Raw genomic sequence first — 111991 nt, forward strand, 5'->3', positions numbered from 1 at the left:
ACGCAACCGCCGAACCGCTGCCCCAGGTCTCTGCACACACCTTGGTCAGTGCCGCCGTCAGCGTCGTCTTGCCGTGGTCAACGTGACCAATGGTGCCCACGTTGACGTGGGGCTTGTTACGTTGAAACTTTTCCTTTGCCATTTTCGACGGTCTCCTGTTACCGGCCTGGTACTGCGGTAATACCGCACAATCTGTACTGGGTGGAGCTCATAACCGGATTTGAACCGGTGACCTCTTCCTTACCAAGGAAGTGCTCTACCGACTGAGCTATATGAGCTTTGTACTTACCCAACTGGAGCGGGTAGCGGGAATCGAACCCGCATCATCAGCTTGGAAGGCTGAGGTTCTACCATTGAACTATACCCGCCTGACCCGCTACCAACTGGCGGAATAGTCGCGCGAGTGCGACTCCTGCTCTCATACCTGCCACCGCGATCCTGCTGCAGTGGCCATTCCAACCTGGTGGAGGGGGGTGGATTATTCGGGCCTTCGGCCCTCACCCTTCGGGTCGCCGCCTCAGGCGGCGCTCAGGGCGGCTTCGCCACCCTGTCGAACCGTGTGGTTCCAATCCACCCCGGTCAACCCCTTCCCTCTTTTCTACCTAACACCGCGATCCTGCTGCAGTGGCCATTCCAACCTGGTGGAGGGGGGTGGATTCGAACCACCGAAGCTTTCGCGTCAGATTTACAGTCTGATCCCTTTGGCCACTCGGGAACCCCTCCGAAAGGCGGCATATTCTCCCGGCCTCACCAGTCTTTGTCAACCTGTTCGCGGAACAATTGTTACCTGGGGCAGAATTGCATGTTTCCCGGCGATACCTGACAATGCGCGCTCAATGCCAGCTCAACTTCTACTTCATGTCAACTTCCGATAAAACCTCCCCCAGGCGCGACACCGGCTGCAAGCATTGCCGTGATGATGAGCCCCTGGACTTTTCCTTCACCATGGCCTTTCAGCCCATTGTCAATCTCCGTACCCGGGAGGTGTTCGCGTACGAAGCCCTGGTTCGGGGCACCGACGGGGCGGGCGCCGCGTCGGTGCTGGGCCAGGTCACGGAAGATAACCGGTACCGGTTCGACCAGGACTGTCGGGCGAAAGCGGTCGAGCTGGCAGCCAGGCTGCAAGTCCCCTGCCTGCTCAGCATCAATTTCCTGCCCAACGCCGTCTACAAGGCCGCCACCTGCATACGCGCGACGCTGGCGGCTGCCCGGCGCTTCAACTTTCCCGCGGACCGCATCATCTTCGAGGTGACGGAGGGGGAGGAGATGACTGACAAGAATCACTTGCAAAGCATTTTCACCGAGTACAAGCGCCAGGGCTTTTTGACTGCCATTGACGACTTCGGCGCCGGCTACTCGGGCCTGAACCTGCTGGCGGAGTTCCAGCCCGACATCCTCAAGCTGGACATGGCCCTGGTGCGCAACCTGCACCAGGACCCGGTACGGGAAGCTATCGTGAAAGGCGTACTGGGCGTCTGTGACGCCCTGAACATCAAGGTCATCGCCGAGGGCGTTGAGGCCCCCGAGGAACTGCGCCGCCTGCGGGACCTGGGCGTCCATTTGTTCCAGGGCTACCTGCTGGCCAGGCCCGCGTTTGAAGCGCTGCCGCCGATAAACTGGCCCGAGGACTGAACCGACGGGTGGAAGCAGGGGCCGCCCGACACCACCAGCCCACTGCCTACTTCGCCAGTTCCAGGGTCGCCAGCGCCTTTACATGCATGCCCCACTTGTCGTTCTGGCCGACTACCTCCACCTCCACCCGATTACCTTCCACGGATTTCACCTCCCCGCTCATGGTCATGGTGGTGCCGGGAATATTGGGCGCACCCAGGCGCACGCTGAGCTTGCGGAATACCGCATCGCGGCCCACCCAGTCTCGCAGATAGGTCTCGGTGAGACCCTGGCTGGTGAGGATATTCATGTAGACATCCGGCATGCCGCTGGCCTGGGCGAAGGCCTTGTCGTGATGCACTTTCTCGAAATCGCGGGTGGCCAGGGCCCCGCAGGTGACCAGCGAGCTGGTAACGGGGATGGGACGCTCCGGCAGGGCCTGGCCCACGCGAATGTCCGTGCTTTTCAGATTCTGGCTCATGCTTGATGCCTCCACTCAGGCCTGGTCTTTTTTCGCGGGACGGAACTTCAGGACCTTGAAGGTCTGCCGCCCCACCGGTTCGCCATCCTGGTCGGTGAAATCAGTGATGGTTTCGTAGAAGTAGCCTTCCCCGAGGCCGGTCGTCTTGCGCGGGGAAATATTGTCGATCACGGTGCGCTGGGACACCACGTCCCCCAGACACAGCTCGCGGAAGTACTCCTGGGTGGTGTCGGTAGCGACAATGCCGTTGTAGCCATGGTCGTCGAGCAGATCGATCAGCTCCACCTGGGGGTCCTTGGGGCGACCGCTGCTGGCGACCGCATACCCGGTCTGGCACCAGGCGAACAGCATGGTGGCGGGCGCCACCAGGGCGCCGCGACTGCCCGCCGCCGCGGCCTCTTCGTCAAGGTGATCGGGGCAGGTATTGCCCATCACCTCGCACCAGTGCCGGATCATCGCCTTGTTGACCGGGTCCCAGGCGGTGGAAGAGCCGCACTCCCGGCCAACATAGGCATAGATCTTCTCTTCCAGGGCGGCAATGTCCTCGGTACTCATGGCGGGCTCTCCGGGTTGGTTATTCATGCCAGGGTCAACAACCCCTGCAACATAATTGAATTCGTATTCAATTTCAATTATGTTGCGAGCAAGTTCCGCGCCCCGGGGTGGCGGGTATACATCAGGACACCAGAACAACGAGGCCGACCATGGCGCAATCCTTCCGCATGAAGCCCCCCATGGGGGAAGACAATGGCTGGTGGTGGCAGGAGGCCGCCGAGGGCCGGCTGGCCATCCAGCGCTGCAAGCAGTGCCAGACCCTGCGCCACCCACCGCACCCGGCCTGCGGTGAATGCCACTCCTTCGACTGGGACCACATCACCGCCTCCGGCCGGGGCACCCTGTGCAGCTTCACTATCCTGCACCACCCCCAGTTCCCGGGTTTTGACTACCCGCTGATCATCATCCTCGTGGACCTGGCGGAAGGCACCCGCTTTACCTCCCAGCTGATCAACTGTGCCCCCGCGGACGTCAGCTTCGGCATGCCTGTGCAGATGGTCATGCACGAGGATCCGGACGGCTTCCGTCTGCCCATGTTCCAGCCCGCCACAGGAGCCGCCGCATGAGTCACGTCCTGAAAGACCAGGCCGCCATCGCCGGCATTGGCCTGACCGAATTCTCCAAGAAGTCCGGCGTCTCCGAACTGTCCCTGGCCGCCCAGGCCACTCTCGCCGCCTGCGAGGACGCGGGTCTGCCGCCCTCGGAGATCGACGGCTTCGTCAGCTACACCCTGGATTCCACCGACGAGATAGAGCTGGCCCGCACCGTCGGTGCCAACGACCTGAAGCTGTTCACCAAGGTCAACTACGGTGGCGGAGCCGCGGTGGGCACCATCCTGCACGCAGTCATGGCAGTAGCGACCGGCGTGGCCGACAATGTGATCTGCTACCGGGCCATGAACGGCCGCTCGGGGCAGCGCATGGGCCAGGGCATTTCCGGGCAGATCGTCAGCTCCGACCTGGTCCACTGGTCCTGGTACATGCCCTACGGCATGCTCACCCCCGGTTCCTGGATCGCCATGATCGCCAACAAATACATGCATCGCTACGGTGTGACCAGCGAAGACCTGGGGCGGGTGGCAATCTCCCAGCGCAACTATGCCCAGAGCAATCCGCGCTCATTCTTCTATGGCAAGCCCCTGACCATGGAGGACTACCTGGCGTCGAAGATGATCGCCGAGCCCCTGCGCCTGTACGACTTCTGCCAGGAAACCGACGGCGGCTGCGCCATCCTGGTCACCAGCGCCGAGCGCGCCCGGGACCTGAAACAAAAGCCAGCAGTGATCCGCGGTGTGGTGCAGGCATCCACCCGGGGCCAGGAGCAGATGACCAGCTACTACCGCGAAGCGCTGGACTCCCTCCCGGAGATGGAGCTGGCCGCGCAGCTGGTCTATGCGCAGAGCGGCCTGGGACCGGACGATATCGACGCCGCCTGCCTCTACGATGCCTTCACCTCGGAGATCATCATGCAGTTGGAGAGTTTCGGCTTCTGCGGCCGCGGCGAGGGTGTGGACATGGTCCGGGAGGGGGCCCTGGATATCGACGGCCGCCTGCCCAACAACACCCACGGCGGCCTGCTGTCCGAAGCCTACATCCACGGCATGAACAACATCGCCGAGGGGGTGCGGCTGATCCGCGGCAGCTCCACCAATCAAGCCGAAGGGGTGGAACACGTCCTCGTCAGCAGCGGGGTCGGGGTGCCCACCGGGGCGCTGATCCTGGGGCGGGACTGACTCAATCGCGCCAGTCCTCGGCCACGGCGCTGCCCCGGGCTTCGTTGACCGGCAGCACCAGGACAATGGCGACCGCAAACAGCAGCAGGCAGAATACGATGGCATCGGCCAGGCCCAGCAGCCACTGCACCAGGCCCAAGCCAAAAATGCCAAATACCGCCGCCGCCTTGGCAGCCATGCCCCAGTAGCCGAAGAATTCCGCCGCCTTGGCCTGGGGGGTCAACACACCTACCAGGGCTCGTGCCGCCGACTGCGACGAGCCCAGACTGAGGCCGGCCAGTACACCTGCGAACAGGAATACATACTGTGCTTCCCAGCTTACAGCCAACCAATCCCGGGCCAGCCCCGTCAGCGCCGGAGTTTGCCAGATGGCCAGAATCGCCAGCATCCACAGCGACAGGGTCATGATATAGGTGCTGCGCGCCCCCAGTCGGCTCTGCAGCAGACCGAAGCCCACCGCGCCAACAGCCGCGGTCAACTGCACGGTGACGAACATGAGTATCCGCACCTCCTCGTCCCAGCCGATGACCTGGGCGCCGTAGATGAACGAGAAGGCAATGATGATGTAGATACCGGCCATGGCGAAAAACACCGATATCAGCAGTGTGCGCAGATCGCGAAATTCATCCAGGGCCTGGCGGGTCGCCTGCAGCCGCGCAAAACCCATCCGCACCAGATTGGACGCCGACAGTGGCGGACGCTGCTGCCCCCGCTCCCGCAGCCAGACAAAGGTGGGGATCGCGGCCAGCAGGAAGAAACCGCCGGCAAAGGGACCGACCCAGCGAATGCGCTCATAATTGTCCAGCGACACATCGCCGAGGAAAAACAGCGTAAATGCCGTCGCCACCAGGCCGCCGATGTAACCCAGTCCCCAGCCCAACCCGGAAATCCAGCCCAGCGCCTTGCGCGGCCCCAGATCCGGCAGGAAGCTGGCGATGAAGCCCTCGCCGATGGCATAGGCGAAATTGGACAGGATCACCAGCACCATGGCGCTGACTATCCAGCCCGGCTCGACAAAATACAGCAGTGAAGTGGTCACGACGGTAAGGACGTAGCTGGCAAAGAGGAAGCGCTTGCGGCTGCGGGAGTAGTCCATCATCGCGCCACAGACCGGATTGGCCACTACCACCAACAGGTAGCTGACTGCCAGCGCAATGCTCCAGAGCAGATTGCCGAGGCGGTAGTCCGGGGCATCGGCCACCACGACCCGGGTAAACAGGTCGCCGAATACCACGGTAATGATGAGCAGGGTATAGCCCTGGTTGGCGAAATCGAACATCGCCCAGCCGAAAATCTCGCGCTTGGGGGCCAGCGGCCGGGTTGGGCTGATGACGGTCATTGCGCTGGCAGCAACGGCGGCAGCCGCTGGTAGACCCAGACCCGCCGGCCGTCGTCGAGGGTCGCCTCGACCCGCTCGTAGCGAATGCCGAGGCGCTCATAGCGGTCCAGGCGGCGCAGCGCCGAGGGCTCTACGGTCACCAGCTCACCCTCGACGCCAGCCCCGGGGGCCGGTGTGATGTCCAGTCCCTGCCTGCGATAGCCCGGCAGGAATGCCTCCTCGGTGACCAGGGGGCGGCCCGCCACCAGCCAGCGCACCAGCGGATTGCGCAGGGTGCCGTAGACAAACACCTGCTGCTCGCCAGGTTCGACCGGTGCCACATAGCCGGCTGGAGGTTGATAGCCAAAGGGGCTGAGCAGCAGCCACCACAGATATAGTGTCGGCACGATCACCGCTGTCGCGCAGGCAATGATCGCCCACCTCAGCCTGGACCGTGCTCTGTGCCTGCGACCCGAACTCATGACATTCTGTTACCCATAGCTGCCGACTATAATGCCTTCCTTCTGCACATGAGGCTACGTTGCCCACTACAACATGTCTTCCTGGGAAAAACTACTGACCGACGTCCGCGCCTGCACCCTGTGCGAACCGGCGCTGCCCCTGGGCGCACGACCGGTGATCCAGCTGCATCCGGCGGCCCGCATCCTCGTGGTTGGCCAGGCTCCCGGCCGCAAGGTCCACGCCACCGGCATACCCTTCAACGATCCCAGTGGCGACCGCCTGCGGGAGTGGCTGGGTGTGGACCGTGTCCAGTTCTACAATGAGCGCCTGCTGGCCCTGCTGCCGATGGGGTTCTGCTACCCGGGCACCGGCAGCGGAGGTGACCTGCCACCGCGCCCGGAATGCGCCGCCACCTGGCGCGCACCACTGCTGGCGCAGCTGCAACAGGTACAGCTCACCCTGCTGCTGGGCCAGCACGCCCAGGCCTGGCACCTCGGCGGCGGGCAGGTCCCGGTCACCCGGCGCGTCCTGGCCTGGCGGCAATCATGGCCCGCAGTGGTGCCCCTGCCCCACCCCAGCCCGCGCAACAACCGCTGGCTGCGCAACAACCCCTGGTTCGCGGCGGAGCTGCTGCCGGCACTGCGGGAGCGGGTAGCGGAGATACTGCGGCAGGCGTCCCTGCGGCAGGCGTCCCTGCGGCAGTCGTCCCTGCGGCAGGCGCCCTGAGGCGTGACTGCAGGGTGGCTATGGGCGCAACAGGCGGATTCTCGCCCGCGGGAATTCAACCCGGGCCCTCGCTCCGGCCTGCAGGTTCAGTGCGGCAACGTCTGCGGGGGGCGCCTGCAGCTGCAGCGGCGTGTCCAGGCCCGGAATATTGGCCGTGATACGTACGCTGCCGCCCAGCGGCAACAGAGTGCGGATACAGACGCGCAGCGAATCGGTGTGCCCCGCAGGCGGCGCTGCCGAATCTGCGGTCAGGCGCGCGGCATCCGGGGGCAACATCCACAGCACCTCGGTTTGCGGATCCAGGTCAGGCGCCAACGGCGCCGCCAACTCCACGCTGCCGACCCGGATCCAGCTGGTGGCGGTCGCTGCATCGTGGCGCAGCAGCGTGCCGGGCAAGAGATTGCGCGCGCCCAGCAAACGGGCCGCCTCCGCATTGACCGGTTCGGCCATGACGGCCTCCGGGCGCCCCGACTGCAGTGTGCGACCGCGTGCCAGCAGGGTCATGTGATCCGCGAGCAATAGCGCCTCATCGAGATCGTGGGTGACGAGAAGCACCGGGATTCCCAATTCCTGCTTCAGCTCCGCCAGCTCCAGGTGCAGTGTCTGTCGCGTCACCTGGTCCACAGCCGAGAATGGCTCATCCAGCAGCAATATGGACGGCTCGCGGACCAGCGCCCGCGCCAGCGCCACACGCTGCTGCTCGCCCCCGGACAGTTCCGCCGGCCGCCGCTGCGCAAGCCCCGGCAGGTGGACCCGGTCCAGCCAGTGGCGGGCCCGGGTTTCCCGCTCCCGCACCGGCAGTGAGTGCAGCCCGGCCATGACGTTACCGAGGGCAGTCATGTGCGGGAACAGACCGTAGTGCTGGGGCACAAACCCGACCCGGCGCTGCTGCGGCGACAGGTGCAGACCACGGGCACTGTCGAACCAGCAGGCCGATCCGCATTCTATGCGCCCCTGTGCGGGCCGACTCAAGCCCGCCACCAGTCGCAGCAGGGTAGACTTGCCGCTACCCGAAGGACCCACCAGCGCCAGCAACTCAGCGCCGCCGCAGTGGAGTTCCGCCCGCATGGGCAGCGGCTGCGCCAGGGTGACTGCCAGCCGGAAGTCAGATCCTGGGCAGGGCATCCCGCCTCCCGATGCGGCGACCCCAGCCACCCGCCAGTGCCAGCACCAGCAGGGAGAACACCAGCAGCAGCAGCGACATTTGCCCGGCGGCGGCGTAGTCAAACGCCTGTACCCGGTCATAGATGGCGATGGCAATGGTCTGGGTCTCCCCGGGGATGCTGCCACCCACCATCAGCACCACGCCAAACTCACCGAGCGTATGGGCGAACGTGAGCACAAAGGCAGTGACCACCCCCGGCCAGGCCAGCGGCAGCTCCACCGTCAACAGGGTGCGCCAGAAACCCATGCCACAGCAGGCAGCGGCATCCCGCACTTCACCCGGAATGGCCTCGAAGGCGCGCTGCATCGGCTGCACCGCAAAGGGAATGTTGACGATGACCGAGGCCACCACCAGACCCGAGAAACTGAACACCAGTGACTGTCCGGTCATGCGCTCCACCCACTCTCCGAGCCAGGAGCCACTGCCCATGCCCACCAGCAGGTAATAGCCCACCACCGTCGGTGGCAGCACCAGCGGCACCGCCAGAGCCGCTTCCAGCAGGGACTTGCCGGGGAAACGCCGCCAGGCGAGGAAGCGCGCCGTCATCAATGCCAGCGGCAGCAGCAGCAGCACCGTGACGACACCCAGCTCCAGGGACAGCCGCAGGGCAGTGAAATCCATGCCGGGGCTGCTCACAGAGGCTCCGCCGCCGGCAGGGTGAAACCGTAGCGCTGCATCACCGCCCGCGCCGCAGGCTGCTGCAGATAGGTATAGAACGCCTCCGCCGTGGCGCCCGCGTTGTTCAGCAACACCATGCGCTGCAGCAGTGGCGCGTGATAGCTGGCGGGAATGAGCGCATGGTCCGCAATGCTCGAAAGCCCCGGCGACAGGGCAAGAGAAAAGGAAACGATACCGCCCTCGGCGGACCCACCAGTGGCGAACTGTGCCGCCTGGGAGACGTTCTCGCCGTATACCAGCCGCGGCAGCGCCAGTTCCCAGAGCCCGGCGTGCACAAGCGCTTCACGGGCCCGCGCCCCATAGGGTGCATGTTCCGGGTTTGCAATCGCGAAACGCCTGACCTGCCCCGCACGCAGTGCTCCCCCCAGCCCACCCAGGTCACCCGCCACCGGCACCGGCGAATTGCGCGGCACCACCAGGGCAAGCCGTCCGGCGGCGTACAGCGTCCCCTCGTCGCGGGTAAAGCCGTCGGCATGCAGCTGCAGCACATAGCCTTCATCCGCAGACAGGAAGAGCTGAAACGGCGCGCCATTGCGGACCTGGGTTGCCATCAGTCCGGAGGAACCGTAGGTCAGGCGCACCCGGTGGCCGGTGTCGGCAGTGAAGGCGCTGGCGATCTCGTCCAGGGCAAATTTGAGAGTGGAGGCAGCGGCGATAACCGGCTCTGCTGCCCGCAACGAAAGCGGCAGCAGCAGGGCCAGCACAGCAATTAACCGGATCAGCAGCAAATCGGTTCCTCAACTCTTGAATCACGAAAACCCAGCTTCTTCCCGGCCATGCGCAAGCAGGGCCGACGCTGCCTACTCTACCCGAAACACGGATAAAAACACCTGACCCGGGGTCTACTGGAGCTGACACAGCTATACTTGCCATACGCCGGCAGCCCCGGTCGGCGCCTGCAACCGATTCTCAGGAGACCCAATGCTACAGTTTTACCTTTCGCTGTCACGATTTCCCCTGTGCCTGCTGTGCCTGCTGGCCTCCCCCCTGAGCGCCGTTGCCGCCGCCAGCAGTGACGGACCACAGGTGCTGGGCTGGGTGGAAAAAGCCATCGTCATGCCGGCCGGGGCCACGGTGAAGGCCAAGCTCGATTCGGGCGCCCTGACCTCCTCGATCCACGCCACCGCCATCGAGTTGCGTCAGCGCGACGGCGAACACTGGGTGGAGTTCGAGCTGGAACTGGAAGACAGCGCCAGCGGCGAGCAACTGCTGACGCCAATGGCGCTGCCGGTTGAGCGATTCATCCTGGTACGCGGCGCCGGCGGCGAAGACCGCCGACCCGTGGTGAGGCTGGAGCTTTGTATTGGCGACCAGGTCTACGCCGAGCAATTTTCCCTGCGCGATCGCGGCGACATGATCTACCCGGTCCTGATCGGTCGCCGCACCCTGCGGGACCTGGGCCTGGTGGACGTGAATTCCACCTATCTGACCCGGCCGTCCTGCGAGCCCGTCGACGACGCCGAGGCCGCGGCCGCATGAGCGGCAAACCGGGTTACTGGCTGGCGGCCCTGCTGCTGGCCCTGGGCGTTGCCGCCGCCGGCTGGACAGTCGGCGACGGCCTCCAGCGCTTCAAGCTGGAAGACCGTTCGGTCACCATCAAAGGCCTGGCCGAGGCGGATGTCGAAAGCGATTTCGCGGCCTGGAACCTGACCTTCCGCCGCGCCGGCAGCGCCTTTGCCGATGTTCAGCAGGCGCTTTCCGAGGACCGGGCGCGGGTGACCCGCTTCCTCACCGACGCCGGCTTCACCGCGGATGAGGTGGAAATCAGGCCCCTGCAGGTACAGGACGCCTATTCACGCGAGTACGGGGCAGGTAACCAACCCCTGCGCTACACCGGCAGCGGCATGGTCATCGTCCAGTCGGCGCGGGTAGAACTGGTGGAAGCCACCGCGCTGGGCATTGACCCGCTGATCGAGGCCGGGGTGGAAATCGAGGGCGGCAGCGGACCCCGCTACCAGCTGCGCGGGTTCAACGAGGTCAAGCCGGCACTGCTGGCGGAGGCCACGCGCAACGCCCGCGAGCAGGCGGAGAAGTTTGCCGCCGAGGCGGGAGCCAGGATTGGTGCCCTGCGCTCCGCCAACCAGGGCGTCATCCGCATTACCGGCAGCGACGGCAGTGACTGGGATGACGGCAGCTCGCGGGTGAAGCGCCTGCGGGTAGTCAGCACCTTCCAGTACGCGCTGGAGTGATACCGGAGGCTCAGCCCAGCCGCGCCAGTATGCGGTCCTGGTAGTCCCCGATGAACCGGCGAATATCCGCGATCTCCGAGCCCCCGGCCTCGAAGCTGGCGACGATGACCCGACTGACACCGAGGTCCCGATAGGCTTGCACCAGTTCCAGATCGAAGGTGCCGTTGTTGTCGTAGCTCCAGGGCCAGATCGTGATCGGGAAGTCCTCCGGCAGGATTCGCCCAGCCTCCCTGGCGGCGCAGCGCAGCGTGTCCAGGCGCGCGGCCAGGTCATCCGGTGAAATCACATAGGGGAAGAAACCATCGCCGCGCAATCCGGCACGGCGGGCGGCCGCGGCCGAGCTGCCGCCGATCAGCAGTGGCACCCCTCCGGCGCGGGCCGGCTTGGTATCGCAGAAAACCCGCTCGAACTGGATAAATTCGCCCTGGTAGGTGGCGGGATCATCGCGCCACAGCGTGCGCATGGCGTCCAGCAGCTCGTCCAGCCGCTTGCCCCGGTGCTGGTAGGGCACCCCTACCGCTGCGTATTCCTCCTTCTGCCAGCCGATGCCGATGCCCGCTTCCAGGCGGCCCCCGGACAGGGCATCCAGGGTGGCCAGCCGCTTGGCCAGGACTGCCGCGCTGTGCTGCGGCCCGATCAACACCCCGGTACCCAGGCGCAGGGTGTCGGTCCAGGCTGCGGCGAAGCTCAGCCAGTGCAGCGGGTCGGGCATCTGCGTCGTCGGCAGCACCGGGGCGCGACCATTGTCCGAATAGTCATACAGCGGCTCGTAGTCCTCGGCCATGACCACGTGCTCGGGCATCCACACGGACTCCACCCCCTGCTGTTCGAGCATCTGCACAAACCTGCGCACCCAGGCGGGATCGGTGGTCACGGACTTGTCGCAGAGCGGGATGACGCCCAGTTTCATGGCAGGAGCTCCGTCAGCCATAGGGGCGCACCCACAGCTCGGGCGTGCCCCTCAGGACGGCTCCGCTGAAGCGCACCCGCCGCTCCGGGCACAGGCGCATAGCCGGGAAACGGCTGAACACCCGCTCGATAGCGGTCTCCAGCTCCCGGCGCGCCAGGTGCGAACCCAGGCAGAAATGCTCGCCATGGCCAAAGGCCAGGTTCTTTTCCGGGCGCGCCGGGTCGAAGCGGTCGGGATCGCTGAAGACCGCCGGGTCCCGGTGCGCCGCGGTAATCCCGAACAGGATCCAGTCGTCCTTGCTGATCGCAACGCCCCCCAGCTCCGTGTCCTTGCTGCAACGTCGCGGCAGCAGCGCAGTGGGTGGCTGCCAGCGCAGCGCTTCCTGCACGATCGCTTCCCGCGCCGCGTCGCTCACCATGGCCTGTTCGCGCACCGCGGGATCGGACAGAATCGCGTAGAACAGGCTGCCGGCCACCTTGTAGGTGGTGTCGGAGCCGGCGGGAAACAGCAGGCGCAGAAAGGAATAGATCTCCTCGTCACTCAGGCGCTGGCCCTCGAATTCGGCGGTTGCCAGCATCGATATCACATCGTCGCCGGGTCGCTCCCGGCGTTCATCCAGAAAGGGCTGCATGTATTCGGCGAATTCACTGCGGGCCCCAAGCGCGCCTTCCGGGTCCCAGGGATAGTCGATCAGCTTCAGCGCCCACTCCAGCAGCTTGCCCTCGTCATTCACCGGAATACCCAGCATGCGGGCAATGACGGTGAAGGGATAGGGGCGGGTGAAAGCCTGTACCAGATCGACTTCTTCCCGGTCGTTCAGACGATCGAGCAATTCATCGGCGATCGGGGCGATCAGCGCCTCCACCGCATCTCGGATCTGCCTGGGGAAGAAAGGTTTGGAGACCAGTGTACGATTGACCCGGTGCTGCTGCCCCGACATGGTCTGCAGGGTCTTGCCCATCGACGGCTCCGAATGCACGGTGTAGGCTGCCTTCGAAGCGAAATGCTCCTCGTCCGCGAAAGCCTGCTTCAATTCCTGATAGCGCGTGATCAGCCACACGGTCTGGCCGTGATAGGTGACGGGCACCACGGGGCCTAGGGCACGCAGCTCATCGAGCCGCTGGTGCAGGTCGGGCAACTCGTCGTAGGCAAAATCAGTACCCGGCATCAGGGATGGGGCGGCGATCATGGCGCTTACCTCGGAGCATTATCGTTATCTTCTCATTTGTGCAAGTATGGACCAGACTGGCGGGCAATTGCAGCCTCCAACGGAACGATCAATGAAGAGATCAATATGCTCAAGAACCAGAAAATCCTCCTGACCGGAGCCGCCGGCCAGATCGCCCTGCCGCTGGGGCAGTTTCTCGCGGCCGACAACGAGGTCTGGGCGGTCGCCCGCTTCAGTGCGCCCGGTTCCCGCGAATGCTGCGAGCAGGCGGGTATGGTGACGCGCAGCATCGATCTCGCCAGCGGCGATTTCGGCGACCTGCCGCGGGACTTCGACTACGTGCTGCATCTCGCGGTATTCCAACTGGCCGGGCAGGATTACGACTACGCCCTGCAGGTCAACGCCGAGGGTACCGCACTGCTGATGGCGCACTGCCGTAGCGCGAAAGCCTGCCTGGTCATGTCCACCTGTGCGGTCTATGCGCTGCACCCCGATCCGCAGCACCCGTTTCGGGAGGACGATCCCCTGGGGGACTCCCGCCAGCCGTTCTCACCCACCTACGCCATATCCAAGATCGCCCAGGAAGCCGTGGCTCGCAGCGGCGCGCGCCTGTACGGCCTGCCCACCACCATTGCCCGCATGAACGTATCCTATTCCAGCAATGGCGGGCTGCCGGCCTATCATCTGGACGCCATCATGCAAGGCGAGGAGATCGTGCTACCGCCCGGCGGCGAGGCCTGGTACACCTGCATTCACCAGGATGACATCAATGGCCAGGTAGAGGGCCTGCTCGCCGCCGCCTCGGTGCCGGCGACCATCGTCAACTGGAGTGGCGACGAGCCGGTGGATGTGCGCAGCTGGTGCCATTACCTGGGGCAACTGGCCGGGCGTGAACCGCGCTTTCGCGAGGATGACAGCCAGTCGATACCCTCACGGGTGACCGACAACCGGCACCGTATCGAGCTGGTGGGCAACTGCCGAATCGGCTGGCGGGAAGGCTTTGCGGCCATGGCCCGGCAGCGCTATCCAGAGTTGATGAGGCCATAGCAGGCTGTTGCAAGACTCGGCGCTACAGACTCGGAAGACACCCGGCAAAATCCAACTGGGGCGACCCTCCACGCTTCAGTGTGCAGGGTGAATCACGAACTGAATTCTGGCGCGGAATCGGCCCAGCCGGGCGAAGTCGGCGGGGTTTAGCATATTGTATTCCTCGAATTTCCCGTCCGCGTAATCGGACAGGTCATCGGTCGCCATTTCAAGCCTGGCCTCGCCATGAGTTGAAAGAAAACTCTTGAAGCTATCCTCCCACTGCGCGTTGGGCTCTTGCATCACTTTCTGCGCAAGATTGAATACCTTACTGGCATCCTCCACCTGCTCCACTGCGAGAAACCCTCTCAGGCCCTCTCGGGTGAGCGTGATGAGCCATGCCGAACGTGCTCTCGGCGCTCCACTGTCAGGATCACGATAGACATACTCCTGCTCTGTGGCGACGCCGGCAACCTCTCCATCAATTCTCACCAGTGCACTGGCAACCAGATACCCATTGAACTCCTGGCGCTTGAAGCTTTCGTGCAGGTCACCGGGTACGTTAGGGGAAAAACTGAACGTTCTCTGGAACAGGAAATCCTCGATGTTATGCGCCATGGACAACGTGTCCGCGTCCATGTCCAGATCCAGAACCAGCGGCTCCCGGGCTGTTGTAGAGAATGGCAGCATCATCGCCAACAGAAGTAACAGGGTATTTCTCATTTCACTCATCCTTTGGGTCGATGGCTGTAGCGCCAGAACGGGGGCAACCAGGTCATACGCTTGAACCGACATCAGAACCTGTAACCGGCCTCCAGGTACCATTCCCGGGGGCGGCCCAGAACTGCGCTGGAAAAGCCGAGGCTGTCCAGCACACCCAATCCCATCACGACGTATTCCTTGTCGGTGGCATTTCGCAGCCCGGCCGATAATCTCCAACGATCCCGGCTGTCTATCCAGGAAGCCCGCAGATTGAGTAGCCCATAGGCACCCTGAGCAACGGATTCCGTGTTGATCGCGTCGAAATAGACTTTGTCCCGGTACATGTAGTCGGCCCGCAGCGAAAGTGCACCGTGAGCCTGCAGCGGAATCCGGTATTCTGCGCCCAGAGAACCGCTCCATTCAGGCGCACCGATCAGCTTCGACTCTTCGGTTATACCGATCCCCTGAGCCACATTGGAGTACTCTGCATCGAGATAGGCAACTGTTGCCGAGACAGTAATCCGGCTGGTGGGCAGGTACAGCGCCTCCAACTCAAAGCCTCCTACCCGGGCTTCCGCCGCATTACCCACTATCACCAACTGGGTCCCACTGTCGTTTGCCGTGGTCAGTGTGAACTGCATGTCGGTGTAATCGTTAAAGAACGCGGCGCCATTAATACGCAGGCGCCGGTCCAGCCACTCGGATTTAACGCCAACCTCGTATGCCCACAGTTCTTCAGGCTCGTAGGGCTGGATTTCGTTGCTGCTCCGGGCGCGCCCATTAAATCCGCCGCTTTTGAAACCCTTTGCGGCCGAGGCATAGACCATCAGATCGTCGTGCCACCGATACTCCAGGCCGAAGCGCTGGGAGACATCGTCCCAGGATTCGCTGCGATCCGAGCCCGGTATCACACTCACACCGGACTCAAGCTGGCTGAAAGAGTAGGAATAATCCTTGCTCTCATCCGTAAAGCGCAGGCCGTAGGTCACGCTCAGGTTCGGCGTCAAATCGTAGCTTGCCTGTCCGTACAACGAATAGCTCTCTGTTTCCTGATCCTGAGTGGCCAGACGGCCTATATCGAGCGCAAGATTGACCGGGTTGCCGGCTCCGCCCGCGCACGGGGCTGGCAGCGGTGCAGGGCACTGTAAGCCTGGCGCCAGAGGGAACAGTGGTGCTGGCAGGTTTTCAAGCGCCTGAAATATCCCCTCGTAGGTCCTGACATTGAGGACGGCATCGGCCTTTTCCCGGAGGTAATAGACACCTGCCACCCACTGCAGCGCTGTGTCAAAGGCATTGCCGCTGAGCTGCAATTCCTGGCTGAACTGACGCTGCTGGTTATCATCAATCTGGTCGATGATCACGGCCGGCGACCCATCGGGGTCGGTGCCAAATGACATGTCCAGATCCCTGTAGGCCGTGATGGACTTGAGCGATATGTCACCGATCTCCCACTCCAGTGTCGCCGAAGCCCCCCAGATCGTCTGCTCACTGAAGTTCGATCCGGTGGAAAGATCAGTGTAGGCATCATCGGTCAGCCAGCGCTCATCGTAGACCGGCAGCTGCAGCCCATGGAGGGGAGCGAGCGGGCCTGCCAACGCATTGTAGAGGCCCACCAGCGGAGCTTGCGGATTGATGACCTGGATCCGGTGAAACGACATCGTTTCATCTGCGCGGGTGTAATCCGCCGACAGCAACAGGTTGGCTGTATCGGACAGCCTCCAGTCCAGCATCAGCTGTGCGGCATGACTCTCCTCATCACCCGCATCGTCGCCTGCCAGAGGCCGGTCCCCGAAACCGTTGGCATTCTTGGTATTCAGCGCTATCTTTGCCCGCAGCGTCTCGTCCAGCAGCGGCCCCGACGCCATCAGCGTCGCATCAAGCCGATCATGACGACCCACTCTGATACCGATATCCGCTTCCGGCTGACCCGCCGGCTTGCGGGCGACTATATTGATCGCCCCGCCAATGGTGTTTTTTCCGTACAGTGTCCCTTGGGGGCCACGCAGCACCTCGATGCGCTCCACATCTACCAGATCGAGAATATTCCCGAGGCTTCTGGCGAGATACACTCCGTCCAGATAGACGCCCACGCCCGGATCTGTGGTCAGCAGGTAGTCGAACTGGCCCACGCCTCGAATGTAGACCTGCCCGGAGCTGCTGCCCGAGATCCCACTTGCAAAGAACTCGACATTCGGTGCAAAACCCGCAACCTCATCCAGGCTGGCAACACCCCGCGCCGCAAGGTCCGCACCGGTGAAGGCCGTTACCGCAATCGGTGTTTCCTGAAGAGATTCCGCGGTTTTCCGGGCAGTGACGGTAACTTCCTCGAGAAGCCCTCCGGCACTGGCATCGGCAGCAAGACTCTCTGCACCCGGGCCGACAAGCAGACACGCGATAACGCGATATACCAGAAGCTGTCCTTTTTTATGCGTCATTGTTCAGTCGTCTCTCGTCACACATTATTCTGATGATGCAGCCGCAGTTCACATCCATGACTGCGTCCGCAGGGAAAAATGTAGCGCAACTGGAAGAGATGGTATTGAACGAAGTTCAGGTGCTGATCAGGCGCCCCGGCAGCCCACCGGTCGGCGCTTACAACCAAGGCTTATCCAACAGCGTCTATAGTGCAGGCCTTGCGAAAGGCGCTGGGGGTCATGCCGAAAAACTTCTTGAAATCGCGAATCAGGTGGCTCTGGTCAGCGAATCCTGTGGACATGGCGACGTCTATCAGGGGAATACCGGCCACTACGAGATTTCTGGCTCTGTCCGCACGCACGCCAAGCTGGAACTGGCAAGGTGAGATGCCCGAAGCCTTCTTGAACAGACCTAGCAGGTAACGCTCGTTCAGGTTCACCGCGCGCGCGAGCTCAGAAAGCTCAATGCGCTCGCCACAATGGTGCTCAAGAATTGTTCTCGCCTCGACCACGGCGGGGTGCAGCGACACGTGTTTTGGCACCGCCTCACTCCTGCGGCCCCGACTGGCCTGGAACAGCCGGCCCAACAGTGTGCCGGTGTCGGTACGGGCTTTTCCTCCAAGGTGCCAGTGCTTGAGTGCCCTGGTCAGTGCCGGATAGAACCGCTGCGCACTTTGAGCCGGGAATACGTGCAGGGGATCGGAGCGCAACATCGATAACAGACCACCTCCATTCTGGCGCTCAATGTCCTTCAATACCGACATCGGAATCTGCAATACCTGATAACGGATTCCCGCGTTTCCGGAACTTGCATTGCTGTGGATTTCGTTGGGTGCAATCGCGAAAGCGCATCCTGCGTGCACAACATGGGATTGGCCGCGGCAGCACAGCACAGTCGATCCGGATCGCAACCAGACCAGTTCCAGAAACTGGTGCACATGCGAGGGGGCAACGAAGCGATGCAGATTACTCTCGACGACCTGCAGTTCATCCACCGCTGGCGACCGCCATATGGTGAAATGTATCCGCTCGCTCCGGCACGATAACGGAGCGGTTTCTGTCATGCCGCCGCTCGCAGGTTGCTTGTCTGCAACTGTTTCACTTTCGTAGCGCCCCTCTGGTCCTGCGTATTGCGCTATAGGCCCGTGTCAAAACTATCGCAGGCCCCCCGAACAGACCAGCGCGGTGATTTACCGTCGCTTGACAGGCTGAGTCTACAGATCCCACCGGAATTTGGGATAGCGAAAATTACTCATTAATATTACCCACACTGCCGGAGACCGACGCAAGGTATTTGGGGGTCGATGCCTGCGACCAGCCTGAATAACGGGTGCCGCGCCGGCCACCAAGTCCGGGTAATTTCCGGACAATACGTTTCGTTGCAGGACGATCCAAGCGGCCTGTACCTTCGTGGCCGGTACTGTGGAAGTATTCCTGATCCGTCCAGGGTCTGACCCGTATAAAGAAGCCACTCGCCAGCCAGGGAAATCGCCATGCCTTATTACTCGACAAAGCTCGTCCGGGCCGCTGCAATCGCGGCGTCGCTGGCTACTGCCATCCCCGCCGTGGCAACAGACCGGCCGTTCAACCTGCACGTTGAACTGGGTGCAAGCTGGCAGGAGAAGAACAACGTGCAGATTCCCAATGATGAGCAGGGTACAAGGTTTTCCCTGGCAGACGTGGCCGGCTCCGGCCCGTGGGCGGCCATCAGGATCGAAGGTACCTGGGACGTCAATGATAAGCACGGGCTGCGCTTTTTGCTCGCACCGCTGTCCTACAGTGAAAACGGCCAGTTGGCGGAAGAAACACGCTTCGCCGGCAGGTCCTACAGCGGCGATAAGGACGTGAAGGCGGAGTACAGGTTCAATTCCTGGCGCCTGGGCTATCGCTATCACTGGCTGGCACGCGAACACTGGGACTTCTGGGTGGGCGCCACGCTGAAAGTGCGTGACGCCGAAATCAAGCTGACACAGGGAGCCACCAGCAGCAGTGATGATGATATCGGGCTGGTGCCGTTACTGTATCTGGGCGGGGAATACCGCTTCGACGATCACTGGTCCCTGTCCGCAGATCTTGATGGCTTGGCCGGCGGACCTGGCCGCGCGATCGACCTCGGCATTCGCCTGAACTACACCGTGGATGAGCACTGGAAGGTAGGGATGGGATACCGAACGCTCGAAGGCGGTGCCGATACTGACGATGTCTACAATTTCGCCTGGTTCAACGCGCTGGTCTTTTCTGCTGATTACCGCTTTTGATCGATCTCTGCGGAAAGCACCGGATGTGATTGGAGCTGGCGAGAGGAATCGAACCCCCGACCGGCTGATTACAAATCAGCTGCTCTACCTACTGAGCTACGCCAGCCAAAAACACATTGCCGGGGGCAGTCGCTCCCGCGGGGGCGCATGATAGACAATGGCCCCAGGTGATGCAATAGCAACTCGCAGGGGACGCCCAGCCAGGGGCGCACGACCGGTAACCCACGACGGGCTACGCTCCACCAGCGAAAGCCCCGGGATGATATCGCCGCCCTCGTAATGACCGCCAGGATCCAACCGATCATTGTTCAGCGCCGAGCCGGCATTGACCCCACTTCGACGCATCAGCATCCGTCAGGTGCTCAGTCAGCCCAATGGGGCTTGGACTTCCACTCTTTGAGCCATCCTGGCACCTTCTCGGCAGGCATTGGACGGGCAATACCGAAGCCCTGGCCAAATTTGCAGCCCATTGCCAACAGCTGCCGCCTCTGCTGACTGGTCTCCACGCCTTCAGCAATGGCTGTGCGGTGAAACGAAGAGGCCAGACCGATTATGGCCGATACGATGGTCTTGTCGTCCGTGTCTTCTGCCATGTCACGGATAAAGCTCTTGTCTATCTTAAGAAACCCTGCGGGAAGCAACTTTAGATATTCCAGCGACGAATATCCCGTGCCAAAATCATCCAGCGAGCTGCCCACACCGATCTGCAGGCAGTTGTACATCACCTTGGATACGTCATTGATATCGCTCATCGCACTGGATTCAAGAATTTCGAGTTCCAGCAAATTCGGTGTGATGGATGGGTAGTCAGACAGCCATCCAGAAATCTTTGCCACGAAGTCCTCGGCCTGCAGCTGCCGCGGACTGACATTGACGCTGACGGCAATATCCAGACCCAAACGTTGCCACTGTCTGATTTGCTCCAGGGCAGTGGTGATAACCCAATCGCCGATATCGACGCTGATTTCGTGATTGTCTATCCGGGGTATGAATTGGTCAGGGCTCAACAGGCCTCGTTCGGGATGCTGCCAGCGGATAAGCGCCTCAAAACCGATGACCTCCCCCGACTCCAGGTTTACCTTGGGCTGGTAATACAGCACCAGCTCCTGTCTCTCGAGAGCCAGTCGAACGCCCTGGATAAACTGCCGGTAGTCCAGAGCAGCATCATTTTCAACAGTATTGAAAATGTGAATGGTATTCTTGCCCTGTTGCTTGGCGGTGTACATAGCCTGGTCGGCGTGGCGTATCAATTGTTCCGCTTCAACCAGATCCTGTGGATACACGGTTACCCCGATACTGGCTGAGACGCTCAGCGTATATTCATCCAAAACTATCGGTTCTGAGGCCGCATGCAGAATCCGTAACAAAAGCTTCTCGCAGTCCGACATCTTTTCGATATCCGCCAGCACAACAACAAACTCGTCACCGCCAATACGGGTTAACGTGTCCCCCTCTCGCAGAACGCTCAAAATCCGCTTCGATACATCAATCAACAGCTGGTCGCCTGCAGAGTGACCGTATTTGTCATTAACCGCCTTGAATTCATCGAGATCCAGATAGGCAACAGCGACCGAATTTTTGCGTCTCTGGCTTTGCGTCATGGCTTGCATCAAGCGATCGGCCAGCAGCACCCGGTTCGGCAAATTCGTCAGTTCGTCATAGTGAGCTGCGTGCTCCAGTTGATACTGATTCTCCTTGATTTTGGTGATGTCAGTGAACAGACCCACATAGTGCTGCACCACATCATCGTCGTCACAAACTGCACTGATAGTGACCAGATCGGCCATGACCCTGCCATCCTTGCGGCGGTTCAGGATCTCCCCGGTCCAGTGCTTTCTGTTGACCAGCGATTCCCACATGGCTTGGTAAAACTCGGACTTCTGCAGCCCTGAGTGTAAAATGCGGGGATTGCTGCCGAGCAGTTCGTCACGTTCGTATCCGCTCATCTCACATAAGGTATTGTTTACATTGATGATGCATGCGCGGTCGTCTGTGATCGCTATGCCTTCACGGGCATGAGTAAACACACTGGCTGCCAATCTCAACTTGTTCTCATTGTCTCTGCGCTCCGTAATATCGCGAATGACGCCGATGTACCCGGAGACTTCACCTCCTGCTTCACGCAGTGCAACACCCAGGGTTTCACCGGGGAACAAACGCCCGTCCCTGTGCTTGTACTCAACCTCATAAGGCGCCGCTTTTTCCTCGGCACTGAGATTGAATCGAAGTCGCCCCTGCTGTTCGTAGTCTTTCTCACTTGCATAGATTACCGATGTTTTCTTGCCTGCCAGCTCATCAATGCTGTAACCAAACACTCGCTGCATGGCCATATTTGTCGCGACAATGCGTCGCTCGGTATCCGTTATCAAAATCGCATCGGGTATGGCATCCAGCACAGACTGGAGTTTTCTTGACTCAACCTCAGCTGCTTCTCTCTGTTGCTCCGCAATCTGTTTCTCGCGCCTCAGACCATCTATCCAGGCCTTTCGCTGGTGCATTTCCCGCGGAATCCAGTGTCTGATCAGCAGGAACAGGACCAGCAGCCCGGCAATGATATTGAGTAGCTTCGGAACGACCATCAGGCTGGGGTGGGACAGGGTCTCGTGCACACCAATTGGCAAGAACCCAAACAGCGAATTGAAATAGAGACCAAAGTAAGTGCTTTCAAACAGTGTGCGGAAAGCGTCGATAGCGAGAATCAGTAACAGCGCAGCGATCGTTTTGTCTACGCTTTTTGAAACGCGCAGACTGCCGATATAAAGCCAGAATATGATCAACCAGAGAACGACCAGAATCCAGTAAGAAGCCGACGCGATAATCTCAAACAAAACGGGTCTCCCGGCCAGACCTTATCGTTGTCGCAGTACCGTCATCGATCATTGAAGCTCGCCACCCGGGCAGGGGCAACGCGCCCAACGTGGGCGTATGGTGATGCAGACTATCTATTGATACTCGCAAGCGGTGGCACTCGTCAAGTTTGCCCTTGTTGTGCTCATGGGCTCTTCTCCGTAACTGGTCTTGTAGGCCTGGTGGACCAGGCCATCCACGATGGTGCCAGCCGATTGCTCGGAGCACCGGCCACCAATCGTGCTGATGCAGTGGGTATCGGCCAGACTGCGCCACTCCTATTCCCCGCCGGTATCGCGACCCTGCATCGCAGCCATGGCTTCCAGACCCTCGAAGACCAGGTCGGGAATCCACTCACCGGCACCACCCAGCAGGCGCTGCAGGGTCTCGGCACCACCGCCGCACAGGTACAGGGTGGGCCGCGGTTCACCGGCCTGCTCCATTGCCACCCGCACCGCCGCGGCCTGGGCGAGGGCAATACCGTGACGCACCGCTTCGGCCGTGGATGTCCCGGGCGCCAGGTCATAGACCGCTTCTTCCGCGAAACGCACCCGGTCGGTGTCCAGCAGCAGGGCCCGCTCCATCAACGAGGGGCCGGGGATGATATAGCCGCCCTGATGGCGGCCATCGGCACCCACCAGGTCGATGGTCAAGGCAGAGCCGGCATCGACCACGCAGAGCCGGGCGGAATGGCGGTGCCAGGCACCGAGCATCGCCAGCCAGCGGTCCACGCCCATGCGCAGTGGCTGCTGATAGCTGTTGACCAAGGTGCCGGTGCGCGCCTCGCTGCGGGCAAACCAGGGCTGCACCTGCCAGCGCTCCTCGAGCAGGGTACCGAGTTGGAACTCCGCCTCCTCGCTGGCCACGCTGGCAACCCAGATCTGTTGCACGGTGTCGCTGCAGGCCAGCAGGCGGGTGCGCGATGCCTCATCGTCGCGACGGTAGACACCGCGCGCCAGCACCTCGGAGCCCACCATCAAGCGCCACTTGGCGCTACTGTTGCCGACATCCAGCTGCAGGCATTGAACGCCGCTCACGATGCCGCCCTGAGCGAAATCTCGCCACCATAAATCGACCGCACTCCCAACGTGGTCTCCAGTTGCAGTGCGCCGCGATCATCGACGCCGCGGGCAATACCGGCCTGGCGCTGCTCGCCGCTGTGCAGGACCACGGGGACATCGGCGAAGGCATCCAGTGCCATCCAGGCCTCGCGCCAGGGCGCAAAACCGGTGCGTGCAAAGCTGGCCGCCAGCGGCAACAGCTCGTTCAGCAGTCTGGCCACCACCGCATTGCGGCCCGGTGCCCGGCCACCGGCAATCGTGGCCAGGTCGGTCCAGTCCTGGTCGATGGCCTGTGCCGCGGCCGGCGGCATAGTCACGTTGATGCCGACCCCGACCACCACCTGGCAGCGACCGGCGGCGTCACCGGCCATCTCCAGTAGCACCCCGCCCAGTTTGGCGCCGGCAAACAACAGATCGTTGGGCCACTTCAGTTGCAGTGGCGGCAGGCCAAGGTGCGCCAGGGCGCGGGTCACCGCGACCCCTACCGCGAGGCTCAGGCCCTCCAGGGCGGCGGCACCTTCCTGATACTCCCACACCAGGGACAGGTAGATGTTGCGCGCGTAGGGGCTCACCCAGGCCCGGCCCCGGCGGCCGCGGCCGGCGGTCTGCTGCTCTGCGCTGCAAACCAGCCCCGGGCCAGCGCCAGCGCCAGCGGCCACCCGACGCAGGGCCTCGGCATTGGTGGAGTCGACGATTTCCAGCAGCTGCAGTTCCCGTAGCAGCCCGGCCACCGGGACATCAAGACCGGCGCGAATGCTGACCTCATCCAGCAGCTCGACGCCGCCGGGGATGCGGTAACCCCGGCCCTTGACCGATTCCACGGCCAGGCCCAGTTCCTGCAGGCGATTGAGCTGCTTCCAGACCGCGGTGCGGCTAACCCCCAACGCGGCGGCGAGATCCTGGCCGGAATGAAATTCGCCGTCCGCCAGCATGGGTACAAGGGTTGTCTTGGGCATCTGTGCCGCTGCCTGCCGTTGAGGTTTGCAAGCGCGGATGATAGCAAATACTGGCCCGGTTCAACTGAACAAACGCCACTATTGGCCTCGCGCGTAAAATCGGGGGACAGTAAGCGGGCAAACAACGAACGGAGAACAAGCCATGCCTAGCCTCGATGACGCCACCCTGCGCGCCGCCGCCGACAAACTTATCCGCGCCCACCAGCAGGCTTGCGTTGACAATGAATGGACCTTTTTTGTCGACGAGATCTACGCTCGCGACTGTGTCTACACCTGCGAATACGCCGGAGTGATGAAGGTCGTCGCCAACGGCAGCGAGGAAATCAAGGCTACCCATTACGGGCGCGACATGCAGGTGGGCTGGGAGGGCTGGACCTTTCCCTACATGGGCGTCTACACCGGCAGCGACAACCGCCTGGTGACCCACTGGATGAACCGGGGCCCCGGCCAGCGCGCGGACGGCAGCCACTACGAAACCCCGGGGGTCTCCTTCATCACCCTGAACGCGGAGGCACGGATTGCGCGCCAGTTCGACATGTTTGATCTCGCCCACCAGATGCGCCTGTGCGACGAGCTGGATGCGGCCGGCCTGCTGTCGGACGCGCTGCGGGAGAACTGGGTCAAGCCGATGAAGGCGCGCCTGCTGGAACAACTGGGCGCCAGCTGACCCGAGCTCATCAGCCGGCTCCTGACCAACGACAGGCTGGGTTTCGTGGGCCAGGTTGCCGCGGAGATTTCCGACGTTTACGTTAACGTCAACTTGGTCTATAGTTTGCCTCGACAGAACAGGACAGAGGCGCGCCGCAGACGTGGCTACACGCACTTACAACATATCGGAGCTGGCCGAGGAGTTCGGGGTCACCACCCGCACCATCCGCTTCTATGAGGAAAAAGGCCTCATCCAGCCCCGCCGGGAGGGCCAGAAGCGCCTGTATACCCCCGCCGACCGCGTCCGCATCAAGCTCATCCTGCGCGGCAAGCGCATCGGCATGAGCCTGCAGGAAAGTGTCGAGGTCATCGACATGTACGACCCCGAGCACAACAACCGCGACCAGCTACACTCCCTCATACGCACCGTGCAGGACAAACGTGCCCGCCTCCTGCGCCAGCAGCAGGACATCGAGGACATGCTCGCCGGCCTGGACGAGGTTCAGGCCCTGTGCGAGCGCGGGCTGGAGGGTAACCCATGACCACCCCACTCCGGGACCAAGTCCTGTGGGAGCCCACTCTGTGGGCGATTCCAGGACAAACCATCGCCCGCAGAGCGGGCTCCTACAAACCTGATTGAAGCAGGCAGGACCAGACCATGAATAGCGGCTACCCCACCCTGAATTTTGGCCTCGGCGAAGAACTGGACATGCTCCGGGATGCCGTCTACCAGCTGTGCCAGAAGGAAATTGCCCCGCGGGCGGCACAGATCGACCGCGACAACGAGTTCCCCGCCGACCTGTGGCGCAAGTTTGGTGACATGGGCCTGCTCGGCATCACCGTGGACGAGGCTTACGGCGGCTCCGGCATGGGCTACCTGGCCCACAGCATCGTGATGGAGGAAATCAGCCGGGCGTCGGCCTCGGTAGGATTGTCCTACGGCGCCATGTCCAACCTGTGCCTGAACCAGATCCAGAAGAACGGCAACGAGGAGCAGAAGCAGAAGTACCTGCCGAAACTGTGCACGGGCGAACACGTGGGCGCGCTGGCCATGTCCGAACCCAATGCCGGCTCCGACGTGGTCAGCATGAAGCTGCAGGCGCGCAGGGACGGAGACACCTGGTACCTGACCGGCAACAAGATGTGGATCACCAATGGCCCCGATGCCGATGTCTACGTGATCTACGCCAAGACCGACCCGGCAGCGGGCTCGAAAGGCATCACCGCTTTCATTGTCGAGCGCGACTACCCCGGCTTCTCCCGCTCGCCGAAACTGGACAAGCTGGGCATGCGCGGTTCCAACACCTGCGAACTGGTATTCGATAATACCCCGGTGCCGGCCGCGAACATCCTTCGCGGTGAAGGCCAGGGTGTGAAAGTGCTGATGTCCGGCCTCGACTACGAACGCACAGTGCTGTCGGGGGGACCGGTGGGCATCATGCAGGCCTGCCTGGACGAAGTGGTGCCCTACCTGCACACCCGCGAGCAGTTCGGCCAGAGCATCGGCCAGTTCCAGCTCATGCAGGGCAAGCTGGCCGACATGTACACGGATCTCTCCGCCTCCCGCGCCTACCTGTATGCGGTGGCCGCCGCCTGCGATCGCGGCCAGGAGAGCCGCAAGGATTGCGCCGCAGTGATCCTCTACACCGCGGAGAAGGCAACCCAGATGGCGCTGCAGGCGATCCAGGCCCTGGGCGGCTTCGGCTACACCAATGAAGCCAACACCGGACGCCTGCTGCGCGACGCCAAGCTCTACGAGATCGGCGCCGGCACCTCGGAAATCCGCCGCATGCTGATCGGCCGCGAGCTGTTCAACGAAACCGTCTGACCGGAGCCTTCCCATGACCGTACTGCAATCACGCCTCAATCCCCGGGACGAAGCTTTCCAGGCCAACAGCGAGCACATGCAGCGCCAGGTCGAGGACCTCGGTCAGCTGGTCGCGAGCCTGCGCGAAGGTGGTGGTCCGAAGGCCCAGGAGCGGCACCTGTCCCGCGGCAAGTTGCTGCCCCGACAGCGGCTGCAGGCGGTGCTGGACCCGGGCTCGCCCTTCCTGGAGCTGTCCCAGCTGGCGGCTTACAAGGTCTATGACGACGACGTCCCCGGCGCCGGCATCATCACCGGCATCGGCCGGGTCTCCGGCCAGGAGTGCATGATCTTCGTCAACGACGCCACCGTGAAGGGCGGCACCTACTACCCGCTGACGGTCAAGAAGCAGGGCCGCGCCCAGACCATCGCCGACGAGAACAACCTCCCCTGCATCTACTTGGTGGATTCCGGCGGTGCCTTCCTGCCGCTGCAAGACGAGGTGTTCCCGGACAAGGACCACTTCGGCCACGCCTTCTACAACCAGGCGCGAATGTCCGCCCGCGGCATACCGCAGATCGCCGCCGTGCTCGGCTCCTGCACCGCCGGCGGCGCCTACCTGCCGGCGATGGCGGACGAATCCATCATCGTCAGGAACCAGGGCACCATCTTCCTCGGCGGGCCGCCGCTGGTGAAAGCCGCGACCGGAGAAGTGGTCACCGCCGAGGAGCTGGGCGGTGCCGACGTCCACTGCCGCACTTCCGGGGTCACCGACCACTACGCCAACAACGACCACCACGCCCTGCAACTGGTGCGCCGCGCCATGGCCCGCCTGAACCGGGTCAAGCCGGTAGCCATGGACCTGCGCGAGCCGGTGGAGCCGCTCTACGACAGCAGCGAGATCTACGGGGTGATCCCGAAGGATGTGCGCCAGCCCTACGACGTGCGCGAAGTCATCATGCGCGTGGTCGACGGCTCCGAGTTCGACGAGTTCAAGGCCCTCTACGGTGAGTCCCTGGTCTGCGGCTTCGCCCGCATCCACGGCTATCCGGTGGGCATCATCGCCAACAACGGCATCCTGTTCGGCGAATCCGCGGTCAAGGGCGCGCACTTCGTCGAGCTCTGCGCCCAGCGCAAGACCCCGCTGGTATTCCTGCAGAACATCACCGGCTTCATGGTCGGCAAGCAGTACGAGGCCGGCGGCATCGCCCGCCACGGCGCCAAGATGGTGCACGCCGTCGCCTGCGCCAACGTACCCAAATTCACCGTCATCATCGGCGGCTCCTTCGGCGCCGGCAACTACGCCATGTGCGGCCGCGCCTACGAACCGCGCTTCCTGTTCATGTGGCCCAACGCGCGCATCTCGGTGATGGGCGGCGAACAGGCCGCCGGCGTCCTCGCCACGGTCAAGCAGGACCAGTTGGCGAGAGACGGTAAAAGCATGACACCGGAGGAAGAAAAGGCGTTCAAGCAGCCGACGCTGGAGCTGTACGAAAAGCAGGGGCACCCCTACTACGCGTCGGCACGGCTGTGGGACGACGGGGTGATCGACCCGGCGGATACGCGGATGGTGCTGGGGCTGGCGATTTCGGCGGCGCTCAATGCACCGGTGGAGGAGACACGCTTCGGCGTGTTCCGCATGTGATAATTAGGTTCCTTTGGGCATGTACTTCGCACTCGGGTCCGGTGCCGCTGGGCGCTTTCCCGGACACGCTAAATGTACTCCGAGCCCGGGCGCGGAGCCGGTTAGGGCTTGTCCGGACACGCTACAAGCACATCCATGTGCGCTCGGTGGCGGCCGTCCATGGCCGCCAACGGTCCGGCCAAGCCCTAACCGCCCCCACACCCTTACCTATGGAGCGGGATTCGAGACCTGCGCAACTCTTGCTCGAGTCGCAACAACTGCATTTTGAAACGGAGCGAGCTTCACACCAGGCAGCGATTCTTACCAAGCCACATTCACTGTATCCCGCGACGGAGTCTGGAAGTAGAGGCGGCGGGGGGACGCAGAGGGGCAGGCGGGACCGTCGACGGCCATGGAAGGCCGTCGCCGAGCCTACAGGGACGTACTTGCGGCGTGTCCCGGCTGCCCCTCTGCGTCCCCCCGGCGCCAGTGCCAGCGGTAAATACAGTCACGAACCAGCTGAAACGAATTGGGACGAGAAACGATGAACACTGAACCCGTAATCACGAATATTGATGCCCGCGGCGTTGCCACGGTGACGATTGACAATCCGGACAAGCACAACGCCTTCGACGATGTGATCATCGCCCAGCTGCGGCTGGCGTTTGACACGCTCGCCGAGCGCAAGGACGTGCGGGTGGTGGTGCTGGCCTCGAACGGCAAGCACTTTTCCGCCGGCGCCGACCTCGACTACATGAAGCGCATGGCGGGCTACGACTACGGTCACAACCTGCGCGATGCAGAGGCCCTGGCGGGTATGCTGAAGGCACTGTTCGGGTTGCCGCAGCCGACGATTGCGCGGGTACAGGGCGCGGCTTTTGGCGGCGCAGTCGGGCTGGTCAGCTGCTGCGACATGGCGGTGGCAACGCGGGGGGCGACATTTGCCCTGTCGGAGGTGAAGATCGGGCTGGTGCCGGCGACGATCAGCCCGTATGTGATCCGCTCGATCGGTGAACGGGCAGCCCGGCGCTACTTCCTGACCGCGGAACGGTTTGACGCCCATCGGGCACTGCAATTGGGCCTGATCAGCGAGCTCGCCGACGAGGAGTCTCTGGACACCGAGGTGGAACAACTGGTGGACGCCCTTCTCGGCAACGGGCCGGAAGCGGTGCGCGCAGCGAAGGATCTGATCGTCAACGTCGCCGGGGAAGAGATCACCATGGAGCTGGTGGAGGACACCTGTGCGCGCATCGCCCATATCCGGGTGTCCAAAGAGGGCCAGGAAGGTCTCGGCGCATTCCTGGAAAAACGCAAGCCCAACTGGCTGGGGAATTGAGGCATGTTCACAAAACTGTTGATCGCCAACCGCGGTGAAATCGCCTGTCGCATCATCCACACCGCGCGGCGGCTGGGTATTGCCACGGTGGCAGTCTACTCCGATGCCGACCGCAATGCCCTGCACGTGCAGCTCGCCGACGAGGCGGTGCATATCGGCCCCGCGCCAGCGCGGGAGAGCTACCTGGTGATCGAACGCATCATCGACGCCGCGCTCAGTACCGGCGCCGAGGCGATTCACCCGGGCTACGGTTTCCTGTCGGAGAACGCCGGCTTTGCCCGTGCCTGTGCGGATAATGACATCTGCTTTGTCGGACCGCCGACCGGAGCCATCGAGGCCATGGGCTCGAAGTCGGCGGCGAAGGAGATCATGGACGCGGCCGGAGTACCCCTGGTGCCCGGCTACCACGGCGCCGACCAGGATCCGGCCCTGCTGCAGGCGGAGGCGGACAAGATGGGCTACCCGGTGCTGCTGAAAGCGACCGCGGGCGGTGGCGGCAAGGGCATGCGCCAGGTGTGGTCGGCGGACGAGTTCAACGCTGCGCTGGCAGCGGCACAGCGCGAAGCCAGCGCCAGCTTCGGCGACGCCACCATGCTGGTGGAAAAGTACCTGACCAAACCCCGCCACGTGGAGGTGCAGGTATTCTGCGACAACCACGGCAATGGCATCTACCTGGCGGAGCGGGACTGCTCGGTGCAGCGGCGGCACCAGAAGGTGATCGAGGAGGCGCCCGCCCCGGGCATGACCGCGGAATTGCGTGCGGCCATGGGCAGTACCGCGCTGCAGGCCGCTCAGGCCATCGACTACCGCGGCGCCGGCACGGTGGAGTTCCTGCTGGACGAGGACGGCAGCTTCTACTTCATGGAGATGAATACCCGCCTGCAGGTGGAACACCCGGTCACCGAGATGATCACCGGCCAGGATCTGGTGGAGTGGCAGCTGCGGGTGGCGGCGGGCGAGACCCTGCCCCTGACCCAGGAGCAGCTGGTGCTGCGCGGCCACGCCTTCGAGGCGCGGATCTACGCCGAGGACCCGGACAACGATTTCCTGCCCGTCACCGGCACCCTCGCCTACCTGCGCCCGCCGGCGGAGTCCCCCCATGTGCGGGTCGACACTGGCGTACAACAGGGCGACGAGATCAGCGTCTATTACGACCCGATGATCGCCAAGCTGATCGTCTGGGACGAATCCCGCGAGCGCGCCCTGCAGCGCCTGGCCACGGCCTTGATGGACTACCGGATCGGCGGCACCGTCACCAACCTGGATTTTCTGTATAACCTGGCGACCGCCGCACCCTTCCAGCGCGCCGAACTGGACACCGGCTTTATCGAGCGCCACGGCGCGCTGATTTTCCATGAGCAGGAACAGGACCTGGAGCGGGAGTTGCCATTGGCGGCCCTGGCGCTGCTGCTGTACCGGCAACAGCAGGCCGCCCACGGCAGCAGCACCGACCCCTGGTCACCCTGGAACAGCGGCAACGCCTGGCGCCTGAACGAGCCCCACGCCCACCATTTCGTGCTGCACTGCCACCAGCAGGAGTTCCCGGTTGCCGTAACCCAGCACCAGGATGGGCGCTATCACATCCGCAGCAACGGCCGCGATGACATCCTCCGCGGGCGGCTTGACGGCGACCTGTTGCAGGTGGAGCACGCCGGCCACCGCCAGCGCGCGACCCTGACCCGCACCGAGGACGGCTTCACCCTGTATCTCGCCGACGGCGCCTGCCACTTCCGCGAAGTGCGACCGGATACCGGCGAAAGCGACGGCAGCGGCGCAGGCAGCGGCCTCGCCGCCCCCATGAACGGCACCGTGGTCACCCTGCTGGTGGAGCCCGGCACCCGGGTGGAGGCGAAGACCCCACTGCTGGTCATGGAGGCGATGAAAATGGAGCACACCATTCGCGCCCCGGTCGCCGGTGTCGTCGAACAGTTCTTCTTCACCGCCGGCGACCTGGTGGATGGCGGCGCGGAGCTGCTGGCCTTCAGCGCTGAAGAGGAGGGGCCATGACACTGCCACGGACCGTTACCCTGGTCGAAGTCGGCGCCCGCGACGGGCTGCAGAACGAGCCCGACCTCGTGCCCCTGGAAGCCAAACTGCGGTTGATTGATGACCTCGGCGCCGCGGGCCTCCGGGTGATTGAGGCGGGCAGTTTCGTGAACCCGAAATGGATCCCGCAGATGGCCGATAGCGAAGCGGTATTCGCGGGCCTCAAGCGCCGGCCGGGGGTACGCTACACCGCCCTGACGCCCAACCTCAAGGGCTTTGAGCGGGCGTTGGCAGCGGGGGCGGATGAAGTCGCCGTGTTTGGCGCTGCCTCCGAAGCCTTCTCACAGAAGAACATCAACTGCAGCATTGCCGAGAGCCTGCAGCGCTTCGAGCCGGTCATGGCCGCGGCGCGCGATGCGGGGCTGCCGGTACGGGGCTATGTCTCCTGTGTGCTGGGCTGCCCCTATGAAGGCGAGATCGATCCGGCGACAGTACGACAAGTCACGCGTACGCTGCTGGACATGGGTTGCTACGAGGTCTCGCTGGGGGACACCATCGGCACCGGCAATGCCGGCAGCATGCAGCGCCTGCTGGATTGCCTGCTGGCCGACATCCCGACGACACAACTGGCCCTGCACTGCCACGACACCTACGGCCAGGCCCTGGCCAATATCCTGGTGGGCCTGCAGCACGGCATCGCCACGGTGGATGCCTCGGTGGCCGGCCTGGGAGGCTGCCCCTACGCCAAGGGCGCCTCCGGCAATGTCGCCACCGAGGATGTGCTGTACCTGCTCGACGGACTCGGCATCGAAACCGGTGTCGACCTCAAGGCGCTGGTTGCCGCTGGCGCAGGCATTTCCGCCACACTGGGCCGCGCCAATGGTTCCCGGGTCGCCCGCGCCCTGGATGGAAGCTGCTGATAACATTCCGGGGTGGTTCACGCCGTGCTAAAGTCTGGGCGGAAGCAATACAGGACCCCGCATGCCGCCACCGCCCGTCAGACTCCAGCGCTACGCCGCCGCCACCATCGTCGCCGTCAGCGGGCTGCTGCAGATTGCCAGCCTGTGGCGCTACCGCCTCAGTGAGGATGTCCTGCTCACCGCCCTGATCGGCAGCGTCTACCTGCTGGTCGCCATCGGCCTCTACGGCCGCTCTCGCTTCACCCTGTTTGTCGCCGCCGGCGTCTGCGCGGCCTGCGCGGGTATCCTCCTGCTCAACGGCCTGCCCTGGCCGTGGCCAGCGGCACAGCTCATCCGCTTTGCCTCGGACCTCGCCGTGGTGCTGTTGTGCGGCCGGGTGCTGTGGTCAGTGCGACACTTGCCCAGCATCTAGGGTCGGGGTCGCCACCGCGTGTTCCCGCCGCCCCAGCGAAGGCAATGCCAGGCAGTTAAGCATCAGGTACAGCAACCCCGCAAGCAAGGGCGCGGGTGCCACTCCCGACAGCCAGCCAAGCCCCAGCAGGCCGGCAATGGTGGCCAGGCGCATGGCCTCCCATCGCAGGATCGGTGCCGGATCCGCGCCATCCAGCCACTGCGCTGTGGTGACCGTGGTCGCGAGCAGAACGAGCACCAGCAACACCCCGGCAACATAATCCGGGGCGCTGAACTGCATGATGTTCAGCAGGCCCACCACCGCCACCAGCTGGAACAGGGCATACCAGCCCACCGCGGCGGGAACCCTGGGATCATATTTCTCGAAAGCGGCCAGGTCAGCCTTGGCCCGGGGAAAGCGTTCCGCCACATCCGCCGGGCGCCAGCCGTTGCGCGCCACCCAGACCCGGAGCTTGTCCCGCCAGCGGCGGGTGTGCCAGCTGTCGCGGGCCATGTCGACATAGACGTGGGTGAGCGCCCGCAGCGGGTTAAAGCTGCGCAGGGGGCCGCGGATGCCGTAGACACAGGGCTCTTCGGCAAGCTCCTCCTGGAACGTACCGAACAGCCGGTCCCAGAGGATGAACAGGCCGCCGTAGTTGCGGTCGAGGTAGCGGTCGTTCTGTGCGTGATGCACCCGGTGGTTCGAGGGCGTCACAAATATCCACTCGAACCAGCCCAGTTTCGGCACATGCTCGGTATGCACCCAGAACTGGTAGATCAGGTTCAGTGAGCCCACCGTGATCACCACCTCCGCCGGAATGCCCAGCACAAACATGGGGATGTAGAAAATCCAGCCGAGCAGGAAGCCGGTGCTGGTCTGGCGCAGGGCGGTGCTGAGGTTGTAGTCCTCACTCTGATGGTGCGCAACATGCGCGGCCCAGAGAATGGTGCGCTCGTGGCCGAGCCGGTGCAGCCAGTAGTAGCAGAAATCGTACAGCACCATCGCCAGCACCCAGGTCCACCAGTGGCCGGGGTCCATCAGCGGCAGGGAAAAGTGCTGGGTAATCAGGTAATAGACATAGCCGCCGGCGCCCAGGGTGATGAAGCGCTGCGCCTCGCTCAGGGTACCCAGGAACAGGCTGCCGACACTGTCATTGAGGCGATAGGTATTGCGCCGCTTGCGCCAGCCATAGAACAGCTCCAGCAGCATGGCCAGGATAAAAAACGGTACCGCGTAAACAACCAGGTTCACGCGCGGACCGCCTGCTGTTGCGGGGTAGTGCCAATCAAGGGCGCGCCCTCCGGGGAATCGAATGCCTGTGCTCGCATAGTAGCCACAGGCAAGCCTGCGGCCAAGTATGGCGGAGTTTACCGGGAACTTGCCGGGTACGGTACCAGGGCCGATTCTGGCTAGCCAGGGTACCGGGGCCGGAACTATAGTGAACCCATGACTGCCGGCCCCGCACCCACAGAATCCACCCCCGACCTGGATCCCGAGGTCTGCCGCCGCGCCCGGCTGGCGCGCGATACCCGCTTCGACGGCCTGTTCTTCCTGGCGGTACGCACCACCGGCATCTATTGCCGGCCGGTATGCCCCGCACGGCCACCGGCGGAGCAGAACGTCGCCTACTTCCGCGAGGCCAGCCAGGCCGCCGCGGCCGGTTACCGACCCTGCCTGCGCTGTCGCCCCGAGACGGCGCCGGGAAGCCCGGCCTGGCAGGGCAGCTCGGTGACGGTGCAACGCGCCCTGGGGCTGATCCGCGCCGGCGCCCTGAACGAGGGCAGCCTGGCTGATCTGTGTGCCAGGCTGGGAGTCGGCGAGCGCTACCTGCGCAAGTTGTTCCAGCGCGAGTTGGGGGTGTCACCGGTCGCGGTGGCCCAAAACCAGCGTCTTTTGTTTGCCCGCCAGCTACTGCAGGAAACCGCCCTGCCGATCATCGACATCGCCCACGCCGCCGGCTTCGGCAGCGTGCGGCGCTGCAACAGTGCCTTCCAGGGTAGCTTCGGCAGCCCCCCCGGCGCCCTGCGGCGCCCCCGGCAGGCCAACTCCACCCGTGCGGCCATCCGCCTGCGATTGCAGTACCGGCCACCCTATGACTGGGACGGGGTGCTGGATTTTTTCAATCGCCACGCGGTGGCGGGAGTAGAGTCGGTAGACGACCAGACGTATCGGCGCACCATCCTGTGGCAACAGCAGCCGGGGGAGATCCGTGTGCGCCACCTTCCCGCCCGACAGGCCCTGGAACTGGAGCTGCGGCTACCGGACCTGGCTGCCATGATGCCGGTGGTACAGCGGGTGCGCCGCATTTTCGACCTCGACGCCAACCCCGCGGTGATCGCCGCGTCACTGCAGCAGGAGCCCGCGCTGGCCAGCCTGCTGCAACGCTTCCCCGGCCTGCGCTCCCCGGTCTGCTGGAGTGTCGAAGAGGCAACGGTGCGGGCGATTGTCGGCCAGCAGGTGAGCATCGTGGCGGCACGCACGGTGTGCTCGCGGCTGGCCGCCGCCACGGCCCCCGGGGCAGGGACCGCATGCGCATTCCCCGCGCCGGCGGCCATTGCCGTGCTGGAGGACAGCCAGCTCCCCATGCCGGCGCGCCGCCGCGACACCCTGCGCGCAGTTTGCAGGCTGCTGGCGGAGGGCGCGGCGCCCGGCGTGACGGAGCTGTTGGCCCTGCCCGGGATCGGGCCCTGGACTGCGGCCATGGTGGCGATGCGCGGGCACGGCGAGCCGGATGCATTCCCGCCCCGGGACCTCGGCCTGATGCGGGCCTGGGAAGCGCTGCCACAGGCGACGCTACCCCTGCACGAGGCCAGCCGGCGCTGGCAACCCTGGCGCGCCTACGCCGCCAACCTGCTGTGGCGCAGCCTCGGCACATGAAGGAGAACCGCGTGAACGTACTGATTATCGACAGCCCCCTGGGAGCCCTGCAGCTGGTGAGCGACGGTGAACACCTGACGGCGATCAAGTTTCCCGGCCAGCACAGCGGTGACGGCGACAGCTCCAGCCCCGACCAGGTGCTGCGCGCCGCACACCGCCAGCTTGAGGAATATTTCGCCGGCCGGCGTCGGCGCTTCGACCTGCCGCTGGCGGCCGCTGGCACAGCGTTCCAGCAGAGCGTGTGGCGAGCCCTGGCAGCCATCCCCTGGGGTGAAGTGCGCAGCTACCGGGACATCGCTGCCGCCATTGGCAACCCGCAAGCGATGCGCGCGGTGGGGGCTGCCAACGGCCGCAACCCGCTGCCGATCGTGGTGCCCTGTCACCGGGTCATCGGCGCCGACGGCTCGCTGACCGGTTTTGGAGGCGGCCTGCCGCTGAAGGTACAGCTGCTGACGCTGGAAGGCAGCTATCAGCCCCACTGCGATCCCAATCTGTAGGAGCGCGGTCTCCGCGGGATCGCCCGCGGACAAGGTGAATGGCCGCGCAGCGGACAGAGAAAGTGGCCTGGGCCAGCGGGCTCCCACAGCAGCCGCGCGATTAGTGACCGCTCAGGGACTATTGGCGATAAAGCTGATCCATCGCTCCTCGTTGATGAACCCGGTGCCCCAGGGTGCCCACTCCTCCCCCAGGCCCTGCTCGACAATGCTGTCCACCGACTCGCCTGCGGCCAGTTGCGCTTGCACCGCGCTGCTGGTGGTGACCAGCATGTCCCGATAGCGCTGCAGATCCGCCTTGTCGGCGAGGCTGCCGTGGCCGGGCACGATCACCGTGGCGTCATCGACGCGCGCCAGCACCGCGTCGGCGGCGGCAATATAGCCCGCCACGGAGCCGCCGGAGCCGAGGTCGACGAAGGGAAAACCATCCTTGAAGAAGAGGTCGCCCATGTGAACCACGTTCTCGCTGGTGAAGTAAACCGCGCTGTCGCCATCGGTGTGGGCGGAGGCGTAATGCTGGACCTCGATGTCATCGCCGTTGAAGTGCACTGCCAGGGAATCGCCGTAGGTGATCACCGGCAGTGCGCCCGCGGGGCTGGCTTCCACCACCCGGTCGAAGGCCTTCATCTCCTGGCGGGTAGACATGCGCTCGCGGACATTAGTGTGCGCCAGCACTACCGCGCCGCGATCGGCCCAGAACAGGTTGCCGCCGACGTGATCGAGGTGCCAGTGGGTATTGATGATAAAGCGCGGGTTGGCGTCGGCGCCGACCAGGTCGGTGAGGGCCGCCTCGTAGGCCGGAACCATCTCTTCGTAGTCGTCGTCGATGATCAGGACGCCGTCCTCGCCGATGGATGCCACCACATTGCCGCCGCGACCCTGCAGCAGGTGCAGGTTGCCGGTCAGGGCGGTCGTGGTGACCGTGGACGGCGCAGCCTGGTCATCGGCCGCGGCGGAGGTGGCCAGGGCCAGCGCGCAGGCGGCACAAAACGCGGCGGCCATGGCAACCGGGGTCGCGGTCCAACGGCGCGGGGGAGGAGTTTGCGGGTTTGACTGGGACATGGTGTATCTCCCGGTGGTGGGTTGTGGAAGCCCCCGGTCAGGCGTTGAGATCCGGAATCAATTCGTCTTTCAGGCGCTCGATGCAGTCCTTCAGACGCAGCTTTTCCTTCTTCAGCCGCTGCAGCAGGATCTGGTTCTTGTAGGGGAATTCATACAGTTCGGCGATCTTTTCGTCCAGCGCACGGTGTCGCGCCATGAGCTGCATCAAGCGCATGGCGGGGGTGAGCTCTTCATTGGCGGCGTCTTCCTGACCGTTGCCAAACAGGCTGCGCGGTGGCTCATTCATGGTCGGACTGGCTCCTGCCCAGGCAGATTCCCGGTAACAGCCAACTCTATACCTTCTTGCTTTACCGACACAAGCTCGGCGTCAGCCACCGCCCGCGGGCGCGGCGAACTGGCGCTGGTTGGCCAGCAGTTCCTGCCACAGGGGGCTGTCCGCGTCGCCGACCGCCAGGAAATGCGGGCTCAACAAGGTGTCGCGGCAGTTGTAGCGCAGGGGGTTGCCGTCGAGGCCCAGCACACTGCCGCCGGCGGCCTCCAGCAGCGCCTGGCCGGCGCCAACATCCCACTCGCAGCAGGGTGAAAACCGCGGGTAGACGTCGCCGCGACCCTCCGCCAGACGGCAGAACTTGAGCGCACTGCCACTGTTTTCCCGCTGCAGGGGGCCGCGGCGGGACTCCAGCCAGGCCAGGCAGGCATCGAGCTGGCGGTTGCGGTGGCGGCGGCTGGCGAGGACGGTCAGGCCCTGGGCTTCGGCATTGTCGCCATCCACGGCCAGCGGCCGGGTGGCCAGCGGCTGCCGCTCCCACGCATGCCCGTCGCCGCTGCTGAAGCGGGCGGCAAAGTCGCCGGGAATCCCGACATAGGCGACTTTTTGCAGCGGCACGTAGAGCATGCCCAACACCGGCCGGTGATCGTCCACCAGGGCAATATTGATAGTGAACTCGCCGGTGCCGGCGACAAACTCCTTGGTGCCATCCAGCGGGTCCACCAGCCACAAGCGCGACCAGCTGTGGCGCCGGGCCTTGGTCCCGGGGGAGGACTCCTCGGACAGCAGCGGCAGGTCAGGAGTCAGCGCCGCGAGCCCCTCGCGCAGGTGCACGTGGGAGTCGAGGTCGGCGTGGGTCAGGGGCGAATCATCCGCCTTGGTACTCAGGCCGCTGTCGCCCGGAGCGTGATAGTGCTGGCAGATCAACTCCCCGGCCTCGAAGCAGAGCCGCAGCAGGGGTGAGACGAGGGCTCTCAGTTCATGCACGACAGGGCACCTTGGACGCAAAGTGCACATTATATCATCGCCCCGATGGATCGCGGTGGGCGCGCGGTCCCCGCGCGATTTTGCACCCGCGGACACGGTGAGTGGCCGCGCAGCGGACAGAGAAGGTGACCCGGGCCAACGGGCGCCCACAGGACAGGCTTTCTCTTGGCCGGCCGCCCCGGGCTGCGCGCCCCGGGCTGCGCGCCCCGGGCAAAACAGGCATAATGCGGGGTCATCCGCAACGGTCACCCGCACGCATGATTGACTGGGACAGTATCGACACGGTTCTGCTGGACATGGACGGCACCCTGCTGGACCTGCACTTCGACAACTACTTCTGGCTGGACCACCTGCCGCGCCTGTACGCGGAGAAACACGGCATTCCCGCTGCCGACGCCACCGCCACCCTGCACGGGCGCTTTGACGGCCGGCAGGGCACTCTGGACTGGTATTCACTGGATTACTGGAGCGCGCAGCTGGACATGGATGTGCCCGCCCTGAAGCGGGAAATCCGGCACATGGTCGCCCTGCGCCCCTTTGCGCTGGAGTTCCTGCAGCAGCTGCACGCCGGCCCCTGCGAGGTGGTGCTGGTCACCAATGCACATCGCAAGACCCTGGACATCAAGATGTCCCAGGTCGACATCACGCCCTGGTTTGACCGCCTGGTGGTGTCCCACGACCTGCAGGCGCCGAAGGAAGATCCGGCCTTCTGGCACGCGCTGCAGCACTTGCACCCGTTCAATCCCGACCGCACCCTGCTGATCGACGATACCGAAAGCGTGCTGGAGTCCGCCCGCCAGTACGGCATCGCCCACCTGCTAACCCTGCTGCAACCCGACAGCCAACACCAGAAGCGCATCGACACCCGCTTCCCCGGCATCCACCACTTCGACGAAATCATGCCCGGCACCCTGCCGCGCACCGGCGAGGCCCACAGTCCGACATGAACGACGCTGGCAAACTGCGCCTGGACAAGTGGCTGTGGGCGGCGCGCTTCTTCAAGACCCGCAGCCTGGCCAAGGCCGCGATCGAGGGCGGCAAGGTGCAGCTGGACGGGCAGCGGGTGAAGGTATCGAAAGAAGTCGCCGTGGGGGACCGGCTGCAGATCCGGCAGGGCTGGGACCAGCGCGAGGTGGTGGTCGAGGCGCTTTCGGACCAGCGCCGCAGCGCGCCCGAAGCGCAGCAGCTGTATGCCGAGACGGAGGCGAGTGTGGCCAAGCGGGAGAGCGAAGCGGCCGCGCGCAAGGCCGCCGGCGGCATGATCGAGCGGCCCGCGCACCGGCCCACCAAGAAGCAGCGGCGGCAGATTCACCGGTTCAAGGAACAGCCCGGGGACTAACTGGCGCGATCATGCCACGACAATGGCATTCCGCCCCTGGTCCTTGGCCCGGTACAGGGCCTGGTCGGCCATGCGCACCAGGTCGCCGGGAATCAGCTGGCCGCTGGGGGCCAGTGACACCAGGCCCTGGCTCACGGTGACATGGGGCGCCACCGGCGACTCACCGTGGGGGATATGTTCTTCGATGACCAGCTGCCGCAGACGCTCGGCGGTACGGCGGGCCACCTCCTCATTGGCGCCGGGCAGGATCAGGATAAATTCCTCACCGCCATAGCGCGCCACCACTTCGCCGGCGCGGGTCACCGCCCGCTGCATGACATCCGCCAGTTGCTGCAGCACCTTGTCGCCGGCGATGTGGCCGTAGCTGTCGTTGTAGGGCTTGAAGTGGTCCACATCCAGCAGAATAACCGCCAGCCTGCCGCCGTTGCGGCGGGCGCGATTGATCTCCTCCTGCAGCACCCGGTTCACCAGTCGCCGGTTACCGAGCCCGGTCAGCTCATCGACATTGGCAAGATCCGTAAGCTGGCGGCGGGCATCCCGCAGCTGGCGGTTGCGGTCGCGCAGGCTGTTGGTGAGGTCGGCAAGTTCCCGGGACATGGTCTCGCGCTGCCAGTTGGCCGAGATCAGGTTGCGAATGGAGGAGTGTACCCGGTGGCTGACCACCAGCATCAGCGCACAGATGCCCAGGGTCACGAAGCCAATCAGCAGGTTGAAGGGCCCCTCCCAGTAGTGCACCAGGCACCACCAGCCAATCGGCCAGAGCGCGGCAAAAAGCTGGGCCAGGAAATACTCGCGCAGGGCCAGGGTCGCACCCACCGAAAGCAGCGTAGTCATCAGGATGATCAGCAGGAACACCTGCTGCAGCTCGCCCGGCACCCGCGGCGCCATCACGACAAAGGCAGAGGACCATACCAGCCCGGTCAGGATGGCGCCCAGCAGCAGCCCCCAGTACACCCGTGCGGGATTGCGCTGGTAGTGGCGCTCCACCAGGGCATTGCTCATGAAGAGTGACCGCGCCAGCAGCAGAATCAGTACACAGGAGGCCCACAGCAGCAGCCAGGTGAATGGCACGAACTGCCAGAACAACAGCAGCGCCGCCACCACTCCCATCAGATTGGCGGCGATGCTCGCGATGCGGCCGTTCTGCATCACCATTTCCAGCTGCGATGCGAACAGCTCATGGTCGGGAATGTGACGCTGATAAATCATGGCCGCATACTGCGCCCAGGCGAGCACCGGCGCCAATCCGGCTTGGCCCGCCTGCGAGCCCCGTCACACCCCGGGCCGCCGCTGGCGTCAGGTTGCGAACCAGCGCACACTCCCGCGGGCACCGGAATTGCCACTCTCGCGGGATTGGCACACACTTCCGGCACTGCCAACGGAGCCCACCGTGTATTCCTGGAAAGCCATCCGCAACGTCTGCCTGGCCCTGCTGCTGATCCCGATCGGCCACTTTGCCTGGCTCGTCGCCCGGGACACCCTCCAGACCCTGCAGGACTCTCCCGCTGCCTGGCAGGGTGAGATGCAGGCCTACACCCGCGCCGACCAACGGGCAACGCTGCCAGACCAGCCGGTGCTGGTGGTCGGCGGCCGCCGGGTCAAGCTCTGGCAGGGGCTGCCGGAATTGCTGGCGCCGCAACCGGTACTGATGCGCGGCCTGGGCAGCGCCATCGTCGAGGACATTGCCCACTACTACGACCGCCTGATCGGCTTCTACCGCCCAGCCACCGTGGTGCTGCTGCCGGGCAACAGCGAATTCCACCTGCGCGACCAGAAGGATGCACCTGCGCTGGTAGCCGCGATCGGGGCCCTGGAAGCCGAGGACGCGCGGCTGCGGGAAAATGGGCGACTGGTAGTATTTGTGCCAGTCAAATCACCATTTTACCCGCAGGATTTCGCCACCATCGACGAGGCCAAGCAGAGCCTGCAGGCCTGGGCCAGCGAGCGGCCCCGCGTGACGCTGCTGGACCCCAACCCGCTGCTGCAGGACCTGGACGGCACCCCCAGCGGACGCTATTTCCGGCCCGGCGGGCTGCATTTAAATGACCAAGGCTATGCCCGGTTGGGGCTGCTGCTCCAGGACGCGCTGGCACCCGGGCAGGCGCAGTAAGCGGCACAGGGCCTCTCGACAATGACACCGACCCAGTCGATCCGGCATACTTCTCCCATGAGACTGACTCAAGCGCAACAGCAGGCCATCAAAACCGCATCCATTGCCGCGTTCGGCGATGACGTTGGGGTGATTGTGTTTGGATCCCGCACAGATGATGACGCGCGAGGGGGGCGATATTGATGTGATGATCAAGGCATCTGGCCCTGTAACAGACCCGGCGCTCAAGACCGCGCGCCTTGCCGCGCAGCTCAGCCGCCTGATGGATGGCCGTAAAGTCGATGTCATTCTGCAGTCAGAAGGGTTGGCCAGGCTGCCAATCCACAACGTGGCAGAGCGCACCGGAGTGTCGCTGTGACTGCTGGTATTGATGCTGACTTTGAGGAAAAACTGCACTTCCTCTGCCGTATCACCCGAAAAGAGATTGACCACCTGGTGACTACCACTGACCGGCTGTTTCCAAAAGCTGAAAAGCTTGGCTGGCTGGACTCGGCTGATGAGTGGATGACTTTTCGCAAGCTACGCAACCAGATGGTTCATGAATATATTGAAGACAGGGCGCTGCATTCGTACCCTCTTTGGTACGAATTGGCCGAAGCCTTGTGAGCGAGGTCGAAGGCCGCCTATAGCGGGCGCTGCCAGACTGCGGGTCAAGCAGCGCGCCTTATACCCTTATTGCTCTCCACGCGGAGCCGTTCATAACCAAAAAACGACTCCGCAGAAACGCTTTTAGCCCGGGCGCCCGAACAGTTGATCTACACTCCCGCACGACAGCAAGCCGCCAGTCCAGGCGGTGACCAGCAAGTGGATGCCGATGGCCCTGGCCACCGACCGGTACTCCTCGCTGACATCGATCGCCGGGTTCAGGATCTCCACCGAAATTACCCTCGGCAAATCCGGGCGCAAGTCGTTTATCAACGCCAGCGTCAATTCCGGATCTCCGGCAAACAGCCGCTTGAACACATAGTCGTTCTTCGGGTCCAGCAGCCTAGCCGTGGCGCCCTCCATGGCAGCCAGTAGCGGTTACTTCCTGATGCCCATTAACTATGGCGCGTGACAGCAAGTCTGCCAGACAAATGGCTGAATTTGATGTAACAGAGGTTACAACCGAGACAGATCTTGAGAGTCTGGCGTGACTTATACCTCCTTGACGCAATATCTGGCGATTCTTATAACTGTAAAACGACTCTGCGGAAACGCCTTCAGTCCGGGCGCCCGAACAGTTCCTCCAGGTTCCCGGCCGAGAGTAAGCTCCCGGTCCAGGTGGCAAGCTGATCGGCAGTTACGGCCGCCAGCTGATCCGCCGCCCAGTCAGGCAAGGGGCCGAAACGCTGTTCGAGCAACTGGGCCAGGGCACTGCGCAAGGCCTCCATTCGCCCCTGCTCCAGACCTTGCTCCAAACCTTGCTTCACCCCCTCTCGACGCGCAGCACCGATACTCAGGTTCCAGTTGATGCGGCCCCACTCACGGGCCTCAGCCAAGCGCTGGGCTTCCTCGTCGGCACTCAGCTGGCGGATGCTGCCCATCGCCTTCTTTACCGGTTCGTGCGTCACATCGCCCATCACGTTTTCCTCCCGCCAATGTTCGAAAAAGCGGATCCAGTCACTCGCCGGGCCCTGAAGTTGCCCCAGCCGGTCTGCTTTCTTGAGCTCAACCACCGTCAATTGTAGCTCGCTTCCCAATGTTACGTCAGGCTGGGTGGCATCGCGCATCTCAAAACGCCACAGAGCCTGCCCTCGCTCCGCCCTGTTCTCTGTAAAAAGGTCGAAATCCAGCAGGTGAATGCCGATAGCGCTAGCCACCGACCGGTACTCCTCCCCGGCACCGAGCTGCCGTGACAGCAGGCGCGCCAGGTAAAACAGGCTGCGGGCGCCCCAGTCGAGCTGCCGCTGCACCTGCATCTCGATGTTGTACTGGTGGCCGTCTATGCAGCGGGCGCGCACATCCAGGACAATACCTTTACCGCTGAGCTCGCTCGCTTCGATCGCCGGGTTCAGGATCTCCACCGAGGTCACCCGCGGCAAATCCGGACGCAGGTCGTTGATCAACGCCAGCGTCAGTTCCGGTTCACCGGCGAACAGGCGCTTGAACACGTAGTCGTTTTTCGGGTCCAGCAGTGCCACCACGCCGCCCTCCCTGGCAACCGATACAGCCCCATCCCTGTAACAATCACTCTGCAACACGGCACCCCGTCAAACAAGCATATGGCTTCATCTGATGAAAAAAGCCCCCGGAGCACAGGCCGCGAGGCCAAACACGTTTCCGCGAAACCCGCAAATTTTGCTCACATCACCGCGCCAATGCGCTAGAATTCCGCAATGCTGAGCAAAATCCCCGCAACACTGCCGCACACGCCCCTGCTGAGCGCAATCGACCAGGGCAGGCTCCTGCGCGAGCTCGATGAAGAGGAGCTTCTGCGCCTGGGCGAGGAAATGCGTGCCTTCCTGCTGTATACCGTGGGCCAGAGCGGCGGGCATTTTGGCGCCGGGCTCGGCGTGGTGGAGCTGACCATCGCCCTGCACACCATCTACAACACGCCCCACGATCGCATAGTCTGGGACGTCGGCCACCAAACCTACCCGCACAAGATCCTGACAGGCCGCATGCAGCAGATGCACAGCATCCGCCAGGCCGGCGGCCTGTCCGGCTTTCCCAAGCGCAGCGAGAGCGACTACGACACCTTCGGCGTCGGCCATTCCTCCACCAGCATCTCTGCCGCCATGGGCATGGCGCTGGCGGCGCAGCAGCAGGGCATCCAGCGCAAGGTGGTTGCGGTGATCGGCGACGGTGCCATCACCGGTGGCATGGCCATCGAAGCGCTGGCCCACGCTGGCCACGTGCGCCCCAACATGCTCTGCATCCTCAACGACAACCAGATGTCCATCGGCCACAACACCGGCGGCCTGGCGACCTACTTCGCCAAGCTCTGGGCCAGCAAGACCTACATCGCCATGCGCGAGGGCTCGAAGAAGATGCTCAAGCGCATACGCCCGGCCTGGGACCTGGCCAAGCGAGCGGAAGAACACATGAAGGGCATGGTCGCCCCCGGCACCCTGTTCGAGGAGCTGGGCTGGCACTACATCGGGCCCCTGGACGGCCATGACCTGCCGCAATTGCTGCAGACCCTGGAGAACATGAAGGACCTGGAGGGCCCCCAGTTCCTGCACATCCGCACCATGAAGGGCAAGGGCTTTGCGCCTGCGGAAGCCGACCCGGTGGGCTACCACGCCATCAACAAGATCGAGGCCGTACCCAAGGGCCCACAGCCCAGCCTGGCAGCGCCCTCCCCCAGCCCGAAGAAGCTCAAATACCAGGATGTATTCGGCCGCTGGCTGTGCGACCTGGCGGAGAAAGACCAGCGCCTGGTCGGCATCACCCCCGCCATGTGCGAAGGCTCCGGCATGGTGGAGTTCGCCGGACGCTTCCCCGAACGCTACTACGACGTGGCGATTGCCGAACAGCACGCCGTTACCCTGGCCGCCGGCATGGCCTGCGACGGCCTCAAGCCGGTAGTAGCGATCTACTCCACCTTCCTGCAGCGCGGCTACGACCAGCTGGTACACGACGTGGCCATCCAGAACCTGGACGTCACCTTTGCCATCGACCGCGCCGGCCTGGTCGGCCAGGACGGTCCCACCCACCACGGCGCCTTCGACCTGAGCTTCATGCGCTGCATCCCCAACATGGTGATCGGCGCGCCCTCGGACGAAAACGAATGCCGGCAGATGCTCTACACCGCCTATGACTACCCGGGCCCCGCGGCCATCCGCTATCCCCGCGGCAAAGGCCCGGGCGCCGTGATCGCCCATGAAATGACCGCCATGGAGATTGGCAAGGCGATCACCGTGCGCGAGGGCCGGCAGGTTGCCATACTCGCCTTTGGCACCGTCCTGGCCGCCGCGCTGCAGGCTGGCGAAACCCTGGACGCCACCGTGGTCGACATGCGCTGGGTGAAGCCGCTGGATGAAGAACTGATCCTGGCCCTGGCCGCGAACTGCGAATTGCTGGTGACCGTGGAAGACAACGCCGTGGCCGGTGGCGCCGGCAGCGGCGTGCACGAACTGCTGGCCCGGCACCACATCGACACGCCCTGCCTGCATCTGGGGCTGCCGGACAGCTTTATCGAGCATGCGAGCCAAGAGGAACAGATGGCGTTGCTGGGGCTGGATGGGGAGGGGATTGCCAGGAGTGTGCGGGAGCGGCTGGCTGCGGGAGATCTGGTGGGCCAAGGGCTGAAGCAGAGTGCTGTGCCGGTGATGGGCTGAGTGGCGCTCTCGAAACAGAACCCCGGGCTCTCGACGCACACATAATGAACGTACTCTGCGTCGCCACCTCCTACCCGGCGGACAAACAAGACTGGCGCGGGGTATTCATCCATCATCTGGTACATGCCCTGGCACGGAAGCAAGCCCTGCAATTGTCCGTCTGGGCGCCACCGGGGATACTGCCGGCAAACGTGCGCTATGCGGCCAACACCGAGGAGCAAGCCATGCTGGCGAGTCTGATGGCAGACGGGGGCATCGCCCACCTGATGCGCAGCGGCCGCCCCGCCGCACTGGGCAAGCCCTGGCAGCTCCTGCTCATGCTGCGCTCCCTCTACCGCCGTGAAAACGCTACCGACCTGTACCACCTGAACTGGTTGCAAACAGCCCTGCCGCTACCCGCGAACGGCAAGCCCGCGCTGATTACCGTACTCGGCACCGACCTGAAGCTCCTCAAACTCCCTCTGGTGAAGCGCCTGCTGCGGCGAGTGATGCGCAAGCGTGCCGTCACCATCTGCCCCAATGCCGAGTGGATGCAGGGGCCCTTGCAGGCTGCCTTCGGCGATGTCGCCCGTATTCAGCCGGTAGTCTTTGGTATCGATCCTGTCTGGTACGCTGTGCAGCGCCAGCCAAGTGCGGAACAGCCTGTCTGGCTCGCGGTCACCCGCCTGACCCGCGACAAGCTGGGACCGCTGCTGGAGTGGTCAGAACCGCTGTTCAAGGGACAGGCCAGGCAGCTACACCTGCTGGGCCCGATGCAGGAACAGATCGCCTTGCCGGATTGGGTTCACTACCACGGTCCAGCCACTCCCGAGCAATTGGCCAGCCACTGGTTCCCGCAGGCACATGGTCTTGTCACCCTGAGCCGGCACGCGGAGGGCCGGCCGCAGGTCATGCTGGAAGCCATGGCGGCGGGCTTGCCCATTGTCGCCTCGGACATGCCAGCCCATGCAAGCCTGGTGCAACAGGGCACCACCGGGGCGCTATGCAGCGATCCGGCGGGCTACAGCAGCGCCCTGCAGACGCTAGAGGACCCAGCCACCAACCTGCAGTACGGCGGCAATGCACGTGCCTGGGTACTGCAGGAGGTGGGCACCTGGGACGACTGCGCCGGACGCTATCTGGCACTGTACAACGCGCTGCTGGGGGGCGACCGTGATTGAGCGCGTGCTGGTCATCGGCGCCGGTGGCTTCATCGGCCGGGCGCTGTGCCGGGCGCTCATCAGCCAGGGAACCGAGGTCAGGGCTGTTTCGCGCAGCGGACATTACCCGAACCCGGCGGGTGAAGAACACATCGCCAGCGATTGCCATGACCCCTCCGAGCTGACCACCCTGCTGGACAGTGTGGATGCCGTGGTGTATTTGGCCGCAGCAAGCACGCCCGGCAGCACCGCCGGCAAGCCGTCGGCGGAGCTGGGCGGCAACCTGGTACCACTGGTGGCCACACTGGAAGCACTGCAGGCACAGCCGAGCACTCCCCTGGTGTACTTTTCATCTGCCGGGGCACTCTACGACGAGCGGACCGCGGTAGCCTCCCGCGAAGCCGACCTGCCGCGACCGCGGTCCTACCACGGCGCCGCCAAGGTCGCCGCGGAGCACTTCATTGGCGCCTGGGCGCGACAGTTTGGCGGCAGTGCTACGATCATCAGGCCGTCAAACGTCTACGGCCCGGGCCAAGAGGAAAGAACGGGGTTCGGCATTGTACCCAGCGCCCTGGGTTGCATCAGGCGGGGTGCAACGCTGACCGTATGGGGAAACGGCTCCGCTGTGCGCGACTACCTCTATATCGACGACCTCGTTAGCCTCACGCTGGCCGCGCTGGAGCAGCCACCGGCAGGAGACGTGCGTACACTCAATGGTGCCAGCGGCGAGAGCGCAAGTCTCAACCAGCTGTTCTCCCTGGCCGAGCAGGTCAGCGGGAACAAATTGCAGCGCAAGCATGTGGAAAGCCGGGCGGTAGATGCCAGCCGGGTCACCATCACTGCGGACTGCGCACACCAGGCACTGGGCTGGCAGCCGGTAGTGCCACTCGCAGAGGGACTCAAGCGGACATGGCTGTGGTTGAACACTACCCCGCTCTGAGTCGGCCAGAGGCGCCGCTTGTCTCCGTCTGCATCGCCCACTACAAGGGCCCCGAGCTGATCGCGGCCTGCCTGGATTCCGTACTGGCGCAGGACTGTGCTTTCGACGTGGAGATCATCGTGCATGACGATGCGTCTCCGGATGATTCAGTGGCGTTTCTGCGGAAACGTTATCCCCAAGTGGAACTCCTCGTCAGCGAGGAGAACGCAGGGTTTTGCGTGGCAAACAACCGGATGGTGGCCCGTGCGCGAGGCAAATACCTGTTGTTACTCAACAACGATGCCGCGTTGTTCACCGATGCCCTGACCACCCTGGCGACAGCGGCAGCACAGCAGGATCCGCCAGGCGTTCTCACCCTGCCGCAGTACGATTGGGAAAGCGGCGAGTTGGTGGACCGGGGCTGCCTGCTGGACCCATTCTACAACCCCGTACCCAATCTGGACCCGGAGCGCCGGGACGTGGCGATGGTGATTGGGGCGTGCCTTTGGATTGAGAGAGAACTGTGGGAGCGTCTGGGCGGGTTTCCGGAGTGGTTTGAATCTATCGGGGAAGATCTTTATCTTTGTTGTGCGGTTCGTCTTGGTGGCGGGCCTGTGGAAGTAACCTGCGAAAGCGGGTACCGACACAGGCAGGGGCATAGTTTTGGCGGCAACAGGGTGATCGGAAGCAAAGTCTCTTCCAGCTATCGTCGCAGGCGGCTGAGCGAACGCAACAAGACCCACGTGCTGTTCATAATGACACCGAGCCTATTGATGTGGCCAATTCTTGCAACGCATATTCTACTGCTACTTGTTGAAGGTTTTCTCCTGAGCTTGACTAGGACAGACAGCCGAGTCTTTCGCGAAATTTATGCCAACGCACTCACATCCTTGTGGCACAACAAGAAAATGCTCAAGGACAGCCGAAATTTCACCCAGGGGATGAACTCAACCACAACATCACAGTACTTCCAGGCATTCACATTTGCCCCTAGGAAGATGGCCATGCTGTGGCAGTACGGTTGGCCTTCACTTGAAAAATAACCCAGACATCGCTGCGGCTTGGGACTCTACGCTGACTATCGTAGTCCCCACCTTTAATTCGATAGAAGAACTTCCAGCATGCCTGGAGAGTGTCCAAAATGTACTTGGCGAGCTAATCGGAAAGGCTGTTTTCGTCGTGATTCAAGATGGCCAATCTACTGACGGCACTAGAGAATATGCGGAGAACATCAATGCCAAGGGTATCACCTTGGTATCGGAGCGTGACAAGGGCGTCTATGATGCAATGAATAATGCCATCACAAGAGCAGACACAGACTGGATATATTTTCTTGGTTCGGATGACCGTTTGCTTCCCGATTTCAAAGTGATGTTGGGCCAATTGACGAATACCAACCATATCTATTATGCCAATGTGCGATTTGCAAGCAGCGACAAGCGATATGATGGCAACTTCTCAACGGTCAAGCTGGCCTTCCGGAACATCTGTCATCAAAGCATGTTCTTCCCTAGCCATATTCTCAGGGAGGATCCCTACTCGCTTGATTATCCAGTTAAGTCCGACTGGGCTAGCAATATTCGCTTTTTTGCGAGCATACCGTTCCAGCATGTAGATCTGGATGTTGCGCTTTACAACGACAACGGGGGACTAAGCTCAACATACGAAGATGTACAATTTGAAAAAGAAAAAGCGAATTTATTCTACGAATCCCACGGATATTGGATGAAACTTGTCTGTTTCGTTGTTCCAACAACCACTCGAGCTTTTCATTTACTCTCAAGACGAAAGAAGAAAACTCCCGGCATTATCAGGAATACTTGAAATCAATTTCCCCATAATCGGCAGAAAGAGTTACACACCTTGTTACTGGCTGCGATCGGGGTTAGGTACTACACCCTACCCTAACCCCTTATCCTATACCTTCTCACAGAATGATCATAAATTATCAAGTATGGAGCCAATGACTTCTTGATGGCATCAGGAAGATAATTCACTATAAGCGCCCGTCCCGCCAATACGAAATCCCACGGGTTTAATCGGCGACATAATGAGAGATGTTCTAGCCTGTAGTCGTCGGCTCTATTCTGACTCAACTGGCCGGCATGAATAGTAAACCCTGCCAGCCATGCTGATACAACGTATAGCTTCGCATGCCGAATGAACGTACTCCAAAGATAGGCGTCGCCAGCCAACTTGAACTGTCTGAATTTATCGAAATCAACCTTTTGATGTAAAGACTGTGTCCAAAAAGTCGATTCTTGTTGAATATGAGGAAGAAATCTACCATATATTCCCGCATCGACGAGGCTGCGGTCATAACCATAAGGTAGCCGGCAGGAAACCATGTGACCGTATTCATTATAAACAACATCGAATCCAGTAATGAAATCAACGCCATCAATCGCAAAAACCTGTTCAAGTATCTCAAATGCATGTGAGGAATAAACATCGCCAGCGTTTATGTACGCATAGACATCTGCCTCCCCAGCGTACCCAAACCCTTTGGATATAGCATCATACATCCCCGAATCCGACTCGGAATATATGCGTATCGAAACCCTATCTTCAGTAGTCGAACTGTCATGAATTATTTGATTGGCGATGGCTAAAGTGGCATCTATCGACCCTCCATCGCATATTATATATTCGAGAAAACTGTTGCCAGTGCTTGTCAAAAGTGCTGTCTGCGTGACGACAGAACGCATTGTGCGCTCGATGTACCGCTCGGCGTTGAGACAGGGAGTGACAATGCAGAATTTCATAGTAATCTCTAGTGGCACCTATCGACCAGGGGAAGCGCGAATGTATACACTGACACTCACCCATCCAGCAATCCACCAAAACGTTACCTCTGCGGGGCATCGGATGCAATGAAACTCTTGGCCAGATTAGTAAACTATATGCTTGGCATGATCGGCCTGAAGCTCATCCTCAAGAGCGATGATGCCTTTCGAATGACTGGAGCTCTGGGACGGCTCTCCGAGCATCTTCCAAATGTAAAGACTGTCATCGATATTGGAGCTTCCAATGGTATATGGAGCAAATCCGCGATGAGGGAGTTCCCGAAAGCGAATTTTCTAGCTGTGGAACCTCTAATTGAACATGAACACCTACTTCAGGTGCTCAGCTCCAAGTGCCAAAAATTTGAGTACGCACTCTGTGTGGCTGGCCCTGTGGGGGAGGAATTCGCCAGCATCAATGTTTCTGAAGATCTTGATGGTAGCACTGTCGATTGTCATAGCACTTCAGGTCGGCAAGTGCCGAGCAAGACTATCGACCAGTTGGTTTCGGAGAGAAGTCTCGCAGGCCCCTTTATTCTCAAATTTGACACACATGGGTTTGAAGAAAAAATTCTCGAAGGAGCAGTAGAGACTCTGCGCCTAACGGATGCGATTATAATGGAATGCTATAACTTCAACATCACAAGCAGCAGCCTAAGATTTCCACAGATGTGCGTAGCCTTAGAGGACCTAGGGTTTAGACCGATGGATCTTGCGGACCCAATGCTGCGCCCTTTCGATGGGGTTCTCTGGCAGTTTGATTTACTTTTTATGAGATCTGAAAGCCCTATTTTCAAGAACAACCACTATCGAACGAACTAGAAGGTTCCAGTATAATCATGGAATTTTATCTTCAAATTTTCGGATCATTACTGCCTATGATGCGACATGCGACTCCCTGAGCTCGTGAAAAGGTCGTACTCAGGGTCTTGTTATAGCACTCAATATTAGCTTCCAAAGCGCTTCTTCGCAGCCATGCACATTGACTCAATAACGCCATCGACATCGCGAGTGGGCGCCCAATTCAATGCTCTCATCGCTTTTGAAGGGTCACCTCGACTTGTTGCAATGTCAGACGGCCTGAACAGAGCTTCACTAATGTCGACATGATCCCTCCAATCCATTGCAAAAAACGCAAACACCTTTTCGACAAATTTCTCTAAAGTTATAGATTTTCCAGTTGCCACTACAAAGTCCTCTGGTTGTTCTTGCTGTAGCATACGCCACATCGCATCCACATAATCCGGAGCCCATCCCCAGTCTCTCTCAATGGATAACCTCCCAAGCTCTAACCTCTCATCACCCCCTGCATGAATCCTCGCGGCAGCGGATACAATTTTCTGTGTCACAAACCGCTTAGGGCGCAAGGGGGATTCGTGGTTAAATAAGATACCGGAGCAGGTAAAGAGACCATAGGCTTCACGATAATTCTGGACCATAAAATGGGCGCTTGCCTTGGCAACACCATATGGACTTCGAGGACTAAATGGCGTTTTTTCGTTGGCAGCTATTCCTCCGATGTCACCAAAACAATCGCTTGAACTAGCATTGTAATAACGAATAGAGGGGTCTACGAATCGCACTACTTCTAAAAGATTAAGCGCTCCCATACCAATACTTTCCATAGCTTCAACGGGTTGCTCATAAGACAACCCTACGGAAGTTTGACCCGCGAGATTATAGATTTCATTTGGCATCACCTTTTCGACAGAATAAAGAACACTTCGAAAATCAGTCACATCCATTGACAGCAGATTTACTTCTTGCGCTATCCCCAACTCCTCAAGGTTTTGGAACTTGGATCCCAGGGCATCTCGGGATGTTCCAAACACATCATACTCTTTGCTCAAGAGGCACCGAGCAAGATAAGCCCCGTCTTGGCCTCCAACACCACAAATTAGAGCCCTCATTGCAAGACCTGCTCATAGACTCCAAGTGTTCCCTCTGCGCATTTTCTCCAAGAAAATCTCTGGATGCGATCAAACCCCCTTTTTATCATTGCTTCTTTAAAGTCAGAGTCAAGAAGCACGGCTTCAAGTGAACTCATGATTGACTCTGTAGAATTCGGGTCAAACAAAACAGCAGCGTCTCCTACCACCTCCGGAATCGAGCTGGTGTTACTGCATGCAACAGGGCAGCCGTAGCTCATGGCTTCAAGCGGAGGAATGCCAAAACCCTCATACAGAGAAGGGAAGACAAACAAAGCAGCATCCTTATAATAACTCTCGAGTAAAGCATCATCTCCACTCACCTGCGTTATCTTGCTTCCCGATATCCTAAGTTCTTGAAATATAGATTTTTCACACATGGTAAAGCCCCCTCCACCAAAAGCTACTACGTCAAAATTCAGCTTTAGCATGGGTGACTGCCCATAGGCCTCGATAAAGCGGCAAAAATTCTTATAACCACCTCTAGATCCAACGTAAAGCAAATATGGCTTCCTACCACCAATAGAAGATTTTAGATTTCCTCCCGACAATGAAAAGCCTAAGTGCACAACAGAGGTTTTCTGTGGATCGACATCATGAATTCGAAGTAAGTCGCTACGCGTATTATTAGAAATGCAAACAACATGGTCGGCGCGGGATATAGCATGCTTTTTTGCCTCACTAGTCTTGTCATGATAATCAAATTGCTCGGGAAAAAGTTCGTGAATCATGTCATATACGGTGACAACTCGCTTGGCATTGAGGGGCCGCGATTGGTTTACCGAATAATATGTTTCATGAATTATATGAGGAGAGAAATTTTTCAGCATCTTGGGAGATAAAGCGGTATTTACGCCGCGAACCAACTTACGAGTGTACGGAATCTGCGGCATGTACATGCCGAGTACTGGTAATTCTTGAATTCCAGTCTTTAAGTACTCACATACATAAAGTGGTGATATGACTCTTACCGTACAGTTTGAATTTTCTACCAGAGGGATATTCTTTGCCAGCTCAAAAAAATAACGAGATATACCTCCGAATCTCTGCGTTGCGAAAACTTGATAGTCAAAGGCAACTTTCATGAGCACATTGTCCTCTGGAGAGGTTAGTCAGACTCATTATCTTGAGCTGCACAGGACAAAAACAGGTGATCGTCCCACGTCTTTGAACATAATCCTAGAGCAAGAAGTGCGGGGCTGACTCTTGCGATCTTACGAATCAACAGCCACCTAGAAATGGAAGCTTTCTGGTCTAGCAATAAATGTGTTGAAGTACCGTCGGTTAAGAGGAATTTACCATACTTTCCGGCTATGTGTTGAAGAGTCTGATGTCGAAAGAAGCCAATGTGCTGCCCATGATCCAGGCCGTAATACCACCAATCCGAAGGCAGGGGCGTTGGCGTAGGTATCAAATCGGTAGTGAAAAGAAGGTTGGGGGCAATCGCTAGCAAACTTTCCACTTCCGCCAATGGGTCCACAAAGTGTTCGAATGCCTCGAATGCCATCACAAGTTCCGCATTACCGTCGCGATACTCAAAGCCTCGAGCTACCAAGTTGTCGGTGTAAGGGTCAGTCCAATATGCGTCGACGCCAATGTCTCGTAGCATTCTTACAAGAAATCCGAAGCCACCCGCGTAATCCACTACTTTTCCATGCTTCTGGCCCAACAACACGAGCGTTGCAAGAACGAGAGAGATGTTAGCTTGGTTCCGTGCGATGATCCCCGTATCACTGATATTTACCGGAGATGCGTAAGCCTCATCTAGCCAAGTTGGCTGCTCCGTCTGCACGTATCCACACAAGCGACATTCGAAGTAGCCGACACTTCTATTCTTGATTTGACCATGAAATATTGGGCCATCAAATTCACTCAAACAAACCCGACATTTCTCCTCTACCGGTAACATCAGATAACAGACCGCTTCAATTTCCGGATAAGCCAACCCGAGGCGCGCATCGGTGCGTGTAATAGCGAACGCGGGAACCGGTAAGATTTACCACCGAAATGGTTGTCGAAGACAAACTTATCCGCCTCCGCGCACAGCATAATCGCTTTCGGATGCCGAAGGTCGCCGACAGTACCCGTTGCCATGCCAGCGAACGCGCTGCCTGTCAACTTGGTGTGAGTTGAATCGGAACCGAAACCGATATTGCTTACCAAATTGGAGTTCGGCGTTGCAGTTAACCCGCCGTGATACCAAACGCTCGCAGTCCAAGCATAATCCCAAGTATCAATCTCCTTCCGATACATTCGGTCAAAGATTTTTTCCCAGTAATTTCGCATCACCGAATCCACCCAGAACTCTGCCCACGCAGAATTTCGTTTCCAAGTCGGCCAGAACTTCATATCCATATCAGCTTTTTGCCAAGCACGACGCCATGTCGCCCATCCCCAGCAATGGTTAAATCTCGAAAAGTAGTAGGAAGCATCACCATGCTGAAAACCATTCTGAAAGTTATCTCCCGTGATCACCCATACACGTTCATCCGCCTCATAACGCTCTAAGAGTGCTTCACAAAATGAGAAGAAATCGGCGCTCGGCAGACAGTCATCCTCAAGAATAATGCCGCGCTCCTCATGTTCAAAAAACCAGGTGATAGCGTCGCTAACTGCATATTTGCACCCAACATTGCTTTCCCGAAATAAGGTACAGATTTCGCAGGGCCAATTCACGGCAGTGGCTATCTCACGCACAATCGCTACTCGCTCCCTCTCACCCCGAACATTTCCGCGTGGGCCATCGCCAGCAATGTATAGACGCGTCGGCCGCGCCTTGCGGATAGCTTCAAATACATCAGAGGTCGTATGCGGACGATTAAAGACAAGGAACAGAACCGCAGTTTCGAGCTGAGAGGATAGCTCGTCTGAGCTTCTGCCTAGGCCTGTTGCAGGCTCGACCGACACCGACCCCTTCAGCATGTTTTGACACGCTCCGTACGTAGGCAATCCGAATAGGCTATCGTTGAATTTAGCCCACGTTTGAGCGCCACGCTAGGCTCCCATTCCATTGCCACGCACGCCAGTGCGATGTCGGATCTACGTTGCCTAGGGTCATCCTCCTGTAGCGGCATATTGATCATCTCAGAACTCGAGCCCAGCAGATGCCAAACCGCTTGGTCCAGATCAGTCATTGTGCATTTTCCGGGTTACCGAGGTTAATTGGACCCGTAATATCAGACGGCATGCGCATCAGTCCCACTACCCCGTCAATCAGGTCGGCCACGTAACAGAACGAGCGCGTCTGTGTGCCGTCACCCAAGATAGCGTTTGGCTCGTTTCTCAGCACCCGCACCATGAATTTGGATACCACGCCGCCATCGTTTGGATGCATGGGCGGACCATGGATGTTGAACATGCACGCAACCTTGATATCCATGCGATGCTGACGTCTATAGCCAAAAAACAGTGTCTCAGCGCAGCGCTTGCCCTCATCGTAGCAGGAAGGACGGCCAGTTGGTTTCACATGCCCAACATAGGATTCCGTCTGAGGATGGAGTTCAGGATCGCCATAAACTTCACTGATTGAAGCCTGGACGATTTTTGCTTTGGTACGCTTTGCCAGCCCCAGCATGTTGATCCCACCACGTCCGCTGGCCTTGGTAGTCTTCACCGGGTCGTATTGGTAATTAACCGGCGAGGCGGGGCAGGCCAGATTATAGATCTCGTCGACTTCGACATACAGCGGGGAGGTGACATCATGGCGTATAAGCTCAAAGTTCGGACTACCGAGGAGATGAGCGACGCTTTCCTTGGTGTCGGTCAAAAATTTGTCAAAACAAACAATGTCGTGACCTTCATCAAACAGGCGCTCGCACAAATGCGAGCCTAGGAAGCCTGCACGGCCCGCGATGAGAATGCGTAAGTGTGAATGGTGGTTTCTCACTTACTTTTCTTCAAGAATTGCTATGATGTTCTGATAGGCGAAAATCTCACACTCCAAAGGATGGTAGCTTTTTATCTCAAGCAGATCGTTTGGTAGCATTCGGTACAACTTGTAATTCGCAAGCATCTTCCAGAAATCCCTGAAGAAAACCCTCGAAGAGACGTTCATTTCATTAAATTCAAAATGAATGGCTTTTATTTTTCCTGTGGTTAACGTGTTTTCTCCACCCCTAAGCACCTCCAATTCATTTCCTTCTGTATCTATTTTTAGTAGGGAAACTTCATTAATATCGTTTTCAAAAACAATCTCATCAAGAGTCACCAACTCAACATCGTGGTCCACTGCTGTACCGGCTCCATGAATCTCTGTAATCACATCTCTAAATAATGATGCATGAGCTGAACCGTCCCGATCTTTGTAGTCGTAGAGCTTTAACGTCCCGCGCTGGCCAGACAATCCTTTGTTGATCTTTACTACATTCTCTCCATGCAAATTCTCAGACAGTAGCTTAAAAGTGACTGGATGGGGCTCTATAGCATATATACGTAGAGCCGGATTGAATTCCAACGCTTCCTTGCTGTACTGGCCTCCATTTGCCCCCACGTCAATCAAAACTCCATTTTTACCTAGGAGATAGTTTCTCAAGAATGAGCGCTCACCACTAACTTTAGAGGTTTTATAATTCATGACACCCAAGCCATTTAGAGATAGCCTGAATAGTAGCCGGTTGAATCTCGAGAATACCCTCCGACCAAAAAGGATAGCGTAGGCGTGACAAATCATTTCCAGCATACTTCTCTAACCTCTGAATGACAGCAAGGTTGAAATTCGCAAGGGGTTCATGGAGGCAAGCTTCATAAAAAACATTGGACGGGTAACCGCCTGCATTGGATCAAACAGCCAGGCGGCAATTGCTTGCGATACAACTGTAGCAATTGCCGCTCCAACGACCCCGTAATGCGGGATCAATAGAAAGTTTAGGCCAACATTCGCAATAGCCCCTAAGGAAGTTCTTTGCAAACTCAGTATCTGCCGATTTTCTGCCAAGAACCACTTCCCACTTGCAACGCCGAGAAAAACGAAAACTGCAGCCCAAATGTGTATCGCCAAAGTAGTTCCCGCGGCCACATAGGCTTCCCCAAATAGTAGACCAACGAGTGGCGTTGCCAAAAAGGTCATAGGCAAAGCAACGGCTACACTAACAAGAACCATGAGATCATACAGCTTTTGCAAACGCGCGTAATACTCGGCTTCGCTGCGCTTCTTCGCTTCAAGAATGGCTGGAAAAACCGACGTAACAACCGCCATCGGGATAAAATACCATACCTCACTGAGACGCACCGCCGCGCTATAGATACCCACCGCTTCATCGCCAACCATCTGCCCGAGCATGATTTGATCAATTTTCATGTAGATCATGATCGCTAGCGCTGACAGAATCAGGGGCCAACTGTCGTTCAACAAGCTTTTTGCACGCACCGCACTCGTTCTAAGACTCGTAAGCGCGGGACCGCGCAATCCCAGGACAACCAGCAGAACCAGTGAAACCACCACTGCCTCGGCGAGCATGACCCACACGAATGCGACGAGAGCCGACTGCTTCAGGATTAACACCACCTTGATCGCGGCAAACGTGAGAGAAACACAGTTATGCACCCAGACGACATACTTGGACTTCACCTGCGACTCAAACCAGTACACCGCGATCTCGCTGGCCTTGAACAGCATCATCGACCCCAGGATAGCGACGATGCTGCGCGCCAGACTGTCATCCGGGCGCAGGTAAGCAATGACGCCAAAGATCAGCAGGAAGGACACGAAGCCACCCATGAGTTGCAGCAACGCTGCAGTACCGAGAGTGAGTCTGGCGCTCTCCGGGTCCCGAACGATGTCACGGACCACAATGTCCTGCAGGCCTAAGGTGGCAATCGCGCCAAAGAGACCGGTGAAGGCCAGCGCGAAGCTCAGCAGGCCGAATTGCTCCGGGCCAAGATAGCGTGCGATCCACACGCCGATAAACAGGCCGACGCCCATGCGCAGGATCTTGTCGAAGAACAGCCAGCCGATATTATCGACTATCTTGATCAGGTTCGGCCGATGCGCGATACGGCGTTGAATCACACGGGGGATAAGGTTCATTGATAGTTAGACAGCGCCGGATTCATCTGCTTTGCCACTCTGCAAGTTGCTGTCCTCCCGTTTGACCGAATCAGGATTCGCGCATTTAGTGCCGCCCAGCTTGCTCGGAGTCTATCACACACTATTTTCGGGACCCCACGCTTGGTGGCGGCATTCTTGCTTTTTCCACTATTTCGCCATCTGCCGGAGCCCGTGTAGGATGGAGACTGAGTCAGGCCCAATATAGAGCTACCTATGCACCGCAAAGCACTCATCACCGGCGTCACCGGCCAGGACGGCTCCTACCTGGCCGAATACCTGCTGGACAAGGGCTACGAGGTCCATGGCATCAAGCGCCGGGCCTCGCTGTTCAATACCCAGCGGGTGGATCATATCTACCAGGATCCTCACGTCGACAACCAGCGCTTCATCCTCCATTACGGTGACCTGACGGATTCCTCGAGTCTTACCCGCATCATCCAGCAGGTGCAGCCGGATGAAATCTACAACCTGGGCGCTCAGAGCCATGTGGCGGTCAGCTTTGAGTCGGCTGAGTACACCGCGGATGTGGACGCCATGGGCACCTTGCGCATCCTTGAGGCCGTTCGGCTGCTGGGGCTGGAGCGCAAGACGCGCTTCTACCAGGCGTCGACGTCCGAGCTTTACGGCCTGGTCCGGGAGACCCCCCAGCGCGAGACTACGCCCTTTTATCCCCGCTCGCCCTATGCCGTCGCCAAGCTCTACGCCTACTGGATCACGGTGAACTACCGCGAAGCCTACGGCATGTACGCCTGCAACGGAATCCTGTTCAACCACGAGTCCCCCCGCCGCGGGGAGACTTTCGTCACCCGCAAGATCACCCGCGGTCTCGCCAATATCGCCCAGGGGCTGGAGAGCTGCCTGTACATGGGCAATATGGACTCGCTCCGCGACTGGGGCCACGCGCGGGACTACGTGCGCATGCAGTGGCTAATGCTCCAGCAGGACCACGCCGAGGACTTCGTGATTGCCACCGGCAAACAGTATTCCGTGCGCGACTTCGTCCGCTGGAGTGCCGCCGAGCTGGGTCTGCAGCTGCGCTTTGAGGGCCGGGGGCTGGATGAAGTGGGGATTGTGGAGGGAATCGAGGGCGACAAAGCTCCGGCCCTGTCGATTGGCGATGCCATTGTGCGCGTGGATGAGCGCTACTTCCGCCCGGCGGAGGTTGCCAGTCTCAAGGGTGACGCCACCCGGGCGCGGGAAGTGCTGGGCTGGGAACCCGAGATCACCGCGCAGCAGATGTGTGCGGAAATGGTGGCAGAAGACCTCAAGGAAGCGCAGCGGCATGCCTTCCTGCGGCAGCATGGACACGACTCCCCGGTCACGGTAGAGAACTGATGGCGACCACGCACATCTATGTGGCCGGGCATACCGGCATGGTGGGTTCCGCCCTGTGCCGGCAGCTGCAGGGCCGTCCTGACTACACCCTGGTTACCGCCTCCCACGCGAAGCTGGACCTCACCCGCCAGGCCGAGGTGGAGACCTTTTTTGCGGACCAGACCATTGACCAGGTGTACCTGGCCGCTGCGAAAGTCGGCGGCATCCACGCCAACGGCAGTTATCCCGCCGATTTCCTCTACGACAACCTGCTGATCCAGGCCAACGTCATTCATGCCGCACATCAGGCCGGTGTGCAGAAACTGTTGTTCCTGGGGTCATCCTGCATCTACCCGAGAATGGCCGCCCAGCCGATGCGCGAAGACGCCCTGCTCACCGGCGTGCTGGAGCCCAGCAATGAGCCCTATGCCGTCGCCAAGATTGCCGGCATCAAGCTGTGCGAAAGCTACAATCGCCAGCATGGCCGCGACTACCGCTCGGTCATGCCGACGAACCTGTACGGCCCCGGTGACAACTTTCACCCGGAGAACAGCCATGTCATACCTGCCCTGCTGCGCCGCTTCCACGAGGCGGCGCAGACCGGCGCGGAGCAGGTGGTGATCTGGGGCAGCGGAACACCGATGCGGGAGTTTCTGCACGTGGACGACATGGCCGCCGCCTGTGTGCATGTGATGGACCTCCCGGAGGCGGTGTATCGGGAGCACACCCAGCAGATGCTGAGCCACATCAACGTCGGCACCGGGGTGGACTGCAGCATTCGTGAACTGGCGGAGATCATCGCCCGCGTTACCGGCTTTGACGGCCGCCTGGTGTTCGACAGCAGCAAGCCCGATGGCGTGCCGCGCAAGCTGCTGGATGTGTCGAAGCTGGCCACCCTGGGCTGGGAGGCCAGGGTCGGCCTGGAAGAAGGATTGCGGGAAACGTACGCGTGGTTCCTGCAGCATGTAGATGATGCCCGCTGCTGAGCATCTGCCCGAGATGGCCACATCTGATGGTTGCGTGACCAGACTCGCGCTGCATAATGGGGCCGTCAAGGTGATTCCGGCGAAAGTGACAGACCATGCCGCAACCCGTATTCGATGTGCTAACCTACTCCCGTGATCTTGAGTCCACGGGGCTCTCCCGCCAGCAGGCGGAGGCCATCGCCAGGGGCATGACGCTTATGGTTTCGCAACAGGTTGAATCGCTGGTGACCAGGGAGCACTTTGACCTGCATATGGGGCATGTTGATCAACGGTTTCAGCAGGTGGATAAAAGATTTCAGCAAATGGATCAACGGTTTCAGCAAGTGGATACCCGCTTTGACCGCGTCGAAAGTCGCTTTGCTGGCCTGGAAAAAAGCCAGGCTGCGCAGACGGCGCTGCTGACCGTCATCACACTTGCGGTGGTTATCCCGCTGGTGCAGTCGGTGGTTGCTGGCTGATCCGATCCAGCTACGAGGAGACGAGATCTCCGCGGAGACGTTTTTCGGTTATATGTGACACCTCAAAAATAGCCAAAAGTATATAACGCGCCCCCAATGCCGAGATCAGCCTCCTGACTCGGTTTGCGCTACCGCAACAGCTGCACCAGCGCCTCCCGCACCCGCTTTACGTCATCTTCGTGCAACGTCCCCGCTTTTCTGATTACCAGGCGCAAGTCCAGGGTAAAGAGCTTCATCCGCACACAGGAGGCTGCCGGCAGCCCGGCGCTTTGCAGGGTCTGGATAGCAACGTCCAGCGGCCAGCTGGAATGGCGGGCGCTGGTGATCATCGCCATCACCGCGTGACCTGAGGCAGTGTTGAAGCTCGCGGTGGAGAGCACCAGCGCCGGGCGTCGCTTGCTCGTCAACCGGTCGGTGAACGGAAACGGCACCACCACCACGTCGAACGCCTCACAGGTCACGGTAGGCCTCTTCATCCTCCGCGGTATTCCACTCGCTCAGGGTACCCTCGAGGGCGCGGCTGTATTCCAGGTCCAGGGGCACGGCCTTGCGCAGCCGGATCACACCGTCATCTATGTCGAAGGCAATGCGATCACCCGCCTGCAGGCCGATGGCCTTGCGCACGGTCTCGGGGATAGTGGCCTGGTACTTGGAGGTCAGCTTGCTGGTTTCGGTTTTCATGAGCCATGCCTCGTAGACATCATGGTAATACTAGTATTACCTAGCGTCCGGGGCAACCTCTACGCAATCTGCCGCCTGCGCATCGCGCGCTGAGGTATCCTCGCCACGATAGAAAACGAAGAGTTCACGCGCTGAATCGTCCCGGGAATAGCGGGCACCTACCCTCAAGCAAGCCCTGCCATCGTTGATCCGCCACCCGGAGCCGGCCTGGTGGAAGACTGCTGCCGATGCCAGCTCATACAAGCCAGGATTTATCACGTTTTGCGTTTTTTTATTACCATATTTGACGCATAGCTTAACACGATCCACACTATACCTTCCCCAGGCGACTGATGCCGGGGGTGGCCGACAGCCCGCGGCCCGGCCATACACCAATAATAATTCCCGCACCGGGGGAGATCCGCCATGCACAGAAAGCGCCTGTTTGCCACCATAGCCGCCTTGACCACCGCCCTGCCAGCAGCCACCCTGCCGTTACCCGGCCTCGCCGCGACCCTGGAGGAGGTTGTCGTGACCGCCCGAAAGCGCGCGGAAAGCCTGCAGAGCACGCCTGTCTCCATTACTGCCCTGACCGGGGAATCCCTGGCCCAGGCCGGCATCAACCAGCTTACGGCGATCGAGCGCCAGACACCCAACCTCAACTTCACCGTCGGCACCGGTGGTGGCAGTTCGACCGTGAATGCCTTTCTGCGCGGGGTGGGGGAATTCGACTTCATCCTCACGACGGACCCGGCGGTGGGCCTGTACCTGGACGGTATCTACCTGTCGCGGGCCTTCGGCGCCAACCTGGAGCTGTCGGACGTGGAGCGCATTGAAGTGTTGCGCGGGCCCCAGGGTACGCTGTTCGGCAAGAACAGCATTGGAGGGGCCATCAGCGTGATCACCCGCAAGCCCACGGGCGATACCGGGGCAGAGGTGAAGCTGACCGCAGGCTCCCGGGATCTCCGCGGCGTTTCCCTGTATGGCCAGACTGCTATCAGCGATACATTGTCAGTAAGCGCTTCCTACCTCCAGCGCAAGGCCGATGGCTGGCAAAAACGCCCGGGGGCGGATGCGGGGGACGTGGACCTGGCCACCGCCCGGGTGATCCTGAACTGGACGCCCAGCGCCAGCTTCGAATCCACCCTGTCCGTGGACTGGCACGAGCAGGACCAGACCGGCTATCCCAACGTGATGCTGACGTGGCAGGACGGCACCACCTTCGGCGACCTGTGGAACCTGCTGAACCCGGACAACCCCTGCTGCACGCCGAATGCCGATATCGATCGCTCCGGTGCAGGCGGGCCGCTGCCCAACGATGATGTCGAGGGGATGGGGGTAAACTGGACCAACACCTGGCAGCTCAGCGATGCCCTGGAGCTGAAGTCCATCACCGGCTACCGGGAAGTCGATGCCCTGTTCGGCCGCGATGGCGACAACAGCCTGGTGAACTACAATGGCGACATCCACGATCAGGACCATGAGCAGTTCAGCCAGGAATTGCAGCTGGTCGGCACCCGGGGCGCACTGGAGTGGGTCGGCGGATTGTACTATTTCGAGGAAGACACCCAGGACGACACGGACCTGATCATCATCCAGGGCCTGGGTACGTCGGTGTCCTTCGACAACCGGCAGAAGACCACCAGCTACGCCGTCTATGCCCATGCCAGCTATGCGCTCTCGGACCAGCTGGATCTGTTTGCGGGTATCCGCTATACGCAGGAGGAAAAGGACTTTACCCAGCAGATCAGCAACCTTGATTTCGGGGTGCCGCACGTGTTCTTCATTCCGGGCCAGCCCGTCGCGAGCTGCGCCTTCGATGAGCCCACGGCCTGGTTTGACTGCTCACAGGACTGGTCCAATACCTCGCCCAAGGCGGGTCTGTCCTGGCAGTTCAGTGACGATGTCATGGCCTTCGCCCACGTCAGCCGCGGCTTCCGCAGCGGCGGCTACAACGGCCGAGCCTTTGGCAGCGCCGCGGACCTGCAGGAATACGAACCGGAGATCCTCACAGGCTACGAGGTCGGCATCAAGGCGGACCTGCTGGACCGCACCCTGCGCCTGAACGGCGCGATGTTCTACAACGATTACGAGGATATCCAGGTCCTGATTACCCGGGCCGGGTCGGTGGCGGTAGAAAATGCCTCCGAGGCCAGCATCGAAGGCGCGGAACTGGAGGCCACCTGGCTGCCGACGGACAGCTGGCGGATCCAGGCCGGGCTGGGCTACCTCAACGACGATTCCGATGGCTGGGTGGATGTGACCGGCGACTTTACCGACACTGAACTCAAGCACACGCCGGAATGGACCTTCAACCTTGGCCTGGACTACCGTTGGAACCTGGGCGACCGCGGCGAGCTGCTGCTGCGCGGTGATATGCGCTACAGCGACAGCTACTTCCTCAACGCGGTCAACAGTGCCACGCTGGAGGTGCCCGGCCACACCCTGCTCGGCGCCGGGCTGATCTACAGCGCACCGAGCGACAATTGGGAGCTGGCACTGATCGGCACGAATCTGGGCGACAAACGGGTGCTCAACTCGGGCTTCGATGGCAGCGGCTTCTTCGGCTATTTCGAGGGCAGCTACAACCGGCCGCGCACGGTGGAACTGAGCCTGACCCTGCGCCTGTGAAAGCGGCGCCGCGAGCCACAACCTACCAGCCCGACGCCCTGGATGCAGCCATCATGGCGGCCCTGGACGGGGATCTGCGGCGCTCCACCCAGGACATCGCCGGGAGCGTGGATGCCACGCCGGTCACGGTCCGCCGCCGCATTGACCGGCTGCTGGACCAGGGAGTGATAGGCCTGGCACCGCTGGTGGACCTGTACGCGGCGGGCTACCAGTACCTGCTGCTGGTTGGCATCAATGTCGAGCACTACTCACCCTTTGAAGTCGCGGGGCGCATTGCGGAGCTACCCGCGGCGCTTACCGTCAACGTGGTGCTGGGGCGCTACGACATTGAGCTGGTGGCGGCGCTGGCCTCGCGGGAAGCGTCGAGCACTTTCCTCACCGAGACTCTGCCCGCACTGCCGGGGGTGGCCCGGCTGGCACCAGCGCTGGCCCTGGATGTGTGGAAGTTCCGGCGCGGCTACCAGCCCCACTCCGCCACCGACACGCCGGAGCAGCGCAAGCTGCTGGACGCGCTGGACCACAGGATCGTCGCCAGCCTGCGCCAGAACGCCCGCAAGAGCAATCGCGCGGTCGCCGCCGAAATCGGCGTATCGGAATCGGCGGTGCGCAATCGCATCCGGCGCATGCAGCAGGAGAAGCAGATCAGCTTTGCCTACCTGCAGCTACACCCGGGCGGGCCAATGAACGCGGCCTTCGTCGGCATTGACGTCCACGGCGGCAGTGGTCGCACGGTCTGCCAGGCCCTGTCCGGGATTCCGGAAGTGAGCTTCGTTGCCACCACCCTGGGCCGCCACGACCTGATCTGCACTCTCAACGTCACCGAGCTGGAGCAACTGACCCAGTTGCTGCACGAGCGGATTGTGCCCATCGACGGCGTGAAGAGCACCGCGCCCTCGCACTGCCTGCACCAGATCACCCACCAGTCGGAGCTGGGGTTTATTCTTTGATGTGCTAGCCTATTCCCGTGATCTCGAATCCGCGGGGCTTTCCCGCCAGCAGGCGGAGGCCATCGCCAGGGGCATGACGCTTATGGTTACGCAACAGGTTGAATCGCTGGTAACCAAAGAACACTTTGATCTGACCATGGCACATGTTGACCAGAGGTTTCGGCAGGTCGACCAGCGATTTGATCAGGTCGACCGCCGTTTCGAGCAGATCGACGGGCGCCTGGATCGGGTCGAGGACCGACTCTCGGGTGTGGAGAAAAGTCTGTCTGGCCACACGGTCCTGCTCAGCATCATCACCCTGGCGGTGGTGATCCCGCTCCTGCAATCCATGGCTGCCGGCTAGTTCCTTTCTGCCGAGAGGAGGCTACGCGTCTCCGCGGAGTCGTTTTTCGGTTATAACAGGTGCCAAAAACTAAGGGGGAAGATATAAAGCACGATGTTCCCTGAGGATCAGCCTCCCGTAAGCTTCTGTTACATCAAATTCGGCCATAGGTTTGCCAGTTTCGCTATCGTGTGCCAGCGTTAATGAGCCGTAGGAAGTAATGCTTGCTGGCTGCCACGGAGGGCGCCATGGTCACTCTGCTGGACCCGAAAAACGACTATGTCTTCAAGCGCCTGTTTGCCGGGGATGCGGACCTCACCGTTGCGTTGATCAACGACTTGCGGCCGGATTTACCGCAGGTGGCTTCGGTGGAGATTCTCAATCCCACCATTGAGGCGTCGGAGCTGAGCGGCAAGGGTATCGTGCTGGATGTGCTCGCCAGGTGTACCGATGGCCACCAGTACAATATTGAGATGCAGGTACAGCGGCAGCTCGACTGGAGCGCGCGCAGTCTGTTTTATCTGGCCCGCCTGCTCGCCCGGCAACTTGATGCCGGCGAGGCCTACCAGGCAGTGGGCAGCGCCATCGGTATTCACCTCCTCGATTTCGACCTATTTACCGCCACACCGGCGCAGCGCGCTCAGGCCGCCTGGCGCTTCCAAATGCGCGACCATCGACAGCCTGACGTGGCGGTGGGAAACGAACTACAATTGAACATTGTCGAACTGAAGAAAGCTGACCGGTTAGACGCCATGCCGACCCCCGGTGGCGACTGGATCAGCTTCTTCGAACACTGGCAGGAGGATGCCGTCATGGCGAAGGTAACCCACGAGCCCGTCAAGAAAGCGATGGGCAGCATCCGGCAGCTCAGCGCCGATGAGGAAGCCCAGCGCCTGGCCGAGGCTCGGGCGCGCGGCCTCTGGAATTGGAACCATTCTATTGGCGCAGCGCGGCGGGAGGGAATGGAGCAGGGTCTGGAGCAGGGTCTGGAGCAAGGGCTGGAGAGTGGCCGTGTGCTAGCTCTGCGAGACACCTTGTCCCGTCAGCTGACCCGCCGCTTCGGCGCACTTCCGTCTGCGGTGTCCGAGCGTCTGCTAGCCGCCTCCGCTGAGGAACTCAAAGCCTGGACGGATGAGATTCTGGTGGCGGGAAGTCTCGACGAGTTGTTTGGGCCTGCGGGGTAAATGCGTCTCCGCGGAGTCGTTTTTCGGTTATATAGAACGCCATAAATTGAAGAGAGAAGCTATAAAACGACGCCGCGGCCTTGGGGTCAGCCTCACGGCAGCGTCCGTTGCGTCAAATTCGGCCATAGGCCCCACATGAGTACCGACACGCACTATGGTGGGTGGACCGCAGATAGCAACAGCAACTCTCGCGGGCTGCCATGGAGGGCGCCATGGTCACACTGCGGGCCCCGAAGAACGACCATGTTTTCCAATGCCGCTGTGCCGGCTCGGCGCCATTCCCGCCCCCAAAAGTGGCACTCCCTGCTATAGTAGCCACACCCGATTCAACTCATTGAGACACCATGCCCAAGAAGCCCGCCACCCCCACCTTCGCCGACACCCTCGTCCAGCTCGAGGCCCTGACCGCTCGCCTGGAAGACTCGGACACCACCCTCGAACAGTCCCTCCAGGACTTCGAGCAAGGGGTACAGCTCATTCGTCAGGCCCAGCAATCGCTACAGGAAGCGGAGCAAAAGGTGCAATTGCTGCTGGAGAAGGACGGCAAGCCGGTGGCCCAGCCTGTTGAGGATCCGGGCGCCGAGGCGAAAGAAGGCGAGTGAGCGACGTCCTTGCGGAGTTCATGGCGCAATGCCGCGCGCGCTGTGAGGCCAGTCTGCTGGCCCACGGCGGCCTCGGCGCGCGGCCCGGGCAGGCACCACCGGGCCTCGCCGGCTTCGAGCCCGCGGTGCGCTATGCCCTGGAGTCCAGCGGCAAGCGCATCCGGCCCTGCCTGCTGTATGCAGCGGCCCAGGCCGTCGGTGCCGGGGCCGACCTGGACGAAGCACTCGACCATCCCGCCTGCGCGCTGGAGCTGATTCACACCTACTCCCTGATCCACGACGACCTCCCGGCGATGGACGACGATGACCTGCGCCGGGGCCGCCCCACCCTGCACAGGGCCTTCGACGAGGCCACTGCCATTCTGGTGGGCGACGGCCTGCAGGCGCGGGCGTTCGAGCTGCTCGCGGATGCGCCCGGTCTTTCGGCGGGGCAAAAAGTCACCATGATCAAGGCCCTGGCCCGGGCCGCCGGGCTGGGGGGTATGGTCGGGGGACAGTTCGTGGACATCACCAGCACCGGTCACGCGCTACACCTGGACCAACTGCAGGCCATGCACGCTCTCAAGACCGGCGCCCTGATCCGCGCCGCGCTCAGCCTCGGCGCGATCGCCGTCGGCGCCTCCCCCAGCCAGCAGGCGGCGCTGGAAGACTATGGCGACCATGTCGGCCTGGCCTTCCAGGTGGTAGACGACATTCTCGATGTGGAAGGCAGCACAGCCACCCTCGGCAAGACCGGCGGCAAGGACGCGCTAGCCAACAAAACCACCTACGTCAGCCTGCTCGGCCTCGCCGGCGCCCGGGAGACCGCCGAGCACCTGCTGGACGGCGCCCTGGAGGCGCTGGAAGTCTTCGGGGAATCGGCGGAGATGCTGCGGGGACTGGCGCGGGTTGTGGTAAATCGGAGGGTCTAGGGTTCGAATCCCTCGCTCTCCGCCATCTATATAGGGTGTAAAGGCCCTTAGGGGCCTCTTTTCACTTTACCCACCACTTACCACCGCCTTATTTTTGATGCCAAACGTCAACTCGATTTTTTAGCGATGTAACAAGGGGTTATTACGCAACTGTTCTATGGCGAGATCTACAAATGAGCGTATCTTCGCATTGGCCCTTCGTCCTTCGAGATACACCACGCTGACGGGTATGGAGGCCGGCTCGAAGTCCTCCAGCACCAGGACCAGCTTTCCCGAGTTCAGTTCGTCGGCGACCTGGTAGGACATAAGCCGGGTTAGACCAGCGCCCATTACCGCCGCACTGACTGCGGCTGCATTCTGGTTGCACTGATAGCGCGGTGAAATCCGTACTTTCTTGTCGCCGAATACCCAGGTGGTCAACGGCTCCACCGTGGTGGACTGGATGATCTCGTGCTGACTCAGCTCTTCCGGCGACTGCGGACCCCCCCGTGCCTTTAGATAGGCAGGCGATGCACAAACCACGCGCCGCACGTCACCCACCTTGGTGGCGAACAAACCGGAGTCCGCAAGGTCACCGATGCGGATTGCGACGTCGAGGTTTTCTTCCAGGAGATTGACGATACGATCCTGGAATAGGGAACTTACCGAGACCTTTGGGTGCTCCTTAACGTAGTCGGCAATGATGGACACGATATATCGCTGGCCAAAAAGCACGGGCGCGGTAATCGAGAGAAGGCCACTGGGTTCAGAATAACTTCCGGTAATCGCGGCCTCGGCCTCCTCCACCTGTTCCAGTATAGATTTCGTATCGGTGTAATAGCGCTGGCCCGAATCAGTAAGGCGAACATGTCGGGTTGATCGGTGAAAAAGGGGAATACCCAGCGCAGTTTCCAGGCGCGCCACTGAGCGCGTTACCGCCGGCGCAGACAACTCCAGAACGCGACTGGCCTCAACGAAACTGCCTTCCTCCACGACGGCCACGAATACCCGCATTGCTTCCAACTTATCCATCTGTTTCTCCCGTGTCTGGATTTCAGCCGGCCCGCACTATTGCATGTACAGCAATAGCCAATTGTTGTTCGCCCCAGTTATCTGATCAAGAGTTTGGTCCAGAATGGGTACCGCTGACACCAACAAAGGAGATTAGCATGTCACACATACCAACACCCATATCCATAGAAGACTCACCGGTCGAATCGCAGGGGCCTCTCACAAGTATCAAGCAGGCCCTGGGTTCTGTCCCCAATTTGTTCCGCATTATCGGTAACAGCCCGGCTACCCTAGAGGGCTACGTGGGGCTCAACTCGGCACTGGCCAGTGGCCTGCTGGATCCACCTACCCGGGAGCGCATTGCCCTGGCCGTGGCCGAGGTCAACGGTTGCAACTATTGTCTCGCAGCACACAGCTATCTCGGTTCAAACGTGGCTAAGTTGACGGAAGCGGAGATTCAGGCCAATCGCCACGGTACGTCGGGCGATGAAAAAGCCGCAATCGCCGTTGAATTTGCAGTTCGGTTATGCAGGCAGCGCGGAACGATGAACAAGGAGGATATAGACAAGGTTCTCGCCGCCGGGTTCAGCGCGGCCGAAATTGTCGAGATCATCGGCCACGTGGCACTCAACACACTGACCAACTACATCAATGAGGCACTGGCTACGGAGATCGATTTTCCGGCAGTGAACGAACTCGGCGTATAGCCGGGTTCGCCCCCCATTCCCCCATGTTCAGGCAATCACCGGAGACCACCATGAGCAAACCACCACTACCCCCTTTTAACGAGCAAACAGCGATGCAGAAGGTCCGTCTCGCGGAGGACGGATGGAACAGCCGCGACCCCGAAACGGTAGCGCTGGCATATGCCGAGAACAGCATCTGGCGAAACCGCGCCGAGTTCATTACCGGTCGCGACGCCATCCGTTCCTTTCTCACTCGAAAATGGGCCCGGGAACTGGAATATCGATTGATCAAGGAGCTCTGAGCCTACCAGGGTAATCGGATCGCAGTGCGGTTTGCCTATGAGTTCAGGGACGACTCAAGCAATTGGTATCGCGCATACGGCAACGAAAATTGGGAGTTTGCAGGCAATGGGCTCATGCGTCGGCGTATCGCGAGCATCAACGAACATAGTATCGCCGAGAGCGATCGCCAGTTCCACTGGCTCCAGGGCCGCAGGCCGGATGATCATCCCGGGCTCACGGCACTTAGCCCGAATATTTCATAAGCAGGGGTAGAAAAACGGCGGAAACTCCTTAAAAATCAGTGTGCGACCATTGATTCAAAAGAGATTTCCGCCGTGACAGAATGCTACCAGACTTCCCTCGAATTTCCATCCATTAAGCGTCGTAAAGTTGAAGCCGATTTCAGCGGCGGTGCCATCACCAGCAACGGCGGTATCCCGCTGCTGTCGCAGGTCGATCGGCAGATGGGGTTGACCCAGGCAGTGGCCAAAGTGATCGGGGATAGTCGCCGGCAGGCCAGCTGCGATCACTCACTGCTGGAACTGTTGCGGCAACGGGTCTATGCGCTGGCGCTGGGCTATGAAGACCTGAACGATCACCATGACCTGCGCAACGATCTGGTACTGCAAACCGCGACCTCACGAGTCGAAACATTGGCCAGCCCTTCGACCCTGTGCCGGCTGGAACACCGCACCGGTCGCCAAACCGCTGTTGCCATCCACGAGGTGTTGTTCGAGCAGTTCGTCAAAGCCCACGACAAGCCGCCTCGCCGACTGATCCTGGACTTTGACGCCACGGACACACCGCTGCATGGCGACCAGGAGGGACGTTTCTTCCACGGCTATTACGATCACTATTGCTTCCTGCCGCTATATGTCTTCTCTGGTCGCCACCTGCTGGTGAGCTACCTGCGCCGGAGCGACAGCGATCCCGCGCGTCATACCTGGGCGATCCTGTCGCTGCTGGTCAAGGCACTGCGCCGCCACTGGCCGAAGGTCGAGATCATCTTCCGCGGCGACAGCGGCTTCTGCCGCTGGAAGATCCTGCGCTGGTGTGAGCGGCACGATGTACGCTACATCGTCGGGCTGGCCAAGAATTCCCGGGTTAAAGCTCAGGCAGCCCTGTGGCTCAGCATGGCCGAATCGCTGTATGACCTGACCGGCAAGAAGCAGCGCTTGTTCGCCTCGATAGGCTATGGCGCCCTCAGCTGGGACAAACCGCGACGGGTGATCGCCAAGGCTGAACACAGCCGTCTCGGCGCCAACCCCCGTTTCGTGGTCACCAACCTCAAGCAGGGAGATCAATATCTTTATGACAAACTCTACTGTGCCCGCGGAGATACCTCGCCGGCCACATGGAGAACCGGATCAAGGACCAGCAACTCGATTTATTTGCGGGTCGCACCTCCAGTCACCGCTGGTGGCCAAATCAGTTACGGCAGTTACTGTCGGGCTTGGCATATACCCTGTTCGAAGGCCTGCGGCGCCGGGCACTCCAGAACACTCGACTGGTCACCGCAAGCCCCAATACCCTGCGGCTGACACTGCTGAAGATCGGCGCGGTAGTGATCCGCAACACCCGTCGAATCCGGCTGCTCCTGAGCAGTGCGTGCCCCCATCAGGATCTCTTCCGTCTCGTGGCCCAGCGCCTGAACACCACATAGCTCCCCATGAGTGCTGCCCCGGCACGTTGACAAACAATGGGGGTTGGGGGAGCTGTGTCTGAAAAAAGCGAAAACCCAAAAAATGACGAAAAAATATACAGATGACGGCGTGACTACGCGCTACGGAATCACTGCGGCAACAATATCGCCTTGACCGAGACACTCGTGCAACATTGGGGTTAGATTCTAGTTTTCCCGATATGCTTCCACAGGCCTGTTGAGCACACAGGCCATTGCTTCATGGATCGCACGGGCATCATCCAGTGCGCGGTGCGCCCGCCTTCTTGCACCGTGGTTCAACTCTTCGAGGGCAATTGTGTAGTCAGCCATCTCACCCGCCGTAAACAGACCCCCGATATCAACAACACTGAAGAGCTGCCTGGTCGCGGCGGCCTCAAACAGCCGTTGTATCCAGAACCCGTCCCAGTCGGCGTGGTCAGAATAGATGCATGTCCCCCGCAGAAGCGCATTGAGCTCACACGCCACCTCCGTGACGTGCTCTCCATCGCGAAACAGGTGGTCCCGTGAAAGACCGTGAAGCGCTTCCGCCTTCGCGCTCCAGTGATCCCAGGATTTCACCGGCAGGATAAGTTTCTGGTACTGAATCTGATGGCCATAGATACCGACCTCGATCGGGTAGCTAAGAGGACTGAGCCCACTGGCTTCTACATCTACTACTGTCAGGTAATCCATGACACGACTTCCCTGGTTCACCAAGACGCTGTGATCTGCAGCTGTACGCTGACCGCCCACGCGGCCGTATCGCGCCCGCGGTCTCCTACACATTGCGCGGACTTCTGCATTCCAGCCACCGGGTCATGAAATAATCCAGGGAGATCTTTCCATGTCCCCAGACGATAATGACCAGCAACGCGGCGCCCCACAGTACGTGATCAGCCATGGCTACCGGCGCAATGACTTCCAGGCTCATCACCGCCACGGCATTGACCACGAACAGACCCGCGGCGGACACCCGGCTCAACAATCCCAGTGTCAGTAACACCGGAAATACCAGCTCACCAAAGGTGCCCAGCCACGCCGCCAGTTCCGGGGAAAGTAGCGGACCCCGGTACTCCTCCTCAAACAGAAACAGCGTGGATCCCCAGTCCCGCGTTTTCTGCAGGCCGGCGGGAAAGAAGATCCAGCTGGCGTACAGGCGCAGAACCAACAAGGCGATGTTCTGTAGTGGCTCCGCTGGATAGGCAACTATCTCGTTGAATTTGTGGAGTCTGTAGATGATGGTGTTCATGTCGTGCTCCTTATGTCGTAGAAAATGGGAGGCGCAGCCCGATAACAAGCTGCTCCTCGATGGATGTATTCAGCCACTGCTCCAGTGGCAACTGCTCTGGCGTGGACTGTCCGATAACGTCGCTGACCTTCAGGCCCGGTCGGCAAGCCAACTGCAACCAGCCCTGCTCACCCGGCACGGCCTCGCGCACCTTCGTGGATAACCCCTGTCGCCACACCAGGGCGGCCTGGCCCTGCCCATGCTGCAACAAGCGAATGGCTGCGCCGAGGTTTGGCTTGACCGGGTCTTCGCGGTGTGCATCGTAGATTTCCACAATCGGGTAGATCGAATTGAGAACATGCAGTCCGGTCGCAAACTGAAACGAATAGTCATGGCTCTCGAGCCCCTGCAACGCAGAGAAGGAGCCCGGGTCTGGACGCGGGTCCTCCGCGCGCTCCGCGAGATGAATGCACCAGTCCAGGCGGGCGCAATCCGCAAGGTATGGATGAGCGTCAGACATGGTCTGGTTTTCCAGCCAGTCGGCAAAGCCGTCGCCCCACAGACCCCAGTCGAAGACCTGACGGCCCCGGGCCAGCAGATAGTCGCGAGCGAATGCTGCGAGGCGGTCCGCTCCTATCAGGCAAGCCAGTGTGGGGAATGTGATGGAGATGGACCGGGCAGCTGCCGCTGCCAGGTTGCGCCTGTAGATTGCAAGGCCGGCAGCATCGAGCCCGGCAGGTGTGCGGGTTGCGAACAAGGCGCCAATAAGCGCGTCCTGGTCCAGCCGGGATTGGCAGCCGTTATCCATGGTGATCACCGTATTGCCTGGCCTTGCGCGCCTCTTGCAACAGGTAGACCCAGTCGGGAATGTTGTTATCCCATTCGACCAGTGTATGAATCGGTCCCATTCGGTTTACCGTGTGACGATACGCCTCCCAGACGGGAGCTGACACCGCGCCACCATGATCATCAATAAGCGGTTGTCCCGGGGACGCCGGGGTGTTTCCCGCCAGGTGCAGTTGTTGTACCTTCGCGGCATCGATGCCATCGATAATCTCTTTTGTTTCAGCCAGCGGATTCAATACGCCGCTGTTGACGGCGTTTACATAGATGTTGTTGATGTCGACGAGAAGCCCGCAGCCCGTGCGTTCACTCACGGTCTGAAGAAATTCGAACTCCGTCATGGTGCTGCCCGGCAAGGTGATATAAGCGGCCAGGTTTTCTATCAGAAGCCTGCGTCCCAGAGTCTGCTGGACACGATCGACATTCGATGAAAACTGCGCCACAACCTGTTGGTTATAGGCAAGAGGGAGCAGATCACCTGCATGCATTAATTGTCCGCTGCCAGGTGACCAGCTGAATGCGGCGTGGTCGGAAACAAACACCGGATCGATGCGATCCACCAGCCGTTTGAGTTTTTGAATCTCAGCATCCGGCACGTTCGCCATTGTACCGAGACCGAGACTAGTCGCATGGACACTTACCTCAAGCTGCGCGCGCACTTCCTGTAGCAGCGCCAGCGCCATACCGCCTTCCATATAGAAGTTCTCTGCATGAACTTCAACAAAGTCAATTGCTTCGCTGCAGTTCAGTACATCGCGGTAGTGCGGGTGGCGCAGGCCGACTCCGAAGAGCGTATTGCGTCCTGCGCTTTCAGTTTTGTTATCCATGCAACCGGCCCCGGTTCGACGAGCCAGTCAGCTCTCGCTTTCCTGTGCCTTCAATAGCGCCCGGGCCTTCTCTTTCGAGTATCCTCCGAGCGCCTCACAGGTGCCGGCGTCCACCACTTTGTATTCGCCGATATCGAAATCGACGGTGGACTGGGCTGCACAGGAGTGAGTGCCTGCCAGGTTTGAACAGTCGTTTTGCCCGGCCTTGGAGATGCCATAGCATTTTTCCTTGCCGGCGGCGAACGACGGCTGGGCTATCGACATCGATAGCGTACCAGCTATCACCGCCGCCAGGGCCGCTGTAGTCAACGCTTTGTTTTTCATGGTAGAACTCCTCAATAAATGATGTATGTGCGGGAAGGGCAAGCACGTGATCAAAGAAGTTTCGCCGGATCGGTGTCCTCGATCTTCTTCCAGTTACCGTCAGCTGTCTCGATCATGCCATCGGTATCAGCCAGCCACAGGTCTTGTATGCTGGTATCCAGGTTCAGATACAGCTTGCCATCGACGATACGCCAGACCTCAGGATCCGCAGCAAACTTCTTGCCTTTGGCAACGCCAAATGCGCAGTAGCCGTTATAGGCGGGCACATATTTCTCCGGGTCTTTTGCAAACGTGTTCTTGTTCTCCAGGGTGGCGAACAGATAGGTCGCGCCATTGTGCGAGACGACAAAGTGACCAGAACCGCGTACCGGCCGCTTGTTCGTGTGATAGGAGACAACGTCGTAGCCCCATACCGCAGGCGTACTCTGGCTGAAGTCAGCGGCAAACGCGTTGATGGTAAACAGCACCCCGGCGAGGGTTGCGATAATCGATTTGAATTTCATAGTTTGGTTCCTCTCATTTGGTAATGTAACAAGACATCTGATAAGTGAGGATGAGTATCATCCAGGTTCGGGCTGCTCAGAAATACTCCTGTCAGCACCCTGGAAGTAATCTACCGCGCCTGCCCTGCCGGGTAATTGGTGCAACTGTCAATTGATTATTGCCCGAAATGAAATGGTGCGGCCCGACGTAATGCTGCTACGGGGCCTTCCTCGTTAACGTCAGTTCGCAGTGCCAGATCCTGGCCCCACTACTTCGTTGACAGGCAGGTATGAATTTACGCCGACGGGTATCGCGCTGCGCTGATCGGCGATGACGGCTAGGTATCAGCGGTGGAAAATCATTGCTGTGAAGTCTCGCCCCGTAACCGTTCGGCCAACAGGTCAATAAAAGTTCGCACGCGGGCAGAAGCAAAGCGACCTTCACGATGCACGATGTGTACGGGCAAGGGGGGGTGGTTCGAATTCTTGCAATCGCAGTTGAGAGCGACCGCATTGCAACTCCGATACCGCCTGGTAAGAGACCAGGCGGGTAATGCCAAAGCCTTCGACTGCGGCGGCCAGGGCCGCGTCATTGGTGGTGACCTTGAGTCGGGGTTGTAGCCGCAGGGGATACTCTCCCAGACCAGGATGGAAGCGCCAGGCGGCGTCAAAGTTGCCGGCGCTGGAGGCCACAATGGTATGCTCGTGTAGATCCCGGGGGTCGGAGGGAGCTCCGTGGGCTGCGATGCAGGCCGGTGAGGCGACTACCACCATGTGCACTTCGCCCACCCTCAGCGCGCGAATACTGGAGTCTGGTAATTCGCCGATGCGCACGCCCACATCCAGGCCTTCTTCCAGCAAGTTGATTACCCGGTCCAGAAATACCGCATCCAACTCGGTACCCGGGTAGCGCTGCAGGTAGTCGACGATGCCGGGCATGACGAATGTCCTCCCGAACATTACCGGTGCAGTCACTGAGAGATGGCCGCGTGGGTCGGCGTTAATGCCCAGGGCCGCCTCATCTGCGGCCTCCAGGCGAGCCAGGATCTGGCGGGCATCATCCAGGTAGCACAGGCCGGCCTCGGTGGCGCGCACATAGCGGGTGGTGCGGTTGAGCAGTTTAACTCCGAGGTGCTCCTCAGCCCGGAAATCTCTCCGATAGAATTGAAATAGGCCTCTGTCTGGTGCATAAAGTAAGAGCCGGCAAGCACTTACACAGCACGAGAGGAAGAGGCCTATGGTTACAGAGTGTAACTCCCCACAGCTGGAATTTCACGCATTAGGTCGTCGGGAAGTGGTGGGCCGTTTTGACGGTGGCCGCATCACCTCGGATGGTGGCGGGCTGTTGCTACGCGAGGTGGATGTTCGCCTGGGCATGCTGCCCCGACTGGCCGCCTGCTTCACCGATTACCGTAACCCCAACAGTGTCGAGCACAGTGTCCAGGCGCTGGTTGCGCAGCGGGTGTATGGCCTGGCGCTCGGTTACGAGTATCTTAACGATCACGACACGCTGCGCTCGGATAGCCTGCTGGCGGCACTGGTCGGCAAGCGGGATCTGACGGGGGAGCGCCGGGAGCGTGCCCGTGACCAAGGGTACCCCTTGGCGGGTTCGAGCACCCTCAACCGCCTTGAGCTGGGTACGCCCGGCTCGGCGGCCGGGGATCGCTACAAGAAGATCGCGGCTGACCCCGAGGCCCTGGACCGGTTGCTGGTGGATCTGTTCCTGGAGTCCCATGAACGGCCGCCACGGGAGATCTGGCTCGATCTGGATGCAACCGATGATCCCCTGCACGGCCACCAGGAGGGGCGCTTCTTCCACGGATACTATGGGTGTTACTGCTATTTGCCACTGTATATCTTCTGTGGCGAACACTTGCTGTGCGCACGGCTGCGTCCGTCGAATGCCGAGGGTGCCGCGGGTAGCGTTGAGGAATTGGAGCGGATCGTAGGCCAGATCCGGGCCCGCTGGCCGAAGACGCGGATCGTGATCCGCGGTGACTCCGGTTTCTGCAGAGATGCCATCATGAGCTGGTGTGAAGAGAACTGTGTTGGCTACGTGCTGGGACTGGCCCGCAACAAACGGCTTTACAAGGCCTTGGGCCGGGAGCTGGCTGAGGCCCGCGCCGAGCACGAGATCACCGGCAAGTCGGCCAGACGGTTCCGCGACTTCCGCTATCGCACCCGCAAGTCCTGGTCCTGTGAGCGTCGGGTGGTGGGCAAGGCCGAGTACCTGCCCTACAAGGAAGAATCCGCGCTTCGTGGTCACCAACCTGCCGAGCAGCCGCGGCGGCGCCAAGCACCTGTATGAGAAGCTGTACTGCGTGCGTGGCGAAATGGAGAATCGCATCAAGGAGCAGCAACTGGGATTGTTCGCCGACCGCACGAGCACTGCGACGATGCGTGCCAATCAGCTACGGCTGTACTTCTCCTCCTTCGCCTATGTCCTGATGCATGGTCTGCGGCGGCTCGGCCTGCAGGGCACCCGGCATGCGAAGGCCCAGTGCACGACCATCCGGTTGAAGTGGCTGAAGATCGGTGCCCGGATCCAGATCACGGTACGCAAAGTCTGGCTCTCGTTCTCCGAGGCGTATCCCTACGCCAGCGACATTGCCGAGATCCTCGCCAACCTGCGCCGCTGCCCTGCGTGGGTGCCACCGGGATAAACGCCCACCAAACTGGTCTCACCCGTCACCGGCAAGATCTGCTGGGGATCTCGCTCGTCCGGCTGTCGGACTTGGCATGATCTGAGTGTGTGGAACCACCGAAATCGTCGCCTGCAGGCAGGCGCAATGGCGCGTCCGTCAGCCCCGCACGCTACGATCGCCGGACCCGCCATTCGAATTGCCGTGAAACAGGCAAAAAAGGGCCCCTCAAAAAAATCGGTGAGCGAGGCGGGCTAGGCTGGCGACCGCGCGGGTCACTGCCGGTGGCGATATGCCCAACCTGCGGGCCGCTGCCGCGAACCCTTCCTCTTCGGCGACTGCTACATAGATCTGCAGGCTCTGGAATCAATCCGTCTATTATTCCTATTATTGGAATATAAAATTTCAATAATAGATGATTCTTTACTCAGTGGGAATTTGGCACAGTGTGTCCAGTACGCGGCGCACAGGGCGTGGCAACAGTAAGCAGCACAGGAGGTATCGCCATGACGCACAAATTTGCAGAAATCGCATTCACGCCAAGCGTCCGCGAAATCCAGGCGTTGCAGGGCAGTCGGGCCGCCTATGCCGGGATGGATGAGGGCGAGGACTACAACTATCGCCTGGGTGAGCGCGAGGCGAGTTTCATTGCCGAGCGGGACAGCATTTACATGGCCAGCGTCAGCGAAACCGGCTGGCCCTATGTGCAGCACCGGGGCGGTCCGGTGGGTTTCATGAAGGTTTTAGAGGACCGCCGTATCGGGTTTGCCGACTACTCCGGCAATCGCCAGTATGTCAGCGTCGGCAATTTCAGCCAGGACAACCGGGTGGCCCTGTTCTTCATGGACTACCCCAATCGCCGTCGGCTGAAGCTGTTGGGCCGGGTGCGTACAGTTGGCCTGGAGGAGAGCGAGATCCTGACGCGGCTGGAGGACGAGAATTACCCAGCTCAGGTGGAGCGGGGCTTCGTAATTGACGTCGCGGGCTTCGATTGGAATTGCCCGCAGCACATTACCCCGCGTTACAGCGATACTGAAGTGACAGACATGCTGCAAGCGTTGCTTCAGGAGAACCGGCGGCTCAGACACGTCTTGTAAGAGCGGGCCGGGACGCAGGCAGATCCCCAATCTACAGTCGGAATACCCGGCGAAGAGGAGGTGCTCGGCAAAGGTCCCCTGGAACTGATGGTCAGCGCTGTGCGCCAGTTGGCGCCGCGAGTGCGGGCGTTCGAACTGCGCAACCTGCAAGGCGGTGAATTGCCGGCAGTGGAGCCCGGCTCGCACCTGCGCATTCCGGTGAGGCTACCGGGAGGCAAACTGGTCGAACGGCATTACTCCATTGCTTCCAACCCGGCGCGCCGGGATATCTATGAGATCGCTGTACTGCGGAAAAAGCAGGGCAGCGGTGGTTCGCGCGCGGTACATGAGAGCTACGGGATCGGAACACGGCTTCGCGTGAATCCGCCCGCCAATCATTTTTCTCTGCACGATGACGAGCGCCCGGCGCTGCTGATTGCCGGCGGTATCGGCATTACGCCGATCAAGGCTATGGCCCGGGCTCTGGCCAATCGCGGTGCGGAGTTCCGCCTGCATTACGCGGGCCGCAGTCGTGCCGAGATAGCCTTTCGCGATCGCCTGGAACGTCAACTGGGTGATCGCCTGCAGGTCCACAGCTCAGCCGAGGGCGAGCGGCTCGACATTCACGCCACCCTCGCCATGGCGCCGCGCAACGCCCTGATCTATGCCTGTGGCCCGCAGCGGCTGATCGGCGCCGTGCAACAAGCGGCGCGAGAACTCGGCATCGCGCGTAATCGAATTCGGCTGGAATTTTTCAGCTGATGGCACAAGCCAACTCCAACATCAACATCAAAAGCGATAGACCCATGTCAAACATTAAGCTCTATCGCCACGCTCTGTCGGGGCACACACACCGCTGGTGAATGTGTTCGGAGCGGCGCTGGACCACGCCCAGGCGTAGGACATTTCCTATGGCCTGCTGTCGGAAAGCAGCGTCGGCACAACACTGTCAAAATTGTGGTCAGCGAGAGGGGGCGTGAATGATTTAGTAGAATGACGATTCAGCGCTTCCCCAGAATTCGAATTTGATATTCATGGGACCACCATGGGACCATCCTCACGTCTCTTGATGCCCTCTAATGCCGGGCTCATTTTTAACGCTCTGATTTTCAAGGCATTAGGAGGCGTGGCGAGGCGGCAAAATGCATGGCTCAGGGTTTGTCGCCCTGGGACCGGACTCCCAAGGGGAAACCGGGCTGCTACGGTTTTTCCGCCGCGAAGTGCCCCATCTTGGCGCCCTTGGTCAGCAGGTACTTCTCATTGTGCGGGTTGCTGTGGCAATGCAGCGGCACCCGCTCAACCACCTCCACGCCGTTCTCTTCCATGGCTGAGACCTTGCGGGGATTGTTGGTCATCAGCCGCACCCGGGTGATGTTCAGGTGCCGCAGCATGGGGCCGAGGATGCTGTAATCGCGCATGTCGGCGCCAAAGCCCAGTTGTTCATTGGCTTCCACCGTATCGGCGCCGGCGTCCTGCAGTTTGTAGGCCTTGATCTTGTTGAGCAGGCCGATGCCGCGGCCTTCCTGGCGCAGGTAGAAGATGGCGCCACGACCTTCCGCGGAGACGGCCTTCAACGCCGCTTCCAGCTGGTTGCCGCAGTCGCAGCGCAGGCTGAACAGGGCGTCACCGGTCAGGCACTCGGAGTGGATGCGCGCCAGTACCGGCCCGCCGCTGCCCACATCGCCCATGGTCAACACCACATGTTCCTTGTTGGCGTCCGGATCCTCGAAGCCATGGATATCGAATACCCCCCAGGCGGTGGGCAGGCGCGAGGATTCAACGTAACGTACTGACACAGGAGCTGTCCGGCTGTAAAAGGGGGCATAGTCTAGCACTTTATGCGCGCCCGTGTGGGCGCCGGGTCACCACGCCCGCGACAATGACAGTACACCCTCGCGCTCACGCAATTCCACATGCTGCAGGTAGCTCATTCCCAGCAACACTGTGGAGGGATACTCCCCTGCCGTCACCGTCGCGCGCACGTTCTCCACCCGGATTCCGCCGACCTCCACGCTGCGCAGGGTCACCATCCAGGCATCGATGGTGGCGCTGGCGGTTTCCAGCTTCGACGGCATGCCGGCCCTGTAATCCACCCCCAGTGCGGACGCCTGGCGGGCGCTCATGGCCACCACGTTGGCCCCTGTATCCACCATCACCTGGATGCTGCGGCCATTGATCTGTGCGCTGGTGATGTACTGCATCCGATCATTGCGGGGAATGTCGAGCTGGCGCCGCTCGGGCGCCACAAAGTTGGTGGTAATGTTGCGGTTCAGACCCAGCCGTTGGCGCTCGCCGTTGATCTCCAGCACCGCCGCGGCGGCATCTGCGCTGAGCAGCTTCACACCCTGGAAGCTGTCCCCGGCCTTCAACGTCTTGCGCTGGCCGTTGATCATCAGCACCGCGGTATTGGGCAGCAGGGCCTCCACGGTGACGGACGCCGCCTGGGCCTGGGCGGCTGGTGACAACAGCAGGGTGTTGGCCAGCAACAGCAGGAATATTGCACGGATCCGGGGTGCAGTCCGAGCTCTGTTGCAGGCATTTGCCATCCGCCGCACCTCATGGTTTGTGACGTCATGCAGTTTAGCAAGCCCACGCACGATGAAGAAGCCACAGCGCTGTGATTCGTAAAGGCCAGAGTGCTGAAGTATGATAACGGCAGTGCGCTTGAGCCAATTCCTATGCCAGACACACACGAAGCCATCACCAACCTCCTTGCAAGCAGGTCCCGGATTGATCTGGCCTACCTGTTCGGGTCACTTGCGCGCGGTTCCGCTCACTCCGGCAGCGACCTGGACCTCGCCGTGCTGGCGCGTCCCTCCCTGTCAACCGAGGAAAGCATTGCGCTGATTGAGGATCTGGCGGGGCTACTGGGGCGGCCGGTGGATCTTGTCGACCTGACCACCTGTGGTGAGCCACTCCTGGGCGAAATTCTGCGCCACGGTATCCGGGTCAAAGGCAGCTCCGCCGTGCACGCGGAGTGGGTCAATCGACATCTGGTTCTGATGGAGGACTTCTACCCCTATGTTCAGCGCATGTTGAGAGAGCGCCGGGAATCATGGATCGGTTAATTGTAGAGAGGAAACTGGAGTCTCTTCGTCGCAGCCTTGAGCGGGTCCGGACCAAGTGCCCAGACGCAGTTGAGGAGTTTTTGCTGGACATCGATGCGCAGGATATTGTCGTTCTCAACCTGAGCCGCGCTGTGCAGCAGTGCGTGGACATCGGAACTCACCTTCTCAGCGACAGCCGACTCCCTGCGCCAGAAACCATGGGCAGCACTTTCGACCTGCTGGCTGAGGCGGAAATCATTGATGCGACTCTGGCAGAGCGCATAAAGAAGTCCGTGGGTTTTCGCAACGTGGCCGTGCATAGCTACAGCGCGCTCAACATGACCATCGTTCACGCCATTGCCCGCGAACATCTTGAAGATTTCACGGCCTTTGCCCGCGCGGCGGCCGCACTCTTGCAGGACCAGTAACCCGGCGCCTGATAACGAACGACAAGCAGGCTCTACCCTGCCGCCACCACCCAAACTGCGACGTGCACACAGACACAGGCCATCACCCCCGCCAGCACATCATCGATCATGATCCCGAAGCCGCCTGCCACCCTGCGGTCCAGCCACCCGATCGGCCAGGGCTTGAGGATGTCGAAGATCCGGAAGGCGACGAAGCCGGCCAGCACCCAGACCCAGCCCGCAGGCAGCGCCCACATGGTGATCCAGTAGCCGACGAATTCGTCCCAGACGATACCGGGGTGGTCGTGAACCCCCAACTGGGCACTGGCGCGGTCACAGATCCACACGCCGGCGACGGTGGTGACAACAATAAACAGGCTGTACCAGAGCAAGGGGGAGGCGGTGTTGGCCAGCGCCGCTTCGGCCAGCAGGAACAGGGGAATCGCGGCCAGGGTGCCCGCGGTGCCGGGGGCCCTGGGTGACAGGCCACTGCCGAAACCGAAGGCGAGGAACTGCACCGGATTGCGGAGGATCGCCAGCGGCGGAGCGGCGGGCTTGGCGGCCATAGAGTGATTTCCATTGTGAAGTGAATCCAGTGTACTGCGTCTCGAGCCCGCCGTGTAGGAGCCCGCTCTGCGGGCGATAGCCACCTATCGCCCACAGACGAGGTGAATGGCCGCGCAGCGGACAGAGCAAGTGGCCTGGGCCAACGGGCTCCCACAGAGAGACAGAGAGCGCGGGTTACGAGAAGTGATTATAGCCTGCCGTGAGGTCACCGAAGCCGGGGCAGGAGACACCCTCACCCGCCACCACCTCGCCGACCCGGGTGCAGCCCGCCGGCGCGGATGCAGCGGAGGGCAGGCAGAAGCACAGCTCGTAGTCATCGCCGCCGGCCAGTGCCCAGCGCAGGGCCTGGTCACGGTCCGGATGCGCCGCCAGGGCCGGCGACAGCGGCAGCCGCGCCGCGTCGAGTTGAATGCGCACCCCGCTGGCGGCGGCGATATGACCGGCATCCGCCAGCAGCCCGTCGGAAACATCAATGGCGGCGCTGGCACGGGTGACCTCTGCTCCCGGGCTCCCGGGCCCGACCCCCAGCAGCGCCACGCCCAGCGCCAGCTGCGGCGTGGGACGGAAAAAACGCTGCTCCAGGTATTCCGCTGCGGCCGGGTCCGGCCGATAGCGCCCCTCCAGTACCGCCAGCCCGCCCGCCGCATCGCCCAGGGTGCCGGACACATACACGCCATCCCCTGGCTGCGCCCCAGCGCGTAGCAGGGCCCTGTCGACCGGCACCGCGCCAAAAACCTGCACCGTGATGGTGAGCGGCCCGCGGGTAGTATCGCCACCCACCAGGGGCAGCGCCAGATCCGCAGCGGCTGCGCCTACCCCCTGGCTGAAGCTGTGCAACCACAGTTCATCGGCATCCCGCAGGGTCAGGGCCAGGGTCATGCCCAGGGGCCTCGCGCCCATGGCCGCGAGGTCGGAGGCCGCCGCCGCGACCGCACGGTAGCCGACATCCTCGGGCAGGCTGTCCTCCAGGAAGTGTACGCCCGCCACCACTGTATCCACCGAGGTCGCCAGGCGCTCCCCGGGTTCCAGCGCCAGGATGGCGCAATCATCGCCGACGCCCAGCGCCACCGCGGGGCCGGCGCCAAAGGCGGAAAAGTAGCGGGCTATCAGGGAGAATTCGTCGGCCGGCATCAGGCGTCGGCTTCGGTTTCGGCCTTGCGCAGCTGGCGGGCGACCTTGTCGAGCACGCCATTGATGTACTTGTGGCTGTCGGTGGCTCCGAACTTTTTCGCCAGCGAGACGGCTTCGTTGATCACCACTTTCCAGGGCACGTCGATCCGGTGCTGCAGCTCCCACGTACCCATGCGCAGCAGACTGCGCTCGATGGGGCCGAGGTCGTCCAGCTTGCGGTCCAGCAAGGGCTCGAAAACCGCTTCCAGCTCAGTGACGCTGGCCGGAACCCCGTGCAGCAGGGCCTGGAAGTACTCCAGGTCCACGTGGCTGAAGTCGTAGTCGGCGCGGAACTCTGCTTCGATCTGGTTCACCGGCGCCGCGGCCATGTGCCACTGGTACAGGGCCTGCATGGCGTAGTGGCGGGCCTTGTGGCGCTCGGCGGCGAGGGTATTGCGGGCCTGCTTGTTCACGCGCGCGGTCAGCTCCCGATCCGGCCCAGCAGACTGACCATTTCCAGCGCCGACAGGGCCGCTTCCGCGCCCTTGTTGCCGGCCTTGGTACCGGAGCGCTCGACTGCCTGCTCGATGGAATCCACGGTCAGTACGCCGAAAGAAATGGGGATGCCGTGCTCCAGGCTAACCTGGGCGATCCCCTTGGTACATTCGCCGGCGACATACTCGAAATGCGGGGTGCCGCCACGGATCACCGCGCCGAGGGCGATAATGGCATCGATGCCGCCCTTTTTGGCCACCCGCTGGCAGACCAGCGGGATCTCGAAGGCGCCGGGGGCGCGCACGATGGTGAGCTGGGCATCCTTGACCCCGTGGCGCCGCAGAGCGTCAATCGCGCCCTCCAGCAGGTGCTCGACTACAAAGTTGTTCCAGCGCCCCACCACCAGCGCAAACTTACCGCCGCTGCCGGTGAAATCCCCTTCAATCGTCTTGATGTTTGCCATTGCCTGTTCCTTGTTCGCTGGGCCCCGGTTCAGGGCGCCAGGTATTCGAGTACTTCCAGGTCAAAACCCGAAATCGCATTGTACTTGATGGGCGCGCCCATCAGGTGGATTTTTCCGACCCCGAGATCCTTCAGGATCTGGGAACCGAGGCCGACGGTGGTATAGGTGTCGGGCAGTGCACCCGTGCTTGAAGGCGCCTGGCCCAGAGCCATGTCGACGCTGTCCAGCAACTGCCCGGCGCTCTCCTGGCCCGCCAGCAGCACGATGACACCACGGTCGGCTTCCGCCACCCGGGCCAGGCAGGCGCCGATACTCCAGGAGGCGCGGTCCGGTAGCTGGCTGGTGATCAGGTCGCGCAAGGTGGAGGCAACATGCACCCGCACCAGCGTCGGCTCAGCGGCGGCAATCTCGCCCCGGGACAGCGCCAGGTGCAGGCGGCCGCCGGTGTCATCGCGGTACACGGTCAGCCGGAAGGGTCCGTGACTGGTCTCGATCTCGCCTTCCCGCACCCGCTCGATGGTGCGCTCATTGACCATGCGAAAGTGGATCAAGTCGGCGATGGTACCGATCTTGAGGCCGTGGCGGGCGGCAAACTCCACCAGCGCCGGGCCGTCGGCAAGGACACCGTCCGGTGTCAGGATGTCGGCGATGACCGCCGCCGGCAGCAGCCCGGCGAGGCTGGCATAATCGCTCGCGGCCTCGGTATGGCCGGCGCGGGTGAGCACGCCACCGGGGGTAACCGTCAGCGGGAAGATATGCCCGGGCTGGACGATATCCGCGGGCACCGCGTGGGGCGCGACCGCGGCCAGCACGGTGCGGGCGCGGTCGGCGGCGGAAATGCCGGTGTCTATGCCCACGGAAGCCTCGATGGAGAGGGTGAAGTTGGATTTCTCGCCGTGCGCCGCGGCCACCATGGGCGGCAGGTCCAGCTGCCGGCAGCGCTCCTCGGTCAGGGTCAGGCACACCAGGCCCCGGGCCTGGCGGGCCATGAAGTTCACGTGCTGGGCGGTGACGTGTTCCGCCGCCACCATCACCACGCCCTCGTTGTGGCTGTCGTCGTCATCGTCCACCAGCACCACCATGCGGCCCTGGCGGATGTCACTGATCAGTTCGTCTACGGTGTTTACTTGCATGCCAATCGAATCCTTGTGAGCGTTGCGATCTGGGCGGCCCCACCTGGGCGGCCCCACCTAGCCGCGCAGGTAGCCGTTGTCGGCCAGGGTCGCCAGGGAGATGCCGCCCTGGTGGCCGGGTTTGGCAGCGTCTTCACCCAGCACCAGGCGCTCCAGGTAGCGGGCTATCACGTCCACTTCCAGGTTCACCCGGCTGCCAGGCCGGTACTCGGCAAACACCGTCTCGGCCCAGGTCTGGGGAATGATGTTGAGCTCGAACTCGGCGCCGTTGACCGCGTTCACGGTGAGGCTGGTGCCATCGACACAGATGCTGCCCTTGTGGGCGATATATTTCGCCAGCCCGTCCGGTGCCCGCATCACGTAGCGATAGGAGCGGCCATCCGCGACCACGCTGACTATCTCGCCGACGCCATCGACATGACCGCTGACAATATGGCCGCCGAGACGGCTGGCAGGCGTCAATGCCTTTTCCAGGTTGACCCGGCTGCCGGGCTTGAGGCCACCGAGGGTAGTGAAGTCCAGGGTTTCCCGCGATACATCCGCCCAGTAGCCATCCCCCGGCAGCTCAGTGACCGTGAGGCAGACGCCATTGGTGGCGATGCTGTCGCCGAGGCCGACGTCGTCCAGCGGCAATTTGCCGCCCTGCACCCGCAGGCGCATGTCGCCGCCGGAAGGCTCAAGCGCGGCAATCGTGCCAACGGCCTGGATGATTCCTGTGAACATGCTGTAGTCCTGTGTTAGCGCCGGGGGACAGCGGTAAAGCGCCAGTCCTCACCCACCCTGCGCACATCGAGCAGTGTCAGCGGCACCTGTTCCGCCATGTGATTGAGCGGCAGCTCCAGCAATGGCCGGGCCAAACTCCCCAGCAGGGTGGGCGCCATGTATACGATCAATTCGTCCAACAGGCCCAACTGCAGCAGGGCCCCCGCCAAACGGGGGCCAGATTCTACCAGAATTTCGTTGCATTGCCGCCTGCCGAGCTCCATCAGCAGCGCCTGCAGGTCCAGGCCGTGATCAGCACGGGCCAGGGCCAGCAGCTCGGTGGTGGCGCCCGGCGGCGCCGCAGGTGGCGCGGTGTCGGCGCTGTGGCAGCAGAGCGTCGCCGCATCCGCGCTGAAGATGCGGGCGTCCGCGGGCGCCTGCAAGCGTGAATCCAGCACCACACGCAGGGGCTGGCAGGCGCTGGCGCGGGCGGCATCGGCAGGGTCCATGCCCAGCTCCGCGGCGCGCACCGTGAGGGCGCAGTTATCCGCCAGCACCGTGCCGGCACCGGTAAGGATGGCGCAGCTCATGGCCCGCAGCCGCTGCACATCCTGTCGTGCCGCGGGGCCGGTGATCCACTGGCTCTCGCCAGAGGCCATGGCGGTGCGCCCGTCCAGGGACATGGCCAGCTTGGCCCGTACCCTACCGTAGCCACGGCGCATGCGGGCAATAAAGCCCGGGATGACCTGTTCCGCCTCTGCGGCGAGCAGGCCACAGCTCACGTCCACCCCCGCCTCGCGCAGCCGCGCCAGGCCGCGACCGGCCACCTGCGGATTGGGGTCCTCCAGCGCAGCGACTACCCGGCGTATGCCGGCGGCGAGCAGGGCGTCGGCGCAGGGCCCGGTCTTGCCGTGGTGGCTGCAGGGTTCCAGGGTGACATAGGCGGTAGCGCCGCGGGCATCGCCGGCCGCCGCCAGCGCCTCGATCTCGGCGTGGTTGCCACCGGCCGGCTGGGTAAAACCCTCGCCGATGATATGGCCATCGCGCACCAGCACACAGCCGACGTGGGGATTGGGCATGGCGGAGTAGCGCCCGCGACGGGCCAGCTGCAAGGCCCGCGCCATCATCCGGGTGTCAAAGTGGGTGTCGGTCATTGCGGCTTCAGACAGCGCCGCTGGGCTCGCGCTTGGGCTCTGCTTCCAGGCGCTCGATGGCATCGCGAAACTCGGAGATATCCTGGAAGCTGCGATAGACCGAGGCAAAACGCACATAAGCCACCTGGTCCAGCTGCTTGAGGTGGTCCATTACCAGCTCCCCCAGCACCCGGGAACCCACTTCGCGCTCGCCGGTGGCGCGCAGGGCGTGCTTGATGTGATTGATGGTGGCCTCAATGTCCTCCACCGACACCGGCCGCTTCTCCAGCGCGCGCTGGAACCCCGCCCGCAGCTTGTTTTCATCGAAGGGTTCGCGGTTGCCGTTCTGCTTGATGACCCGCGGCATTACCAGTTCCGCCACCTCGTAGGTGGTGAAGCGTTCCTTGCAGCTCAGGCACTCGCGGCGGCGGCGGATCTGGTCGCCCTCGGCGACCAGCCGCGAGTCGATCACCTTGGTGTCATCGGCGGCACAAAAGGGGCAATGCATGGGAGGTTACCCTGTGGACAAGTGTCTGAAGCGTAACATATTTCCGGGCTGGGAAGGGCGATCCGGGCGGGAATCCAAACGCCGGGAGCGGCGGTCTCCAGCGCAGCCGTTAGCGCAGAGCCAGCGCCGACAGCTTCGGTATCAGCACCGCGGCGGCGATAATCGCGAGCAGGGCGCTGTGCAGGCGCAGTGTGCCTTCAACCTGGGCGAAACGAGCATCGCTACGGCGATCCTGCTGGGCAAAGCGAGCGTCCAAGGTCGCGTCCAGATAATCCTTGGTAACGAGGTTGTCTACGTAGAAACCGAATGCCTCTGCCACAAGCTCTGCCTGTACCTCCTCCTTCGCTACACCCACTTCTTTCAGCCGACGCGCGTCGCGCAAGGTGTCAAATTGCACTGAGGTCATAATAGTCCTCCTCCGGGGATTTACCAATTGTCCCGGAGACGACTCCCGTATGCATTAACCCACTGCGTCCATTTTCAATCGCCCGCCTCCGGGCACCCCCAACCTCCATCTTTGCTATGCTCTGCCCCTGCCATCAGGAGACAACCATGATCAAGCCCACGCTTCCACGCCTGCTCCGCCAGGCCACGCTCGCCACAGTCATCTGCGCGCTCGCTCTCCCCGCCACCAGCCTGGCGCAGAAAACCGCGCGCCCGGTGCTGCTGGGCAAACACTGGGTCGCTGTGACCGGCAAGCCCCAGGGCGCCACCGCCGGGGCGATGATGTTCCAGCAGGGCGGCAATGCCATCGACGCCGCGGCGGCCATGCTCGCAGTGACCTCGACCATGTGGGACGTACTCGGCTGGGGCGGCGAAACCCAGGCCCTGATCTACAACCCGCATACCGGCAAGGTCAAGGGCATCAACGCGCTGGGGGTGGCACCCACCGGCGCCACCCCGGAATTCTTCCGCGACCAGGGCATGCTCTACCCGCCGGAGTATGGGCCGTTGGCCGCGGTCACCCCGGGCACCCCGGGCGGGCTGATGGTGATGCTGGCGGAATTCGGCCGCCTCAGCCTGGCGCAGGTGCTGGCGCCGGCCATGGAAATGGCCCGGGGCTACCCCATCGAGGAAACCCAGGCCCGGTTTATCGAGAGCCGCCGCGACATCCTGCAGCAATGGCCGGACTCGCGACGGGTGTTCCTGCCCCACTACGACGCCGACACTCCCGAACAGCGCGCGGCGCCGGCGCCCGGGGAAATCTTCCGCCAGCCCGACCTGCTCGCGACCCTGGAAAAACTGGTGGCCACCGAGGCCGAGGCGCTGGCCGCGGGCAGCGACCGCAAGGCCGCGATCATGGCCGCCAACGACCGCTTCTACCGCGGCGACATCGCCGCCGAGATTGTCCGCGCCACCCGGGAACAGGGCGGACTGATTACCGCCGGGGACCTGGCCAACTGGGAGGTGATCATCGAGGAGCCGGTGAGCGTCAGCTACCGCGGCATCGATGTCTACAAGCTCACCACCTGGACCCAGGGGCCCGCCATGCTGCAGGCCCTGAACCTGCTGGAAGGGTTCGACCTCAGGGCCATGGGCTACAACAGCACCCGCTATATCCACACCCTGTACCAGGCCATGAACCTGGCCTTCGCCGATCGCGACTTCTACTACGGCGACCCCTACGTCGCGCCTGAGGAGCCCGTCGCAGGCCTGCTGTCGAAAAAGTACGCCGAGCAGCGGCGTCAGCTTATGCCCGCCGACCAGAATCTAACCGACCTCAAGCCCGGCGACCCCTACCCTTTCCAGGGCGGCAACAACCCTTTCGAAGCCTTGCGCCAGGCCTGGACCCCGATCCCGCCCGCCGCGGAGGCCGAGGGTGCGGAGGGCTTCCAGCAGGCCAGCACCATGAGCGCCGATGAGGCGTTTCTGGCGGGCACCACCTCCATCCAGGCCGCGGACGCCGAGGGCTGGGTGATTTCCGTGACCCCGTCGGGCGGCTGGATTCCCGCCTTTGTCGCGGGCAATACTGGTGTGGGCTTGAGCCAGCGCATGCAGAGTTTTGTGCTGGAGGAGGCGCTGAACCCCTACAACGTGGTGCAGCCCGGGCAGCGGCCGCGGGTGACCCTGACTCCGAGCATGGCATTGCAGGACGGCAAACCGCTAATGGCCTTTTCGGTGCAGGGCGGTGACACCCAGGACCAGAACCTGCTGCAGTTTTTCCTCAACATGGTCGAGTTCGACATGAACGTGCAGCAGGCGGCGGAGGCCCACAACATCCTCAGCTACCAGTTGCAGAGCTCCTTCGGTGCCCATCAGGCCCAGCCAGGCCGGCTGCAGGTGACGCCCCTGGTATCTCCGTTCACCCGCGCCGAACTGTCGCGCATGGGCTACGAGGTCGAGGTGGTGGAGCGCACCTACAATCCGACCACCGCAATCTGGTTTGACCGCGAGCACGGCACCCTGCATGGGGCTGCATCGGATTACGGCGACGACTACGGCATCGCCTGGTGAATGTGTAGGAGCCCGCTGGCCCAGGCCACCCTCTCTGGCCGCTGCCGCGGCCATTCACCTTGTGGCCCAGGCCACCCTCTCTGGCCGCTGCCGCGGCCATTCACCTTGTCCGCGGGCGATCACGCACAAAGTGCGCTGCTCCCACAGTGCCCGATCAAATTGATCACTTCTGACGTGGCTTCAACACCCACACCCGGGTGATCATCAGCCTCCATCCCCAACCGAGGCACCCGAACATGCCCAGATCGCAGGCCCTGCGCAAGGGGCGTTACTCCAGGGCGAATCTGATTTACGTCGTAACTACCGTATGCGCCCAACGCCGACCGCTGTTTGCCAGTTTCCACAATGCGCGCCTGTTGGTTCAGAGTCTGCGGGAAGCCGAGGTCTCGGCCACCACACTCTGCTTCGTTGTGATGCCGGACCATTTGCACTGGATGTTACAGCTGAAGGCGGGGGCGGAGCTGTCGGCGACAGTACGCTTCGTAAAAGCGACAACAACACGGAAACTGAGGGCACGCCGCCCCGGCATTGGGCCGGTGTGGCAGCGCGGTTTCCACGACCACGCCGTGCGACGTGAAGAAAGCCTGCGGGCGCTGGCGCGCTATATCATCGCCAACCCCCTGCGGGCAGGGCTGGCAAGCTCGCCGGCTGAGTACAGTTTCTGGGATTCCATTTGGTTGTGAACCATCGTAGGAGCCCGCTCTGCGGGCGATCGCGCAAGGACTGCGCTCCTACACCTGCTCCGAACCCGTAGGAGCCCGCTCTGCGGGCGATCGCGCAGGGACTGCGCTCCTACAGGAATCAGCTCAGCGGTAGACCGGAAACCGTGCGCAGATATCCAGCACCTTGCCCTTTACCTCGGCGATGGCTGCATCGGCATTGCCTCGCTCCAGCGCCTCCAGCACATCGCACATCCAGCCCGCCAGCTCGACGGTTTCCGCCTCGCCGAAGCCGCGGGTGGTGATGGCCGGGGTACCGACGCGCAGGCCGGAGGTAATGAATGGCGAGCGCGGGTCATTGGGGACCGCGTTCTTGTTCACGGTGATGTTGGCCAGGCCCAGGGCCTCGTCCGCATCCTTGCCGGTGTAGGGCTTGCCGATCAGGTCCACCAGCATCAGGTGGTTGTCGGTGCCGCCGGAGACAATATTGATGCCGCGCTCGATGAAGGTCCTGGCCATGGCCCGGGCGTTGGCCACCACCTGCTTCTGGTAGGCGACGAACTCCGGGCTGGCGGCCTCCTTGAAGCTGATTGCCTTGGCCGCAATCACGTGCATCAGCGGGCCGCCCTGGCCGCCCGGGAACACGGCGGACTGGAACTTCTTCTCCAGCACCTCATTGGCACGGGCCAGGATAATGCCGCCACGGGGGCCACGAAGGGTCTTGTGGGTAGTGGATGTCACCACATCGGCGTGCGGCACCGGGTTGGGGTAGACCCCCGCCGCCACCAGGCCGGCCACGTGGGCCATGTCCACCAGCAGATAGGCGCCCACCTTGTCGGCGATCTCGCGGAAACGCGCCCAGTCCATGACCCGTGAGTAGGCGGAGAAGCCCGCCACGATCATTTTCGGCTTGTGCTCCAGCGCCAGCGCTTCCACCTGATCGTAGTCGACTTCGCCGGTATCTCCCTTCAGGCCGTACTGGACGGCGTTGTACATCTTGCCGGAAAAGTTCGGCTTGGCGCCGTGGGTCAGGTGGCCGCCGTCCGCCAGGCTCATGCCCAGCACGGTATCGCCAGCGTTGCACAGGGCCTGGTAGACCGCGGAGTTGGCCTGGGAACCGGAGTGGGGCTGGACGTTGGCGTAGTCCGCGCCAAACAAGGCCTTGGCACGATCGATGGCCAGCTGCTCGGCCTTGTCGACAAACTCACAGCCCCCGTAATAGCGCTTGCCGGGGTAGCCTTCCGCGTATTTGTTGGTGAGCACCGTACCCTGGGCCTCCATGACCCGGGGGCTGGCGTAGTTTTCCGAGGCGATAAGCTCAATGTGCTCTTCCTGGCGACGCTCTTCCTCCTTGATGGCGGCAAAGATCTCGTCGTCGAAACCTGCAATGGTCATGCTCTGGTCAAACATCGGTGTCCCCTGGCTGGCGGGGGGCGCGAACGCCCGGGTGGGTAAAGCGGCGCATTTTACCCAAATTCACCTCGCCATATAAGTAGCGGGCCAGCGCTGCCCCAATCCTGTATTATTTCTGTCACCTTTATGACATACAGTGGTCGGCCTAACCTTGCCACAACGACACAGGATCTCCTGACAACCCATGAATATCAGCATTTTCGGCAGCGGCTACGTGGGCCTGGTACAGGCTGCAATTTTCGCGGATGTCGGCCACCGGGTCATCTGCATGGATATCGACGCCGCCCGGGTCGACCGCCTGCGGGACGGCGATGTCCCCTTCTTCGAGCCCGGCCTGTCCCAGCTGATCCGCAACGGCATCGCCAGCGGCCTGCTGTCCTTTACCACGGATGCCAAGGAAGCCGTGCAGGCCAGCGACTACCTGTTCATCTGCGTCGGCACCCCCGCGGGCAGCGATGGTTCCGCCGACATGAGCCATGTGCTGCAGGTGGCGACGTCGATCGCCCGCTACATGACCAGCCGCAAGGTGGTCATCACCAAGTCCACAGTGCCCGTGGGCACCGCCGACAAGGTGCGCCAGCACATCGTCGATGCGCTCGAGTCACAGGGCCGCAGCATTCCCATCGAAGTGGCCTCCAACCCCGAGTTCCTCAAGGAGGGCTCCGCGGTGGCGGACTGCCAGAGCCCCGACCGCATCATTATTGGCACCGAATCCGGCAAAGTACTGGAAGAACTCCGGCGCATGTACCAGGCGTTCAACCGCAACCACGAGAAGATCATGCACATGGATCCGCGCAGCGCGGAGATGACCAAGCTCGCAGCCAATGCCATGCTCGCCACCAAGATCAGTTTCATGAATGAAATGGCCACCATCGCCGAGGCGGTGAACGCGGACATCGAGCTGGTGCGCCGCGGCATGGGCGCGGACCCGCGCATCGGCTACCACTTCATCTACCCCGGCTGTGGCTACGGCGGCTCCTGCTTCCCCAAGGACGTGCGGGCCCTGAAACACCTGGCCGAGCAGCACGGCCATCGCGCCAACATTCTTACCTCGGTGCACGACACCAACCAGCGGCAGAAAAACAAGCTGGCGGAGCGGGTCATGGCGCGACTGGGCTCCGACCTGTCCGGCAAGACCATCGCCGTCTGGGGTCTTTCCTTCAAGCCCAATACCGACGACATGCGCGAGGCCCCCAGCCGCTATCTGCTGGAGGGGATCTGGTCCTACGGCGGCAAGGTCCAGGCCTTTGATCCCCAGGCCATGGGCGCCTGCCGGGAGATCTACGGCGAGCGCGACGACCTCGTTCTCTGCGAGCACAAGGAAGACGCCCTCAAGGGCGCCGACGCCCTGGTCATCTGCACCGAGTGGAAGGCCTTCTGGTCGCCGGACTTCGAACTGCTCAAGCGCGAACTGAGCCAGCCGGTGATTTTTGACGGTCGCAACCTCTACAACCCGGCGCAGATGGAAGAACTGGGCATCGAATACTACGGTATCGGCCGCGGCCGCTCCCTGGTGGCGGCGGCGTGAGTACAGCGGTAACCCTGGGCTGGCGGGAGTGGCTGGGCCTGCCCGATCTCGGCATTGACCGGATCAAGGCCAAGGTGGACACCGGCGCCCGCACCAGCGCCCTGCACGCCTTTTATGTCGAGCCCTTCGAGCGCGATGGCGAGCGCTGGGTCCGCTTCGGCATCCACCCGCGCCAGGGGGACACCACCCGGGCCGTGGACTGCGAGGCCAGGGTGCTGGACCAGCGCCAGGTCACCGATTCCGGCGGCCACCGGGAGACACGCTATGTTATCGTCACCACCGTCAGCCTCGGCTCAGAGAGCTTCGAGGCGGAAATGACGCTCACAGACCGGGAAACCATGCGCTTCCGGATGCTGCTGGGCCGCACCGCCATGCGCGGCCGCTGCCTGGTCGACCCGGGACGCTCCTACCTGCTGGGCAAGAAAGCACCCTGACAGAGAGAGGCACCAATGCCGGCTAACGGCAAGACGCTCGTGATTGGCGGCCAGGAGATCCTGCCCGGCGAACGCAAGGTGATCGACATCCCCGTCGCCCCCACCTACACCCATGACAACCTGTCCATCAGCCTCCAGGTCGTGCGCGGCAAGCGCCCAGGTCCAATCCTGTTCGTGTGCGCGGCGATCCACGGCGATGAGATCAACGGTGTAGAGATCATCCGCCGCCTGCTCAAGGACCCGCACCTTGAGCGCATCCGCGGCACCGTGATCGCCATCCCCATCGTCAACATCTACGGTTTCATCAACCACACCCGCTACCTGCCCGACGGCCGCGACCTGAACCGCTCCTTCCCCGGTTCCACCCGCGGCTCCCTCACCGGGCGCATTGCGCACACATTCCTGCAGGAAGTCGTGGTCAAGTGCAGCCACGGCATCGACCTCCACACCGGCGCCCGCCACCGCAGCAATTTCCCCCAGATCCGCGCCAACCTGGAAGACGCGCAGGTACTGGGCATGACCGAGGCCTTCGGCGCCCCCATCGCCATCGACGCCAAGCTCCGCGACGGCTCCCTGCGCCAGGCCGCCGGTGATCTCGGGGTGCCGGTGCTGCTGTACGAATCCTGCGAGGCCCTGCGGTTCGACGAGATCTACATCCGCGCCGGGGTCAAGGGCGTGCTCAACGTCATGCGCCATATCGGCATGCTGCGCCGCAGCCGCGCCCGGGTGAAGCCGCCCATCATCAGCCGCAGCACTCACTGGATCCGCGCCCCGGAGAGCGGCATCCTGCGGGTACTGGTGCCGCTGGGGGCGGAAGTGGACAAGGGTCAGACCATCGCCTTCATCGCCGACCCGATGGGTACCAGCGAAACCGACGTGGTCGCCGATAGCCACGGCATCGTGGTCGGGCGCACCAACCTGCCGCTGGCCTACGAGGGCGACGCCCTGTTCCACATCGCGGAGATCGGGTCGAAGGCGAACTGGGAGGTAGACGAGTTCCACGAGGCGCACGAGCCGGATGACTCGGAGCTGGATCCGGATGATCTGAGTTCGGCGCCGATTGCGGATTGACGGGGTGTTGATAGTGCTTCGGTCGAAGCACTGGTGGGGCTGTGGATAGTACTTCGATCTGGGCGCGGGGGCTGTGCATCAACATCGGCGGCACCTCAATGATAATCCTCGTAATTCACGATCTCGGCATCTCCATCCTCAAAGCGGAACGTCACGCGCCAGTTACCACTGACTCTCACTGACCAGATGCCGTTGCGATTTCCAGAGAGTTCGTGCAGCACAAGACCCGGCAAGTCCATGTCTTTGACGTCTACCGCCGCATTCAGCCTGCCAACAACAAGCCGAAGCCGCTTCGCATGAGCAGCCTGAATCCCTGCAGTGCTGCCAGTCTTAAAAATTTAGCCAAACCCTTGTGTTTGAAGCTCCGAATCATGCCCTGAATGCACCCTGTAACGTATCAGGTGTCAAAACCCACAAGACCTTCGATTCCCCCGGAGGTGGCGGTCCCTGCAGCCCTCCCGGGACTGTCCGAGACAGGACGTCGAGGAACACGCGCCCATGGAGAGCCCACCCCGCTTCACCGGGTGTGGCTTGAGCGGGTCCCGGGAGGGCTGCAGGGAGCGGCACCGGTACCCGAAAGGTGCTCCCGTCCGAAAACGGCCATGGCTCGGGAGTACAACTTGAACTACTAAACGGAGGTCAGCAGCCGCTGAAGCCGCGTCGTATTCCTGCTAGAATCCGCCCACATTTTCACCACCACAGGCACTATTCCCAGATGGCACAGTACGTCTACACCATGAATCGCGTCGGCAAGGTCGTGCCGCCGAAGAAGAAAATCCTCGAAGACATCTCCCTGTCGTTTTTCCCGGGCGCCAAGATCGGCGTGCTGGGTTTGAACGGCTCGGGCAAGTCCACCCTGCTGCGGATCATGGCAGGGATAGACACCGACATCCTCGGCGAGGCGCGGCCGCAGCCGGGGATCAAGATCGGTTATCTGCCGCAGGAGCCGCAGCTGAATCCGGACAAGGATGTGCGCGGCAATGTCGAGGAGGGTCTGCAGGACGCGATCGACGCGCTGGCGGGGCTGGACAAGGTCTATGCCGCCTATGCCGAGCCCGATGCGGACTTTGACGCCCTGGCGAAGGAGCAGGCGCGACTGGAGGACATCATCCAGGCCACGGACGCGCACAACCTGGAGCACAAGCTGGAGGTGGCGGCGGACGCACTGCGGCTGCCGCCCTGGGAAGCGGAAGTGAGCACCCTGTCGGGGGGTGAGCTGCGCCGGGTGGCGCTGTGCCGCCTGCTGCTGTCGGCGCCGGACATGCTGCTGCTTGACGAGCCCACCAACCACCTGGATGCCGAGAGCGTGGCCTGGCTGGAGAAGTTCCTGCACGATTTCCCGGGTACGGTGGTGGCGATCACGCACGACCGGTACTTCCTCGACAATGCCGCCGGCTGGATCCTGGAGCTGGATCGCGGCCGCGGCATCCCCTACGAGGGCAACTACTCAGACTGGCTGGAAGCCAAGGAAGCGCGCCTGGAGCAGGAAAAACGCACCGAGGCTTCGCACCAGAAGGCGATCAAGTCGGAGCTGGAGTGGGTGCGCAGCAATCCCAAGGGGCGCCAGGCCAAGAGCAAGGCCCGCCTGCAGCGTTTTGACGAGTTGCAGTCACAGGAGTTCCAGTCCCGCAACGAGACCAACGAAATCTACATCCCGCCGGGACCGCGACTGGGGGACAAGGTCATCGAGGTGCACCATCTGAAGAAGACCTTTGGCGACCGGCTGCTGTTTGACAATGTCAGCTTCACCGTGCCCAAGGGCAGTATCGTCGGCATCATCGGCGCCAACGGCATGGGCAAGTCGACTCTGTTCAAGATCCTGATGGGAAAAGAGCAGGCCGATGGCGGCGAGGTGGTGGTCGGTGAAACCGTGCAGCTGGGCTACGTCGACCAGTCCCGCGACGACCTCGACGGCAGCAAGACGGTCTGGGAGGAAGTCTCCGGCGGCCACGATATCATGCGTATCGGCAGCTACGAGGTGAACTCGCGCTCCTATGTGGGCCGCTTCAACTTCAAGGGCTCGGACCAGCAGAAGTTCGTCAAGGACCTGTCCGGCGGCGAGCGCAACCGTCTGCACCTGGCCAAGCTGCTGCAGCAGGGCGCCAATGTGCTGCTGCTGGACGAGCCGACCAACGACCTGGACGTGGAAACCCTGCGCGCACTGGAAGAAGCACTGCTCACCTTCCCGGGCAGCGCCATGGTCATCTCCCACGACCGCTGGTTCCTGGACCGCATCGCCACCCACATTCTCGCCTATGAAGACGATGGCAGCGTAATCTTCCACGAAGGCAACTTCAGCGACTACGAGGAAGACCGCAAGGCGCGCCTGGGTGCGGCGGCGGCGCAGCCCCACCGGGTGAAGTACCGCAAGCTGAAGACCTGAAGCCAATACTGTAGGAGCGCGGTCTCCGCGCGATCGACTTTGCGCCCGCAGACAAGGTGAATGGCCGCGCAGCGGCCAGAGAGGGTGGCCTGGGCCACAAGGTGAATGGCCGCGCAGCGGGCAGAGAATATCGCCCGCAGAGCGGGCTCCTACGTGGAATTGGCGGCGGGGCAGCGCTATGATGATGTCGATTTACAAATAACTGGAAGAGTAGACCCATGCCCGAATCGCGCAGCGAACATCAGGATTTCACCCATGTCCGCATCGACCTCCCGGTGGAAGTGCAGCAGGGTGGCAGTGTCTGGCACCAGCGCCTGGTCGAAATTTCCCTGGGCGGCGCCGCCACCGATCAACCCGATGTCTGGGATGCCCAGTACAACGAGCCCTTTACCCTGCTGATCGACACCGGCGCAAAGGAACCGCTGGAACTGCATGCCTGGCTGCAGAGTGTCGACAACATGCGCCTCGGGTTTACCGTCGAACATGTGGACCGTGAGAACATCGCGCCGTTGCTGGCCCTGTTGCAGGCCCACCTGGACAACCCGGATATCCTCGACGAGGAACTGCAGCGTCTGGAATAGCAAGGGGAGCGCAGCGCGCTCCCGGCCAGCGCGGAAAAACTACAGCAGCAAGAACGCAGCTGCTGCAGCGGCTGCAATCACCACCACTGCAGCAATCAGCAGCGGCAGCCTTGAACCGCTCGCCTTTGCACTACCAGCCCTTGCACCCCCCGCCGCGCTTTTGCCGTCCCTGGCGGGAGTACTGGCGGAGACGGGCGCATTGACGCTGGCCCGAAACACCAGGTTGACGTTGCCCAGGCGGATCTGGTCGCCGTCGCCGAGATAGGCGGTCAGGCGCTTCTCCCCATTGACGAAGATGCCGTTGGCCGACACCAGGTTGACCAGGCGCCAGCGACCACCCTGGTGGATCAGCTGGGCGTGGCGGGCGGAGACACTGGGCTCGTCCAGCATGATCTCGCAGCTGTCCTCGCGGCCGATTTCCCACACATCCGGGTCACCACTGCTGCCCGGCTCCAGCTCCATGACATCTGCCGCGGCGCCATCGCGCACGACGATCAGATGCGGCAGATCAGAGGAGCGCCCCACGTCCGCCGCGGATGCCTGCTCCACCGAATCCATGGACAGGAACTGGGTGTGCTCCCCGGTACCGCCTTCGGTCCAGCTGCCGGGGAGGTCGGGGCTGACCGGCGCGGGTCTGGGCGGTGACTCAGCAGGCGCGGGGCCGGCCGCAGCTGCGGGAGCCGGCTCGGGGGCTGGCGCCGGCGCGGCGTCGGGCTCAAGCGGCGCCACCACCGTGGCATCATCGCCGAGAGGGGCAACCACAGTCGCATCGCTATCGACGTCCGCCGACACAGGCCCGACCACCGCGAGCCGAAACCGGTATTTGTCAAACTGGACGTCGTCGCCGTTCTTGAGTTCCACCGTGCCGACCAGACGCAACCCGTTGACCAGGGTGCCATTGGCGGACCCCATGTCCTCCAGCAGCACCCGGGTGCCGTCGACACGCAACACTGCGTGGTTGCGGGAGACTCGCGGATCCGCAATGGTAATCTCGCAATCGTCAGTGCGCCCGACCCGCATCTCGCCGCTCAGGGCGTGCTCCGTGCCGTCCTGCGCCACCAGCGTGGCGCTGAATTCAGCCGTCATACCTCTAGCTCCTTCATGCCCCAACTGTGGGGCCAAATACAAACCATGCCGCCGCCGCGGACAGCGCCAGCAGGGCTACCAGTGTCAGTCTCACGATGCGCCTGCGCCGCTGCTTCGCCGGCAGTTCCAGCGCCACCCGACGCAGCCCGGCCATTTCATCCGCGGACATCATCTGGGTGGTCTCGGGCGACCTGGGGGCCACGCGCGCCCGCCTCGGTGCGGGCGCTGCGACCGCAGCCGCATCATCCGCCACCGGCAAGCCCGGCTGCACCAGCTCCGGCAAGCCGTGGTAGTCGCCGGTGCCGGGATCATACCGCCAGACCACGTTCGGCTCCAGCGGAGCGTCCGCTGCAGTACCGGATGCAACCGGGGAGCCACTGCCTGCCCACTGCACCAGAACAACGGTGACATTGTCGCGGCCACCATTCTGCACCGCCGCCTGCACCAGTTCGTGGCAGCGCTGCTCCAGGGGCTCCTGCCGGGCGAGGATTGCCGCCAGGCGGTCACAGTCAACAACGTCGCTGAGGCCGTCGCTGCAAAGCACCAGAGTGTCACCGGCCTTGAGCTGACCCCTGTTCTGGCCCACCCGCAGCTTGTCTTCATCCTGCAGGCCGATTGCCTGCACAATGACATTCTTGCGCGGATGGTTGCGTGCTTCGGCAAAAGTAATCTGCCCTTTTTCCAGCAGTGACTCCACATAGGAGTGATCGCGGGTCAGCAGCTTCAGCTGTCCATCCCAGAGATAGGCGCGGCTGTCCCCCACCCAGGCCAGCTCGTAGCGCGAGCCGTCAAACTGGGCCGCGACCACGGTGGTGGCCATCCCCGCCTTGCCGCGACCGGCGGCAACCGCGTCGCGCACCTCCAGGTTGGCGCTGCGAATGGCCCCCTCGAGATCGCCGATACGCTGCACGTCCCGCGCCAGTACTTCACAGGTCACCTGGCTGGCGACCTCGCCGGCCTGATGGCCGCCGACGCCATCGGCCACGACCATCAAGCCCAGCGCATCGTCGACAAAAAAAGCGTCTTCGTTGTGCTCGCGCCGGCCGACATCGGTATCGCCGCACGCCAGCCAGCGAGCGTCGGACTGTTGTTTCATAGGGCGCCCATCAGCTGCCTTGCCAGCACTGCGAATTGCTGCGGCACAAAGCGATTTTCATCCTCTACAGAGCCATACAGGGCATCGAGGCCCGACTTCAACCGCTCCGCATCACCCAGCGACAGGGACAGGGTCTCCACCGCCAGGAAGGCCTGCTCGGCGGCGGTGAAATGCCGGAAGCGCTCCGCGGCGGACTGGGCCAGTAGCTCCCGGCGCAGCTGCCGTTGTTGCTCGGGGCCGTAGCTGCCCTTGCTGAGACGCTCCACCAGCGGCTCCAGACGTGCATGCAGGGCCCGGGCGGCGCTCACCACCCGCTCCCGCGACTGCTGCGAGGCCTGGTGCAGGGCGTTGAGATCAGCGCGCAAGCCGGCGACGTCATCCGGGGACAGGGTCTCCAGCACCGCCAACAGCAGCACCAGGCTGGCGTCGTTGAGGCGCACTGCTCCCGGCGGCAGCCGGTCGGGCTCCGAAGACCAGCGCAGGTCATCCATGGGGTGATGGCAGGCATGGCACTGGAAGAACGACAGCTCCGGCACCAGGCTCTGCTGTGTGAACCACTCTTCCTGCAGCAGTTCCAGCGTGTGCATGCCGGTGACCGCAAGCCCCGCCAGCCACATGTTGACCGACGCTATGTACGGCTTGCGCTCGCGATAGTCGGCGTCTGCCTCGTAGTGCGCAGGCTGGTTGACGGTGAAAGTTTCCAGTTCAAAGGACAGTCGCGGGTGACCCGCGCCCATGATCTCATGGGTGGCAAACTTGTCCTTCGTGCCCAGGTGGCAGGACAGGCACAGCCGCGCCCGGGCCATGGGATCCTCGGTCGGGTACATGCCCTTCGCGAGGTTATCGGCATGGCTGGTGGTGGCCTCCGCGTGGGACTCCAGCCAGCGCCCACCGCCGCCGTGGCAGGCTTCGCAGCCGACGCCGTCGGAAATCTGGAAGCGGCGACCGCGGGCCTCCGCCGGCACGTTGTCCGCGTGGCAGTCCAGGCAGATTTTCGCGCCCTGGGCGCTGGGCAGGCCAAGCTTGTCGGCGATGGCCCCGGACTGCGCCGTCTGCAGGGTGCGGTAGGCACGGGAGTGATAATCCTGGCGCAGCCAGATCCGGTACTCATTGAGCCAGACATTGGACTCCGGATCGGCACTCACCTTGCCGTGACAGACACTGGTGGCACAGCTGGCCACACCCTCGTGAATGTCGGCTCCCTTCTCCGGCAACGGCTGGGCCTGGGCGATGCCCGCGGCAATCCCCAGCAGCAGCGCCAGTGCGGTCAGTTTTCTACGAACCATGGCTTGCCATCTTTGTCAGTGAAGAGTTTGCGCATTTCTTCCAGGTTGAACGGACGCGCGCCAATGCGGCCAAATACCGCCACCTGGCCTCCGGTCTCGTCCACGCCACGATCCCGCTCCAGGCCCCGGCTCAGGGACAGCGCCGGGGAACTGGTGGGGTAGCTGGCTATCAACTGCGGCGCGGGCTCCGGCGAGAAACCGTAGAACTTGGGCTGGCTGGAAGGTGAGAACAGCTGGACAACCTTGAGCCCGCCGGCACCGTCCGCGACATAGGCAAACAGGGAGGCGTTGGTGGCGCCGACCGCCACATCGTGGGCGTCGACCAGGCCTTCACTGAAGGTCTGCAGCAGGCGCATCTTATCCGGCCGGGTGATATCGACAATGGCCATGCCCTCCCGACCCGCTGCGACATAGGCGTAGGTGCGCGCCAGATGCAGGCGCCGCGCCTGGCCCAGGGGAATGGTGTTGTCTGCGACCAGTACCGGCGCCTCGGGGTTGGTGACGTCGATGGTCTTGAGGCCGTCGGCATCGGTGACGAACAGGTAGCGGAACTGCAGGGCCACGGAGTGGGCGCGGTTCAGCGGGACGATATCCACCAGCCGCGGCTGCAGGGGCTGGTTCAGGTTCAGCACCACCAGGCCGGCATCGGCGACGATGTAGGCATAGTAGCCCCCCAGCACCATATGGCGGGCGCCGTCGAGCACGCCGTTATCATTCCAGGTGAGGTCCCGTTCCAGGAAGTTGTTGCGCGGTTCACCGTCGGAGAGGGTGTTGACGTCGGTGAGTATCAGGCCCTCCTCCGCATCGGTGATCAGCACGTAGTTGTAGATCGGATGAAAGGGCTGCTCCAGGTTGATATCCCGCATCAGCTCACCCTCGTTGCGATCCGGGTGGATGGGCTGGTTGGTCGGCAACACGACACAGGTCGCATTGCTGCTGGGGATGCGGGTGTCGTGGCCCAGGGTGCTGAAGGGCGCGGTGATGACCCGCTGCGAAATACCCTTGTTGGCGATGCCGGCGATGTCGTACACGTGCATCCCTTTTTCGCCCTCGGCGACAAACAGATACTCGCCGCGATGCTGGACACAGGACGCCGGCCCGCTGCTGTGCGGGTAGCCGTGCAGCAGTTGCCGGTCGTTGGCCTGATGCTCGGCAAACCAGTCCGGATAGGCGTAGCGGTGCAGGTAGGAGCCGATGACCGCCTGGGGTTCATCCCACTCGGTTACCTGCACTCCGGTGACGTGCTCTTCGCCGCCGACCCAGGCGTAGTAACCGACCAGATTGACAAAGCCGGTGCCGTACATCAGCAGCTGCGCCATGATCGCGTTGTTGTCATTGTTCTTCGACAGGTGGCAGTCTTCGCAGTCCTTGGTCTCGGTCTTGCGCACGGTGTGGGCGAAGTGCGGATTGAACGCCTGCGAGCTGAAACCGCTGGCCGCAATGGGCGGCTGCTGGATGTAGATCTTCTCGCGGTTGGCGTTGGTGGAGGACAGCACCAGCGCGGAAGTGGAACGCACCGGCGCGATCTTGCCGCCCTTGGCGGCCTCGCGGCGACCCAGCAGGAACATCTGGTCCCTGGACACCTGCGGGTTGTAGGTCGCCCAGTTGCGCGAGTAGCCGCCCTCGTAGTGCTTGCGCTCGGTCTTGTAGTTGGCCTCGATGGGCAGGTGACAGCCGGCGCAGCTGGTGGTCCAGGACGTGTGGCAGGTATAGCACTCCATGTCCTCGTTGCTGTGGGCCAGGTTGTCGCTGTCGACGTCCAGACCGAAATCCTGCTCCGCCGTGTCCCTGCTCATGAGCTTGGCCCGGGCGGCCTTCTCGTTGTAGGCGGTATGGGCCGGATCCACCGTATCCTTCACCAGGCTCATCTCCCACTCCAGGTCGGGATCGAGCACCGAGCGCTGGATCAGGGTGTTGCCGCTCCATTCAAAACGCAGGCGTCCGTCCGGGTTGCGGATGGCGCCGAGGTCGGTGCCGCCGTCCAGGGCGGCGGGGCCGGAGGTGAACAGGTTGGGATAGGCCCTGGCAGAGCCGTGGCAGTCCTTGCAGTCGATCTCCACCGCCGCGGCCACTTCACCGTAGATGTGGCCGTTGCCGTGGTTGTCCTGGGCAAAGTGGCAGTCCACGCAGTGCATGCCCTTGTCCAGGTGGATGGAGGACATGTGCACGGCTTTCTTGAACTTGTCGGGATCGTCGTCCTCGACCACGTCCCCCTCCGCATCCAGCAGGTTGCCGGTGCGATCACGCTTGAATACGGCGCGGAAGTTCCAGCCATGGCCGTGGTAGTCGGCAAACTGGGTATCGGTCAGGGTCGGGTTGAGTTCTGACACCTTTTCCAGGAAGTCCACGTCCGCCCACTTGCCCCGCGGCGCGGCACCCTCGGGGTTGCGCTCCAGCACAGAGACCTGCTCTTCGTGGGTTGGGTACACCTGCTCCTCGGGCCACATGGACGGGGCGTCGGACTCGTAGTCCCACATGGTGTAGCCGAGGAAGCTGTTGACGAACATATTGGGCTGGTGCATGTGGCAGGACATGCACTGGGCGGTGGGGATGGCGCGGGTGAAGGCGTGCTTCAGCGGGTGCCCTTTGCGATCCTTGGAGATGGTCGGGTCCACGGTCTGCGACTTGCCGGTATGACCATACTGCGCGTACGGGCCCGAGTGGCGCGGGTCACGGTCGTTGGCGTAGATCACGTGGCAGGCCGCGCAGCCAGACTGGCGGTAATCCCCGGGCTGATCGTTGGTACCCATGAACCAGGTGTGGGGGTCATTCAGGCGGGTCTTGGTGATGTTGATGACCGGCACCGAAATCCGCGCGCCGGTACCGGGGCCGCGGTTGGACTGGCGGAAATCGGGCCGGCCGGGCTCCTCGAGCCGCTGCAGCTGGCCCAGGGCATTGGGCAGGCCTGTCTCGGGGAACAGGTTGGTGATGTTGCGGCCGCCGCGCTCGAACACGCGGAAGATGTCACCGGGCTTGATGGTCTCCCAAGCCGGCAACGGGTACAGGGCTGGCAGAATGCTGGCCATGGTCATTTCGGCGGTGGGTTGCACCGGGCCGGGGATCATCGCCGGCTCGCCCTCGCGGGTGTAGGCCTCGCCGAGGATATAGCGCTTGTAGGGCAGGATGCCATTGTTGTAGGCGGCGCCGCCCCAGAGCATGGCCGAGGTCGCCATCAGGCTGCGCTCCGCCGCCTCGATGATCGGCAGGTGGCAGGCGCCGCAGGCCTCGCGGGCAATGCGGTAATCCGAGGGATTGATGAAGCGGGTAAACTCCGGGCTCTCCCGGTTCAGCAGGGTATAGGTGCGCTCGGGGTTGGTGCTGGAGGGATAGTGCCAGGACTCCGGGTAGCGCGGCAGCACGTGGGCTTTTTCCATGACCGCCAGGTAGGCCGGATCTTCAACGCCGTCGCCACTGGTGCGGCGCACGTCGGCATCACCGCCGTGGCAGTCGGTGCAGCCCAGCTTGACCGCCGGGTTCGCGTGCATGGTTTTTTCGTCGGTCTCGGTATGGCAAGTGACGCAGCCCGCGGATTTCGCCTCCATCTGCTCATTGCTCTGGCTGGCCGGGGCCTTGGGCGCCGTCACATAGTTGCGCTCCACCGCCTCTTCGCCACTCGCCCCCAGGGCCAGGCTCACGGGTAGCGCCAGCAGCGCTGCCAGCAGACCCGCCGTCCAGCAGCGTATGGGGTTGCCGATGGATCCAGTGTGATCAGATGTGCTCATAACGGCCACTCAGAATGTCAGTATTACGTTGCACAAGAGGGAGTACGGGTCTTCATCGCCAAACAGGTCCTGGTAGCCCTGGCCGGACAGCAGCTGGGCATAGGACAGGCGCACCACCACGTTCTGGCTCATGAACGGGCGCCAGATCACCGCCGCGGACAGGTCAATGCCAATCTCGCTGTCGACATTGGCCTGTTGCCGCGCCACCTCCAGCACCTCGGTTTCCGCGAAGGCCAGGTAGTTGGCGTTAAAGGACAGGCGCAGCTCGGGCAGCAGGTCCATATCCACCCCGCCGCCGAGCAGGAGCACCCCCGGGTTGGTGAAGTTGGACTGGCCGTGCTCCTTGGAGGAGCGCAGGGAGTTCAGGACCCCGTTGCGCTGGGACAGGGCCACCCGGCCGCCACCGATCAGCGGCAGACCCTGCCGGATGTAGTAGCTGGTATCGGCGCCGGCGAACTGCGGATTCTCGAAGATGGCGTCGAAGCCGGTGCTCTTGCCATCGAAGGGGTCGTCGTCACCACTGGCATAGAGGAAGGACAGCCGGGCGCGGATCCAGTCGAAGTCCATGGACGGTTCCGCGGCGAAGAAGAAGGCCTCGATATCCGACTCACGACCGCTGAATACCGCGTCCTTCTCCTCGCCCAGGGCGACATAGAATGAGGTGGTCAAGTTCACGCGGCCGAAGTGGCCGTCGCCGTTGTAGCCGAGGTAGTAAACATCGTATTCCCGCAGCCGCTCCTCGCCGATCGACGCCGGGCGCTGGATGAAGTCGTTGGTGTCGTAGAACACCTCGTCTTCACGGTTGCGGTTGTAGATCAGGCTGGCCTGGGAGAAGAATCCCAGCCGCGGGAAGTCCTGCCAGTACAGGTTGGCAACGAACACGTCGTCGTCGCGCAGGCTCTCGCTGACGTCGTTGAGGCCGCTGTTGGTATCCTTTTCCATGCGCCGGAACCAGGCCAGGTTGTACTGGAACCGGTTGTTGTCGCGGGTGCCGAACAGGCGCACGCCGAAGGGCGCGTCCTGGAACAGGAAGCCGCGGAAGTCGCTGGAGAAGGGCTGGATCCCGACCCGTATCGAGTCGAAGTCGTAGCGGTCCGAGACGTCCCGCAGGTGTTTGTCGACAAACGCGGCCTGGATGCCGACATGGTTGTCGTTGCGGGTGCGACCCTCGCCGGGGTCAGCATTCACGCCGAGGATTTCATCGAGCTCGGTGTAGTTGTAGTTGAACACCGGGGTAAAGCGATATTCCCAGTCCGGCGGGCGGAACACGGTGTCGCCCTTGTAGTACACCAGTTCCACGGCCAGGTTCTGGTTGAACAGGTGCTGCTCGGTAGCTCCCAGCACATCCAGGGAACCCGGATCACCGGTGCTCTGGCCACCGACCGGGGTTGGCACCTCGCGCAGTTCCAGCACCGAATCGGAAATGGCGGTCACGTTGAAGAACCAGTCATCGTGGATGGGCTTGTCGCCCTTGATCGTGTTCTGGTTGTAGGGGTCCCACCAGTTGTCTTCGTAGCCAAGGCTGTCGACGATGCGCCAGCGGTCGGGAATGGGCACCAGCTCCACATACTGTTCGGCGGTGGGCCGCGGAATCGAGGAATAGCGGCGGGGCAGTACCGTGCGCGGGGCCGCCGCCACCGGCGTTTCGCGAAGCACCTCGCCGGTCTCTTCATCGACCGTGACTTCCCGGTAGGTACAGTCCCGGTTGGAGCCACCGGCGCGGCGCCGGGTGCTGCGGGCGCGGTCGCGGGGGTCCAGGTCATCGCAGTAGACCAGGTCGGGCTCCCGCTCCTGGGCCCAGGCGACGCCGGGGGACGCCGCGGCACCCAGCAACAGGACCAGGCCCAGGGCAGAGAAGCCCGCCAGAGCGGGCATGGTCAGTGCTGGATGGTTGGCCATGGCGCTCACTTCCCTGCACATACTTGCTGTGCGTCGCTGTTGATGAACGGCGTCTGCGGGCACTGGATGTAGCGCAGGCGCACTCCGCCAGGGGTGAGCTGGTCGGCGCGAATGTCCGGCGGCGCGTTGTTGATGCTGCCGCCCAGGGCTTCCCCGGCCTCGTGTACGCCGAGGAAGGAGATCATGTCGTCCTGCTCGATACCGTCCCCGGACACGCCGATGCCGCCGATGAGCGTGGACCCGCGGTATACCGGCACGCTGCCGGGGAAAATCTGGATGCCATTGGCTACCCGCGGCTGGGCCGACTCGGCGCAATTGGCGCCGACATCGGTGTCGCTCAGGCCCGCGACAAAGGCGATGTGGGCGATGATGTTGTTGAAGGACAGGTCCAGCTGCAGGCCGGTGGAGAATACGCTCCACTCGCTGCCGTAGGGCTTGCTGAAGGGACCGTGGGGATTGCCGATGATGCCGTCCGGGTAGAACGGACGCGACAGGTTGCCGCCGGAACGGTCGGCAAAGGCGGTGCCGTCGGTAAGTGCCTGGGGGCCGATAAACAGCTGGGCGGCATCCACATAGTCGCCGATGTTCACCGTCGCCCCGGGGCTCAGGTCCGGGTTCAGGTACTGGGCCGGGCTGGTGATGCCGCGCAGGAAGTCCGCCGCATCCCGGGAGGAGAACAGTACCGCGGTGCGGGCCTTCTGCAAGGACACATCGGCGCCGAACACCGGCCCGTCGCGGGTGCGCAGCATGCCGAGGATGGCGCCGCGGCTGTCGACCACCGACACGGTGACCCGTGCCGGGGTTCCCAACGGCCGGCGGATCTGGGCGCGGGCACGGTTGGCTATGCCAATCGCGCTGCTGAGGAGCTGGCGCACTTCCTCCGCGGTAAATGCCTGCTCGCCGAGTTCCGCGGCATCGGTGCCGGCTCGCGGCGGGTAGCGGTTGTTGTTGTCGCCGTCGACAAAGACGAAGGCATCCAGGTCGGGAAAATCGCTGGCCGGGCGCACACCGGACTCGGGCTGGCCAAAAGCCGTGCCGCGCCGTATCTGGCCATCGCTGTAGCCCCTCACCGCCAGCAATTCACCCGCGCCGGCGAGACCGGCGAAACCGGGGGCCTGGGCCGGGTCCACCGGCAGTTCCTCCAGAGCCACATCACTGAAGCGGAATACCTTGCCTTCCACCGTAATGCGCTCGGCGCGCCGGTCCGGCGGTGCGATGAAGCCGAAGGTGGCGGCCAGCGCAATTTGCTCGTCCAGGTCGACATCGCTGTCCAGCAGGTTCTTGTCGATGCTGTAGCGGCCGTCGGCGATTACACCGACCCCGCCCACGGGTGTGCCGTCCTTGTACAGGGGAAAGCCACCTGGGTCCGCCGCCAGACCCAGGGGCGAACGTCGCGGACCGACACCGAGAGCTGCGCCGCCGCGGGTGAAATCGGAGCAGGCCAGCTGGCTGAACTGGACGCCAAACAGAGGCCCCCCCGGCTGGTTGCGCTCGCCGGGATTGAAGTGCTCCTGCACGATCTGGTTCGCCGTGCGGGTGGTAAAGGCGTTGCCCTCGCTGGACAGATAGGCGCCGGTGATCGCCTTGGCGATCGCCGCCAGGGCATCACCACCCACCGCCACCGGCAACACCACCCCCTCCAGACCGGCGGTGATCTGTACCGGAAAGTCGGTTGCCAGCTCCACATCATTGCCGGCATCCACTCCTGCCATCCGGTATACCGCCAGTACGTTGCCGACCCGGTCGACCACCGCGATGGTGGCGGCGGCCCCGAGGGCCTCCGCCTGGTGTACACCCTGGGCCAGTATCCGGCGCACCTCATCCTCGGCAAGAAAGCTGCTGGCGCTGGCGCACTGGCCTTCGCAGGGCGCGTTGTCGGGGGCGCGATCCGGTGAACTACCCGCGCTGCTGCCACCACCGCCTCCGCCGCTGCAGGCGGCGATCAGGGTGACAGAAAAAACACAGATCAGCTGTCGCATCATGGCGCTCCCCCCTGCAGTAACGCGCTATCGCGCACCAGTCGGGACAGGCTGCCCCCGTCCGGATGGAAGGCGTGACAGCTGACGCAATCCAGAGTTGCCGCGCCCTTGTCGTCGGTGTGACAGGCAAGGCAATTGTCCTGATTGGGCATGAGAATATCCTCCGCCGCGTTCGACGTCGAGGCTTCGTGACAGGTCTCGCAGACCTGGTCCGGGTCGTCCGCGGCCTGGCTCTGGTGGCTGTGATGATCAAACCGGGCGTGGGGATACCAGTCGCCGGTGAGGCGAATGGGCTGCACAAACCAGCGGTCATTGATGTCGGCCAGCCCGGTCTCCAAAACCTCGTGACAGGTAATGCAGCCGGTATTGGCAAACTGGTATTCCGCTTCCTTGAGCGCCTCGGCGCGACCACAGTCGAGGCCGCTACCTTCGCAGCTGGCGGCGGAGTCACGCTTGCCGGGCACCCGCCGCGGCTTCTCCGCGGCGCGCTGGCGGCGCAGCTCCGGGTCGGTGAATTCGCGGATGAAGTGGGCTTCCATGGCGACGATCGCCGCCCGTAAATCGCCGTGGGGCAGCTCCAGCTCGGGCTCGA

112 protein-coding genes, 4 tRNA genes, 1 other RNA gene and 3 pseudogenes (1 of these 120 cut by a window edge) are annotated in these 111991 nt (G+C 62.1%); 53 read left to right on the forward strand and 67 right to left on the reverse strand.

Annotation, left to right across the window (positions count from 1 at the left end):
• The 5 genes from RLO07_RS02980 to RLO07_RS03000 all read right to left on the reverse strand — a co-directional run.
• Positions 1-142 (reverse strand): GTP-binding protein (locus tag RLO07_RS02980; protein ID WP_350143620.1); only part of this gene is annotated, 142 nt, incomplete at its 3' end.
• 60 nt (positions 143-202) lie between these two features.
• A tRNA-Thr gene (locus RLO07_RS02985) sits at positions 203-278 on the reverse strand.
• A gap of 16 nt (positions 279-294) precedes the next feature.
• Positions 295-368, reverse strand: a tRNA-Gly gene (locus RLO07_RS02990).
• Positions 369-461: 93 nt separating this feature from the next.
• Positions 462-591: non-coding RNA, RtT sRNA (locus tag RLO07_RS02995), on the reverse strand.
• 48 nt (positions 592-639) lie between these two features.
• Positions 640-723: transfer RNA gene (locus RLO07_RS03000), tRNA-Tyr, on the reverse strand.
• A gap of 135 nt (positions 724-858) precedes the next feature.
• On the opposite strand from RLO07_RS03000, the gene RLO07_RS03005 reads away from it, so the two are divergent.
• Positions 859-1632, forward strand: coding sequence for an EAL domain-containing protein (locus RLO07_RS03005; RefSeq protein WP_462290654.1), 774 nt, complete (start codon positions 859-861; stop codon positions 1630-1632).
• A gap of 46 nt (positions 1633-1678) precedes the next feature.
• On the opposite strand, the gene RLO07_RS03010 is transcribed toward RLO07_RS03005, so the two are convergent.
• Both RLO07_RS03010 and RLO07_RS03015 read right to left on the reverse strand, forming a co-directional pair.
• Positions 1679-2092 (reverse strand): MaoC/PaaZ C-terminal domain-containing protein, encoded by a 414-nt coding sequence (locus RLO07_RS03010; protein WP_462290655.1) that lies wholly within the window; start codon positions 2090-2092, stop codon positions 1679-1681.
• A 15-nt stretch (positions 2093-2107) separates the two neighbouring features.
• The gene (locus RLO07_RS03015; protein ID WP_462290656.1) at positions 2108-2647 is read right to left on the reverse strand and encodes an FAS1-like dehydratase domain-containing protein; all 540 of its coding nucleotides are present in this window, start codon (positions 2645-2647) and stop codon (positions 2108-2110) included.
• A gap of 149 nt (positions 2648-2796) precedes the next feature.
• Here RLO07_RS03015 and RLO07_RS03020 point away from each other — a divergent pair, with 149 nt between their 5' ends.
• Together RLO07_RS03020 and RLO07_RS03025 are read left to right on the forward strand one after the other, a co-directional pair.
• Positions 2797-3213 (forward strand): Zn-ribbon domain-containing OB-fold protein, encoded by a 417-nt coding sequence (locus tag RLO07_RS03020; RefSeq protein ID WP_462290657.1) that lies wholly within the window; start codon positions 2797-2799, stop codon positions 3211-3213.
• Positions 3210-4379: a lipid-transfer protein gene (locus RLO07_RS03025; RefSeq protein WP_462290658.1), complete on the forward strand. Its 1170-nt coding sequence runs from the start codon at positions 3210-3212 to the stop codon at positions 4377-4379. Before RLO07_RS03020 ends, RLO07_RS03025 begins: the two co-directional genes overlap by 4 nt.
• A gap of 1 nt (position 4380) precedes the next feature.
• Here the strand turns inward: RLO07_RS03025 and RLO07_RS03030 are convergent, their stop codons facing one another.
• Both RLO07_RS03030 and RLO07_RS03035 read right to left on the reverse strand, forming a co-directional pair.
• Positions 4381-5718, reverse strand: coding sequence for an MFS transporter (locus RLO07_RS03030; protein ID WP_462290659.1), 1338 nt, complete (start codon positions 5716-5718; stop codon positions 4381-4383).
• Complete coding sequence (locus RLO07_RS03035; protein WP_462290660.1) at positions 5715-6104, reverse strand: gamma-glutamylcyclotransferase family protein; 390 nt, start codon at positions 6102-6104, stop codon at positions 5715-5717. Before RLO07_RS03035 ends, RLO07_RS03030 begins: the two co-directional genes overlap by 4 nt.
• A 148-nt stretch (positions 6105-6252) precedes the next feature.
• Here RLO07_RS03035 and RLO07_RS03040 point away from each other — a divergent pair, with 148 nt between their 5' ends.
• The gene (locus RLO07_RS03040; RefSeq protein WP_462290661.1) at positions 6253-6885 is read left to right on the forward strand and encodes a uracil-DNA glycosylase family protein; all 633 of its coding nucleotides are present in this window, start codon (positions 6253-6255) and stop codon (positions 6883-6885) included.
• Positions 6886-6903: 18 nt separating this feature from the next.
• Here RLO07_RS03040 and RLO07_RS03045 read toward each other — a convergent pair whose 3' ends face one another.
• From RLO07_RS03045 to modA, 3 genes are read right to left on the reverse strand one after another with little or no spacing between them, the layout of a single operon-like run.
• Complete coding sequence (locus tag RLO07_RS03045) at positions 6904-8010, reverse strand: ABC transporter ATP-binding protein (protein WP_462290662.1); 1107 nt, start codon at positions 8008-8010, stop codon at positions 6904-6906.
• Positions 7991-8686 (reverse strand): molybdate ABC transporter permease subunit, encoded by a 696-nt coding sequence (gene modB / locus RLO07_RS03050; RefSeq protein ID WP_462290663.1) that lies wholly within the window; start codon positions 8684-8686, stop codon positions 7991-7993. Before modB ends, RLO07_RS03045 begins: the two co-directional genes overlap by 20 nt.
• Positions 8683-9456, reverse strand: coding sequence for a molybdate ABC transporter substrate-binding protein (gene modA, locus RLO07_RS03055; protein ID WP_462290664.1), 774 nt, complete (start codon positions 9454-9456; stop codon positions 8683-8685). Before modA ends, modB begins: the two co-directional genes overlap by 4 nt.
• Before the next feature lie 193 nt (positions 9457-9649).
• Here modA and rloA3 point away from each other — a divergent pair, with 193 nt between their 5' ends.
• Both rloA3 and RLO07_RS03065 read left to right on the forward strand, forming a co-directional pair.
• Positions 9650-10207 carry a retropepsin-like aspartic peptidase RloA3 gene (gene rloA3, locus RLO07_RS03060; RefSeq protein ID WP_462290665.1) on the forward strand — a complete coding sequence of 186 codons (558 nt, stop codon included), beginning with the start codon at positions 9650-9652 and terminating at the stop codon, positions 10205-10207.
• Entirely contained in the window at positions 10204-10917 is a 714-nt protein-coding gene (locus RLO07_RS03065; RefSeq protein WP_462290666.1) for an SIMPL domain-containing protein, read from the forward strand. Before rloA3 ends, RLO07_RS03065 begins: the two co-directional genes overlap by 4 nt.
• A 10-nt stretch (positions 10918-10927) precedes the next feature.
• On the opposite strand, the gene RLO07_RS03070 is transcribed toward RLO07_RS03065, so the two are convergent.
• Positions 10928-11827 (reverse strand): TIGR03619 family F420-dependent LLM class oxidoreductase, encoded by a 900-nt coding sequence (locus RLO07_RS03070; protein WP_462290667.1) that lies wholly within the window; start codon positions 11825-11827, stop codon positions 10928-10930.
• A 13-nt stretch (positions 11828-11840) separates the two neighbouring features.
• Entirely contained in the window at positions 11841-13016 is a 1176-nt protein-coding gene (locus RLO07_RS03075) for a cytochrome P450 (RefSeq protein WP_462290668.1), read from the reverse strand.
• A gap of 105 nt (positions 13017-13121) precedes the next feature.
• Here RLO07_RS03075 and RLO07_RS03080 point away from each other — a divergent pair, with 105 nt between their 5' ends.
• Positions 13122-14042: an NAD-dependent epimerase/dehydratase family protein gene (locus tag RLO07_RS03080; protein ID WP_462290669.1), complete on the forward strand. Its 921-nt coding sequence runs from the start codon at positions 13122-13124 to the stop codon at positions 14040-14042.
• Between the two features lie 75 nt (positions 14043-14117).
• On the opposite strand, the gene RLO07_RS03085 is transcribed toward RLO07_RS03080, so the two are convergent.
• From RLO07_RS03085 to RLO07_RS03095, 3 genes are all read right to left on the reverse strand, one after another.
• Entirely contained in the window at positions 14118-14744 is a 627-nt protein-coding gene (locus RLO07_RS03085) for a hypothetical protein (RefSeq protein WP_462290670.1), read from the reverse strand.
• A 71-nt stretch (positions 14745-14815) separates the two neighbouring features.
• Complete coding sequence (locus tag RLO07_RS03090; protein ID WP_462290671.1) at positions 14816-17158, reverse strand: TonB-dependent receptor; 2343 nt, start codon at positions 17156-17158, stop codon at positions 14816-14818.
• Between the two features lie 170 nt (positions 17159-17328).
• A complete protein-coding gene (locus tag RLO07_RS03095; RefSeq protein WP_462290672.1) occupies positions 17329-18132 on the reverse strand; it encodes an AraC family transcriptional regulator in 804 nt (267 codons plus the stop codon).
• 498 nt (positions 18133-18630) lie between these two features.
• Here RLO07_RS03095 and RLO07_RS03100 point away from each other — a divergent pair, with 498 nt between their 5' ends.
• Positions 18631-19395, forward strand: a complete 765-nt coding sequence (locus RLO07_RS03100; protein ID WP_462290673.1) for a porin family protein — start codon at positions 18631-18633, stop codon at positions 19393-19395.
• A gap of 30 nt (positions 19396-19425) precedes the next feature.
• Here RLO07_RS03100 and RLO07_RS03105 read toward each other — a convergent pair.
• From RLO07_RS03105 to birA, 4 genes are all read right to left on the reverse strand, one after another.
• Positions 19426-19501: transfer RNA gene (locus RLO07_RS03105), tRNA-Thr, on the reverse strand.
• 256 nt (positions 19502-19757) lie between these two features.
• Positions 19758-22223, reverse strand: a complete 2466-nt coding sequence (locus RLO07_RS03110) for an EAL domain-containing protein (RefSeq protein WP_462290674.1) — start codon at positions 22221-22223, stop codon at positions 19758-19760.
• A 297-nt stretch (positions 22224-22520) separates the two neighbouring features.
• Positions 22521-23279, reverse strand: a complete 759-nt coding sequence (locus RLO07_RS03115; RefSeq protein ID WP_462290675.1) for a type III pantothenate kinase — start codon at positions 23277-23279, stop codon at positions 22521-22523.
• A complete protein-coding gene (birA, locus tag RLO07_RS03120) occupies positions 23276-24259 on the reverse strand; it encodes a bifunctional biotin--[acetyl-CoA-carboxylase] ligase/biotin operon repressor BirA (RefSeq protein ID WP_462290676.1) in 984 nt (327 codons plus the stop codon). Before birA ends, RLO07_RS03115 begins: the two co-directional genes overlap by 4 nt.
• Before the next feature lie 142 nt (positions 24260-24401).
• Between birA and RLO07_RS03125 the strand changes: the two genes are divergently transcribed.
• From RLO07_RS03125 to RLO07_RS03160, 8 genes are all read left to right on the forward strand, one after another.
• Complete coding sequence (locus RLO07_RS03125) at positions 24402-24926, forward strand: nuclear transport factor 2 family protein (protein ID WP_462290677.1); 525 nt, start codon at positions 24402-24404, stop codon at positions 24924-24926.
• A 142-nt stretch (positions 24927-25068) separates the two neighbouring features.
• Complete coding sequence (locus RLO07_RS03130; RefSeq protein WP_462290678.1) at positions 25069-25449, forward strand: MerR family transcriptional regulator; 381 nt, start codon at positions 25069-25071, stop codon at positions 25447-25449.
• Positions 25450-25565: 116 nt separating this feature from the next.
• Positions 25566-26735, forward strand: coding sequence for an isovaleryl-CoA dehydrogenase (locus RLO07_RS03135; RefSeq protein WP_462290679.1), 1170 nt, complete (start codon positions 25566-25568; stop codon positions 26733-26735).
• A 13-nt stretch (positions 26736-26748) separates the two neighbouring features.
• Positions 26749-28356: a carboxyl transferase domain-containing protein gene (locus RLO07_RS03140; protein WP_462290680.1), complete on the forward strand. Its 1608-nt coding sequence runs from the start codon at positions 26749-26751 to the stop codon at positions 28354-28356.
• Positions 28357-28879: 523 nt separating this feature from the next.
• Positions 28880-29671: an enoyl-CoA hydratase/isomerase family protein gene (locus RLO07_RS03145; protein ID WP_462290681.1), complete on the forward strand. Its 792-nt coding sequence runs from the start codon at positions 28880-28882 to the stop codon at positions 29669-29671.
• Positions 29672-29674: 3 nt separating this feature from the next.
• Positions 29675-31678: an acetyl/propionyl/methylcrotonyl-CoA carboxylase subunit alpha gene (locus RLO07_RS03150; protein ID WP_462290682.1), complete on the forward strand. Its 2004-nt coding sequence runs from the start codon at positions 29675-29677 to the stop codon at positions 31676-31678.
• Positions 31675-32577 (forward strand): hydroxymethylglutaryl-CoA lyase, encoded by a 903-nt coding sequence (locus RLO07_RS03155; protein ID WP_462290683.1) that lies wholly within the window; start codon positions 31675-31677, stop codon positions 32575-32577. The genes RLO07_RS03150 and RLO07_RS03155 overlap by 4 nt, the downstream gene beginning before the upstream one ends.
• Positions 32578-32638: 61 nt before the next feature.
• Entirely contained in the window at positions 32639-32989 is a 351-nt protein-coding gene (locus tag RLO07_RS03160) for a hypothetical protein (protein ID WP_462290684.1), read from the forward strand.
• Here RLO07_RS03160 and RLO07_RS03165 read toward each other — a convergent pair.
• Positions 32963-34219 carry a sterol desaturase family protein gene (locus tag RLO07_RS03165; RefSeq protein ID WP_462290685.1) on the reverse strand — a complete coding sequence of 419 codons (1257 nt, stop codon included), beginning with the start codon at positions 34217-34219 and terminating at the stop codon, positions 32963-32965. The two genes, RLO07_RS03160 and RLO07_RS03165, sit on opposite strands and share 27 nt — an antisense overlap.
• Positions 34220-34414: 195 nt before the next feature.
• Here RLO07_RS03165 and RLO07_RS03170 point away from each other — a divergent pair, with 195 nt between their 5' ends.
• Together RLO07_RS03170 and RLO07_RS03175 are read left to right on the forward strand one after the other, a co-directional pair.
• Entirely contained in the window at positions 34415-35845 is a 1431-nt protein-coding gene (locus RLO07_RS03170; protein WP_462290686.1) for an AlkA N-terminal domain-containing protein, read from the forward strand.
• Positions 35846-35856: 11 nt separating this feature from the next.
• Entirely contained in the window at positions 35857-36342 is a 486-nt protein-coding gene (locus RLO07_RS03175) for a methylated-DNA--[protein]-cysteine S-methyltransferase (RefSeq protein WP_462290687.1), read from the forward strand.
• A 111-nt stretch (positions 36343-36453) separates the two neighbouring features.
• Here the strand turns inward: RLO07_RS03175 and RLO07_RS03180 are convergent, their stop codons facing one another.
• From RLO07_RS03180 to RLO07_RS03190, 3 genes are all read right to left on the reverse strand, one after another.
• Positions 36454-37401 (reverse strand): MBL fold metallo-hydrolase, encoded by a 948-nt coding sequence (locus RLO07_RS03180; protein WP_462290688.1) that lies wholly within the window; start codon positions 37399-37401, stop codon positions 36454-36456.
• A gap of 37 nt (positions 37402-37438) precedes the next feature.
• A complete protein-coding gene (locus tag RLO07_RS03185) occupies positions 37439-37687 on the reverse strand; it encodes a YdcH family protein (RefSeq protein WP_462290689.1) in 249 nt (82 codons plus the stop codon).
• 81 nt (positions 37688-37768) lie between these two features.
• Entirely contained in the window at positions 37769-38656 is an 888-nt protein-coding gene (locus tag RLO07_RS03190; protein WP_462290690.1) for a 3'(2'),5'-bisphosphate nucleotidase CysQ family protein, read from the reverse strand.
• 257 nt (positions 38657-38913) lie between these two features.
• On the opposite strand from RLO07_RS03190, the gene yrfG reads away from it, so the two are divergent.
• Both yrfG and RLO07_RS03200 read left to right on the forward strand, forming a co-directional pair.
• The gene (yrfG, locus tag RLO07_RS03195; RefSeq protein WP_462290691.1) at positions 38914-39603 is read left to right on the forward strand and encodes a GMP/IMP nucleotidase; all 690 of its coding nucleotides are present in this window, start codon (positions 38914-38916) and stop codon (positions 39601-39603) included.
• Positions 39600-39995 carry an RNA-binding S4 domain-containing protein gene (locus RLO07_RS03200; RefSeq protein ID WP_462290692.1) on the forward strand — a complete coding sequence of 132 codons (396 nt, stop codon included), beginning with the start codon at positions 39600-39602 and terminating at the stop codon, positions 39993-39995. Before yrfG ends, RLO07_RS03200 begins: the two co-directional genes overlap by 4 nt.
• Positions 39996-40004: 9 nt before the next feature.
• On the opposite strand, the gene RLO07_RS03205 is transcribed toward RLO07_RS03200, so the two are convergent.
• Positions 40005-41231 carry a GGDEF domain-containing protein gene (locus tag RLO07_RS03205; protein WP_462290693.1) on the reverse strand — a complete coding sequence of 409 codons (1227 nt, stop codon included), beginning with the start codon at positions 41229-41231 and terminating at the stop codon, positions 40005-40007.
• Positions 41232-41385: 154 nt separating this feature from the next.
• On the opposite strand from RLO07_RS03205, the gene RLO07_RS03210 reads away from it, so the two are divergent.
• From RLO07_RS03210 to RLO07_RS03220, 3 genes are all read left to right on the forward strand, one after another.
• Positions 41386-42105 carry an SGNH/GDSL hydrolase family protein gene (locus RLO07_RS03210; protein ID WP_462290694.1) on the forward strand — a complete coding sequence of 240 codons (720 nt, stop codon included), beginning with the start codon at positions 41386-41388 and terminating at the stop codon, positions 42103-42105.
• Positions 42106-42244: 139 nt separating this feature from the next.
• A complete protein-coding gene (locus RLO07_RS03215) occupies positions 42245-42463 on the forward strand; it encodes a hypothetical protein (RefSeq protein WP_462290695.1) in 219 nt (72 codons plus the stop codon).
• The gene (locus RLO07_RS03220; protein WP_462290696.1) at positions 42460-42711 is read left to right on the forward strand and encodes a hypothetical protein; all 252 of its coding nucleotides are present in this window, start codon (positions 42460-42462) and stop codon (positions 42709-42711) included. The genes RLO07_RS03215 and RLO07_RS03220 overlap by 4 nt, the downstream gene beginning before the upstream one ends.
• Before the next feature lie 123 nt (positions 42712-42834).
• Here the strand turns inward: RLO07_RS03220 and RLO07_RS03225 are convergent, their stop codons facing one another.
• Both RLO07_RS03225 and RLO07_RS03230 read right to left on the reverse strand, forming a co-directional pair.
• Entirely contained in the window at positions 42835-43113 is a 279-nt protein-coding gene (locus RLO07_RS03225) for a hypothetical protein (RefSeq protein WP_462290697.1), read from the reverse strand.
• 194 nt (positions 43114-43307) lie between these two features.
• A complete protein-coding gene (locus tag RLO07_RS03230) occupies positions 43308-44231 on the reverse strand; it encodes an Rpn family recombination-promoting nuclease/putative transposase (RefSeq protein WP_462290698.1) in 924 nt (307 codons plus the stop codon).
• A gap of 192 nt (positions 44232-44423) precedes the next feature.
• Between RLO07_RS03230 and dxs the strand changes: the two genes are divergently transcribed.
• Genes dxs through RLO07_RS03255 form a run of 5 tightly spaced genes read left to right on the forward strand, consistent with a single transcriptional unit; the run spans position 44424 to position 50252 of the window.
• Positions 44424-46370, forward strand: coding sequence for a 1-deoxy-D-xylulose-5-phosphate synthase (gene dxs, locus RLO07_RS03235; protein ID WP_462290699.1), 1947 nt, complete (start codon positions 44424-44426; stop codon positions 46368-46370).
• A 44-nt stretch (positions 46371-46414) separates the two neighbouring features.
• Positions 46415-47530, forward strand: a complete 1116-nt coding sequence (locus RLO07_RS03240) for a glycosyltransferase family 4 protein (RefSeq protein WP_462290700.1) — start codon at positions 46415-46417, stop codon at positions 47528-47530.
• Entirely contained in the window at positions 47523-48449 is a 927-nt protein-coding gene (locus tag RLO07_RS03245; protein ID WP_462290701.1) for an NAD-dependent epimerase/dehydratase family protein, read from the forward strand. The genes RLO07_RS03240 and RLO07_RS03245 overlap by 8 nt, the downstream gene beginning before the upstream one ends.
• Positions 48419-49471: a glycosyltransferase family 2 protein gene (locus RLO07_RS03250; RefSeq protein WP_462290702.1), complete on the forward strand. Its 1053-nt coding sequence runs from the start codon at positions 48419-48421 to the stop codon at positions 49469-49471. Before RLO07_RS03245 ends, RLO07_RS03250 begins: the two co-directional genes overlap by 31 nt.
• Positions 49461-50252: a glycosyltransferase gene (locus tag RLO07_RS03255; protein ID WP_462290703.1), complete on the forward strand. Its 792-nt coding sequence runs from the start codon at positions 49461-49463 to the stop codon at positions 50250-50252. Before RLO07_RS03250 ends, RLO07_RS03255 begins: the two co-directional genes overlap by 11 nt.
• A gap of 80 nt (positions 50253-50332) precedes the next feature.
• Here RLO07_RS03255 and RLO07_RS03260 read toward each other — a convergent pair whose 3' ends face one another.
• Positions 50333-51193 carry a glycosyltransferase gene (locus RLO07_RS03260; protein WP_462290704.1) on the reverse strand — a complete coding sequence of 287 codons (861 nt, stop codon included), beginning with the start codon at positions 51191-51193 and terminating at the stop codon, positions 50333-50335.
• Between the two features lie 108 nt (positions 51194-51301).
• Between RLO07_RS03260 and RLO07_RS03265 the strand changes: the two genes are divergently transcribed.
• Positions 51302-52033 (forward strand): FkbM family methyltransferase, encoded by a 732-nt coding sequence (locus RLO07_RS03265; RefSeq protein ID WP_462290705.1) that lies wholly within the window; start codon positions 51302-51304, stop codon positions 52031-52033.
• Positions 52034-52158: 125 nt separating this feature from the next.
• Here the strand turns inward: RLO07_RS03265 and RLO07_RS03270 are convergent, their stop codons facing one another.
• From RLO07_RS03270 to RLO07_RS03300, 7 genes are all read right to left on the reverse strand, one after another.
• The gene (locus tag RLO07_RS03270; protein WP_462290706.1) at positions 52159-53121 is read right to left on the reverse strand and encodes a GDP-mannose 4,6-dehydratase; all 963 of its coding nucleotides are present in this window, start codon (positions 53119-53121) and stop codon (positions 52159-52161) included.
• Positions 53118-54224: a glycosyltransferase family 4 protein gene (locus RLO07_RS03275; RefSeq protein ID WP_462290707.1), complete on the reverse strand. Its 1107-nt coding sequence runs from the start codon at positions 54222-54224 to the stop codon at positions 53118-53120. Before RLO07_RS03275 ends, RLO07_RS03270 begins: the two co-directional genes overlap by 4 nt.
• 23 nt (positions 54225-54247) lie before the next feature.
• On the reverse strand, positions 54248-55015 hold the full coding sequence (locus tag RLO07_RS03280) for a class I SAM-dependent methyltransferase (RefSeq protein ID WP_462290708.1): 768 nt from the start codon (positions 55013-55015) through the stop codon (positions 54248-54250).
• Positions 55016-55047: 32 nt separating this feature from the next.
• The gene (locus RLO07_RS03285; protein WP_462290709.1) at positions 55048-56061 is read right to left on the reverse strand and encodes a glycosyltransferase family 2 protein; all 1014 of its coding nucleotides are present in this window, start codon (positions 56059-56061) and stop codon (positions 55048-55050) included.
• A gap of 208 nt (positions 56062-56269) precedes the next feature.
• Complete coding sequence (locus RLO07_RS03290) at positions 56270-57025, reverse strand: NAD-dependent epimerase/dehydratase family protein (RefSeq protein WP_462290710.1); 756 nt, start codon at positions 57023-57025, stop codon at positions 56270-56272.
• Positions 57026-57712, reverse strand: a complete 687-nt coding sequence (locus tag RLO07_RS03295) for an FkbM family methyltransferase (RefSeq protein ID WP_462290711.1) — start codon at positions 57710-57712, stop codon at positions 57026-57028.
• A 111-nt stretch (positions 57713-57823) separates the two neighbouring features.
• Entirely contained in the window at positions 57824-59164 is a 1341-nt protein-coding gene (locus RLO07_RS03300; protein WP_462290712.1) for a flippase, read from the reverse strand.
• Positions 59165-59398: 234 nt separating this feature from the next.
• On the opposite strand from RLO07_RS03300, the gene gmd reads away from it, so the two are divergent.
• The 3 genes from gmd to RLO07_RS03315 all read left to right on the forward strand — a co-directional run bounded on the left by gmd (position 59399) and on the right by RLO07_RS03315 (position 61943).
• Positions 59399-60520, forward strand: a complete 1122-nt coding sequence (gmd, locus tag RLO07_RS03305) for a GDP-mannose 4,6-dehydratase (RefSeq protein WP_462290713.1) — start codon at positions 59399-59401, stop codon at positions 60518-60520.
• Positions 60520-61485, forward strand: a complete 966-nt coding sequence (gene fcl, locus RLO07_RS03310; RefSeq protein ID WP_462290714.1) for a GDP-L-fucose synthase — start codon at positions 60520-60522, stop codon at positions 61483-61485. Before gmd ends, fcl begins: the two co-directional genes overlap by 1 nt.
• A 95-nt stretch (positions 61486-61580) precedes the next feature.
• On the forward strand, positions 61581-61943 hold the full coding sequence (locus RLO07_RS03315) for a hypothetical protein (RefSeq protein ID WP_462290715.1): 363 nt from the start codon (positions 61581-61583) through the stop codon (positions 61941-61943).
• Positions 61944-62071: 128 nt separating this feature from the next.
• On the opposite strand, the gene RLO07_RS03320 is transcribed toward RLO07_RS03315, so the two are convergent.
• Positions 62072-62419 (reverse strand): type II toxin-antitoxin system PemK/MazF family toxin, encoded by a 348-nt coding sequence (locus RLO07_RS03320; protein WP_462290716.1) that lies wholly within the window; start codon positions 62417-62419, stop codon positions 62072-62074.
• On the reverse strand, positions 62394-62624 hold the full coding sequence (locus RLO07_RS03325) for an AbrB/MazE/SpoVT family DNA-binding domain-containing protein (RefSeq protein ID WP_462290717.1): 231 nt from the start codon (positions 62622-62624) through the stop codon (positions 62394-62396). The genes RLO07_RS03320 and RLO07_RS03325 overlap by 26 nt, the downstream gene beginning before the upstream one ends.
• Before the next feature lie 405 nt (positions 62625-63029).
• On the opposite strand from RLO07_RS03325, the gene RLO07_RS03330 reads away from it, so the two are divergent.
• The 6 genes from RLO07_RS03330 to RLO07_RS03355 all read left to right on the forward strand — a co-directional run bounded on the left by RLO07_RS03330 (position 63030) and on the right by RLO07_RS03355 (position 69200).
• Complete coding sequence (locus RLO07_RS03330; protein WP_462290718.1) at positions 63030-65234, forward strand: TonB-dependent receptor; 2205 nt, start codon at positions 63030-63032, stop codon at positions 65232-65234.
• On the forward strand, positions 65231-66181 hold the full coding sequence (locus tag RLO07_RS03335) for an Lrp/AsnC family transcriptional regulator (protein WP_462290719.1): 951 nt from the start codon (positions 65231-65233) through the stop codon (positions 66179-66181). The genes RLO07_RS03330 and RLO07_RS03335 overlap by 4 nt, the downstream gene beginning before the upstream one ends.
• Position 66182: 1 nt before the next feature.
• Positions 66183-66524 carry a hypothetical protein gene (locus RLO07_RS03340; protein WP_462290720.1) on the forward strand — a complete coding sequence of 114 codons (342 nt, stop codon included), beginning with the start codon at positions 66183-66185 and terminating at the stop codon, positions 66522-66524.
• A gap of 203 nt (positions 66525-66727) precedes the next feature.
• Positions 66728-67687, forward strand: a complete 960-nt coding sequence (locus tag RLO07_RS03345; protein WP_462290721.1) for an Rpn family recombination-promoting nuclease/putative transposase — start codon at positions 66728-66730, stop codon at positions 67685-67687.
• 344 nt (positions 67688-68031) lie between these two features.
• Positions 68032-68289 carry an exodeoxyribonuclease VII small subunit gene (gene xseB / locus RLO07_RS03350; RefSeq protein WP_462290722.1) on the forward strand — a complete coding sequence of 86 codons (258 nt, stop codon included), beginning with the start codon at positions 68032-68034 and terminating at the stop codon, positions 68287-68289.
• The gene (locus RLO07_RS03355) at positions 68286-69200 is read left to right on the forward strand and encodes a polyprenyl synthetase family protein (protein ID WP_462290723.1); all 915 of its coding nucleotides are present in this window, start codon (positions 68286-68288) and stop codon (positions 69198-69200) included. Before xseB ends, RLO07_RS03355 begins: the two co-directional genes overlap by 4 nt.
• Before the next feature lie 120 nt (positions 69201-69320).
• Here RLO07_RS03355 and RLO07_RS03360 read toward each other — a convergent pair whose 3' ends face one another.
• A complete protein-coding gene (locus tag RLO07_RS03360; RefSeq protein WP_462290724.1) occupies positions 69321-70211 on the reverse strand; it encodes a LysR family transcriptional regulator in 891 nt (296 codons plus the stop codon).
• Positions 70212-70348: 137 nt separating this feature from the next.
• Here RLO07_RS03360 and RLO07_RS03365 point away from each other — a divergent pair, with 137 nt between their 5' ends.
• The 3 genes and pseudogenes from RLO07_RS03365 (at position 70349) to RLO07_RS03375 (ending at position 72821) form a co-directional block, all read left to right on the forward strand.
• Positions 70349-70897 carry a carboxymuconolactone decarboxylase family protein gene (locus tag RLO07_RS03365; RefSeq protein WP_462290725.1) on the forward strand — a complete coding sequence of 183 codons (549 nt, stop codon included), beginning with the start codon at positions 70349-70351 and terminating at the stop codon, positions 70895-70897.
• Between the two features lie 50 nt (positions 70898-70947).
• Positions 70948-71421, forward strand: a pseudogene (locus RLO07_RS03370) (nuclear transport factor 2 family protein).
• A gap of 63 nt (positions 71422-71484) precedes the next feature.
• Positions 71485-72821 (forward strand): annotated as a pseudogene (locus RLO07_RS03375) (IS1380 family transposase).
• A gap of 186 nt (positions 72822-73007) precedes the next feature.
• Here the strand turns inward: RLO07_RS03375 and RLO07_RS03380 are convergent.
• From RLO07_RS03380 to RLO07_RS03410, 7 genes are all read right to left on the reverse strand, one after another.
• Positions 73008-73514 (reverse strand): hypothetical protein, encoded by a 507-nt coding sequence (locus RLO07_RS03380; RefSeq protein ID WP_462290726.1) that lies wholly within the window; start codon positions 73512-73514, stop codon positions 73008-73010.
• A gap of 85 nt (positions 73515-73599) precedes the next feature.
• Positions 73600-74070, reverse strand: a complete 471-nt coding sequence (locus tag RLO07_RS03385) for a DoxX family protein (protein WP_462290727.1) — start codon at positions 74068-74070, stop codon at positions 73600-73602.
• Between the two features lie 10 nt (positions 74071-74080).
• Positions 74081-74857 (reverse strand): HvfC/BufC family peptide modification chaperone, encoded by a 777-nt coding sequence (locus RLO07_RS03390; protein ID WP_462290728.1) that lies wholly within the window; start codon positions 74855-74857, stop codon positions 74081-74083.
• Entirely contained in the window at positions 74850-75719 is an 870-nt protein-coding gene (locus RLO07_RS03395; RefSeq protein ID WP_462290729.1) for an MbnB/TglH/ChrH family RiPP precursor modification enzyme, read from the reverse strand. The genes RLO07_RS03390 and RLO07_RS03395 overlap by 8 nt, the downstream gene beginning before the upstream one ends.
• A gap of 27 nt (positions 75720-75746) precedes the next feature.
• Positions 75747-76043: a BufA1 family periplasmic bufferin-type metallophore gene (locus tag RLO07_RS03400; protein ID WP_462290730.1), complete on the reverse strand. Its 297-nt coding sequence runs from the start codon at positions 76041-76043 to the stop codon at positions 75747-75749.
• 50 nt (positions 76044-76093) lie between these two features.
• A complete protein-coding gene (locus RLO07_RS03405) occupies positions 76094-76546 on the reverse strand; it encodes a YHS domain-containing (seleno)protein (RefSeq protein ID WP_462290731.1) in 453 nt (150 codons plus the stop codon).
• A 420-nt stretch (positions 76547-76966) separates the two neighbouring features.
• Positions 76967-77620 carry a LysR substrate-binding domain-containing protein gene (locus RLO07_RS03410; protein ID WP_462290732.1) on the reverse strand — a complete coding sequence of 218 codons (654 nt, stop codon included), beginning with the start codon at positions 77618-77620 and terminating at the stop codon, positions 76967-76969.
• A 142-nt stretch (positions 77621-77762) separates the two neighbouring features.
• Between RLO07_RS03410 and RLO07_RS03415 the strand changes: the two are divergent.
• Positions 77763-79188: pseudogene (locus RLO07_RS03415) on the forward strand (IS1380 family transposase).
• Positions 79189-79395: 207 nt separating this feature from the next.
• Here RLO07_RS03415 and RLO07_RS03420 read toward each other — a convergent pair.
• Entirely contained in the window at positions 79396-79524 is a 129-nt protein-coding gene (locus RLO07_RS03420) for a LysR family transcriptional regulator (protein ID WP_462290786.1), read from the reverse strand.
• Positions 79525-79673: 149 nt separating this feature from the next.
• Here RLO07_RS03420 and RLO07_RS03425 point away from each other — a divergent pair, with 149 nt between their 5' ends.
• Both RLO07_RS03425 and RLO07_RS03430 read left to right on the forward strand, forming a co-directional pair.
• Positions 79674-80264, forward strand: a complete 591-nt coding sequence (locus RLO07_RS03425; protein ID WP_462290733.1) for a pyridoxamine 5'-phosphate oxidase family protein — start codon at positions 79674-79676, stop codon at positions 80262-80264.
• 60 nt (positions 80265-80324) lie between these two features.
• A complete protein-coding gene (locus tag RLO07_RS03430) occupies positions 80325-81005 on the forward strand; it encodes a ferredoxin reductase (protein ID WP_462290734.1) in 681 nt (226 codons plus the stop codon).
• A gap of 437 nt (positions 81006-81442) precedes the next feature.
• On the opposite strand, the gene ribA is transcribed toward RLO07_RS03430, so the two are convergent.
• Both ribA and RLO07_RS03440 read right to left on the reverse strand, forming a co-directional pair.
• The gene (gene ribA, locus RLO07_RS03435) at positions 81443-82039 is read right to left on the reverse strand and encodes a GTP cyclohydrolase II (RefSeq protein ID WP_462290735.1); all 597 of its coding nucleotides are present in this window, start codon (positions 82037-82039) and stop codon (positions 81443-81445) included.
• A gap of 66 nt (positions 82040-82105) precedes the next feature.
• Positions 82106-82789, reverse strand: a complete 684-nt coding sequence (locus RLO07_RS03440) for a TIGR02281 family clan AA aspartic protease (RefSeq protein WP_462290736.1) — start codon at positions 82787-82789, stop codon at positions 82106-82108.
• 132 nt (positions 82790-82921) lie between these two features.
• Here RLO07_RS03440 and mntA point away from each other — a divergent pair, with 132 nt between their 5' ends.
• Together mntA and hepT are read left to right on the forward strand one after the other, a co-directional pair.
• Positions 82922-83311, forward strand: coding sequence for a type VII toxin-antitoxin system MntA family adenylyltransferase antitoxin (gene mntA / locus RLO07_RS03445; protein ID WP_462290737.1), 390 nt, complete (start codon positions 82922-82924; stop codon positions 83309-83311).
• Positions 83299-83718, forward strand: a complete 420-nt coding sequence (hepT, locus tag RLO07_RS03450; protein ID WP_462290738.1) for a type VII toxin-antitoxin system HepT family RNase toxin — start codon at positions 83299-83301, stop codon at positions 83716-83718. Before mntA ends, hepT begins: the two co-directional genes overlap by 13 nt.
• A 32-nt stretch (positions 83719-83750) precedes the next feature.
• Here the strand turns inward: hepT and RLO07_RS03455 are convergent, their stop codons facing one another.
• From RLO07_RS03455 to RLO07_RS03495, 9 genes are all read right to left on the reverse strand, one after another.
• The gene (locus RLO07_RS03455; RefSeq protein WP_462290739.1) at positions 83751-84263 is read right to left on the reverse strand and encodes a phosphatidylglycerophosphatase A family protein; all 513 of its coding nucleotides are present in this window, start codon (positions 84261-84263) and stop codon (positions 83751-83753) included.
• 175 nt (positions 84264-84438) lie between these two features.
• The gene (gene thiL, locus RLO07_RS03460; protein ID WP_462290740.1) at positions 84439-85395 is read right to left on the reverse strand and encodes a thiamine-phosphate kinase; all 957 of its coding nucleotides are present in this window, start codon (positions 85393-85395) and stop codon (positions 84439-84441) included.
• A complete protein-coding gene (nusB, locus tag RLO07_RS03465) occupies positions 85395-85847 on the reverse strand; it encodes a transcription antitermination factor NusB (protein WP_462290741.1) in 453 nt (150 codons plus the stop codon). The genes thiL and nusB overlap by 1 nt, the downstream gene beginning before the upstream one ends.
• A gap of 8 nt (positions 85848-85855) precedes the next feature.
• On the reverse strand, positions 85856-86332 hold the full coding sequence (ribH, locus tag RLO07_RS03470; RefSeq protein ID WP_462290742.1) for a 6,7-dimethyl-8-ribityllumazine synthase: 477 nt from the start codon (positions 86330-86332) through the stop codon (positions 85856-85858).
• Between the two features lie 29 nt (positions 86333-86361).
• Positions 86362-87465 carry a 3,4-dihydroxy-2-butanone-4-phosphate synthase gene (ribB, locus tag RLO07_RS03475; protein ID WP_462290743.1) on the reverse strand — a complete coding sequence of 368 codons (1104 nt, stop codon included), beginning with the start codon at positions 87463-87465 and terminating at the stop codon, positions 86362-86364.
• A 57-nt stretch (positions 87466-87522) separates the two neighbouring features.
• Positions 87523-88188: a riboflavin synthase gene (locus RLO07_RS03480; RefSeq protein ID WP_462290744.1), complete on the reverse strand. Its 666-nt coding sequence runs from the start codon at positions 88186-88188 to the stop codon at positions 87523-87525.
• 14 nt (positions 88189-88202) lie between these two features.
• Positions 88203-89321: a bifunctional diaminohydroxyphosphoribosylaminopyrimidine deaminase/5-amino-6-(5-phosphoribosylamino)uracil reductase RibD gene (gene ribD / locus RLO07_RS03485; protein ID WP_462290745.1), complete on the reverse strand. Its 1119-nt coding sequence runs from the start codon at positions 89319-89321 to the stop codon at positions 88203-88205.
• 7 nt (positions 89322-89328) lie between these two features.
• Entirely contained in the window at positions 89329-89808 is a 480-nt protein-coding gene (gene nrdR / locus RLO07_RS03490) for a transcriptional regulator NrdR (RefSeq protein ID WP_462290746.1), read from the reverse strand.
• A gap of 109 nt (positions 89809-89917) precedes the next feature.
• Entirely contained in the window at positions 89918-90214 is a 297-nt protein-coding gene (locus tag RLO07_RS03495) for a hypothetical protein (protein ID WP_462290747.1), read from the reverse strand.
• Positions 90215-90360: 146 nt separating this feature from the next.
• Between RLO07_RS03495 and RLO07_RS03500 the strand changes: the two genes are divergently transcribed.
• Together RLO07_RS03500 and RLO07_RS03505 are read left to right on the forward strand one after the other, a co-directional pair.
• Positions 90361-92262, forward strand: a complete 1902-nt coding sequence (locus tag RLO07_RS03500; RefSeq protein ID WP_462290748.1) for a gamma-glutamyltransferase family protein — start codon at positions 90361-90363, stop codon at positions 92260-92262.
• Between the two features lie 236 nt (positions 92263-92498).
• Positions 92499-92945 carry an REP-associated tyrosine transposase gene (locus RLO07_RS03505; protein ID WP_462290749.1) on the forward strand — a complete coding sequence of 149 codons (447 nt, stop codon included), beginning with the start codon at positions 92499-92501 and terminating at the stop codon, positions 92943-92945.
• Between the two features lie 123 nt (positions 92946-93068).
• Here the strand turns inward: RLO07_RS03505 and glyA are convergent, their stop codons facing one another.
• Positions 93069-94331, reverse strand: a complete 1263-nt coding sequence (gene glyA, locus RLO07_RS03510) for a serine hydroxymethyltransferase (protein ID WP_462290750.1) — start codon at positions 94329-94331, stop codon at positions 93069-93071.
• A gap of 187 nt (positions 94332-94518) precedes the next feature.
• Between glyA and RLO07_RS03515 the strand changes: the two genes are divergently transcribed.
• Genes RLO07_RS03515 through RLO07_RS03525 form a run of 3 tightly spaced genes read left to right on the forward strand, consistent with a single transcriptional unit; the run spans position 94519 to position 97367 of the window.
• On the forward strand, positions 94519-95862 hold the full coding sequence (locus RLO07_RS03515; protein ID WP_462290751.1) for a UDP-glucose dehydrogenase family protein: 1344 nt from the start codon (positions 94519-94521) through the stop codon (positions 95860-95862).
• Positions 95859-96296 carry an ATP-dependent zinc protease family protein gene (locus RLO07_RS03520; protein WP_462290752.1) on the forward strand — a complete coding sequence of 146 codons (438 nt, stop codon included), beginning with the start codon at positions 95859-95861 and terminating at the stop codon, positions 96294-96296. Before RLO07_RS03515 ends, RLO07_RS03520 begins: the two co-directional genes overlap by 4 nt.
• A 15-nt stretch (positions 96297-96311) precedes the next feature.
• Positions 96312-97367, forward strand: a complete 1056-nt coding sequence (locus tag RLO07_RS03525; protein ID WP_462290753.1) for a succinylglutamate desuccinylase/aspartoacylase family protein — start codon at positions 96312-96314, stop codon at positions 97365-97367.
• Positions 97368-97462: 95 nt separating this feature from the next.
• On the opposite strand, the gene RLO07_RS03530 is transcribed toward RLO07_RS03525, so the two are convergent.
• Positions 97463-97705 carry a type II toxin-antitoxin system RelE/ParE family toxin gene (locus RLO07_RS03530; RefSeq protein WP_462290787.1) on the reverse strand — a complete coding sequence of 81 codons (243 nt, stop codon included), beginning with the start codon at positions 97703-97705 and terminating at the stop codon, positions 97463-97465.
• A 377-nt stretch (positions 97706-98082) separates the two neighbouring features.
• Here RLO07_RS03530 and ettA point away from each other — a divergent pair, with 377 nt between their 5' ends.
• Entirely contained in the window at positions 98083-99750 is a 1668-nt protein-coding gene (gene ettA, locus RLO07_RS03535) for an energy-dependent translational throttle protein EttA (RefSeq protein WP_462290754.1), read from the forward strand.
• Between the two features lie 218 nt (positions 99751-99968).
• A complete protein-coding gene (locus RLO07_RS03540) occupies positions 99969-100331 on the forward strand; it encodes a PilZ domain-containing protein (RefSeq protein ID WP_462290755.1) in 363 nt (120 codons plus the stop codon).
• 39 nt (positions 100332-100370) lie between these two features.
• On the opposite strand, the gene RLO07_RS03545 is transcribed toward RLO07_RS03540, so the two are convergent.
• The 7 genes in view from RLO07_RS03545 to RLO07_RS03575 are tightly spaced (at most 13 nt apart) and all read right to left on the reverse strand, a layout consistent with a single transcriptional unit that may run on beyond the window.
• Positions 100371-101417: an FHA domain-containing protein gene (locus RLO07_RS03545; RefSeq protein ID WP_462290756.1), complete on the reverse strand. Its 1047-nt coding sequence runs from the start codon at positions 101415-101417 to the stop codon at positions 100371-100373.
• A 13-nt stretch (positions 101418-101430) separates the two neighbouring features.
• Positions 101431-102513 carry a PP2C family protein-serine/threonine phosphatase gene (locus RLO07_RS03550; RefSeq protein ID WP_462290757.1) on the reverse strand — a complete coding sequence of 361 codons (1083 nt, stop codon included), beginning with the start codon at positions 102511-102513 and terminating at the stop codon, positions 101431-101433.
• The gene (locus RLO07_RS03555; protein WP_462290758.1) at positions 102510-103799 is read right to left on the reverse strand and encodes a multiheme c-type cytochrome; all 1290 of its coding nucleotides are present in this window, start codon (positions 103797-103799) and stop codon (positions 102510-102512) included. Before RLO07_RS03555 ends, RLO07_RS03550 begins: the two co-directional genes overlap by 4 nt.
• On the reverse strand, positions 103781-107521 hold the full coding sequence (locus RLO07_RS03560; RefSeq protein WP_462290759.1) for a hypothetical protein: 3741 nt from the start codon (positions 107519-107521) through the stop codon (positions 103781-103783). The genes RLO07_RS03555 and RLO07_RS03560 overlap by 19 nt, the downstream gene beginning before the upstream one ends.
• A 9-nt stretch (positions 107522-107530) precedes the next feature.
• Positions 107531-109420, reverse strand: coding sequence for a hypothetical protein (locus RLO07_RS03565; RefSeq protein ID WP_462290760.1), 1890 nt, complete (start codon positions 109418-109420; stop codon positions 107531-107533).
• Positions 109421-109425: 5 nt separating this feature from the next.
• Positions 109426-111402 carry a heme-binding protein gene (locus tag RLO07_RS03570; RefSeq protein WP_462290761.1) on the reverse strand — a complete coding sequence of 659 codons (1977 nt, stop codon included), beginning with the start codon at positions 111400-111402 and terminating at the stop codon, positions 109426-109428.
• Positions 111399-111991, reverse strand: the end of a protein-coding gene (locus RLO07_RS03575) for a cytochrome c3 family protein (protein WP_462290762.1). Its footprint extends 1120 nt past the window's final position; the window shows 593 of its 1713 coding nt (coding positions 1121-1713); the start codon falls outside the window, past its right edge; it ends in the stop codon at positions 111399-111401. The genes RLO07_RS03570 and RLO07_RS03575 overlap by 4 nt, the downstream gene beginning before the upstream one ends.

Source organism: Haliea sp. (genome assembly GCF_040221975.1).
GTDB lineage: Bacteria > Pseudomonadota > Gammaproteobacteria > Pseudomonadales > Halieaceae > Haliea.

What these genes read in the sequence shown, in the direction of transcription:
- RLO07_RS03250 (WP_462290702.1), top strand. Translation starts at nt 48,419, where the DNA reads ATGGCTGTGGTTGAACACTACCCCGCTCTGAGTCGGCCAGAGGCGCCG.
- dxs (WP_462290699.1), top strand. Translation starts at nt 44,424, where the DNA reads ATGCTGAGCAAAATCCCCGCAACACTGCCGCACACGCCCCTGCTGAGC.
- RLO07_RS03020 (WP_462290657.1), top strand. Translation starts at nt 2,797, where the DNA reads ATGGCGCAATCCTTCCGCATGAAGCCCCCCATGGGGGAAGACAATGGC.
- RLO07_RS03150 (WP_462290682.1), top strand. Translation starts at nt 29,675, where the DNA reads ATGTTCACAAAACTGTTGATCGCCAACCGCGGTGAAATCGCCTGTCGC.
- RLO07_RS03085 (WP_462290670.1), bottom strand. Translation starts at nt 14,744, where the DNA reads ATGAGAAATACCCTGTTACTTCTGTTGGCGATGATGCTGCCATTCTCT.
- RLO07_RS03525 (WP_462290753.1), top strand. Translation starts at nt 96,312, where the DNA reads ATGCCGGCTAACGGCAAGACGCTCGTGATTGGCGGCCAGGAGATCCTG.
- RLO07_RS03200 (WP_462290692.1), top strand. Translation starts at nt 39,600, where the DNA reads ATGAACGACGCTGGCAAACTGCGCCTGGACAAGTGGCTGTGGGCGGCG.
- ribB (WP_462290743.1), bottom strand. Translation starts at nt 87,465, where the DNA reads ATGCAAGTAAACACCGTAGACGAACTGATCAGTGACATCCGCCAGGGC.
- RLO07_RS03090 (WP_462290671.1), bottom strand. Translation starts at nt 17,158, where the DNA reads ATGACGCATAAAAAAGGACAGCTTCTGGTATATCGCGTTATCGCGTGT.
- RLO07_RS03515 (WP_462290751.1), top strand. Translation starts at nt 94,519, where the DNA reads ATGAATATCAGCATTTTCGGCAGCGGCTACGTGGGCCTGGTACAGGCT.
- birA (WP_462290676.1), bottom strand. Translation starts at nt 24,259, where the DNA reads ATGCCCAAGACAACCCTTGTACCCATGCTGGCGGACGGCGAATTTCAT.
- RLO07_RS03265 (WP_462290705.1), top strand. Translation starts at nt 51,302, where the DNA reads ATGAAACTCTTGGCCAGATTAGTAAACTATATGCTTGGCATGATCGGC.
- RLO07_RS03440 (WP_462290736.1), bottom strand. Translation starts at nt 82,789, where the DNA reads ATGGCAAATGCCTGCAACAGAGCTCGGACTGCACCCCGGATCCGTGCA.
- mntA (WP_462290737.1), top strand. Translation starts at nt 82,922, where the DNA reads ATGCCAGACACACACGAAGCCATCACCAACCTCCTTGCAAGCAGGTCC.
- thiL (WP_462290740.1), bottom strand. Translation starts at nt 85,395, where the DNA reads ATGCCGGCCGACGAATTCTCCCTGATAGCCCGCTACTTTTCCGCCTTT.
- RLO07_RS03075 (WP_462290668.1), bottom strand. Translation starts at nt 13,016, where the DNA reads ATGATCGCCGCCCCATCCCTGATGCCGGGTACTGATTTTGCCTACGAC.
- RLO07_RS03070 (WP_462290667.1), bottom strand. Translation starts at nt 11,827, where the DNA reads ATGAAACTGGGCGTCATCCCGCTCTGCGACAAGTCCGTGACCACCGAT.
- RLO07_RS03495 (WP_462290747.1), bottom strand. Translation starts at nt 90,214, where the DNA reads ATGACCTCAGTGCAATTTGACACCTTGCGCGACGCGCGTCGGCTGAAA.
- RLO07_RS03015 (WP_462290656.1), bottom strand. Translation starts at nt 2,647, where the DNA reads ATGAGTACCGAGGACATTGCCGCCCTGGAAGAGAAGATCTATGCCTAT.
- RLO07_RS03425 (WP_462290733.1), top strand. Translation starts at nt 79,674, where the DNA reads ATGACGCACAAATTTGCAGAAATCGCATTCACGCCAAGCGTCCGCGAA.
- yrfG (WP_462290691.1), top strand. Translation starts at nt 38,914, where the DNA reads ATGATTGACTGGGACAGTATCGACACGGTTCTGCTGGACATGGACGGC.
- RLO07_RS03185 (WP_462290689.1), bottom strand. Translation starts at nt 37,687, where the DNA reads ATGAATGAGCCACCGCGCAGCCTGTTTGGCAACGGTCAGGAAGACGCC.
- RLO07_RS03395 (WP_462290729.1), bottom strand. Translation starts at nt 75,719, where the DNA reads ATGGATAACAAAACTGAAAGCGCAGGACGCAATACGCTCTTCGGAGTC.
- RLO07_RS03320 (WP_462290716.1), bottom strand. Translation starts at nt 62,419, where the DNA reads ATGAAGAGGCCTACCGTGACCTGTGAGGCGTTCGACGTGGTGGTGGTG.
- xseB (WP_462290722.1), top strand. Translation starts at nt 68,032, where the DNA reads ATGCCCAAGAAGCCCGCCACCCCCACCTTCGCCGACACCCTCGTCCAG.
- RLO07_RS03540 (WP_462290755.1), top strand. Translation starts at nt 99,969, where the DNA reads ATGCCCGAATCGCGCAGCGAACATCAGGATTTCACCCATGTCCGCATC.
- RLO07_RS03270 (WP_462290706.1), bottom strand. Translation starts at nt 53,121, where the DNA reads ATGAGGGCTCTAATTTGTGGTGTTGGAGGCCAAGACGGGGCTTATCTT.
- RLO07_RS03570 (WP_462290761.1), bottom strand. Translation starts at nt 111,402, where the DNA reads ATGATGCGACAGCTGATCTGTGTTTTTTCTGTCACCCTGATCGCCGCC.
- RLO07_RS03170 (WP_462290686.1), top strand. Translation starts at nt 34,415, where the DNA reads ATGACTGCCGGCCCCGCACCCACAGAATCCACCCCCGACCTGGATCCC.
- RLO07_RS03125 (WP_462290677.1), top strand. Translation starts at nt 24,402, where the DNA reads ATGCCTAGCCTCGATGACGCCACCCTGCGCGCCGCCGCCGACAAACTT.
- RLO07_RS03555 (WP_462290758.1), bottom strand. Translation starts at nt 103,799, where the DNA reads ATGGTTCGTAGAAAACTGACCGCACTGGCGCTGCTGCTGGGGATTGCC.
- RLO07_RS03160 (WP_462290684.1), top strand. Translation starts at nt 32,639, where the DNA reads ATGCCGCCACCGCCCGTCAGACTCCAGCGCTACGCCGCCGCCACCATC.
- RLO07_RS03010 (WP_462290655.1), bottom strand. Translation starts at nt 2,092, where the DNA reads ATGAGCCAGAATCTGAAAAGCACGGACATTCGCGTGGGCCAGGCCCTG.
- RLO07_RS03400 (WP_462290730.1), bottom strand. Translation starts at nt 76,043, where the DNA reads ATGAAAAACAAAGCGTTGACTACAGCGGCCCTGGCGGCGGTGATAGCT.
- RLO07_RS03180 (WP_462290688.1), bottom strand. Translation starts at nt 37,401, where the DNA reads ATGTCCCAGTCAAACCCGCAAACTCCTCCCCCGCGCCGTTGGACCGCG.
- RLO07_RS03045 (WP_462290662.1), bottom strand. Translation starts at nt 8,010, where the DNA reads ATGCCCTGCCCAGGATCTGACTTCCGGCTGGCAGTCACCCTGGCGCAG.
- RLO07_RS03480 (WP_462290744.1), bottom strand. Translation starts at nt 88,188, where the DNA reads ATGTTCACAGGAATCATCCAGGCCGTTGGCACGATTGCCGCGCTTGAG.
- RLO07_RS03240 (WP_462290700.1), top strand. Translation starts at nt 46,415, where the DNA reads ATGAACGTACTCTGCGTCGCCACCTCCTACCCGGCGGACAAACAAGAC.
- RLO07_RS03330 (WP_462290718.1), top strand. Translation starts at nt 63,030, where the DNA reads ATGCACAGAAAGCGCCTGTTTGCCACCATAGCCGCCTTGACCACCGCC.
- RLO07_RS03545 (WP_462290756.1), bottom strand. Translation starts at nt 101,417, where the DNA reads ATGACGGCTGAATTCAGCGCCACGCTGGTGGCGCAGGACGGCACGGAG.
- RLO07_RS03080 (WP_462290669.1), top strand. Translation starts at nt 13,122, where the DNA reads ATGCTCAAGAACCAGAAAATCCTCCTGACCGGAGCCGCCGGCCAGATC.
- RLO07_RS03140 (WP_462290680.1), top strand. Translation starts at nt 26,749, where the DNA reads ATGACCGTACTGCAATCACGCCTCAATCCCCGGGACGAAGCTTTCCAG.
- RLO07_RS03300 (WP_462290712.1), bottom strand. Translation starts at nt 59,164, where the DNA reads ATGAACCTTATCCCCCGTGTGATTCAACGCCGTATCGCGCATCGGCCG.
- RLO07_RS03145 (WP_462290681.1), top strand. Translation starts at nt 28,880, where the DNA reads ATGAACACTGAACCCGTAATCACGAATATTGATGCCCGCGGCGTTGCC.
- gmd (WP_462290713.1), top strand. Translation starts at nt 59,399, where the DNA reads ATGCACCGCAAAGCACTCATCACCGGCGTCACCGGCCAGGACGGCTCC.
- RLO07_RS03260 (WP_462290704.1), bottom strand. Translation starts at nt 51,193, where the DNA reads ATGAAATTCTGCATTGTCACTCCCTGTCTCAACGCCGAGCGGTACATC.
- RLO07_RS03505 (WP_462290749.1), top strand. Translation starts at nt 92,499, where the DNA reads ATGCCCAGATCGCAGGCCCTGCGCAAGGGGCGTTACTCCAGGGCGAAT.
- RLO07_RS03040 (WP_462290661.1), top strand. Translation starts at nt 6,253, where the DNA reads ATGTCTTCCTGGGAAAAACTACTGACCGACGTCCGCGCCTGCACCCTG.
- nrdR (WP_462290746.1), bottom strand. Translation starts at nt 89,808, where the DNA reads ATGCATTGCCCCTTTTGTGCCGCCGATGACACCAAGGTGATCGACTCG.
- RLO07_RS03100 (WP_462290673.1), top strand. Translation starts at nt 18,631, where the DNA reads ATGCCTTATTACTCGACAAAGCTCGTCCGGGCCGCTGCAATCGCGGCG.
- RLO07_RS03405 (WP_462290731.1), bottom strand. Translation starts at nt 76,546, where the DNA reads ATGAAATTCAAATCGATTATCGCAACCCTCGCCGGGGTGCTGTTTACC.
- RLO07_RS03455 (WP_462290739.1), bottom strand. Translation starts at nt 84,263, where the DNA reads ATGGCCGCCAAGCCCGCCGCTCCGCCGCTGGCGATCCTCCGCAATCCG.
- RLO07_RS03390 (WP_462290728.1), bottom strand. Translation starts at nt 74,857, where the DNA reads ATGGATAACGGCTGCCAATCCCGGCTGGACCAGGACGCGCTTATTGGC.
- RLO07_RS03315 (WP_462290715.1), top strand. Translation starts at nt 61,581, where the DNA reads ATGCCGCAACCCGTATTCGATGTGCTAACCTACTCCCGTGATCTTGAG.
- RLO07_RS03025 (WP_462290658.1), top strand. Translation starts at nt 3,210, where the DNA reads ATGAGTCACGTCCTGAAAGACCAGGCCGCCATCGCCGGCATTGGCCTG.
- RLO07_RS03360 (WP_462290724.1), bottom strand. Translation starts at nt 70,211, where the DNA reads ATGGATAAGTTGGAAGCAATGCGGGTATTCGTGGCCGTCGTGGAGGAA.
- ribD (WP_462290745.1), bottom strand. Translation starts at nt 89,321, where the DNA reads ATGACCGACACCCACTTTGACACCCGGATGATGGCGCGGGCCTTGCAG.
- glyA (WP_462290750.1), bottom strand. Translation starts at nt 94,331, where the DNA reads ATGTTTGACCAGAGCATGACCATTGCAGGTTTCGACGACGAGATCTTT.
- rloA3 (WP_462290665.1), top strand. Translation starts at nt 9,650, where the DNA reads ATGCTACAGTTTTACCTTTCGCTGTCACGATTTCCCCTGTGCCTGCTG.
- RLO07_RS03135 (WP_462290679.1), top strand. Translation starts at nt 25,566, where the DNA reads ATGAATAGCGGCTACCCCACCCTGAATTTTGGCCTCGGCGAAGAACTG.
- RLO07_RS03225 (WP_462290697.1), bottom strand. Translation starts at nt 43,113, where the DNA reads ATGGAGGGCGCCACGGCTAGGCTGCTGGACCCGAAGAACGACTATGTG.
- RLO07_RS03275 (WP_462290707.1), bottom strand. Translation starts at nt 54,224, where the DNA reads ATGAAAGTTGCCTTTGACTATCAAGTTTTCGCAACGCAGAGATTCGGA.
- RLO07_RS03295 (WP_462290711.1), bottom strand. Translation starts at nt 57,712, where the DNA reads ATGAATTATAAAACCTCTAAAGTTAGTGGTGAGCGCTCATTCTTGAGA.
- RLO07_RS03065 (WP_462290666.1), top strand. Translation starts at nt 10,204, where the DNA reads ATGAGCGGCAAACCGGGTTACTGGCTGGCGGCCCTGCTGCTGGCCCTG.
- RLO07_RS03155 (WP_462290683.1), top strand. Translation starts at nt 31,675, where the DNA reads ATGACACTGCCACGGACCGTTACCCTGGTCGAAGTCGGCGCCCGCGAC.
- RLO07_RS03565 (WP_462290760.1), bottom strand. Translation starts at nt 109,420, where the DNA reads ATGGCCAACCATCCAGCACTGACCATGCCCGCTCTGGCGGGCTTCTCT.
- RLO07_RS03325 (WP_462290717.1), bottom strand. Translation starts at nt 62,624, where the DNA reads ATGAAAACCGAAACCAGCAAGCTGACCTCCAAGTACCAGGCCACTATC.
- RLO07_RS03005 (WP_462290654.1), top strand. Translation starts at nt 859, where the DNA reads ATGTCAACTTCCGATAAAACCTCCCCCAGGCGCGACACCGGCTGCAAG.
- RLO07_RS03365 (WP_462290725.1), top strand. Translation starts at nt 70,349, where the DNA reads ATGTCACACATACCAACACCCATATCCATAGAAGACTCACCGGTCGAA.
- RLO07_RS03285 (WP_462290709.1), bottom strand. Translation starts at nt 56,061, where the DNA reads ATGCTGAAGGGGTCGGTGTCGGTCGAGCCTGCAACAGGCCTAGGCAGA.
- RLO07_RS03550 (WP_462290757.1), bottom strand. Translation starts at nt 102,513, where the DNA reads ATGAAACAACAGTCCGACGCTCGCTGGCTGGCGTGCGGCGATACCGAT.
- RLO07_RS03560 (WP_462290759.1), bottom strand. Translation starts at nt 107,521, where the DNA reads ATGAGCACATCTGATCACACTGGATCCATCGGCAACCCCATACGCTGC.
- ribH (WP_462290742.1), bottom strand. Translation starts at nt 86,332, where the DNA reads ATGGCAAACATCAAGACGATTGAAGGGGATTTCACCGGCAGCGGCGGT.
- ettA (WP_462290754.1), top strand. Translation starts at nt 98,083, where the DNA reads ATGGCACAGTACGTCTACACCATGAATCGCGTCGGCAAGGTCGTGCCG.
- fcl (WP_462290714.1), top strand. Translation starts at nt 60,520, where the DNA reads ATGGCGACCACGCACATCTATGTGGCCGGGCATACCGGCATGGTGGGT.
- RLO07_RS03385 (WP_462290727.1), bottom strand. Translation starts at nt 74,070, where the DNA reads ATGAACACCATCATCTACAGACTCCACAAATTCAACGAGATAGTTGCC.
- RLO07_RS03030 (WP_462290659.1), bottom strand. Translation starts at nt 5,718, where the DNA reads ATGACCGTCATCAGCCCAACCCGGCCGCTGGCCCCCAAGCGCGAGATT.
- RLO07_RS03380 (WP_462290726.1), bottom strand. Translation starts at nt 73,514, where the DNA reads ATGGATTACCTGACAGTAGTAGATGTAGAAGCCAGTGGGCTCAGTCCT.
- hepT (WP_462290738.1), top strand. Translation starts at nt 83,299, where the DNA reads ATGGATCGGTTAATTGTAGAGAGGAAACTGGAGTCTCTTCGTCGCAGC.
- RLO07_RS03500 (WP_462290748.1), top strand. Translation starts at nt 90,361, where the DNA reads ATGATCAAGCCCACGCTTCCACGCCTGCTCCGCCAGGCCACGCTCGCC.